This window comes from Nocardia sp. NPDC049707 (assembly GCF_040674855.1).
In the GTDB taxonomy this organism is placed as follows: Bacteria; Actinomycetota; Actinomycetes; order Mycobacteriales; family Mycobacteriaceae; genus Nocardia.
Map to the genome: position 1 here is coordinate 57,672 of NZ_JBFANN010000013.1, position 96,706 is coordinate 154,377.

The 96,706-nt window shown below is 64.9% G+C and carries 88 protein-coding genes, 1 tRNA gene, 1 other RNA gene and 3 pseudogenes (1 of these 93 running past the window's edge); 50 read left to right on the forward strand and 43 right to left on the reverse strand.

All coding sequences use genetic code 11. The features are described 5' to 3' along the window. Nucleotides 1–1,269 carry the end of a UPF0182 family protein gene (locus tag AB0J29_RS14740; protein ID WP_364784969.1) on the forward strand. The gene continues 1,734 nt to the left of window position 1, outside the view, so 1,269 of the gene's 3,003 nt are visible here — the last part of the coding sequence; its start codon lies off the left edge, out of view; the stop codon is at nt 1,267–1,269. A gap of 117 nt (nt 1,270–1,386) precedes the next feature. Here the strand turns inward: AB0J29_RS14740 and AB0J29_RS14745 are convergent, their stop codons facing one another. Continuing rightward, nucleotides 1,387–1,914 carry a transglycosylase family protein gene (locus tag AB0J29_RS14745; RefSeq protein WP_364784972.1) on the reverse strand — a complete coding sequence of 176 codons (528 nt, stop codon included), beginning with the start codon at nt 1,912–1,914 and terminating at the stop codon, nt 1,387–1,389. A gap of 566 nt (nt 1,915–2,480) precedes the next feature. Between AB0J29_RS14745 and AB0J29_RS14750 the strand changes: the two genes are divergently transcribed. Then, nucleotides 2,481–2,554 (forward strand) — tRNA-Met (locus AB0J29_RS14750). A 252-nt stretch (nt 2,555–2,806) separates the two neighbouring features. Here AB0J29_RS14750 and AB0J29_RS14755 read toward each other — a convergent pair. Then, the gene (locus AB0J29_RS14755; RefSeq protein WP_364784975.1) at nt 2,807–3,649 is read right to left on the reverse strand and encodes an alpha/beta hydrolase; all 843 of its coding nucleotides are present in this window, start codon (nt 3,647–3,649) and stop codon (nt 2,807–2,809) included. A gap of 92 nt (nt 3,650–3,741) precedes the next feature. Here AB0J29_RS14755 and AB0J29_RS14760 point away from each other — a divergent pair, with 92 nt between their 5' ends. The 3 genes and pseudogenes from AB0J29_RS14760 (at nt 3,742) to AB0J29_RS14770 (ending at nt 6,405) form a co-directional block, all read left to right on the forward strand. After that, nucleotides 3,742–4,311, forward strand: coding sequence for a TetR/AcrR family transcriptional regulator (locus AB0J29_RS14760; protein ID WP_364784978.1), 570 nt, complete (start codon nt 3,742–3,744; stop codon nt 4,309–4,311). Nucleotides 4,312–4,374: 63 nt separating this feature from the next. Further along, nucleotides 4,375–4,635 (forward strand): annotated as a pseudogene (locus AB0J29_RS14765) (dihydrodipicolinate reductase); the annotation flags it as partial. Nucleotides 4,636–4,803: 168 nt separating this feature from the next. Next, on the forward strand, nt 4,804–6,405 hold the full coding sequence (locus AB0J29_RS14770; RefSeq protein WP_364784981.1) for an FAD-dependent monooxygenase: 1,602 nt from the start codon (nt 4,804–4,806) through the stop codon (nt 6,403–6,405). A 316-nt stretch (nt 6,406–6,721) separates the two neighbouring features. Here the strand turns inward: AB0J29_RS14770 and AB0J29_RS14775 are convergent, their stop codons facing one another. The 3 genes from AB0J29_RS14775 to AB0J29_RS14785 are packed head-to-tail and all read right to left on the reverse strand — an operon-like array spanning nt 6,722 to nt 10,045. Then, nucleotides 6,722–8,464, reverse strand: a complete 1,743-nt coding sequence (locus AB0J29_RS14775) for an AMP-dependent synthetase/ligase (protein ID WP_364784984.1) — start codon at nt 8,462–8,464, stop codon at nt 6,722–6,724. A gap of 16 nt (nt 8,465–8,480) precedes the next feature. After that, complete coding sequence (locus AB0J29_RS14780; protein ID WP_364784987.1) at nt 8,481–9,128, reverse strand: TetR/AcrR family transcriptional regulator; 648 nt, start codon at nt 9,126–9,128, stop codon at nt 8,481–8,483. Nucleotides 9,129–9,139: 11 nt separating this feature from the next. After that, nucleotides 9,140–10,045 carry a crotonase/enoyl-CoA hydratase family protein gene (locus AB0J29_RS14785; protein ID WP_364784990.1) on the reverse strand — a complete coding sequence of 302 codons (906 nt, stop codon included), beginning with the start codon at nt 10,043–10,045 and terminating at the stop codon, nt 9,140–9,142. 199 nt (nt 10,046–10,244) lie between these two features. On the opposite strand from AB0J29_RS14785, the gene AB0J29_RS14790 reads away from it, so the two are divergent. The 5 genes from AB0J29_RS14790 to AB0J29_RS14810 all read left to right on the forward strand — a co-directional run bounded on the left by AB0J29_RS14790 (nt 10,245) and on the right by AB0J29_RS14810 (nt 16,508). Continuing rightward, nucleotides 10,245–10,574, forward strand: coding sequence for a hypothetical protein (locus AB0J29_RS14790; protein WP_364784993.1), 330 nt, complete (start codon nt 10,245–10,247; stop codon nt 10,572–10,574). Between the two features lie 295 nt (nt 10,575–10,869). Further along, entirely contained in the window at nt 10,870–13,140 is a 2,271-nt protein-coding gene (locus tag AB0J29_RS14795) for a hypothetical protein (protein ID WP_364784996.1), read from the forward strand. A 93-nt stretch (nt 13,141–13,233) separates the two neighbouring features. Further along, nucleotides 13,234–14,094, forward strand: a complete 861-nt coding sequence (locus AB0J29_RS14800; protein WP_364784999.1) for a MurR/RpiR family transcriptional regulator — start codon at nt 13,234–13,236, stop codon at nt 14,092–14,094. 49 nt (nt 14,095–14,143) lie between these two features. Further along, nucleotides 14,144–14,908: a beta-phosphoglucomutase family hydrolase gene (locus tag AB0J29_RS14805; protein ID WP_364785002.1), complete on the forward strand. Its 765-nt coding sequence runs from the start codon at nt 14,144–14,146 to the stop codon at nt 14,906–14,908. Between the two features lie 172 nt (nt 14,909–15,080). After that, entirely contained in the window at nt 15,081–16,508 is a 1,428-nt protein-coding gene (locus tag AB0J29_RS14810) for a lipase maturation factor family protein (protein WP_364785005.1), read from the forward strand. Between the two features lie 105 nt (nt 16,509–16,613). On the opposite strand, the gene AB0J29_RS14815 is transcribed toward AB0J29_RS14810, so the two are convergent. Further along, nucleotides 16,614–17,420, reverse strand: a complete 807-nt coding sequence (locus AB0J29_RS14815; RefSeq protein ID WP_364785008.1) for an SgcJ/EcaC family oxidoreductase — start codon at nt 17,418–17,420, stop codon at nt 16,614–16,616. Between the two features lie 101 nt (nt 17,421–17,521). On the opposite strand from AB0J29_RS14815, the gene AB0J29_RS14820 reads away from it, so the two are divergent. Together AB0J29_RS14820 and AB0J29_RS14825 are read left to right on the forward strand one after the other, a co-directional pair. Continuing rightward, complete coding sequence (locus AB0J29_RS14820; protein ID WP_364785011.1) at nt 17,522–18,313, forward strand: 3-oxo-5-alpha-steroid 4-dehydrogenase; 792 nt, start codon at nt 17,522–17,524, stop codon at nt 18,311–18,313. A gap of 19 nt (nt 18,314–18,332) precedes the next feature. Continuing rightward, complete coding sequence (locus tag AB0J29_RS14825; protein ID WP_364785014.1) at nt 18,333–19,169, forward strand: amidohydrolase family protein; 837 nt, start codon at nt 18,333–18,335, stop codon at nt 19,167–19,169. A 396-nt stretch (nt 19,170–19,565) separates the two neighbouring features. Here AB0J29_RS14825 and AB0J29_RS14830 read toward each other — a convergent pair whose 3' ends face one another. Next, nucleotides 19,566–19,766 carry a hypothetical protein gene (locus tag AB0J29_RS14830; protein WP_364785017.1) on the reverse strand — a complete coding sequence of 67 codons (201 nt, stop codon included), beginning with the start codon at nt 19,764–19,766 and terminating at the stop codon, nt 19,566–19,568. Between the two features lie 160 nt (nt 19,767–19,926). Between AB0J29_RS14830 and AB0J29_RS14835 the strand changes: the two genes are divergently transcribed. Both AB0J29_RS14835 and AB0J29_RS14840 read left to right on the forward strand, forming a co-directional pair. Further along, nucleotides 19,927–21,075: an alpha-hydroxy-acid oxidizing protein gene (locus AB0J29_RS14835; protein WP_364785020.1), complete on the forward strand. Its 1,149-nt coding sequence runs from the start codon at nt 19,927–19,929 to the stop codon at nt 21,073–21,075. 79 nt (nt 21,076–21,154) lie between these two features. Beyond that, nucleotides 21,155–22,441, forward strand: coding sequence for a glycosyltransferase 87 family protein (locus tag AB0J29_RS14840; RefSeq protein WP_364785023.1), 1,287 nt, complete (start codon nt 21,155–21,157; stop codon nt 22,439–22,441). A 7-nt stretch (nt 22,442–22,448) separates the two neighbouring features. Here the strand turns inward: AB0J29_RS14840 and ctaD are convergent, their stop codons facing one another. After that, entirely contained in the window at nt 22,449–24,113 is a 1,665-nt protein-coding gene (gene ctaD / locus AB0J29_RS14845) for a cytochrome c oxidase subunit I (RefSeq protein WP_364785026.1), read from the reverse strand. Between the two features lie 474 nt (nt 24,114–24,587). Here ctaD and AB0J29_RS14850 point away from each other — a divergent pair, with 474 nt between their 5' ends. Continuing rightward, nucleotides 24,588–26,540 (forward strand): cytochrome c oxidase assembly protein, encoded by a 1,953-nt coding sequence (locus AB0J29_RS14850; RefSeq protein WP_364785029.1) that lies wholly within the window; start codon nt 24,588–24,590, stop codon nt 26,538–26,540. Nucleotide 26,541: 1 nt separating this feature from the next. Here AB0J29_RS14850 and AB0J29_RS14855 read toward each other — a convergent pair whose 3' ends face one another. The 5 genes from AB0J29_RS14855 to AB0J29_RS14875 form a co-directional block, all read right to left on the reverse strand. Next, nucleotides 26,542–28,794: a heavy metal translocating P-type ATPase gene (locus AB0J29_RS14855; RefSeq protein WP_364785219.1), complete on the reverse strand. Its 2,253-nt coding sequence runs from the start codon at nt 28,792–28,794 to the stop codon at nt 26,542–26,544. A 43-nt stretch (nt 28,795–28,837) separates the two neighbouring features. After that, entirely contained in the window at nt 28,838–29,581 is a 744-nt protein-coding gene (locus AB0J29_RS14860) for a zf-HC2 domain-containing protein (protein ID WP_364785032.1), read from the reverse strand. 314 nt (nt 29,582–29,895) lie between these two features. After that, nucleotides 29,896–30,735, reverse strand: coding sequence for an ABC transporter ATP-binding protein (locus tag AB0J29_RS14865; protein WP_364785035.1), 840 nt, complete (start codon nt 30,733–30,735; stop codon nt 29,896–29,898). After that, nucleotides 30,732–31,754, reverse strand: coding sequence for an iron ABC transporter permease (locus AB0J29_RS14870; protein WP_364785038.1), 1,023 nt, complete (start codon nt 31,752–31,754; stop codon nt 30,732–30,734). The genes AB0J29_RS14865 and AB0J29_RS14870 overlap by 4 nt, the downstream gene beginning before the upstream one ends. Before the next feature lie 23 nt (nt 31,755–31,777). Then, the gene (locus AB0J29_RS14875; RefSeq protein ID WP_364785041.1) at nt 31,778–32,821 is read right to left on the reverse strand and encodes an ABC transporter substrate-binding protein; all 1,044 of its coding nucleotides are present in this window, start codon (nt 32,819–32,821) and stop codon (nt 31,778–31,780) included. 232 nt (nt 32,822–33,053) lie between these two features. On the opposite strand from AB0J29_RS14875, the gene AB0J29_RS14880 reads away from it, so the two are divergent. Then, nucleotides 33,054–33,464, forward strand: a complete 411-nt coding sequence (locus AB0J29_RS14880) for an STAS domain-containing protein (RefSeq protein WP_364785044.1) — start codon at nt 33,054–33,056, stop codon at nt 33,462–33,464. Nucleotides 33,465–33,477: 13 nt separating this feature from the next. On the opposite strand, the gene AB0J29_RS14885 is transcribed toward AB0J29_RS14880, so the two are convergent. The 6 genes from AB0J29_RS14885 to AB0J29_RS14910 form a co-directional block, all read right to left on the reverse strand. Then, on the reverse strand, nt 33,478–34,539 hold the full coding sequence (locus tag AB0J29_RS14885; RefSeq protein ID WP_364785047.1) for a DoxX family membrane protein: 1,062 nt from the start codon (nt 34,537–34,539) through the stop codon (nt 33,478–33,480). A gap of 606 nt (nt 34,540–35,145) precedes the next feature. Next, nucleotides 35,146–36,888 (reverse strand): amidohydrolase family protein, encoded by a 1,743-nt coding sequence (locus AB0J29_RS14890; RefSeq protein ID WP_364785050.1) that lies wholly within the window; start codon nt 36,886–36,888, stop codon nt 35,146–35,148. A gap of 4 nt (nt 36,889–36,892) precedes the next feature. Further along, nucleotides 36,893–38,572, reverse strand: a complete 1,680-nt coding sequence (locus tag AB0J29_RS14895; RefSeq protein WP_364785053.1) for a class I adenylate-forming enzyme family protein — start codon at nt 38,570–38,572, stop codon at nt 36,893–36,895. Between the two features lie 23 nt (nt 38,573–38,595). Then, the gene (locus AB0J29_RS14900) at nt 38,596–39,636 is read right to left on the reverse strand and encodes an alcohol dehydrogenase catalytic domain-containing protein (protein WP_364785222.1); all 1,041 of its coding nucleotides are present in this window, start codon (nt 39,634–39,636) and stop codon (nt 38,596–38,598) included. Then, nucleotides 39,636–40,775, reverse strand: coding sequence for a serine hydrolase domain-containing protein (locus AB0J29_RS14905; protein WP_364785056.1), 1,140 nt, complete (start codon nt 40,773–40,775; stop codon nt 39,636–39,638). Before AB0J29_RS14905 ends, AB0J29_RS14900 begins: the two co-directional genes overlap by 1 nt. A 9-nt stretch (nt 40,776–40,784) precedes the next feature. Continuing rightward, complete coding sequence (locus tag AB0J29_RS14910) at nt 40,785–42,152, reverse strand: NAD(P)-binding domain-containing protein (RefSeq protein ID WP_364785059.1); 1,368 nt, start codon at nt 42,150–42,152, stop codon at nt 40,785–40,787. Nucleotides 42,153–42,299: 147 nt separating this feature from the next. On the opposite strand from AB0J29_RS14910, the gene AB0J29_RS14915 reads away from it, so the two are divergent. Beyond that, nucleotides 42,300–42,935, forward strand: a complete 636-nt coding sequence (locus tag AB0J29_RS14915) for a TetR/AcrR family transcriptional regulator (protein WP_364785224.1) — start codon at nt 42,300–42,302, stop codon at nt 42,933–42,935. A gap of 159 nt (nt 42,936–43,094) precedes the next feature. After that, nucleotides 43,095–43,394: a hypothetical protein gene (locus AB0J29_RS14920; protein ID WP_364785062.1), complete on the forward strand. Its 300-nt coding sequence runs from the start codon at nt 43,095–43,097 to the stop codon at nt 43,392–43,394. Between the two features lie 71 nt (nt 43,395–43,465). Here the strand turns inward: AB0J29_RS14920 and galK are convergent, their stop codons facing one another. Then, on the reverse strand, nt 43,466–44,581 hold the full coding sequence (gene galK, locus AB0J29_RS14925) for a galactokinase (protein ID WP_364785065.1): 1,116 nt from the start codon (nt 44,579–44,581) through the stop codon (nt 43,466–43,468). A gap of 192 nt (nt 44,582–44,773) precedes the next feature. Here galK and AB0J29_RS14930 point away from each other — a divergent pair, with 192 nt between their 5' ends. The 3 genes from AB0J29_RS14930 to AB0J29_RS14940 are packed head-to-tail and all read left to right on the forward strand — an operon-like array spanning nt 44,774 to nt 47,558. Next, nucleotides 44,774–45,364, forward strand: coding sequence for a pyruvoyl-dependent arginine decarboxylase (locus AB0J29_RS14930; RefSeq protein WP_364508243.1), 591 nt, complete (start codon nt 44,774–44,776; stop codon nt 45,362–45,364). A 5-nt stretch (nt 45,365–45,369) separates the two neighbouring features. Then, nucleotides 45,370–45,987: a hypothetical protein gene (locus AB0J29_RS14935; protein WP_364785068.1), complete on the forward strand. Its 618-nt coding sequence runs from the start codon at nt 45,370–45,372 to the stop codon at nt 45,985–45,987. Then, entirely contained in the window at nt 45,987–47,558 is a 1,572-nt protein-coding gene (locus tag AB0J29_RS14940; RefSeq protein WP_364785071.1) for a GGDEF domain-containing protein, read from the forward strand. The genes AB0J29_RS14935 and AB0J29_RS14940 overlap by 1 nt, the downstream gene beginning before the upstream one ends. Here AB0J29_RS14940 and AB0J29_RS14945 read toward each other — a convergent pair. Continuing rightward, the gene (locus tag AB0J29_RS14945) at nt 47,555–48,289 is read right to left on the reverse strand and encodes a DUF6319 family protein (RefSeq protein WP_364785074.1); all 735 of its coding nucleotides are present in this window, start codon (nt 48,287–48,289) and stop codon (nt 47,555–47,557) included. The genes AB0J29_RS14940 and AB0J29_RS14945 overlap by 4 nt on opposite strands. 427 nt (nt 48,290–48,716) lie before the next feature. Between AB0J29_RS14945 and AB0J29_RS14950 the strand changes: the two genes are divergently transcribed. Beyond that, nucleotides 48,717–49,835 (forward strand): 3-oxoacyl-[acyl-carrier-protein] synthase III C-terminal domain-containing protein, encoded by a 1,119-nt coding sequence (locus AB0J29_RS14950; protein WP_364785077.1) that lies wholly within the window; start codon nt 48,717–48,719, stop codon nt 49,833–49,835. A gap of 1,181 nt (nt 49,836–51,016) precedes the next feature. Here the strand turns inward: AB0J29_RS14950 and AB0J29_RS14955 are convergent. From AB0J29_RS14955 to AB0J29_RS14990, 8 genes are all read right to left on the reverse strand, one after another. Beyond that, nucleotides 51,017–52,471, reverse strand: coding sequence for a PepSY domain-containing protein (locus AB0J29_RS14955; RefSeq protein ID WP_364785080.1), 1,455 nt, complete (start codon nt 52,469–52,471; stop codon nt 51,017–51,019). Between the two features lie 207 nt (nt 52,472–52,678). Continuing rightward, nucleotides 52,679–53,242, reverse strand: coding sequence for a hypothetical protein (locus tag AB0J29_RS14960; protein WP_364785083.1), 564 nt, complete (start codon nt 53,240–53,242; stop codon nt 52,679–52,681). Between the two features lie 107 nt (nt 53,243–53,349). Beyond that, nucleotides 53,350–55,008, reverse strand: a complete 1,659-nt coding sequence (locus tag AB0J29_RS14965; protein WP_364785086.1) for an acyl-CoA synthetase — start codon at nt 55,006–55,008, stop codon at nt 53,350–53,352. Between the two features lie 118 nt (nt 55,009–55,126). Continuing rightward, nucleotides 55,127–56,776 carry an acyl-CoA synthetase gene (locus AB0J29_RS14970; RefSeq protein WP_364785089.1) on the reverse strand — a complete coding sequence of 550 codons (1,650 nt, stop codon included), beginning with the start codon at nt 56,774–56,776 and terminating at the stop codon, nt 55,127–55,129. A gap of 104 nt (nt 56,777–56,880) precedes the next feature. Beyond that, nucleotides 56,881–57,390: a winged helix-turn-helix domain-containing protein gene (locus AB0J29_RS14975; protein ID WP_364785092.1), complete on the reverse strand. Its 510-nt coding sequence runs from the start codon at nt 57,388–57,390 to the stop codon at nt 56,881–56,883. A 99-nt stretch (nt 57,391–57,489) separates the two neighbouring features. Continuing rightward, a complete protein-coding gene (locus AB0J29_RS14980) occupies nt 57,490–58,116 on the reverse strand; it encodes a hypothetical protein (RefSeq protein WP_364785095.1) in 627 nt (208 codons plus the stop codon). Between the two features lie 516 nt (nt 58,117–58,632). Continuing rightward, nucleotides 58,633–59,853 carry an acyl-CoA dehydrogenase family protein gene (locus AB0J29_RS14985; RefSeq protein WP_364785098.1) on the reverse strand — a complete coding sequence of 407 codons (1,221 nt, stop codon included), beginning with the start codon at nt 59,851–59,853 and terminating at the stop codon, nt 58,633–58,635. Between the two features lie 35 nt (nt 59,854–59,888). Further along, on the reverse strand, nt 59,889–61,280 hold the full coding sequence (locus tag AB0J29_RS14990) for an acyl-CoA dehydrogenase family protein (protein WP_364785101.1): 1,392 nt from the start codon (nt 61,278–61,280) through the stop codon (nt 59,889–59,891). 132 nt (nt 61,281–61,412) lie between these two features. Here AB0J29_RS14990 and AB0J29_RS14995 point away from each other — a divergent pair, with 132 nt between their 5' ends. Then, nucleotides 61,413–63,026 carry a hypothetical protein gene (locus tag AB0J29_RS14995; RefSeq protein ID WP_364785104.1) on the forward strand — a complete coding sequence of 538 codons (1,614 nt, stop codon included), beginning with the start codon at nt 61,413–61,415 and terminating at the stop codon, nt 63,024–63,026. A gap of 558 nt (nt 63,027–63,584) precedes the next feature. Next, a complete protein-coding gene (locus tag AB0J29_RS15000; RefSeq protein WP_364785107.1) occupies nt 63,585–64,121 on the forward strand; it encodes a GNAT family N-acetyltransferase in 537 nt (178 codons plus the stop codon). A gap of 13 nt (nt 64,122–64,134) precedes the next feature. Here the strand turns inward: AB0J29_RS15000 and hisN are convergent, their stop codons facing one another. Then, the gene (gene hisN / locus AB0J29_RS15005; protein ID WP_364785110.1) at nt 64,135–64,917 is read right to left on the reverse strand and encodes a histidinol-phosphatase; all 783 of its coding nucleotides are present in this window, start codon (nt 64,915–64,917) and stop codon (nt 64,135–64,137) included. 254 nt (nt 64,918–65,171) lie between these two features. Between hisN and AB0J29_RS15010 the strand changes: the two genes are divergently transcribed. From AB0J29_RS15010 to AB0J29_RS15055, 10 genes and pseudogenes are all read left to right on the forward strand, one after another. After that, a complete protein-coding gene (locus tag AB0J29_RS15010; RefSeq protein WP_364785113.1) occupies nt 65,172–65,477 on the forward strand; it encodes a hypothetical protein in 306 nt (101 codons plus the stop codon). Nucleotides 65,478–65,529: 52 nt separating this feature from the next. After that, nucleotides 65,530–66,645 carry a peptide chain release factor 2 gene (gene prfB / locus AB0J29_RS15015; protein ID WP_364785116.1) on the forward strand — a complete coding sequence of 372 codons (1,116 nt, stop codon included), beginning with the start codon at nt 65,530–65,532 and terminating at the stop codon, nt 66,643–66,645. Continuing rightward, nucleotides 66,646–67,503, forward strand: a complete 858-nt coding sequence (locus tag AB0J29_RS15020) for a mechanosensitive ion channel family protein (RefSeq protein ID WP_364785119.1) — start codon at nt 66,646–66,648, stop codon at nt 67,501–67,503. 16 nt (nt 67,504–67,519) lie between these two features. Further along, the gene (locus tag AB0J29_RS15025) at nt 67,520–67,645 is read left to right on the forward strand and encodes a hypothetical protein (RefSeq protein WP_364785122.1); all 126 of its coding nucleotides are present in this window, start codon (nt 67,520–67,522) and stop codon (nt 67,643–67,645) included. Nucleotides 67,646–67,730: 85 nt separating this feature from the next. Then, the gene (ftsE, locus tag AB0J29_RS15030; RefSeq protein WP_364785125.1) at nt 67,731–68,420 is read left to right on the forward strand and encodes a cell division ATP-binding protein FtsE; all 690 of its coding nucleotides are present in this window, start codon (nt 67,731–67,733) and stop codon (nt 68,418–68,420) included. Continuing rightward, nucleotides 68,420–69,325 carry a permease-like cell division protein FtsX gene (ftsX, locus tag AB0J29_RS15035; protein ID WP_364785128.1) on the forward strand — a complete coding sequence of 302 codons (906 nt, stop codon included), beginning with the start codon at nt 68,420–68,422 and terminating at the stop codon, nt 69,323–69,325. Before ftsE ends, ftsX begins: the two co-directional genes overlap by 1 nt. A 185-nt stretch (nt 69,326–69,510) precedes the next feature. Then, nucleotides 69,511–71,397 carry a DNA helicase RecQ gene (gene recQ, locus AB0J29_RS15040; RefSeq protein WP_364785131.1) on the forward strand — a complete coding sequence of 629 codons (1,887 nt, stop codon included), beginning with the start codon at nt 69,511–69,513 and terminating at the stop codon, nt 71,395–71,397. Nucleotides 71,398–71,427: 30 nt separating this feature from the next. After that, nucleotides 71,428–71,592: pseudogene (locus AB0J29_RS15045) on the forward strand (phosphoesterase); the annotation flags it as partial. A 151-nt stretch (nt 71,593–71,743) separates the two neighbouring features. Next, nucleotides 71,744–71,983 carry a hypothetical protein gene (locus AB0J29_RS15050; protein WP_364785134.1) on the forward strand — a complete coding sequence of 80 codons (240 nt, stop codon included), beginning with the start codon at nt 71,744–71,746 and terminating at the stop codon, nt 71,981–71,983. Between the two features lie 626 nt (nt 71,984–72,609). Beyond that, nucleotides 72,610–73,272: a DUF3558 family protein gene (locus AB0J29_RS15055; RefSeq protein WP_364785137.1), complete on the forward strand. Its 663-nt coding sequence runs from the start codon at nt 72,610–72,612 to the stop codon at nt 73,270–73,272. A 71-nt stretch (nt 73,273–73,343) separates the two neighbouring features. Here AB0J29_RS15055 and AB0J29_RS15060 read toward each other — a convergent pair whose 3' ends face one another. Beyond that, nucleotides 73,344–74,054: a transposase family protein gene (locus AB0J29_RS15060; RefSeq protein ID WP_364785227.1), complete on the reverse strand. Its 711-nt coding sequence runs from the start codon at nt 74,052–74,054 to the stop codon at nt 73,344–73,346. Between the two features lie 146 nt (nt 74,055–74,200). Between AB0J29_RS15060 and AB0J29_RS15065 the strand changes: the two genes are divergently transcribed. The 5 genes and pseudogenes from AB0J29_RS15065 to gdhA all read left to right on the forward strand — a co-directional run bounded on the left by AB0J29_RS15065 (nt 74,201) and on the right by gdhA (nt 77,895). Continuing rightward, complete coding sequence (locus tag AB0J29_RS15065) at nt 74,201–74,410, forward strand: tyrosine-type recombinase/integrase (protein WP_364785230.1); 210 nt, start codon at nt 74,201–74,203, stop codon at nt 74,408–74,410. Nucleotides 74,411–74,649: 239 nt separating this feature from the next. Continuing rightward, complete coding sequence (gene smpB / locus AB0J29_RS15070) at nt 74,650–75,123, forward strand: SsrA-binding protein SmpB (RefSeq protein WP_364785140.1); 474 nt, start codon at nt 74,650–74,652, stop codon at nt 75,121–75,123. A 20-nt stretch (nt 75,124–75,143) separates the two neighbouring features. After that, nucleotides 75,144–75,561, forward strand: a pseudogene (locus AB0J29_RS15075) (hypothetical protein). 199 nt (nt 75,562–75,760) lie between these two features. After that, nucleotides 75,761–76,131: a transfer-messenger RNA gene (gene ssrA, locus AB0J29_RS15080) on the forward strand. Nucleotides 76,132–76,545: 414 nt separating this feature from the next. Continuing rightward, complete coding sequence (gene gdhA / locus AB0J29_RS15085; RefSeq protein WP_364785143.1) at nt 76,546–77,895, forward strand: NADP-specific glutamate dehydrogenase; 1,350 nt, start codon at nt 76,546–76,548, stop codon at nt 77,893–77,895. Between the two features lie 419 nt (nt 77,896–78,314). Here gdhA and AB0J29_RS15090 read toward each other — a convergent pair whose 3' ends face one another. The 3 genes from AB0J29_RS15090 to AB0J29_RS15100 all read right to left on the reverse strand — a co-directional run bounded on the left by AB0J29_RS15090 (nt 78,315) and on the right by AB0J29_RS15100 (nt 79,757). Next, on the reverse strand, nt 78,315–78,752 hold the full coding sequence (locus tag AB0J29_RS15090; protein ID WP_364785146.1) for a hypothetical protein: 438 nt from the start codon (nt 78,750–78,752) through the stop codon (nt 78,315–78,317). 268 nt (nt 78,753–79,020) lie between these two features. Further along, complete coding sequence (locus tag AB0J29_RS15095) at nt 79,021–79,350, reverse strand: hypothetical protein (protein WP_364785149.1); 330 nt, start codon at nt 79,348–79,350, stop codon at nt 79,021–79,023. A gap of 209 nt (nt 79,351–79,559) precedes the next feature. Further along, nucleotides 79,560–79,757, reverse strand: coding sequence for a hypothetical protein (locus AB0J29_RS15100; protein WP_364785152.1), 198 nt, complete (start codon nt 79,755–79,757; stop codon nt 79,560–79,562). 112 nt (nt 79,758–79,869) lie between these two features. Between AB0J29_RS15100 and AB0J29_RS15105 the strand changes: the two genes are divergently transcribed. The 5 genes from AB0J29_RS15105 (at nt 79,870) to AB0J29_RS15125 (ending at nt 84,216) form a co-directional block, all read left to right on the forward strand. Next, a complete protein-coding gene (locus AB0J29_RS15105) occupies nt 79,870–80,265 on the forward strand; it encodes an ankyrin repeat domain-containing protein (RefSeq protein WP_364785155.1) in 396 nt (131 codons plus the stop codon). 71 nt (nt 80,266–80,336) lie between these two features. After that, nucleotides 80,337–81,641, forward strand: coding sequence for a glycosyltransferase 87 family protein (locus tag AB0J29_RS15110; protein WP_364785159.1), 1,305 nt, complete (start codon nt 80,337–80,339; stop codon nt 81,639–81,641). 40 nt (nt 81,642–81,681) lie between these two features. Then, on the forward strand, nt 81,682–82,590 hold the full coding sequence (locus tag AB0J29_RS15115) for an EamA family transporter (RefSeq protein ID WP_364785162.1): 909 nt from the start codon (nt 81,682–81,684) through the stop codon (nt 82,588–82,590). Nucleotides 82,591–83,047: 457 nt separating this feature from the next. Then, complete coding sequence (locus AB0J29_RS15120; RefSeq protein ID WP_364785165.1) at nt 83,048–83,758, forward strand: helix-turn-helix domain-containing protein; 711 nt, start codon at nt 83,048–83,050, stop codon at nt 83,756–83,758. A gap of 95 nt (nt 83,759–83,853) precedes the next feature. Beyond that, nucleotides 83,854–84,216 carry a hypothetical protein gene (locus AB0J29_RS15125; RefSeq protein WP_364785168.1) on the forward strand — a complete coding sequence of 121 codons (363 nt, stop codon included), beginning with the start codon at nt 83,854–83,856 and terminating at the stop codon, nt 84,214–84,216. A gap of 3 nt (nt 84,217–84,219) precedes the next feature. Here the strand turns inward: AB0J29_RS15125 and AB0J29_RS15130 are convergent, their stop codons facing one another. Next, a complete protein-coding gene (locus AB0J29_RS15130; protein ID WP_364785171.1) occupies nt 84,220–84,858 on the reverse strand; it encodes a TetR/AcrR family transcriptional regulator in 639 nt (212 codons plus the stop codon). A 27-nt stretch (nt 84,859–84,885) separates the two neighbouring features. Beyond that, complete coding sequence (locus AB0J29_RS15135; RefSeq protein WP_364785174.1) at nt 84,886–85,335, reverse strand: MarR family transcriptional regulator; 450 nt, start codon at nt 85,333–85,335, stop codon at nt 84,886–84,888. 81 nt (nt 85,336–85,416) lie between these two features. Here AB0J29_RS15135 and AB0J29_RS15140 point away from each other — a divergent pair, with 81 nt between their 5' ends. Both AB0J29_RS15140 and AB0J29_RS15145 read left to right on the forward strand, forming a co-directional pair. After that, a complete protein-coding gene (locus AB0J29_RS15140; RefSeq protein WP_364785177.1) occupies nt 85,417–86,577 on the forward strand; it encodes an MFS transporter in 1,161 nt (386 codons plus the stop codon). A gap of 115 nt (nt 86,578–86,692) precedes the next feature. Then, the gene (locus AB0J29_RS15145; protein WP_174415132.1) at nt 86,693–86,983 is read left to right on the forward strand and encodes a hypothetical protein; all 291 of its coding nucleotides are present in this window, start codon (nt 86,693–86,695) and stop codon (nt 86,981–86,983) included. Here AB0J29_RS15145 and AB0J29_RS15150 read toward each other — a convergent pair. Both AB0J29_RS15150 and AB0J29_RS15155 read right to left on the reverse strand, forming a co-directional pair. Continuing rightward, nucleotides 86,980–87,522 carry a thioredoxin family protein gene (locus AB0J29_RS15150; protein ID WP_364785180.1) on the reverse strand — a complete coding sequence of 181 codons (543 nt, stop codon included), beginning with the start codon at nt 87,520–87,522 and terminating at the stop codon, nt 86,980–86,982. The two genes, AB0J29_RS15145 and AB0J29_RS15150, sit on opposite strands and share 4 nt — an antisense overlap. 48 nt (nt 87,523–87,570) lie before the next feature. Further along, nucleotides 87,571–88,512 carry a threonine/serine dehydratase gene (locus AB0J29_RS15155; RefSeq protein ID WP_364785183.1) on the reverse strand — a complete coding sequence of 314 codons (942 nt, stop codon included), beginning with the start codon at nt 88,510–88,512 and terminating at the stop codon, nt 87,571–87,573. A 570-nt stretch (nt 88,513–89,082) separates the two neighbouring features. Between AB0J29_RS15155 and AB0J29_RS15160 the strand changes: the two genes are divergently transcribed. Together AB0J29_RS15160 and AB0J29_RS15165 are read left to right on the forward strand one after the other, a co-directional pair. Then, nucleotides 89,083–89,448, forward strand: coding sequence for a hypothetical protein (locus AB0J29_RS15160; protein WP_364785186.1), 366 nt, complete (start codon nt 89,083–89,085; stop codon nt 89,446–89,448). A gap of 344 nt (nt 89,449–89,792) precedes the next feature. Further along, nucleotides 89,793–90,506, forward strand: coding sequence for a helix-turn-helix transcriptional regulator (locus tag AB0J29_RS15165; RefSeq protein ID WP_364785189.1), 714 nt, complete (start codon nt 89,793–89,795; stop codon nt 90,504–90,506). Here AB0J29_RS15165 and AB0J29_RS15170 read toward each other — a convergent pair. From AB0J29_RS15170 to AB0J29_RS15180, 3 genes are all read right to left on the reverse strand, one after another. Further along, nucleotides 90,490–90,903 carry a VOC family protein gene (locus AB0J29_RS15170; RefSeq protein WP_364785192.1) on the reverse strand — a complete coding sequence of 138 codons (414 nt, stop codon included), beginning with the start codon at nt 90,901–90,903 and terminating at the stop codon, nt 90,490–90,492. The two genes, AB0J29_RS15165 and AB0J29_RS15170, sit on opposite strands and share 17 nt — an antisense overlap. 48 nt (nt 90,904–90,951) lie before the next feature. Beyond that, the gene (locus AB0J29_RS15175) at nt 90,952–91,365 is read right to left on the reverse strand and encodes a heat-shock protein HtpX (protein WP_364508132.1); all 414 of its coding nucleotides are present in this window, start codon (nt 91,363–91,365) and stop codon (nt 90,952–90,954) included. Nucleotides 91,366–91,696: 331 nt separating this feature from the next. Then, complete coding sequence (locus AB0J29_RS15180; RefSeq protein WP_364785195.1) at nt 91,697–91,831, reverse strand: hypothetical protein; 135 nt, start codon at nt 91,829–91,831, stop codon at nt 91,697–91,699. Between the two features lie 112 nt (nt 91,832–91,943). On the opposite strand from AB0J29_RS15180, the gene AB0J29_RS15185 reads away from it, so the two are divergent. Continuing rightward, on the forward strand, nt 91,944–92,690 hold the full coding sequence (locus tag AB0J29_RS15185; protein WP_364785198.1) for a Sir2 family NAD-dependent protein deacetylase: 747 nt from the start codon (nt 91,944–91,946) through the stop codon (nt 92,688–92,690). Nucleotides 92,691–92,884: 194 nt separating this feature from the next. Here the strand turns inward: AB0J29_RS15185 and AB0J29_RS15190 are convergent, their stop codons facing one another. Then, nucleotides 92,885–94,180, reverse strand: a complete 1,296-nt coding sequence (locus tag AB0J29_RS15190; RefSeq protein ID WP_364785201.1) for a D-arabinono-1,4-lactone oxidase — start codon at nt 94,178–94,180, stop codon at nt 92,885–92,887. Between the two features lie 56 nt (nt 94,181–94,236). Continuing rightward, nucleotides 94,237–94,911 carry a TetR/AcrR family transcriptional regulator gene (locus AB0J29_RS15195; protein WP_364785204.1) on the reverse strand — a complete coding sequence of 225 codons (675 nt, stop codon included), beginning with the start codon at nt 94,909–94,911 and terminating at the stop codon, nt 94,237–94,239. Between the two features lie 117 nt (nt 94,912–95,028). Between AB0J29_RS15195 and AB0J29_RS15200 the strand changes: the two genes are divergently transcribed. After that, nucleotides 95,029–96,528, forward strand: a complete 1,500-nt coding sequence (locus tag AB0J29_RS15200; RefSeq protein WP_364785207.1) for an MFS transporter — start codon at nt 95,029–95,031, stop codon at nt 96,526–96,528. Nucleotides 96,529–96,706 lie beyond the last annotated feature (178 nt).

The window sequence follows — 96,706 nt, forward strand, 5'->3', positions numbered from 1 at the left end:
GTGCAGAAGGTGGCGCCCTGGCTGACCACCGATGGCAATGCCTATCCAGCGGTCGTCAACGGCCGGATCCAGTGGATCGTCGACGCGTACACCACGCTGGACCACTACCCGTACGCGCAGACCACCTCGCTGGAGGGCGCGGTCGAGGACAGCATCGATAAGAAAACTGGAAGGTTGTTGCCGCGCAAGGAGGTCAGCTACATCCGCAACTCGGTGAAGGCCACCGTCGACGCTTACGACGGCACGGTGACCCTCTACGAGGTGGACCCCACCGACCCGGTGCTCAAGGCCTGGCGCGGTGTGTTCCCGGGCGCGGTCAAGCCGGCGAGCGAGATCTCGCCGGAACTGCGCGCGCACTTCCGCTATCCCGAGGATCTGTTCAAGGTGCAGCGCGAAATGCTGACCAAGTACCACGTGGACAATCCGCGAGAGTTCTTCACCAACAACGCTTTCTGGTCGGTGCCGAGCGATCCGACCACCGAGGGCGGCACCTTCAATCAGCCGCCGTACTACGTGCTGCTCGGTGATGCGTCGGCGAACAACAAGCCGGTATTCAATCTGACCAGCGCGATGGTCGGCTACAACCGCCAGTTCCTGTCCGCCTATATCTCGGTCCGCTCTGATCCGGACGGCTACGGCAAATTCACGATCTTGCAATTGCCGACCGATACCCAGACACAGGGTCCACAGCAAACGCAGAACAGCATGACGACGGCGCCGGAAGTCTCCAGTCAGAAAACACTGCTGTCGAACTCGAACAAGATCAGATACGGCAATCTGCTGACATTGCCGATCGCCGACGGCGGAATCCTTTATGTGGAGCCGTTCTACAACGAGCGAAATACCGGGGCGGGCACCGCCACCTTCCCGCAGCTGCTGCGAGTACTGGTGAGCTATCGCGATGTGGCGGGCAGTGTGAAGGTCGGCTTCGCCTCCACCCTGGCCGACGCGCTGAATCAGGTACTGCCGGGGACGGGTTCGCTGGCCACGCCGTTCGGCGGTGATCCGACGAGCAGGCCGAAACCGGGTACCACCCCGCCGTCGGAGCGCGGTACTACGCCGCCGACACAGGGCGCGACACCGCCGGCTCAGGGCACCACGCCGCCACCGGCGACCGGGTCCACCGGTAAGGATGCCGCGGCCGCGGATCTGAACAAGAAGATCGAGAATGTGCGAAATGCCATGAAGTCCGGGAACTTCCAGGACTTCGGCAAGGCGCTGGAGGAACTGGACGCCGCGGTGAAGGCGTATCAGGAGGCCGGTCGCTGATCGAACGAGAACGGCCCCGCCACCCGGGTTCTCGAGTTCGGGTGACGGGGCCGTTCTTGTTGACGTCGAAACGACGTCGATCTCGGCGCCGTTGCCGAGAGACGTCCGATTCGTACGTCAGCGGCCGAACGAGTCGATCAGCGCGGTGTTCTGGTCCAGCAGCTGTTGGTACGGGCCCTCGAGGCCGTTCCGCTTGGCCAGCTCGTAGCCAGCGGACTTGGCCTGCTCGATGGCGGACTTGACGTTGGGGACCGGGGCAGGCGCGGCGGGCTCAGCGACGGCCGGGCTCGGCTCCGACTCACCGGCACGCAGGTACTGACCGCAGACCGGCCAGGCGCCCGGACCCTGGGTGACGAGCACATTCTCGGCCACGCGGATCTGCTCTTCCTTGCTGGCATTATGGGCGGAACCGGCGCCACCGTTGGCTGCCCAGGTGCTCTGCGAGAACTGCAGACCGCCGTAATAGCCATTTCCGGTGTTGATACCCCAGTTGCCACCGCTTTCGCATTGCGCGACGCCATCCCAATTGTGGGTCGGGGCAGCCGTGGCGGTGCCGGTGGAAAGACCGAACGGGACGGCAACGATTGCGCCGGTAACAGCGGCATAGCCGAGGGCGCGGGTGCTGAGCTTTCGGTGCTTCGACATGATGTATTCCCTCCCTGCGCCCACCGCCCCCGGCAATGAAAATGCCAGGTCCCTGCCCCCAGGTGTGTCGGGGATACTCGAACCACGGGACAGGGTCGCCGGTGTGCGGCGGTTCGAGTTCGAGCCCATCACGTTTGATCCGGGCCGTGGCTCGACGGTGACGAAGAAATCTCAGCAGATCACATCTTGATAACTTCTCCATTGCATGATGCGAATAACACGTATATCTATGTTTACCCTGGTCGCAAATGTCTCCGGAATGGATTACGGATGCTCGACCATAGCACCGTTATGTGTTCGAGATCACTGCTAAATGGTGTCTTGTGTCACGTTTGAAGCCATTGGTCGATTGCTGGCTTGCGTTCTGATCAACTGCGGTAGCCGCGCTCGCTCGGTTGCGGGTAGCCGGATTCGGTGCATGTCCGCCGAAGTCCCTCGGGGCCGTCTGTATGTAACCCCACGCGCCTGCCGGCGTCCGTCATTCGGCCCGCTGACCAGGGCAAACCCCCTGGAAGATAAGCGATTTGCCTTCTGCGTGTAGACGTGTGTAATGTTGTGTTCACCGACGCGGGGTGGAGCAGCTCGGTAGCTCGCTGGGCTCATAACCCAGAGGTCGCAGGTTCAAATCCTGTCCCCGCTACTAGGGAAACGGCCCGGAACTCAATGTTCCGGGCCGTTTTTCGTTGGTGCGTGTGAACGTATTCGGGAACGTCGGTCAGAGACGAGAGTGGATGGTCACTTTCGTTTCCACGACGACGCGTGGTGGGTAGCTCTGAGTCCGAGCGCACCCACCGCCGCCGATATCGTCAGCGCGCTGCACGCGCATTATCGATCGCGTCGCCGGGCGTCCTCCAGCGGGTCACGGTGCGGTTCGCTGTGACCCGCCGACAGCTCAGGAGCGGACGAAGCTCAGCAACGCCTCGTTGACCTCGGCGGCGTGGGTCCACAGGAGTCCGTGTGGGGCTCCGTCGATCTCGACATAGTCGGCCTCGGGGAAGGCCGCGTGGAAAGGGCGTCCGGTCGCGTCGATCGGCAGGATGTTGTCTTTGGTGCCGTGCAGGATGAGCGCGGGCTTGCCGGAGGCGCGGACCGCGGCGACGTCGTCGCGGAAGTCCTCGATCCAGGTGGGGACGACCGCGTAGGCGGCCACCGGCGCCGAAACGGTCGCGGTGTTCCAGCTGGCGGTGACGGCCTGCTGGCTGATCCTGCTGCCAAGCGTCTCGCCGAGGTTGTAGAAGTCCTCATAGAACTTGGTGAACCAGGCGAACCGGTCGGCGCGGGCGGCCTCCGCGATGCCGTCGAAGACCTCCTGCGGCACACCGGTCGGGTTGTCGTCGCGACGCAGCAGGAACGGTTCCAGTGACGCGAGGAAGGCGAGCTTGGCGACCCGCTCGTGGCCATACCTACTGACGTAGCGGGCGAGTTCGCCGGTGCCCATGGAGAAGCCGACAAGGATTACCTCGCGCAGGTCGAGGGTCTCGAGCAGCGTGTTGAGGTCGGCGGCGAAAGTGTCGTAGTCGTAACCGGTGCCGACCTTGCTCGACTGTCCGAAGCCGCGGCGGTCGTAGGTGATGACGCGGTAGCCGGCGGCGATCAGTTCGCGGCTCTGTCGCTCCCAGCTGTGACCGTCGAGTGGGTAGCCGTGGACGAGGACGATCGGCTGACCGGTCCCGTGGTCTTCGTAGTAGAGCTCGATAGGTGTGCTGTTCTCGGTTCCGACGGCGATGGTGGCCATTTCCATACTCCTCAGATCAGCTAGAGAACGGTCGTTCTCGGGACTGTGCACTACGCTAGAGAACGAACGTTCTCGGCGCAAGGGGAAAGACCATGATCGACGACACAGCGGCTCGCGAGCGGGTGTTGGCGGCGGCCGACCGACTCTTCTATGCGCACGGCGTCCAGTCCGTGGGCATGGACGCGGTCCGCAGCGAGGCCGGGATATCCCTGAAACGGATCTACTCCCTGTTCCCGTCCAAGGACGACCTGATCGTCGCCGTCCTGCACCGCCGCAGGGCCCAATGGAACGCCGGTATCGCCACGAGCGCCGAGCGCGCGGTCACCGCACGGGAGAAGGTCCTGTCCGTCTTCGACTTCCTCGACGCCTGGTTCCGCCAGCCGGACTTCCACGGCTGTGCCTTCATCAACGTTTTCGGTGAACTGAGCGCCGGCTCGGCGAACGTCACGTGCGCCGTGCGTGAACAAAAGGACGCCTTCCAGCGATACCTCGCCGAACTGGTACACGAGGCCGGCGCCCCCGAGGCCGTCGCGGCGCAGATCGCGATCCTGGTCGAAGGGGCCCAGACCACCGCCGCTATCGCGGGGCGTCCCGACGCCGCCGCCCACGCCCGCGCAGCCGCGACAACCCTTCTCGACGCCGCCTGCGTCGCCTGGAGCTGACGCCGAACTGGCGGCCCCAGACCCACATAGCTATCGCTGCTCCTCGAGCTGCTGCTGGTGAGCGAGACGCATCTGGAGTGGCAGCTGACCCGCACACCGACCCGCGCTGGAATATCAAGGGCTGCTACATAACTCAGATCAACGGCGATCCGTGCATCTACAACGAGCAGATGATTTTCCCGACGCCTGTAGTCGACCGCTCCAACCCGGATAGCTTCGCGTCTATCGGCATGACCGTCCGGGTCTGCCCGCACTTGATGCGATCGTCTCCGTGGTCGTGGCTCCGCCGGGACTGCTGACCAGTACGAACTACCGCTGCGTTGATTCGCCGTTCGGTTCGAATCCGCTCCCCGCTGGGGACAACGGGGCGCACCCACTCGTTTCCCTTCTCAAGATATAACGCACCCGGGGACTTGCGGCAAGACCCGGGTCGTACCGCAGAATCGCTGGCCGAGGCCAGAACCTGCGGAGATGGGAAGTAACCGAATGCAAGTGACCGACACCGATGTGATCATCGTGGGCGCGGGTCCGACCGGGCTGATGCTGGCCGCCGAGCTGTGTCTTGCTGGTGTGCGACCGCTGATATTGGAGCGGCAGCCGCAGCCCCGTGACATCCCGAAGGCCGGTGGTATCGGCGGGCAGATCCTGCAGCTGCTGCGCTACCGCGGCCTGCTGGAGCGATTCGAAGCAGCGAATACCGACCCCATTCCGGCGCCCCGCTTCCCGTTCGGCGGTGTGCACGTGGACCTCACGCATCTGACGGATCCACCGCTGCACGCGCTGCCGCTCGCACAGCATCGACTCGAGCGTGTGCTCGCCGAACGGGTCCGTGAACTGGGCACCGAGATCCGCCGCGGACACGAGGTGGTCGGGGTGCGCCAGGACGATGCGCTGGTGAGCGCGGACGTGCGCGGGCCGGACGGGCCGTACCAGGTGACCGCCCGATACCTGGTGGGCTGCGACGGCGGACGCAGCCGGATCCGCGAGATGGCGGGTATCGCATTTCCCGGCACCACGTATCCGGAGGTCAACCGGCTGGCCCAGGTCACCGTGGCCGATTCGGTGACCGTGCTCGACAACGGCGACCTCGTCGTCCCCGGGGGCAATACGATCCGTGCGGGGTTCACGCGAACAGAGCGCGGTTTGTTCGCGAACGGGTCGACCACGCCCGGAGTTCTGGGCCTTTTCACCACCGAAGACGAGTCCGGCGAATACGACGATGACGAACCGCTGCCCCTGACCGAGTTCCAGGACAGTGTCCGTCGAGTGCTCGGCGTGGATCTGCCACTGGGCGAACCGATTCGGTTGTCGCGCTTTACCTTCAAGGATCGGCTGGCCGAACGGTACCGCGCCGGTCGAATCCTGCTGGCCGGTGATGCGGCCCACCTGTTTCCCGCCACGGGGGTGGCGATCAATGCGGGCATGCTCGACACGGTCAACCTTGCCTGGAAGCTGGCCGCCGATATCGACGGCTGGGCGCCGGACGGCCTGTTGGACACCTATCACGACGAACGCCACCTGGCGGGCGCCCGCGTCCGGCTACATACGCGGGCCCAGGTGGCGTTGCGACGCGGACAGGACCCGGCGGCCGAAGCACTTCGGGAGGTCTTCCAGGAACTGCTCGTCGACGAGCAGCCGCTGCGCCGCGTCGGAGCCCTCATCGCGGGCTCCGACATTCGCTACCCGTTGCCCAACCCCAACGAACACGCCTTGACCGGTACCTTCGCACCCGACCTCAGCCTGCATACCGGCCAGGGCGCCACCAGCGTCGCGGAACTCATGCACACCGCGCGGCCCATACTGCTCGTTCTCGCCGACCGACCGGAGCTGCGCGAGATCGCCCGAGACTGGCGGCATCGCATCGAAATCCATACCGCCGAAACCGATTACCGACCAGCCGACGCCCTGCTGATTCGCCCTGACGCTCACATTGCCTGGGCGGCAACCGTCGACGAACCCACCGACACCGCCGCGCCCGCGTTGCGCGCTGCGCTCGCCGAGTGGTTCGGTGCACCCCGCAAAGCGCCGGTGCCCGTCGATCAGCCGGCTGATCGGCTGTTGTCCAGTGGCAGTGCTCCCGCCATTTCCCACTAGCGCGGGTAGTGCCGACGCGCCGTTGGTATCGACGAGGACCAATCCGGTGTTCGTGCATGCGGCTATCGGCGATCCGGCGGCGGGCAATGGCGATGGGACACTCGATCCCGATCGTTCGATGTTGAGTGAAGTGTTCGACGGTACGTTCGCCGAACGGATAGCCGCGCCGCAGCCCAACCTGGTCGGTAACCGCCGTCGATGCCGTTCGAGCAGACCGCCTGTCTGCCCGGCGTGTGGCTGACGGCGTATCGGATGTTGTTCGGGAGGGTGTCGCTCTGGGGTCACCGAGCATTCGGCGTGTCAAAGGTGGCGCCTGTCAGGCGTCGTTGCGGGAAACCTGGTAGAGGGTGTCGAGATCGTCGTAATAGGCTTGCTCGACGACTCTGCGCTTCATCTTCAAACTTGGTGTGAGGTAACCAGATTCAGCGGTCCATTGCTCGTCGAGGATGGTCCAGGCCTTGACTCGCTCAGGTCGCGAAAGCTGCGCGTTGATGTTGGCGACATGCGCTGTGATGGCCTCGTGGACCAATGGGTGATTACTGACATCAGCTGAATCATCCAGTGGGCTTTGGCCATTCTCGAGAAGCAGCGTGTGGGCGGCTTCGGGATCGAGTGTCAACAGTGCAACGACGTAGGGTCGATTGCTGCCGTATGCGAGGGACTGGGACACCAAAGGTGAGGAGCAGAGGGCAGACTCGATTGCCACCGGGCTGATGTTCTTTCCACCACTGGTGATGATCAGCTCCTTCTTGCGGTCTATGACACGGACATAGCCATCGGCATCGATGGAGCCGATATCCCCGGTCGATAGGTATCCCTCGGCATCGGCCAATGTGGCGATCGTGCCATCGGGTTGGAGGCAACCGGGGGTGACGTTCGGGCCGCGGACCTGCAGCTCGCCGTCATCGGCCAGCCGGATATCCACGCCGGGAAGCGCCTTGCCGACGGTGCCTACGCGGGACTCGCTGAACTTGGCGGCCGTAACCAGACCAGCGACTTCGGACATGCCCCACACGTCGGCGAGTGGCAGTCCCGCTGCTCGGAGGTTCTCAGCTAGATGGGCCCCGAGCGGAGCCCCGGCGCTGGGAGCCCAGATCACCCGGTCGAGTCCCGTTCGCGCGAGGACCGCATCTTTCTCAGTGGTGCCTGCTCGAGCTGACAGCAAGGCGGCGATCTTCTCCCACAGGCGTGGCACGCCGAAGAGAACAGTCGGCTGCGCCGCCTCGATGGTGGTAACGAGACAACGGGGGTCGGCGTTGAAGTACACCGTTCCGTGCAGCATGAGCGCGAGGTAGTAGCTGATGGCTCGGTCCGCGATGTGCGCGAACGGGAGGTGACTCAGCGTGATGTACGGGCTTCCGAGTCCAACGGCTTCGATGAGAGAAGCGGCGTGGGAGACCACATTGTCGTGGGTGAGTACGACCGCTTTGGGATCCGAAGTGGTGCCCGAGGTGAAGATGATGGTCGCTGGCGTATCTCCAGCCACCTGGCGGATGCGCTCGGCGAGCGCGTGCGAATTCCCGGATATGAGGTCGTGTCCCTGGTCGAGGACTTTGCGGTAGGACGTCACTGTAGAAGCACCGACGGCGCTCTCGATGAGGGACTCGTCGAGGAGGATCAGACGCTCTATCTGGCCAGTCTCCAGTGCCAGCGACCATTGTTCGAGCTGGGTAGCTCCCTCGATGATCACGGTGCGCACGCCAGCCTGCTTGGCCTGGGCGGCCACCTGAGCCGCGGCCAAGGTGTAATAGAAGCTGGTGGGGACTGCGTTCGCATGGAGTACCGCGAGGTCGGCCACCCAGTGCTCGGGGCGGTTGGCCATCATCAGCGCGACACGTTCGCCTGGCTCGACACCCAGTGCAATAAGTCCGGCTGCAAGCCGCGTGACCTGCGTGCGGACTGCTTCAGCTTCGAGTGCGGACCAGCCATCGGCGTCGGGTGCCGGCGCGTCCCAGGCATCGGTTGCGGAGAGCGTCAGATCTGCGTCTCTCCAGTGCAGGCGAGGGCCATCCGCTCCAAAACCGTTGTCGGGGGAGAACACATCGAGGAGTGTGCGCATCGAGTTGAACTCGCTCTCAGATACTAGGGTGCCCAGGGGGGTGCAGGAGCGCTTGCGAAAGTCGCGTCACGGTGTTCACGACCTCGGAGCGCGAGGGTGGTTCATCGAGACTGAGCGCCGCAGCGAGGACCGCACGGAGCGCGCCGATGATGGCAGCGCCGGCCAAGTCTGGATTGATATCGGCGGGGAGCTCACCAGCGTGCTGACCGTGGCGGATGTTGCGGGCGGCCATGGCGGCATGCCGGCGCTGGCGTTCGGCATCGACGCGGGTCGCGGCCGCCTCCTGCAGGAGACCTGCCGCGACCTGGCGGCCGAGGGGGTGCTCGTACAGAAACGCGACCTCCAACTCGATGCGCAGGGTCTCTCGTACCATCCACGTTGCCTCGGGCGCTAACGGTGCGAGGAAGACGGCGTTGTCGTAGTCGTCGTAGAACTCGGCCACGACAGTCTCGACGAGACCCGCCTTGTTGCCGAAGTAACGGTGGATGACGCTCTGTGCGACGCCGGCGGCGGCGGCGACATCAGCGATCTCCAGAGTGCCGTGCCTGCGGAGTTCGTCTTGCGCCGCTGCGATCAGTCGCTTCCTGGTCGCGCGCCCCTTGGCAGTGATCGGGCGGGAAGGCCCGGGGTTGCTCGAGGAGGAGGTGTATGTTCCAGCATTCATAAACGAGAACGTTAGGGAATGATCACGTGCTCCGGGTTGGGCTGCCGTTCCATAGGAGCCTGGCTGTAGTCACCGAATAGACCGTCGCGCTCGGTGACTACCGCGCGAACACCGTCCGTCTGAGCTAGATCGATGAATCGCTGCGCGTCAGGAGTGTTGCGCATGAGCCCGTCCAGGATCGGTCCGAGCGTCTGAGTGGAAGCCAATCCCATGTTGTCGTATGCCTGATTCACGATCAACTTCATCGCCGACAGCTGCGAGAGCGGGATGCTGGACAGCTGCTCGGCGAGCTTCGCCACAGTCGTCTCGAGTTCGGCGAAAGGAACCGCCTTGTTGATCAGGCCGACCTCGGCGGCTTCCGTGCCGCTGAACGGCTTGCCGGTCAACGCGTACTCTTTCGCCTTCGTCAAACCGAGACGGTAGAGCCACATGCCGGATAGGTAGCAGCCCCACATCCGGCTGTACGGCGTACCGATCATCGCGTCGTCGCTGGCGATGACCAGGTCAGCCGACAGTGCGAAGTCGCTACCGCCGCCCACACACCATCCGTGCACCTGGGCGATCACCGGCTTGGACGTCCGCCACACGGAGAGGAACTTCTGTGTCGGCGCCACCTGCGGCGCGGTCGCGAACGCGAAGTCCTTGCCCGGATCCCACTGACCCTCGGTGGTGATGAGGGAGTCCCAGTGGTGGAATCCGCCACCAAAGTTGTATCCACCGCAGAAGGAACGTCCGGCGCCGCGCAGCACGATGACCGATACGTTCTCGTCCAGGGTGGCGATCGCCACCGCCTTCTCTACCTCATCAGGCATCGGCGGGACGATCGTGTTCAGTTGCTCAGGCCGGTTGAGCGTGATGGTCGCGACCTTGCCGTCCCGCTTGTACAGGATCGTTTCGAATTCTGGTTCTTGCGTCATGCCCACACTGAACCATTCCGAATCATCGAAGTCAAGAAGTGACTTCACTTCTATTTTGACAGTTTCGGGTCGATCGGATCGTCGGATTGCTGGTCGCCGGTGGGGTCGATGGGGCGGTCGGTGGTGAGGTAGATGCGGTTGAGGTGACGGCCGCGGGTTGGCCCCATGTAGGCGAGGGGTCGTCGATCAATGCGTATGTGTGGTCGATGGTGTCGCCTTTGGCTCGGTAAATGGTTGTCGCGCAACCGAGTTCGACATGGCGGGTGATGTAGTCGGCGAGCAGGTGAACGGTGCCGCGGTATCCGATGGCGATGGTGACGCGTATTGCGGGTTTGTTGAGTCGAGTGGGAGGACGTCGCCGAGGTATCCGGTGTGGTTGTCGGACAACCGGATTCGTGTCCCGCTGCAGTCGATGATGCCGTTGCTGATGATCTTGTGGAAGGTAGGCGGGGTCGCGACGGTATCGCACCTGCCGGTCATTCAGCGGGCGACGGTGGTGGTGTCCCAGTCGCCGTCGCTGAAGGTTTGATCGGCTGCGAAGGCAGGGCAGCGAAAAGGGGTGCGCTCAGCGCGATTACGGCCACCAAGCGGCGGATGAGTGCTCGATCGTGGAGATTTCGGCGAGCCTGCATCGGCGCCGCACCGGTGTGTCGTCGGGAATCGCCGGAAGTGGACGTTAGGTGAACAAATGGTTTCTCAGAAGTATTGCCCCGCAACAATAGTTGCGTCATGCTGAGGGTGTGGCCAGACGGTCGAACAGGCGGCCGATCCGGCCTAGGCGAGGATCCGAGGATCCAAAGGGGTGCTGTCCGCACCCCCTCACGTTGTTGCATCGATTCCGCACCAGCCGTTGGCGGCGGCGCGTCAGTTGGCTGCTTGCCGCAATCTTCGTGCTGTTCGTCTTTCCCGGACTCGTCGGCGCGGTGGCCAGTGCGCAGTACCAGGCCGCGGCGACCGGCGGTGCTGTCTCCCAAATCGACGGTCTCAGTTGGATGCAGATCCGCGATTCGTCCGGGGTTCCACTGGCCAACTACACCTTCGCCACCGACCACGGCGGGTTGCTGGATCCGGGCTCGACGATTCTCTGGGCGATCCTCGGTTTCGAATTCATCGGCTATATCGCCATCGTGACGACCGCGATCTGGTTGATCGGCAATGCGCTGAGCTTCCAGTGGCTCAACATGTTCGGCACGGCACTGACCGGCGTCGCGGACCGGCTGACCGGTACGATCGCGACGCCGATGCTGCTGATCACCGCCGCGACGATCGGCGCGTTCTGCGTCGCCTGGTTCTGGTTGCGTGGTTATCACGCCAAGGCGGTGCTGCAGATCGTCACGATGTTGGGTGTCGCGGTGCTCGGTCCGTTATTCCTGGCCGAACCGCTCGGCGATGTGCTGTCCTCGGACGGATTGCTCGCCAAGGGGCGGGATTTGGGAATTTCGGTGGCGGCCGGGCTGAACGGCAATAACAATCCGAATCCGAATAATTTGGTGGCGACCATGCAGCAGGATCTGGCGGACAACTTTGCCCGCCGCCCGTTGCAGGTGTGGAATTTCGGACATGTGGTCGACGAGCAACCGGCTTGCCGGTCGGCCTGGACTGCCGGTATGGCCACGGGCGATGACGAGCGGGTCCGCAAGGGCATGCAGAGCTGCGGCGACTCCGCCGCCCACGCCAAGGCTGAGAATCCGACCATGGGTCAGGTCGGTACCGGTCTGATGCTGTTGATCTGCGGCGGCATCCTGTTGGCGTTCGCGGTGGTGCTCGGCATCCGGGTCATCAAGGCCGCCCTGGACGCGATCTACCACGGGTTCATGTCGATATTCGGTTTCGCCGCAGGCGGATTCGTCTACGGACCGACGCAGACCTTTCTGGTCCGCAATATCGTCGACGGCTTTGTCGCTGCGGGCCGGATGACCGCCTACACCATCTTCCTCGGCATCTACGTGCTGTTCATGGGCAATCTGTTCGCGCAGGCGAAGGGGCAGACCATGGCGGTGATCGTCATCGCGGGCACCGCCGAGATTGTCGCCATCTCCCAGCTCAAACGACTGAGCAGCGGCCTGGATCGGGGCAATGACTGGATCGCCAACCGGTTCGCGCTGGCGATCCAGGGGGCGCGTGCGTCCGGCGGGGGCAGTGGCGGCACCGCTTTGGGGATGGGTACCTTGCGCGCCGGAGGCAGTGCGTCCAAACACGGGCTCATGACCAGCCTCGGCACGATCAACACCGCCAACACCTCACCGGTGGTGGCCTGGCTGGCGATGAAGACGAACAGACCGCTGGATCCCTTTGCGCGACTGAAGAAGAAGGCCGACCTGAACAGTATGATCGTCGCGGCATCGGGTATGACACGCGCCGCGGCGGAAGAGGGGAGGGCGGCGCGCGATACGTACGATGCCAAGGCGCTGGCGCGCGCAAATGCCTTCGGTGGGATCCACGATCACGTGGGCGCCGCCCACGCGCGCGATGGTCTCGGCGATATGGGTGCCAGTTCCACGGCCATAGCTGGCTCGCTTGACCGTCTCAGCGTCGACAAGGACAGGAGAGGCAGGATCGAATCTGCAATAGCTATTCAGAAGGCGACCGCGCCGCCGAATACATTCGAGTTCGCGCCGCGGGCGAAGGCGGAGGCCGCCTTGCAGGCGGCGATCAACCGTCCCGGCTCGGGCATGGCCAAAGAATTGGCTGGCCAGGCGCATGTCGCGGCCGACAATTTCCGCAACAACGCCCCACGGCCCATGCCGAATGCGCGTATCGACACGCAGTTCGTGGACCACGTCATGGATGCCGTGAAAAGAGGTGAGTCGCTCGATACCATCAGTCCGGATCTTTGGAGCAGGGCGGACAAGGCGACGTTGCAACACATCGGAACGAATCTCGCAAGCGACTACTTCGACGCCGTCCACAAGTGGGCGTACGACATGAACGACGCAAATCAGGCCGCAGCCATGACCAAAATGGAACATGCGCGCATGTTCGATGGCCTCACCGACGGCCTCGTGAATGATCCGTGGGGAGGCCTGCGGATGCGGAACCTGAACGTCCAACCGGATGATCCATTCGCACAGAGAAGCTGGCGAAGTGTGCAATAGACCCTGAGGGTTCGAGGCGGTTACCGCGGCGCACTAAAATCTTACGGCCCGTCAGTTATGGTGTGACCCTATCGTTCGAGTACCCGAATGATCGTGAGGCTCACTGTGCGGAACAGGGCACCGACCACCTTTCAGGAACTACGTGTCCTACTGCAGCAGCGGTTGCCCGAACTAGCCGACGGTCAACAACGCATAGCCAGGCTGGTATTGGACGACCCGGAAGGAACCGCATTCCGCACCATCGGTCAGAGCGCCGAACTGGCGGGCGTGCACCGTTCCTCGCTGGTGCGTTTCGCGACCATGCTCGGCCTACCCGGCTATCCGGCCCTGGTCGAGCTGTGCCGAAGACAACTGGCCGCCGAGGCGTATCTGGTGCGCAGACCACCCGATGCGCCACCGACCTCGAACGACGAATTCTTCACCGCGATAACCGAATACGATATGAACAATATGTCGCGTACCTTCGCGCGCATCGATCGCGGCGACTGGGACCGGGCGGTCGAGACGCTGGCACACGCCTCGGCGGTGCATGTCATCGGGCTGCGGCGCTGCCTCGCCATCGCCTATGCCGCCACGCACCAGCTGCAGCTGGTGCGCCATCGGGTCCGGCAGCTCGGGGCGACCGCCCGCCTATTGACCGACGAACTGCGCGATATCGAATCCGGCGACGCCCTCATCGCGGTATCGATCCGCCGCTACAGCAGTGACACCGTGCGCGCGGTCGAGTCGGCGCACCGCCGTGGCGTCACCATCATCGCTCTGACCGATGACGCGTCCTCCCCGCTGGCCCGCATCGCCGATGTGACCTTCTACGTAGGAACTGGCTCGCTCACCGTCCTGCGTTCCCTCACCGCCTTCATCGGACTGGTCCACGCCCTGGTCACCGCTGTCGCACTGCGCCTGGAATCCGTCGGTACCGATACCGACATCCTCGACGACCAGTTGCTCGACTAGTCACGGCCACGCGCTGTTTGCCGGTGCCGTCCTCGGGTACCGCTGGGTTATGACGCCCAGCCATGATCTCCGGGGGCTCGGATTGCCCGAAACGATCTCGGTGGCGCTATTCGACCTCGACGGTGTGTTGACCGATACCGCGGCGGTGCACCGGCGGGCGTGGAAGGCGGTTTTCGACGAGTTTCTGGCCGGTCGCAGCCCCGGCCCGTTCCGGCCGTTCAGCGAAGCGGACTATCTGGGCTATGTGGATGGGCGGTCGCGGGCGGACGGTATCCGGGAGTTCCTGAAATCGCGGGGGATCACGCTTCCGGAGGAGGAAACCGATGCGGCGGCGGGCGAGCCGACCGTGCACGGGCTCGGCGATCGGAAGAATCGGCTGTTCCTGTCGTTCCTCGCACGCGACGGCGTGCACGTCTATCCGGGATCGCTGGCCTATCTGACCGCGGTGCGCACCGCCGGGTTGCGGACCGGTGTGGTGACCGCATCGGCGAATGCCCATGAGGTGCTGGCGGTCGCGGATATGGCCCGGTTCGTCGATGTGCGTATCGACGGACTCGAGATCGCCCGCCGCGGCCTGCGCGGCAAACCCGCGCCGGACGCATTTCTCGCGGCCGCGCAGGCGCTGGACGCCGAGCCGAAACAGGCCGCGGCGTTCGAGGATGCCATTGCCGGGGTGACGGCCGGGCGGGCCGCCGAATTCGGATATGTGGTCGGCGTCGATCGCGTGCGCGATGGTACGCAGGCCGAGGCGTTGCGTCGGGCCGGGGCGGATGTGGTTGTCACCGATCTAGCCGAGCTCGGGTCACCGCAATGACCACCGATTGCCGTGGCTTCGAGGTCGCGCCATGGCAATTACGGTGGTGCGGACTGGATCTCGACGCATTACCCCGAAGCGAACGATCCCCCGGCAATCCGACCGACCCGAGCCGCTGCTACCCGAGGGACGGGCGCCCTATCGGCGGCGGTAGCGGTACGAAGGAGCGGGCATGCCATCGTTCACCGAGTCCGAGTACTGGTTGGGCAGACTGGTTTTCCAGCACGGCCTGGCCGTCATCTATCTGATCGCCTTCGTGGCGGCGGCGCGGCAATTCCGAGCGCTCATCGGCGCGCAGGGGATGTTGCCGGTGCCACGATTCATCCGTCGGGTCGCGTTTCGCCGGGCTCCCAGCATCTTTCATATCCACTACTCCGACCGGTTCTTCGCCCTCGTCACCTGGTCCGGTGCGGCGCTGTCGGCCGCAGTGGCGGCGGGTGCGTTGCATCTGGTGCCGCTGTGGGCGGCGATGCTGGTGTGGGCGGTGCTGTGGGCGCTGTACCTGTCGATCGTGAATGTCGGGCAGGCGTGGTACGCGTTCGGGTGGGAGTCGCTGCTGCTGGAGGCCGGATTCCTGGCGATTTTCCTCGGCAATGATCGGGTCGCGCCGCCGGTGCTGGTGTTGTGGTTGGCGCGGTGGCTGGTGTTCCGGGTGGAGTTCGGCGCCGGTCTGATCAAGATACGTGGTGATTCCTGCTGGCGCGATCTGACCTGTTTGTACTACCACCACGAGACCCAACCGATGCCCGGCCCGCTGAGCTGGTTCTTCCATCGCCTGCCCAAACCGCTGCATCGAGTGGAGGTGGCGGCCAACCATTTCGCTCAACTCGTGGTGCCCTGGGGACTTTTCGCGCCGCAGCCGGTGGCGAGCGTGGCCGCCACGTTCATCATCGTCACGCAGCTGTGGCTGGTGCTCTCGGGCAACTTCGCCTGGTTGAACTGGGTGACGATCCTCTTGGCCACCACCGCGATCGATGCGTCCTCGGCGAAAGCGATACTGCCCGTGCCGGATCCGCCGTCGATGTCCGCGGCACCGCCATGGTTCGCGGGTCTGGTGATCGCGTGCACCGTCGTGGTGGTATTCCTCAGCTACTGGCCCGCCCGCAATCTGCTTTCGCGCCAGCAGCGAATGAATGCGTCGTTCAACCCGTTACACCTGGTCAACACCTATGGTGCCTTCGGCAGTATCGGTCGCACCCGCGAGGAGGTGGTGTTCGAGGGCACCGACGAGCCGGATATCACCGACGAGACACTGTGGCGGGAGTACGAGTTCAAGGGTAAGCCGGGGGATCCGCGGCGCTGGCCACGGCAATGGGCCCCGTACCACCTGAGGTTGGACTGGCTGATGTGGTTCGCCGCGATCTCCCCGTCCTACGCCCGCGGCTGGCTGCTCGGCTTCGTCGAACGACTGCTGCGCAACGACCCCGCGACCCTGCGACTATTGCGCCGCTGCCCCTTCCCCGACTCACCGCCGATATATGTGCGGGCGCGAATCTATCTGTACCGCTTCGCAACTCGCGCCGAACTCCAGCACGAGCGGATATTGTGGCACCGCACTCTGGTTGGTGAGTATCTCCCGCCGATGGCCCTGAGTCAGTAGCAGGGCCGACGCGCACCGCATTCCCGCCGAATCGGCGCGCGAGGGATCGATCGCCGCATAGCTTCGTCACGATGACCGCGGCGGCACGAGGCCGTCGCGGACCAGCTAGATCGAGTGAATGAATACGCGGATAGCGGTGATTCGTCGACTGTCGGGGGCGAACTCGACGAAGGCGACACCCTGGGCCGAGTCCAGCCGGACGCTCGCACTCACCGTGCGACCGGCGGCGATCAGCTTGTCCCACTGCATATTTCGCGCCCGATTGGTGAACTCCTCCAGCGAGATCCTGGTTCCGGCCGGGAGTTCGATCATCGTGCGCTCGTCGAGCAGGCGACGAACTCGCGAGATATCCGTGGCCGCCGCAGCCGAGAACACCTGGGCCGTAGCGCGTTTGCCCGCTCGGCCGATACTGCGCATGGCCTGCATCATGCCGAACATGCCGTTGAAGCCCTGATTGGCGATCAGCTGCGGACCCAACTTCAGTGCGGCGCCGAGTCCGGGCAGTCCGGTGCGCAGTAGCTGCGCGATCATCGCGGCCAGCTCCCAATGGGCGGCCAGCCGGGTGATCTTCCAGGCACCGTCTTCCTCGACGAGGTCGTAGCGCAGGTGCATGGGTACCGCGACGGTGGCGCCGGTCGACATGGTTGTGCGGATCAGCAGGTCACGGACCACGGTGGCCGGGCCGACGAAGTCGTGGTCGATCTGGAAGGCGATGGTGTTGGGGCCGATGAAGGTGTCGTAGAACCGTTCGATCGCCGCGCGGCCGATATGCGGGCGGGAACCGACCGGATCGTTGACGGTGGCATCGGCGGCGAACAGGTCGACCCAGGCTGCCTTGTCGTGTGCCGCGACCGCACGCGGTGATGCCTGGACGGCCGCGATCAGTTCCTTGGGTGTGGAATCCAGCGGCATGACAGTTCCTCCTAGTTGCTGCGTCACATGGTAGAACATGTTCTAATTTTGACGCCGGGGGTTCGGTGAGAACTGCGGCGCCCAGCTCGACAAGGACTCCTATGGACTGGTACACCGGCAACACCGCCTATGACACCGTGCTGACGATCGGCTTCGCCTTCGCGGCATTCGTACTGATCGGCGGCCTCTTCGCGCAGAGTCCCTACGGTCGGTTCGGCGCCACCAAGATCGGCTTCAACCTGAACCCGAAGCTCGGCTGGTGGTTGATGGAGATCCCGGCGACGGTGGTCTTCGCGGTGTTCTATCTGACCGGTCCGAACCGGCTCGAGCCGACCGCGCTGGTGCTCGCCGCGATCTGGGTGCTGCACTACGGCAACCGCGGCTGGTTCTTCCCGCTGTCGATCCGCCAGGTGCCCGGCAAACGCAGCAGCTTCAATATCTCGGTGATCGCCGCGGGCATGTTCGTCACCGCGCTGCACGGCTACCTCAACGGCGCCCTCTTCAGCCACGACTACCTGCACCAATACGGCACCGACTGGCTGACCGATCCGCGCTTCCTGATCGGTCTGGTCGGCTACCTCGGCGGCTTCGCGCTGCTGGTCCGCTCCGAATCGATCGTGCGCAATCTGCGCGATAAGGACAATCCGGGTGCGGCCGAATATCGGATTCCGTACGGTGCGGGCTTCCGTTTCGTCACCAGCCCCGCCTATCTCGGCGAGCTGATCGCCTGGGCCGGGTTCGCCCTGCTCACCTGGTCCCTGGCGGGTGTGGTGATCTTCCTGATCACCGCGGGGAACCTGGTGCCACGCGCCTTCGCGACGCACAAGTGGTACCGCGAGAAGTTCGCCGACTATCCGACCGATCGAAAGGCATTGATTCCCTTCATTATCTGAGGTGTCATACAGTGACGCGATGGCGATCATCGACGCGTGGGCCCAGCATCCGACAGCACGGCTGCTGCAACACGAAATGCTGGACTCACTGCGCCGCTGGACCGGCGACACCATTCCGGACCAGCCGCCGCCCGTCTCGACGACGCTCGCCGCCATGGACGCGGGCGGTGTCGATACCGCGTTGATCAGCGCCTGGTACGGACCGGAGGGCGTGCTGATCTCCAATGACGAGGTGGCCGGATTCGTCGCCGAGTCCGGTGGCCGCTTGGTCGGCGTCGCATCGGTGGATCTGCGCAAGCCGATGGGCGCGGTGCGCGAACTCCGTCGTGCGGTCACCGAGTTGGGGATGAAGGCGCTGCGGATCGTGCCGTGGCTGTGGGGTCTGCCGCCGAACGACCGGCGCTACTATCCGCTCTACGCCGAATGCGTCGAACTGGGCATCCCGTTCTGTACGCAGGTCGGGCACACCGGCCCGCTGCGCACCTCCGAAACCGGCCGCCCGATTCCCTATCTCGACGACGTCGCGCTGGAATTCCCGGAACTGGTCATCGTGGGCGGACATCTCGGCTATCCGTGGACCACCGAAATGATCGCGATGGCAACGAAATACCCGAATGTCTACATCGACACCTCGGCCTACACGGTGCGCAGGTACCCACCGGAGCTGGTGGCGTACCTGAAGTCCCACGGCCGCGGCAAAGTCCTCTTCGGCACCAACTACCCGATGATCCCGCCCCAACACGCCCTCGCGGGCCTCGACGACCTCGGACTCGACGACGAATGCCGCGCCCTCTTCCTTTCCGGCAACGCCAGCCGCGTCTTCGGCCTTCCCACCCCCGACCAGCACGGCGGCTGAGCCTGCCCCAGCGCCGGAAGATTCGACCCGCCGATAGGTCGGCTTCGGCGATCGGGTAGACGTTTCCGAAACATCGGGAGTGCCTGCGGCCCAACCGGTTCCGCGGTCACGCAGCCGATCCGGCTCGCGCTGATCGATGCGGCCGAAGAGCGCGGGACGGATCGCTCCGCCACGCCGTGGGTGTTGTCCGGACGCACCGACGCGGCGGTGCCCGCGATGGCGCAGCGGTTGTGGGAGTTCCCGGACACCGATCCGACCGATATCGGCTACTCGCTGACCGCGACCGATTGCATGAATTGGCCCACGGGGCAAACGGATTCGACTATCCGGCGAAGAATCCCGAATTTGCCATCGGCTTTCACAAGGCGATGAAGGTGACCACTCAGCGGTACCGGCCTATGACTCACCGGTGGTCGCCGGATCGGCCAGCGCGCCTTCCGCGGTTCGTAATCGGTCGGTGAGTGCCGTGAGCAGGTCCATGGACTCGGTGGACAGGCCGAGCGCCAGTTGCACCAGGCGGCGTAGCGGCCGGCTGTTGATCTGACTGACCAGCAGCAGATCGTGGTCATGGGGACTATCGAGGTACTCGAGATTCACGGCGGTTCTCACAATCTGTCAGCTGCTTCCGGATTGCCCGGCGCTCCAGCGGGTTGCTCGCGCTACGGCAGGTATAGCCGTCGGACCTCGATGCGCAGGTTCTAATATTCCGGCAAGCGGAGGATGCCCCTCCGATCGACCCCCACCGAAGGGCGGAACAGTGGCGTTCGCGGACTATCAGAACGAGATCTACTTCGCGGCTCTCAGCGGAAATGCGCCGGAGTTCCCGATGGATTATGCGACCCTCGAGGCGAAGGCCGCGGCCGCACTGCCCACCTCGCTGTACTCCTATATCGCGGGCGGAGCCGGTGACGAACTGACCCAGCGGCGCAATGTCGAGGCCTTCGAGGACTGGGGTGTAGTCCCACGGATGCTCGTCGGTGCGACCCAGCGCGATCTGTCGGTCCAGGCCTGGGGGCTCACCTTCCCCAGCCCGATCTTCATGTCCCCGGTCGGCGTGATCGGGTTGGTCGGCGATCGGCACGGCGATATCGCGGTCGCCGAGGCCGCGGCGAAATCCGGTGTACCCGCGGTCTTCTCGACGCTCATGGAGGATCCGCTGGAGGAGGTCATCAGCCACGCGGGTACGACGCCGAGCTTCTTCCAGCTGTACACACCCAAGAATCGCGACCTCGCCGCGAGTCTGGTGAGCCGAGCCGAGGCCGCCGGATATCGCGGCATCACGGTCACCTTGGACACCTGGATTCCGGGGTGGCGGCCGCACGATCTGTCGACCGGGAACTTTCCGCAGTTGCGCGGGCATGTGCTGAAGAACTACACCTCCGATCCCGTTTTTCAGCAAATGGTCGGCTCGGACGATCCGCGGTCCATCGTGCTGCACTGGGTGCAGACCTTCGGAAATCCGCTCACCTGGGACGATCTCGAATGGCTTCGATCGCTGACCGAACTGCCGATCATCCTCAAGGGCATTTCCCATCCCGATGACGCGCGCCGCGCGATCGATGCGGGAGTGGACGGCATTTTCTGCTCGAATCACGGTGGGCGCCAAGCCAATGGCGGGCTGAGCGCATTGGAGACGCTGCCCGGGGTGATCGAAGCCGTCGCCGACCGGGTGCCGGTGCTGTTCGATTCCGGTGTGCGCTCGGGCACCGATGTGATCAAGGCGCTCGGCGTGGGTGCGACGATGGTCGGCATCGGCCGGCCCTATGTGTACGGCCTTGCGCTGGGCGGGGTTTCGGGTCTGGTGCACGTGCTGCGGATGATTCTGGCGGAGGCCGATCTGCTCATGGCGGTGAACGGCTATCCGGATATCGCCGCGGTACGCGCGAACATCCGGCCGCGGCGCTGAATCAGGGCGGTGTGCGCCGCACGCGCGGTGCCACTACGGTAGGGCGGCGAGTCCGGACCCCGATTGCTGGGAGATGAGCGTGCCTGTATCGACGATCGAGAATGCGGCGGTGCTGTCCGTGGCACCGACCGAGCCCGAACGCCGCACCATCCCCACCGCCGCGTTCTGGGTGATCTCGGTCCTCGGCATCGTCGCCGGTGTGTACTACATCCACCAGGTCCGCGCAGCGATGCAGGTGATGATGCATCTGATGGATCTGAGCGTCTATCAGATCGCCGGGCACCGGGTGGTCGACGGCGTTTCCATCTACGACACGCCCCTGCTCGGCCGCACCCGCGGCGTCTGGGAATTCGTCTACACGCCGTTCGCCGCGCTGCTGTTCGTGCCGCTGGTCAATCTGCACGGTGACGTCTTCACTTATGTCGGTGCGTTCGGCAACTTCGCCATGCTGACCGCGTCGGTGTGGGCGGCGCTGTCGATGCTCGGCTACCGTCGCGATCTGCGGCTGGTGCTGGTCGGCGTGCCGATAGCCGGACTGCTGATGTGGTGCGAGCCGGTGCGCGAGACCATGGCCTTCGGTCAAATCAATATCTTCCTGCTGTTGCTGGTGCTCGCCGATATGGCGCTGCCCGATACGTCGCGGTGGAAGGGCGTGCTGACCGGCATCGCGGCGGGTATCAAACTCACCCCCGCCTTCTTCGTGGTCTATCTGCTGGTCACCCGCAGGTACCGAGCGGCGGTGACGGCCATCGGCGCGTTCGCCGCGACCGTACTCGTCGGTCTCGCGGCCATGCCCAAGGATTCGCTGACCTTCTGGAGCGGCGCATTCGCCGACCCCAAGCGCGTCGGTGTGCCGGAGAATCCACGCAACGAATCACTGCGCGGCCTGCTCGCACGGACCATCGGTGTCGAGGGCGTGCACCAATTGCTGTGGCTGGCAGGCGCTTTCGCGATCGCTGCGGCCTGCCTCTATCTGGCACGTCGGCTGTCGCTGACCGGAGCCGAACTGCCTGCGGTGGTCCTGGTCGGACTCACCACCACCGCGGTGTCCCCGTACAGCTGGGTGCACCACTGGGTCTGGCTCGCACCGCTGCTGGTCTATCTGGTCGACCTGGCCTTGCGCAGGCGCGGTGTGGTCGTATCGATCGGACTGCTGGTGGCGGTCGTGATCGCCGCGGGTGGTGTGATCGCCTTCTTCGACCCGACGATGAGCAGCATCTTCGACTATCCCTCGGGAAGTCACATCGCGACACTCGTGCACAACGGATACATCTGGCTGACGTTCGCACTATTCGGCGCCGCCGCGGTTCAGCTGCGATGTTCGGCAGGTGACCAGCCGGACACAGTATCTGCCGGGGTGCGGTAGATCAGCGTCAGGACTCCGACGCGGGCGCCTGCGCCTGCTGTTCCGCGACCGCCGCGGCACGTTTGGCTCCCGCGCCCCAACCGACGTGCAATTCGGCGCGCATGCGGTCGACCATATGCGGATAGTGCAGCTCGAACGCCGGTCGCTCGGACCGGATACGCGGCAGCTCGTAGAAGTTGTGCCGCGGCGGCGGGCAGGTGGTGGCCCACTCCAGCGAGCTTCCGTAACCCCACGGATCGTCCACGGTGACGACCTCACCATAGCGGTAGCTCTTGAAGACGTTCCAGATGAACGGCAGCATCGACGCACCCAGGAGGAAGGCGCCGATGGTGGAAATGGTATTCAGCGTGGTGAATCCGTCGCTGGGCAGGTAGTCGGCGTAGCGGCGCGGCATACCCTCCGCACCCAGCCAGTGCTGCACCAGGAAGGTGGTGTGGAAGCCGATGAGCGTGGTCCAGAAGTGCCACTTGGCCAGGCGCTCGTCCAGCATGCGGCCGGTGATCTTCGGGAACCAGAAATAGATACCCGCGAACGTCGCGAACACGATGGTGCCGAAGAGCACGTAGTGGAAGTGCGCGACCACGAAATAGGTGTCGGTGACATGGAAATCCAGCGGCGGGCTGGCCAGGATGACACCGGACAGACCACCGAAGAGGAAGGTGACGAGGAAGCCGACGGAGAACAGCATCGGTGATTCGAAGGTCAGCTGACCGCGCCACATGGTGCCGATCCAGTTGAAGAACTTCACACCTGTCGGCACCGCGATCAGGAAGGTCATGAACGAGAAGAACGGCAGCAGCACAGCGCCGGTGGCGAACATGTGGTGCGCCCACACCGCCATCGACAGCGCGGCGATGCCGAGGGTCGCATAGACCAGCGTGGTGTAACCGAAGATCGGCTTACGCGAGAAGACCGGGAAGATCTCCGAAACGATGCCGAAGAACGGCAACGCGACGACGTACACCTCGGGATGTCCGAAGAACCAGAACAAGTGTTGCCACAGCAATGTTCCGCCGGTGGCCGGATTGTAGATATGCCCGCCCAGGTGCCGGTCGACCTCCAGCCCCATCAGTCCCGCCGCCAGAATCGGAAAGACAAGCAGCACAAGCACACTGGTAACGAAGATATTCCAGGTGAAGATCGGCATCCGGAACATCGTCATGCCAGGGGCACGCAGGCAAACCACCGTCGTGGACATATTGACGGCGCCGAGGATGGTGCTGACACCGCTGAGCACCAACCCCATGATCCACAGATCAGCACCCGCGCCGGGTGAGTGCTGGATACTGGTCAGCGGCGAGTACGCCGTCCATCCGTAATCGGCCGGGCCGCCGGGCGTGACGAATCCGGCCGTCGCGATCGATGCGCCGAACAGATACATCCAATAGCTCAACGCGTTGAGCCGGGGGAACGCGACATCCGGCGCCCCGATCTGCAGCGGTAACACCGCATTGGCGAAGCCGAACACAATCGGCGTCGCATAGAACAGCAGCATGATCGTGCCGTGCATGGTGAACAGCTGATTGAACTGTTCGGTCGACAGGAACTGCAGACCGGGTCGCGCCAGCTCCGCGCGCATCAGCAGAGCCATCAGACCACCGATGAAGAAGAACGCCATCGCGGTGGTTACGTACATGACCCCGAGCACCTTGGGGTCGGTGGTCGTGATCATCTTCCAGATATAGGAGCCTTTTGGACCCGTCCGCTGCGGATAGGGCCGAACCGCTTCGAGTTGAGTCACAGCCACGGCTGTCGCCACCCTTCCGATCGCCGAGAGCAGCCTTGTCCGGATTATGCGCCTGTTCGATCTGCGACATGGGCGCTTTGCGCCATTGCCGCTGTTGTGTCCGCGTCCACGGTAGGAGTTTGACTGCGTCCACGGTGGGATGTGCCCGGTCACGCGCGCCGTGGCGTCGTCCACTGGTTCTTCGCGATGGGGGTGCGCTTCCACTGGGCCGGTTGCGGTGCGCGTTCCGATAGTTTCGGCGCCATGTACCCCGTCGTTGTCCGACTATCACCGCCATGTGAGGTGCGTCGCACCAGCAGTGGCCCGGGAACTGGCATCGGGCCGCGGCCGACCTGTGTGCGAGGGCTGGCACATTCATTGCCCGCCGCAGCGCTTCCGATTCGAGGATTGGTGTAAAACGTGCAGGTCAAGCGCTCGTCCGACCACCTGGTGTGGCTGCTCGCCGTGCTTGCGGCCGGCGCGCTCGTGCTCATCTCGGTGCTCGCGGCCGGTGCGATGCCCTACCGGTCGGCAGGTATCGCCTATCCCGGGTTCGTCGATGTCCTGCTGTATGTCGCGCTGCGCGTGGTCGCCGCGCTGGCGGGCGCGATGACCCTTGGCGCGTTGATCTACGCACTGTGCTGCACTGTCGTCACCGCGCGCGGTCGCGTCGATATAGACGGATATGCCGGTGTCCGGGTGGCGGAGCGGGTGAGTCTCGTGTGGCTCGTCGCGGCGCTGGTCCTGATTCCGGTGAGTGCGGCGAATAGGGGCGGGCTCTCGATGAGTGTCGCGCTGGAGCGGGGTGCGATCGGCGCGCTGATCGATGCCAGCGAGCAGCCGAAGGCGTGGATCGTGGTCGCGGTGCTGGCCGGTGTCGTCGCGCTGGTGACACGCCTGACCTTGGCATGGACCGGACTTGTTGTGCCGACAGTGCTGGCGCTGCTCGCGGTGCTGCCGCCCGCCATGGTCGGCAATGCGGGGGAGGGGCCGAATCACGACTTCGGCACCGGCGCGATGATCATTTTCCAACTCGCGGTCTCGGTGCTGCCGGGGCTGGCGTGGTGTATGGCGGCGCAGGTGCGGCGCAACGGTTCCCAGGTCACGACCGCGATTCGGCGATACGCGCGCATCGGGCTGTTGTGTCTGGCCGCGGCCACGCTCAGCGGATTGGTGCTCGGGGCCATCCTGTTGCCGTGGTCGGCGCTGTTGCGCACCGGCTACGGTCGGCTCGCTCTGGTGGTCGTCGTGGCGGCCGCCGCTATGGGGATCATGCTGAGAAGGATTGCCGCCGAGCAAGATTCGAGCACGGGGTGGCTGATCTCCGGAACCGGCGCGCTGTCGGTCGTGGTGACCGCCGCACTGGTGTCGATGGCTGTCCAGCCGGCCCCGGCCTTCGCCGATCGCTCGTTCACCGCGCAAGAGATTTTCCTCGGTTTCGATTTGCCGGAGAAGGCCCACTTCTGGCGGCTGATCACCATGTGGCGCTTCGATATCGTCCTCGGCACGGCCGCTCTCGCCGGTATCGCACTGTATGCCGCCGGGGTGCTGCGGCTGCAGCGGCGCGGCGACACCTGGTCGCCATGGCGCGCGCTGTCATGGACGAGTGGCTGCGTGGCCCTGCTGATCTCGACGTCATCGGGCATCGGCGCCTACGGCTATGCCATGTTCAGCATGCACATGATCACGCATATGGCGCTCAATATGTTCGTACCGGTGCTGCTGGTACTCGGCGCGCCGGTGACCCTGCTGGTGCGGGCCGTCCCGGCCGCACCCAAGGACGCGGTTCCCGGTGTGCGCGAATGGGTGCTGGGGATCCTGCATTCCCGCCCCACCGCCCTGCTGGCCCATCCCGGCACCGCGATCACGGCCTTCGTGGTCTCGCTCTACGGCCTGTACTTCACGCCGCTGTTCCAGAACCTGATCCGCTATCACTGGGGGCACGTCTTGATGAACGTGCACTTCCTGATCATCGGCTACCTGTTCTACTGGGCCATTATCGGCATCGACCCGGGTCCGCGCCGCCTGCCGCATCTCGGTCGGCTCGGTATGTTGTTCGCCATCATGCCTTTTCACGCCTTCTTCGGCGTCGCGGCGCTGTCGATGAATTCGATTATCGGCGAACGTTTCTATGAACAACTCCAGTTGCCCTGGCATCTGGACCTGATGGCGGATCAGCGGGTCGGCGGCGGTATTGCCTGGATCTCTGGCGAAATCCCGGTCCTGCTGGTGGTCGGTGCGCTGGTGACCCAGTGGGTGGCCCAGGATCGGCGCACCGCGGTGCGCACCGACCGCAGGGACGACGAATACGGTGACTCCGAACTCGCCGCCTACAACGCCATGCTGGAGAAATTGGCGCAGTCGCGTCGCTGAATCAGCGCCCGAACCGAACCCGCCGCAGCCGCAGGCTGTTCGAGACCACGAAGAACGAGGAGAACGCCATGGCGGCACCGGCGATCAACGGATTCAGCAGGCCGAGTACGGCCACCGGAATGGCGACCACGTTATAACCGAAGGCCCACAACAGATTCCCCTTGATGGTGCGCAGGGTGGCGTGCGCGAGTTCGATGGCATCGGCGACGGCCGCGAGATCATCGCGGACCAGGATGACATCGGCGGCCGCGATCGCGACATCGGTACCCGCCCCGATCGCCATCCCGAGGTCGGCGGTGGCCAGCGCGGCGCCGTCATTGATGCCGTCGCCGACCATGACAATGCGGCGGCCCTGCTCCTGCATGCGGGCGATCAACTCGACCTTGCCCTCCGGAAGCAGTTCGGCCACAACCGTATCGATCCCGATCTCATCCGCGACCGACTGTGCGGCATAGGCATTGTCGCCGGTGAACATCATGACGCGCAGGCCGAGCGCGTGCAGCCGGGCAATGGCATCGGCAGCGGTGTCCTTCACGGTATCGGCGACCGTGATCACCGCGCAGGCCGCACCATCCAATACCACAAGCACTGCGGTGTGTCCCACGCGTTCCCCCTGGCGCACAGCACGACTCAGCGTTTGCGGAACACCGATACCGCGATCGTGCAGCAGGCGCAGCCGTCCCACCAACACCTCGCGACCCGCCACCACACCGCGCGCACCCAAACCCGGTAGTGCCGTGAAGGATTCGACCTCCGGCAGATCGTCGAGGACGGTCCTGGCATGCCGGGTGATGGCCGCGGCCACGGCATGTTCGGAGGCCGCCTCCACCGCACCCGCCAGTCGCAACACCTCGGCCTCGGTCAGCGGATCCGGAACGGTCACCCCGACAACGCTCATCACGCCATTGGTGACGGTCCCGGTCTTGTCCAGCACCACCGTGTCCACATCGCGGGTGGCTTCGAGCGCCTGATGCCCCTTGATGAAGATCCCCAGCTGCGCACCGCGCCCGGAGGTCACCATCAACGCCGTCGGAATCGCCAGGCCCAGCGCGCACGGGCAGGCGACCACGAGCACCGCGAGGGCGGCCGATGCGGCGCGGTCCACGCCGAAACCGAGGAGCCACCAGGTCGCGAAAGTGCCTGTCGACACGGCGAAGACGAACGGCACGAAGACCGAGGAGACCCGGTCGGCCACGCGCTGCATGCGCGCCTTCCCGGTCTGCGCCTGCTCGACCAACCGGATCATGCCGGAGAGCTTTGTATCCGCGCCCACCGCGGCCGCTTCCACGATCAGCCGGCCGGTGAGTGCGGTGGTGCCGCCGATGACCGCCATCCCCTCGGTCACCTCGACCGGAACGGATTCGCCGGTCATGGCGCTGGCATCCACACTCGAAGCCCCGGAAACCACGAGGCCGTCGGTGGCGATGGTCTCGCCGGGACGTACCACGAACCGCTGCCCCTCGACGAGCTCGCCGATGGGGACCCGCATTTCGCGATTGTCGCGGGTGAGCACCGTGACCCCGCGGGCTCCCAGCGCGGCCAGCGCACGCAGCGCACTGCCCGCTGCACGCTTGGCCTTCGCCTCGAAATACCGTCCGGCGAGTACGAAGGTAGTGACACCCGCGGCGGCTTCGAGATAGATCGAATCACCGGACCAGAACGCGTCCCATACGCCGCCCGGGGTTTCGGTCCGGTCCGCGTGCAGGAATATGGTGTCCAGCGACCATAATGTCGCGGTGGTCACACCGACGGATACCAGCGTGTCCATGCTCGCGGTGAAATTCTTCGCACCCGCCAAGGCCTTTCGATGCATTGGCGCGGCCGACCACACCACCACCGGCAGTGCCAGCACGGTCAGGATCACCTGCCAGCCGGTGAATCGGGTGGCCGGGACCATCGCGAACATCACCGACAGATCGGCGAGCGGAAAGAACAGCAGTAGCGCGACGACCAAGCGCCGGAACAGATCCCGGACCGCCGCCTCCTCGGGGGCGGCGGATACGGGTCCGGTGCGATCGGTGATCGGCTCCGCGCCGTACCCGGCCGCGACCACTTCGGCGCAGAGCTGATCGGCCGAAATGTCCTCGGCCGCCTCGACGGTGGCGATGCCGGTCGCATAGTTCACCGAGGCGAGTACGCCGTCGATCTTATTGAGCTTGCGTTCTACTCGGTTCGCGCAAGCGGCACAGGTCATTCCGGATACCGCGAGCGAAATCCGGGTTGTCGCGGGTTCCGCACGAGCGCCCGCCCGCATCGGATCGCTACGCAATGCTGTGTTCATTCGATTCCGTTCGGTCTCAGGCGGCCGGATTTCGGGTCAGGCGGAGTTGGCCGGTGCGGCGGCCGAATCGGGCGCCGGGCGGCAGGACGAGTTCGGTGGGCGCCGGATTGCTCGTTCGGGTCGGTGGCGAGGTTTCCGGTCGGCGGGTGCGATGCACCACCACGACCAGCACCAGCGCGGCGACCAGAATGCCGTGCGAGAGCACCCGGGAGATCGGCACGACCCCCGAATACAGATCACCGATGACAAAGGCCGTGAGCGTCGTCACCAGCACACCGAGCACCGGCAGCACACCAGAGGTGGCGCGCGGCCGCAGCGCGCAATAGCCGAATCCCATGCCGATCGCCAGGCTCCACGCGGTCGACTCGTTCATCAGATGCCGGGTCATCTCGGCGCCGTGGTGCTGGGTCATGCCGAAGTCGAATCCGGCGAACTGACCGATCGCCAGCGCGCATTGCGCGACCCCGAGCAGGCCGAGTAGCAGCCTGGTCCACTCGGCGCGGCCGAGCCAGGAAAGTGATGTGTGCCACATCGATTCGCGCGGGCGTTCCAGATCGGCGGCGGCGAAGATGGCGTCGGTGAGGTCGGGTGCGTACGACGAGGCGGTGCGTAGCAGACGCGTGGTTTCCACGGCAGCCACGTACCAGGAACAGCACTGCGCGCACTGTTCCAGGTGTTCGTCGACGCGCGCCGCCGGCACGGTTTCGCGTTCGCCATCGATCCGGGCCGATAGCGCGGTCCGGCATACCTTGCACTCCACATCCAGATTGTCGGCTGCCTGCACCACTAAGTTCCCGCGGGGTTGCGCACGGGTTACTGTCGAGCTCATGCCGATGTCCGCCGAGGATGACCGAGACGACTTAGCTGGCCTCAGCGGCGGCGCGTGGGGATCGACGAGCTCTGGAGGCCGTTATTCGGGCCGCCCAGAAGGATGTCTGGCGGTTGTCGGCCCATCTCACCGAGCTGTCGCGTGCCGATGATCTGACCGGATAATTCCGCGGGCTGCTCGGCGAGCCGCGCGAACGGCTGCCCCCGCATTGCCCGAGTACGAATCCCCACCGGGGAACGGGCTCATCATCGGGCGGCCAAAGGCTTTGCCGCGTAATGCAATCGGACAATTCCGTCGTCGTGTCGCTCCGCAGTGGCATTGACACCGAAGACATCACGCAGCAGCTCGGGGGTCATGACCTCGAGCACCGCACCCGCCGCGACGACCTTGCCGTGTTCGAGAACCACCAGCTGATCACAGCAGCGCACCGCCAGCTCCAATTCGTGCAGTACAGCCAGAGTGGTGATGCCGGTCGAGCGGACCAGGTCGAGCAGTTCGAATCGGGCGCGCACGTCGAGATGGTTGGTCAGTTCATCGAGCACGAGCAAGCGTGGTTGCTGTGCGAGTGCCCTGGCCAGCAGCACCCGCTGACGCTCACCACCCGATAGCGAGCCGACCGCGCGTTCGGCGTACTCGGTGACACCGGTACGCGCCAGGGCATCCGCGACCGCCGCATGATCGGCGGCGGTATCCCGGCTGAACAGCCCGTGGTGCGGATTGCGGCCAAGGCCGACCAACTCCGCTACCGTCAATTCCGGTGCACCCGAACCATTCTGGAGCACCGCGGCCGTGGTGCGCGCCGCGGCACGCACCGACAACGTGCCGATATCGGTGTCGTCGATCAGGACCATGCCTTGATCCGGTCGCAACGAGCGATAGATGGCGCGTAACAGCGTCGTCTTACCGCTGCCATTCGGCCCCACCACGCCGACGAAGGATCCTGGCGGGGCATGCAGCGTCGCCGCGTCCAGTACCCGTGCGCCCCCGAATGCGATCGTGACCCCGACAACCGACAACTCCGCGGTTCCCGCATCGTGTGTCTGCGCGGGCGTGGTACCCGACGTCGGGGTGAAATGCCAGGTCATGCCGGACCTCCGTCACGGCGGAGCAACCACAGGAAGAACGGCGCGCCGAAGGCGGCGGTGAAGATTCCGAGCGGCAGTTCGGTGGGGGCGTCGATGGTTCGCGACAACAGGTCGACGAGAACCAGGTAGGACGCGCCCAGTAGTGCGGCCAGGGGTAGTACCCGACGGTGGTCCATGCCGAAGGCCAGGCGCACCAGATGCGGAATCATCAAGCCCACGAACCCGATTCCGCCCGCCACCGCGATCAGCACACCGGTCAACAGGGAGGCCAGTACCAGCAGGACGATTCGGGTGCTGCGGACGTCGACGCCGAGCGCGGTCGCCTGTTCGTCGCCGGTGCCGAGCACATTCAGGCGACGGCCGTAGGCCAGCACGACGGCGACGACCACGAGAACCACCAGCGTAACCGGTCCGAGCCGGGACCAGCTCGCGCCGGAGACACTGCCCATGGTCCAGAACATAACCGCGCGAAGCTCGTTCGGGGTGGCACGCAACTGGAGGTAGTTCGTCGCCGCCAGTAAGAGATATCCGACGGCGACACCGGCCAGCACCAGGCGGGTCGGAGTCAGAGTGCCGCGCCGCTGACCGAGTGTGAAAACCACTGCGGCAGTGCCGATTGCGCCGAGGAACGCGGCGGCCGAGACACCGATACCGCCGAGTGCCGCACCCGCGGTGACGATGACGGTCACTGCACCGAGCGCGGCGCCGGAGGACAGGCCGAGCACATAGGGATCGGCGAGCGGATTGTTCACCAGCGCTTGCAGAATCACGCCCGAGATGGCCAATCCGCAGCCGCACAGCGCGGCGAGAATGACCCGGGGGAGACGATAGTTCCAGACGATCTGGTCGACGGTGAACCCGACATCCGGTGTCCGACCCGATAAGTGGGCGAAGACGACTCGGCAGGTATCGGCAACGGAGACCGTAACCGATCCAGCGCCGATGGATACCAGCATGACCACGAACAGAATTGCCAGCGAGACGGCAATCGCGATGGGCAGCGGTATCGTTGCGAACAACCGCTGTCGTCGAAGCGCGCGCGTCATCGGAGCTGTTCGGGATGGACGAGTCTGGCGATCTTGTCGACAGCGATGTCGTTGCTCGGGCCGAGGTAGATCGAATCCGAGAGCACTGTGTAGTTGGTGTTCTTGCTCGCGTTCCACTGCGGGAACTGCTCGAGGATCCGCTTGGCCGCGCCATCGATATCGGGGTTGCGGTAGTCGACGACGATGAGCCCGTCGATCGGGGTGACGGCGAGTTGTTCCTTGCTGATCGTCACGAAAGTCGTTCCGTCCGTCCGGTTGAACGGATTCACCGCACCGGCCTTGTCGATCAGGTCGTTCCAGATGCCGCCCGCCGCAATGGCCGAGAAGTCACCCGCATCGCCCATATTCATACCGGGGAAGATAAGCAGCACATTCTTCTCGGGCTGACCGGCAACCCGCGCGGATGTCTCGGCAATCTTGCGCTCGGTGTCTTCGATGAGCTTTTCGGCGCGGCCGGGAACATCGAAGATCGTGCCGAAATCGCGCAGCATGGCGTTACTGTCCGCGATGGTCGGCGTGCCGGTGACCGCGCCGGTCACACCGCAATTAGCACGGGGCACATAGGTATTGGCACCCGCACTGGACAACTCGGCACGGGTGGCGAAACCCTGATCGGCGGAGAAGCCGCCGCCTCCGGTGGAGATGACGAGATCGGGATGTTGCGCGAGCATGGCCTCGCGGGAAATGTCCTGCAGGTTGTTCGGGGTGATACCGCCGGTCGGCAGGGCCGCGATGGCGTCGGCGCGGCCGGGCACCTCGGAGGCGCCGTAGGACTGGGCATTGGCGACGACGCGGTCCGCGACACCGAGGGCGACCAGCGACGAAACCTCGCCGATGGAGCCGCCGTTCATCACCACGACCCGCCTCGGTGCCTCGGTGAAGGTGTAGCTCGTACCGCAGTTCGCCACGGTGACGGGATATTTCGTGACCCCCTCGGTCGCGGCCGCGGGTGTCGTGGATGCGAGTTCGGTGACCGTGGTCGAACATCCGGTGATGGTGAGGGTGCCGACGGCCAAGGCCAGCACAGCGACACGTTTCATGGGCGGGAGCGGCCTTTCGAGCGTCGGCATTCTGCTTGGCCACTTAGTCGGATGGTGCCACGCCCTGGTTCCCGGAAATATTTCGCATCCGTTACCGTGTAGCGCGCATGATCCCTGTACAGACTCGACCGACCCTGCTTCACTGATGAGACAGGTCCGACCGGACCGCAGGAGCCAGCGCATGTCGACCCATTTCGCTTATCCGGTAGGTAGACCCGCTGACCGTGACACAATGGAACACGGTGAGCGCGTTGATATTTCGACCGTGCCCGGAGCTCGGGTCATCCAATGCACGGTGAGCCACCCGCGTGGTGATGTCACGCTGGTGGTCGTGGCGGGCGAGGTCGATCTGTGGACCGCTCCGCGACTACGGGACAAGTTGTTGCGGGCCTTCGGTTCTCGGGGTTCGATCACGATCGTCGATTTATCGCCGGTCACCTTCTTCGCCGCCGCCGGACTGACGACCCTGATCGAGGCCCAGGCGGCGGCCGAAAAGGCCAACCGTCGAATGGTTTTGATCACCACGGTGCGCTGTGTCGATCGGGCCATCGAGCTCACCGGACTTGCCGCGCACTTCCGCCGCGTCGGCTCCCTGGCCGCGGCGCTGGCGGACCCTACACCGGGATGTGTTGCCCCGGTGTAGGGTCCGCTGCGATTCAGCCGCGCCGCGCCGCTACCCGGGCACGTGCCTGTGCGATGCGTTCCTGCGCCAGCGCTACCCGCTCCTGAGCTTTATCGAGACGACGCAGGGTCTTGTCGACCTGCCGGGCCTTCTCGGCACGCCGCTGCGCCTTCTCGGCCCAGCGCGCGTTCCGTTTCTGTGCTTCGGCGCCGCGGTGCTGGGCAATTTCGGCGAGGTGCGCGCCGCGTTCCCGTGCCGTCGCGGCGATTTCTGGTCCGCGTTCTTTGGCGAGCTCGGCGAGTTCGGCGCTCCGGTGCTGGGCAATTTCGGCGAGGTGCGCGCCGCGTTCCCGTGCCGTCGCGGCGATTTCCGGTCCGCGCTCTCTGGCGAGCTCGGCGAGTTCCGCGGCCTTCTCGGCCCACTTCGCGCCACGCTCCCTGGCCAGCTCGGCCCATTCCGGCCCGTGTTCCTTGACCGTCTCCGCGATATCGGAGCCCCGCTCCTGGGCGACCGCGAGTCGCGCCGCCGCGACATCGCCGAGTTCGCGGGCCCGCACCGCGGCATCGTATGCATGGCGTCGCAGTGCCTCGCTGGTCGCCGAATCCGTTGCGGTGAACGGCAAAGCGGCCGAAACCGCCGCCGTCGCATTGCTCGCGGCCCGTCGACCACGCCAGCCGAGCGACGGTCTGCCCTCGGTATCCGCGCTGGCGATCATCAGACCGCCGAGCAGGCTCATATCCTTGAGGAAGGCAGTGCGTTTGGCCGCCTTGCGTTCCGGATCCTTCTCCGCCCAGAAATCCTGTTCGGTCACCGTCGCGGGAATCACCGTCGCGGCCAAGGTGAGCGAGGCCAGGCGCGGAAGCTTACCGAGGGCAAGCAGCACACCGGCCGAGATCTGGGTGAGCGCATTGATCCGCACCAACGTCCCCGGCTCCGCTGGCAATGTGGCGACGATATTGTCGGGCAGCGCTTGCTTACTCTGCTGAACCAGGGCCGATGCCGCCTGGGTGCGCGGCTCGGGGTGGATCAGCGCGTCGACCCCATCGGCGACGAACGCGGTCGCCAGCAGTGGTCGGGCAAATCGGCGTAGCAACATGACGTCCCTTTCCTCGATGGCTGAGGTTCAGGTAACCGCGTTCGGTGCTGTCAAACAACAAGATCAACACCCGGAATCAGGGCTTGACCGGGTGTTCTGTCGCGCCGAACGGCCGTACCTCCGGACTGGACAGAAAGGTGGTGACGATGTTCGTTACGGTCTCTGGATCCTCCACCATAGGCAGGTGATCGCATTCCGTGAGCTGAATTCGAGTGTGCGGATGCAGTGTCTCGTCGAGTCGGGCGCCGGCGCGGGCGGACAGGATGCGGTTCTGCTCGCCCAGCTGGTGCAGATCGGTGGGAAACCGGGGCCGGGTGTGAAAACATCGAGGTCGGCATAGGTCGGGAAGTCCTGCCCCAGGCCGTGCGGCGCCGGCAACCGGCCCTTGTCACCCCAGTGCGCCATGAGCCGCGGTAAGTGGTGCTGTGTGCGCCGCCCGCCCGCTCTCGCCGAGCTGGTCGGCGACGATCCGGGCGATGACCGCATCCGGCAGTGCCAACCAGCGGCCACCGGTGCCAGCGGGAGCACGGCATCGACCCAGGCCAGTCCGGACTTGCGTCCGCCGCGCGTGGTGTTCCAGATCAGCGGGCGGACGGTACGGCCAGGTCAGGTACCCGCCCGGAGGAAGCGACCCGTGCGGCGGGTGCCGAGGACCGGAGCCGCCACACCCGCGCCGAAGACGTACTCACCGGCGACGAGTACCGCGACCACCGTGGCGTCATTGCGGTTGACCATGCGTGCGAGATTGTCGAATACGGCGACCGGGGCCTCGGCATACTCCTCGACGGACTCGTCCAGATGTGCTGGATCGATGACGACCACATCCGCGCGGTCGCCGGGACGCAAGTGGCCCGCGTCGATGCCATACCAGTCGCCGAGTTCACCGGTGATGCGATGCACCGCGCGTTCGAGCGACAGGAACGGACGGCCCGCGCGTTCGGCGTCGTGCACCCGGCGCAGGAACCGCAGCCCGAAGTTGTAGAAGGCCATATTGCGCAGATGCGCGCCCGCATCCGAGAAGCCGAGCTGCACACCGGGATCGGCGGCGAGCTTGTCCAACACCCGCGGCCGATGATTGGAAATGGTTGTGCGCCAACGCACTTTGCCACCATATTCGACGACGAGGTCCAGGAATGCATCCACCGGATGCAGGCCACCGCGATCCAGCCCGACCTGACCGAAGGTCTTACCGATCACCGAAGCGTCCGGACACTCCACGATTTCGGCGTCGAAGAAATCTCGATGCCATACCCGCGGCCCGAACTTCTTGTCGTAATCCTTGCGGAATCGGCGTCGGTAGCCTTCGTCGCGCAGTAGCTCGCGGCGCTGCTCCAACTGGTTGGACAGGTGCAATGCCGCCGCGCCCGAACCGAATTCCTCGAAGACCGGCAGATCGATACCGTCGGAGTAGACCTCGAACGGCACCGGCAGATGCTGCCAGCGGAAGTCACCGCCCAGCCGATTGAGTACCCGCGCGATCAACGGAAAGATCTGGGCGACAGCGGGAATGGCCTTGATATCGGCTGCGGACAGCAGGCTGACCTTGAGCGGCTTGCGGAAGATACCGAGGCTGCTCGCCGCCATCGCGACCAGACTCTGCGGCCGGGCTACGTCCGGACCGCCCTGCAATGCGCGGCCGCGGCGGCGCAGGATCGCATTGAGCCTGCGGCGTTCCCTGGTGGTCGCGTAGGTCGATGGCAGGGTGCGTGACCGGCAGACCTCACCGTCGAGCTTGTCGAATAACAGCTGCTGGGAGGACATGCCGACGAAGCCCGCGTCCAATGCCTCATCGAGTTTGGCCGCCATGGCAGCCAATTCGGCATCGGTCGGGCGAATCTCCTTGCGGGTGGCACGATCCAAGCCCATCTCGGCGGCCCGAATATCGGAATGCCCGATGAAGGCGGCCAGGTTCGGTCCGAGCGGGAGTGCCTCCAGTGCCTCGACATATTCGTGTGCCGAAGTCCAGGACTTGGTTTCGGTCATCGCCGTGAGCACATGTTTGCGCGGAATGGCCTCCACTCGGCCGAACAGATCACCGGCGTCCGAGGCGTCGACATGCACCGTCGACAATGAGCACGATCCGAGCAGCACGGTGGTGATGCCGTGCCGAACGGATTCGGCCAGTGCCGGACTTTGCAGCACCTCGACGTCGTAATGGGTGTGGATATCGATCATGCCGGGTATCACCCACTTCCCGGCGGCATCGATGACGTGCGGGCAGTCGGATTCGTCGAGGGGTTCGGCCGAGACTACAGCTATCCCGCCGTCCCGGATACCGAGATGGCGGATGGCCGACGGCGAACCGGTGCCGTCGAACCACCGTCCGCCTTTTACAATCGTGTCGTACATAACTTCACTCCGATGCGGAATCGGCTAGGGCTTCGGTGATCCCGGCGCGCACGACTTTGCCGGTCGCATTCCGGGTCAGAGGTGTCGTGGTGATCCGCCACCGTGCGGGCACCTTGTAGTACGCGATGCGCTGCTTCGCGAACTCTGCCAGCTCCTGTTCGGTTGTGGCGGACGGACTGTCGACAACAACAAGGGCGGCGACCACCTGGCCGAGATCGGCGTCGGGCAGTCCGACAACGGCGGATTCGCGCACCGCGGGATGTTCGTCCAGACACTGCTCGACCTCGGTCGGGTAGACATTCTCGCCACCGCGCAGAATGAGATCCGAACGTCTGCCGGACAATCGGAGTCGGCCCTGCGCGAGGACACCGATATCGCCGGTGCGCAACCAGCGGTCGGACGTGATGGCGGCGGCCGTGGCTGCCTGGTCCGCCCAGTAGCCGAGCATGACATAGGGGCTGCGTACCCAGATCTCACCCTCGATGCCCTCGCCGACGGGTTCGCCGAGCTCGTCGCGGATCTGTAGTTCGACCCCGATGACCGGGCGGCCGACGGTATCCGGGAAGGCGGCGAGTTCGGCCGGTGCCGCAATGGTCGCCGCGGTACCGCATTCGGTCATGCCGTAGCTGGTCACCAACGCGGCCTCGGCGACCGGAAGTTGTTCGCGCAGTTGCTGTTGCAGTGCGGCCGATGACGGTGCAGAGTTGAGCGAGAAGGCCGTAAGCGAGGTCAGATCGTAGGTGGTCAAATCCTTTTCGAGCAGGCGACTCGCCATGGTCGGCATCGCGCCCCAGTTGGTGATCCGCTCCCGCTCGATCAGCCGCAGTATCCGATCGGCATCGAATGCGCCCTGGTAGATGACGGTGGTATCGCCGGTCGCCATGCGCGGCAGCACCAGATTGTGCAGGCTGGCGATGTGGAACAGCGGGGAGGTGAGCAGGAAGCGGCGGCCCTTCGGACTGCCATCGTCGGCGCCGCCCTGGAAGGCGGCGGCGAGTGCGTCGTTGAAACGGTGATAATCGATGACCGCCACCAGGTTTCGATGCGAATGCACCGCACCTTTGGGGCGGCCGCTGGTGCCGCTCGTGTAGAGGATGACCGCGGGATCGTCCTCGTCCACCGGAGCATGCGGTAGCTCGCCGTCGCTGAATTCGGCGATCAGCGCGGGCACATCGTGCTCCATGGTGAGCACGGGAACCCGGATATCGAGCGCCGCTACCTGACTCGCGCGTTTCGCGTCGACGATCAGGACCGCGGGGCTGGTGTGCTCCAGGCCGTACGCGATTTCGCGCGGCATCCACCAGGCGTTGTAACCGACCGCGATCGCGCCGAGCGTCTGCGCCGCCCAGAACGCCACCACCCATTCGGGGGTGTTGGCCGCGAGAATGCCGATCCGATCGCCCTTTTCGACGCCGTATCGGTCCCGCAGCGCGCGAGCCAGCGCGCCAACGGCCGCCACATGCTCGTCGTAGGACATGCGCCGGTCCTCGGTGACCAGGTAGTCGCGATCACCCAGGGCGGACGAGGCCGCGAGCACCTCGCGCAATGAGCGCACCCGGTCCTTGACCACCGGAATCGGCACGCCGAGTACATCTTCGACCGTCATCTCGAACGGTCCGTCGGGACCGGTCAGCCGCCCAACGGCCTGTGCGGCCAATGCCTGTGGATCGAAAGGCTTTGTCATAGAGGCACTTCCTCACATGGGGTTCAGGGCACCAGGACGGCGCGGCCGGTAATGAGCCCGCGCTCCAGTCGGTCGAGGGCTGCGCGGCCGTCCGCCAAATCGAAGCGTTCGATTTCGACCGTGAGGCGGCCGGACCGGGCCAGGGCAACGGAGTTGATCAGATCGGATTTGGTGCCGCCATACGACTTTCGGATCGAAGCTCCCCACGGCCAGCCGGGACCGCCCGCCGGTCCAGCCGTGATTTCCGGTGCGCCGCCGCCGAGTCCGATCATGCGGTACGCGCCATTGGGGGCTACGGACTCCACCGCGAGTCTGGCCGTCGCATCCACACCGACGAAGTCGAAGACCGCATCGGCGCCACGGCCATCGGTGCGGTCCAGGATTTCGCGCGCGGTATCGGCACCGGAGAGCAGGCCCTCGGCCGCACCGCAGCGCGCGGCCAGGGCGAGTTTGTCCGGGCTCACGTCGACGGCGATTACCCGCGTCGTGCTGGTCGCGGTGAGGATCTGCACCCCGACATGGCCGAGTCCGCCGACGCCGATCACCACCGCGACGGAACCGGGGTACAACTGTGCACGCGCGCCATTGATGGCGTGATAGCTGGACAGCGCCGCATCGGCCAGCGGCGCGGCCTGCAGAAAATCCAGCTCCCCGATGGGTACGAAGGAGCTTGCGGGGATGCGAATGTACTCCGCCATACCACCGTCCGGACCGAGGCCCGGACACGGCGGCATGGCGGTGCGTCCGGCGGCGAGGCAGACATTCTCATTGCCGCTGACACATTCGCGGCAGACACCGCAAGACCAACATAGGTAGACAATGCCGCGCTCACCGACCACCCGACCGTCGACCGCACTGCCGACGGCCTCGATGGTGCCCGCGACCTCGTGCCCGAGCGTCAGCGGATCCTCGCGCATCTTGAACGGAATATGCAGCACATGCAGATCGGAATGGCAGATGCCCGCGGCACCGACGCGCAGCAGCAGATCCGTCGGCCCGATCGCGGGCACCGCGACCTCTCGCAGCTCGAGTACACCGGGTTCGGTGAGCTGCAATGCCCGCATCATGCGCGCACCACCGAAAACACTGCGCGCAGATAGGCATTCGCACGATCGGAGCCGATGAGTCCCGGAGCCATTTTGTTCATGGTGTAGGCGAAGGTGACTCGATGATCGAGGTCGTTGACCACGGTGGCACCGCCGAGTCCGGCCCACCAGCAGACCTTCCCGTCCGGAACCTCCGGCGCGGTCTGCGATTGCGGCAGGCCGTAGCCGAGGCCGAAGCGCAACGGCGCGAGCAGCGCCAGATCTGGGCCGTCGGACTGCTGTTCGAAGATCAGATCGATTGTTTTCTCAGACAACAACCTTCGACCGTTCAACTCGCCCCCGCAGGCGACCAGCGACTGTACCGCCGCCACCGAATGCGCATTGCCGTGCCCGTTCACCGCACCGATTTCGGCCTCGCGCCACGCGGCACTATTGGCCTCCGGAAGATCGAGCAGGGGACTGGTGAACGTCTTGACCAGGATGCTGTCCTGATCGAGCGCGGTCATATCGAATTGCAGCAGCGGCGGCGGGACGAGTGGTGCGATGCGGTGGTGATTTTCGGGTGCGGTGCCGATATGGAAATCGGCATTCAGCGGTCCGGCGAGTTCCTCGGCGAAGAACTGGCCCAGGGTGCGGCCGGTAATTCGACGGATCACCTCGCCGATCAGATGTCCGTAATTCAGCGCGTGATAGCCCGATGCGGTGCCCGGCTCCCACCACGGCGGCTGGGTCGCCAGCCGTGCGCTCGCCGCCTCGGTGTCGTAGATATCGGCCAGCTCGATCGGCCGCTCCCAACCGGAGACACCGGAGGTGTGCCCGAGCAGATGGCGAATCTCGATATCGCCCTTGCCATTCGCGGCGAATTCCGGCCAGTAGTGCGCGACCTTCTGCTGCACATCCAATTCACCGCGGTCTACCAGCAGTAGCGCTGACAGCGCGGTCATGGTCTTGCTGACGGAGAACACATTGACCAGGGTGTTCTCGGTCCACGGCACGGTCCGCTCTGGATCGCGATGCCCGCCCCAGATATCGACGACCGGTTTGCCGTCGACGGTCACGCAGATCGCTGCGCCGAGTTCCGCACCCGCGGCGATCTGGTCGGCCAATTCCGTTCGCACACAGGCGAATTCATCCGCACAGAATCCTGATATCGTCATCGATGCCCCTCACGCATTCTCGAGTGTCCTGGCGGGCACCGGTAGCGCATTGCCAGCGGCGGCGGCTCGCTTTGCACCCCTTGCCATTTCCCGGGTCATATCGCGCACATAGGGCTCGAAATCGACCTGGATCGTGTGCCGGGGCGAGTTGTAAAACTGTTCGGTGCGGCGCTGTTCGACCGCTTCGATCTCGGCATTCATATCCGCTGCCGACGGCGGCAGGTACTTGCCCGTCAGATATGCCGCAACCAATTTGCTCTGCTGTTCGGCGAAATTCACCAGCGTCGGCAGCGATTGGGCCAGACCGAGGTAGAACAGATTGTCCACACCAGGCTTCATCATCTGTTTGAACAGCGGAATGCGATTCTGGGCGTCCGGCACCAGCTTCGGATCCGAGAAGAACGGGAAGCTGATGTGATAGCCGGTGGCACAGACGATGACGTCCACCTCCTCGGTGCTGCCGTCGGCGAAGCGCACCCGCGAGCCCTCCAGCGCGGTAATGGCCGGTTTGAAGGAGATATCGCCGCAGCCCGCGCGATACAGGAACTCCTCACTCGCCGACGGATGTGCCTCGAACGGTTTGTGATCCGGCTTCGGCAGCCCGTAGAACTCCATTTCGCCGCGGAACTTGCGCACGAAGCGTTGCCTGAGCTTCAGGCCGACCTTCTGCGGCATCCACGGCGGTATACTCCGTCTGTCGCCTACGCTGCCGTGCACATACTTCGGCAGCACCCAGACCCCGCGCCGCGCGGAAACGATGAGCTTCTCGGCGACGTAGCGCTGTGAGAGTTCCGAGGCGATATCCATGCCGGAGTTGCCCATGCCGACCACCACGACCTTCTTGCCGCGCATATCCACCGGGTCGAACGGATCGTTGTAGGCGTGGGCGTGCATCAGCACACCGTCGAATTCCCCCGGATAGTCCGGAATGTTCGGATCCCAGTGGTGGCCGTTGCAGACGAGCAGCGCGTCGTAGGCCCGGGTGCGGCCGTCGCTCGCCGTGATCAGCCAACTGCCGTCGGCCTGGCGCTCGGCCGCGGTGACCTTGGTGTTGAATCGGATCTTGTCGCGGAGGCCGAAATGGTCGACATAGTCCTTGAAGTACTGGAACAGCTGCGAATGGTGCGGGAAGTCCGGCCATTCCTCGGGCACCGGATAATCCTCGAAGGCGAGCCGGAACTTGCTGGTGTCGATATGCAGCGACTGATAGCAGGCCGACATACCGTTGGGATTCTTGAAATACCAGTTGCCGCCTACCTCATCACTCGCCTCGAAAACCTCGAAGGGAATATCGAAGTCCTGCAGGCGTTTTGCGGCGGTGATTCCGGAGGGGCCCGCGCCGATGACGCATACCCGGGGAAGGTTGCTATGAGTCAATTTCTGTAGTCCTCGTCCGAAGGATTGCCGTCACGTGGGCGGCACCAGATCCGGTGCGGCGAACCATCCCGCGCCGCCTGCGGCACGTGGAGTGACGTAGGCAACAATTTAACACCGACTAGACGTGCTGTCTAGTGAAATGACATGATGTCTATCATGTCGACCAAGTCGAACACGCCCGGACTGAGCCTGCGCGACGAACAGAAGCTGCAGACGCGCGCCAGACTGATGGACTGCGCCAAGGCGCTCTTCATCGAACGGGGCTATGCGGCGGTCCGGGTCGATGACATCGCCACTGCCGTCGGCTGCAGTCGCGCCACCTTCTACCTGCACTTCAGCGGCAAGTTGGAGATCCTGCGCGCCATCGCTGAACAGAGCACCTTGCCGACCGCAATGCACTTCTACGAGGATCTGGATCGGGTGCTCGACACCGGTTCCCGCGCGGAATTCGTGGGCTGGGTGACCCGCGCCATCGCCTGGTTCCACGAATACAAGGACCTGCTACCCGCCTGGGATGAGGCCACGGCAATAGAGCCGGAATTCCGCGAAGTCGTCCGCCTCGGCATCCTCGCGCTGCCCAATGTCATGACCGCCTACATCGCCCGCTGGCCCGAAAACCGCCGCGACGAGGCTCGGCTACGCGTGGAACTCCTTGTCGCCCAACTGGAACGCTTCTTCACCCGCTGGGCCATGCAGGGCACCATCGATGTCTCTGCCGACCAAGCCGCCGAAGTCCTCACCGATATCTGGTTTCCCGCCCTGCAAGCCCCCGACCGTACTTAGCGGCGGGGGTGCGCGTTCTACTGTGCGTGACTGTGCCGTACCCGCGCGGCACAATCGCGCACAATTAGTACTCCAGCTGCACTATGCGCTCGAACTTTCTGCGTCGTATCTGACCGAACTCTGCACCGAATCTCCATATCGCCCTGCTCAACTCACCTCATGGGATCGGCAGAGGTATGGGCGAGGATTCTTGCGGTACTCGGCGGTTTGATTGCCGCCGGACTGGTCGCGTTGTACGGCCTGGGAGTGCTGTTCGGCATACTGTTCGGCGGCATGCCCGACGAGGAGCCTGCGCCCGCCGTGGAGAACGTCCTCCTCGTGATCAAAACGATCGTCGTCGGAGTCGCGGCCATCACGCTGTTGACCGGTGCGATTACCGCGCGGACCACGGTGATCATCGGCGGCTGCTTACTGTTCATCCTGGATACAATCAACGAATCCAGCTCGGCCACACCATGATCCAACACCACGCGAGAGGTCTACCAGGAACGAACCACGCGAGTGCAGTCGCAGTATTAGTGGGCAGTTGCTCAAACGATGCGGTGCGCACCCGCGCCGGGTACGACAACGAATGTGCGCGGTACCCCGAAACCTGATCGCGTGAACCGATTTCGCACCGCGTCCGCGACCGATGCGGTGGCGTCCCGATCGACCAGCGCGATCACGCTGCCGCCGAACCCTCCGCCGACCATGCGCGCGCCATACGCCCCGGCCTCGAGCGCGGCGGATACCGCGGCATCCAGTGCTGGTGTCGAAACCTCGAAATCATCGCGCAGCGATTCGTGCGCCGCGGTCAGAATCGGTCCGATGTCGCGCGGATCCGCACCACTCCGCAACTTTTCGGCAACCGCTAGCACGCGCGTATTCTCGGTCACCACATGCCGTGCCCGCCGCCGTAGCACCGCATCGCCGATCCGGTCCACGGCCGCCACCGATTCGACATCGCGCAGCGCGGGCACCCCGAGTGCCGCTGCGGCCGCCTCGCATTGCGCGCGTCGCCGAGCGTAACCACCATCGATCAGCGCGTGCGGCTGTCCGGTATCGATCACCAACAACTCCAGCCCGAACCGATCGAGATCGAACGGAATCTGTTCGTGCGCGACACCGTCATGCGCGACTAGTCGACGCACATCGAGGAACAACGCATGCCCCGCGGTGCACAGAATCGATGCGGACTGATCGAGCAGTCCGGTCGGCACCCCGGCATAGTCGTTCTCGGCCGCGCGGGCCAGGTCGATCAACTCTCGATCGGTGACGGTGGGCGCGAACAGATCTCGCAGCGCGACGGCCACCGCACACGACAGCGCCGCCGAGGAGGACAGTCCGGCGCCGATCGGCACCGCTCCGTCCAACTCCAGGTCGACGCCGTCACGCACATATCCGTGCCGGGCGAATTCGGACACAACGCCCAGCGGATACCGCGACCATCCGGGAACCCGATCCCGTTCGGCGGCAAGCTCGCTCACCGCGACCAGCACCGTCTCACCTGGCCGCTGCCGCGAGACCACCTGGACCCGGCCGTCGATTCGCGGCTCCGCCCGACACTCGACCACTAGCGGCAGTGCGATGGGCAGCACGAAACCGTCGTTGTAATCGGTGTGTTCACCGATGATGTTGACCCGCCCCGGCGCCACCCACTTCGGCACGAATTCCTCACTTCGTCGCAATGCCAGTGCACACATGTCATCCCAGCAACACCGGGCACCACACCCTACGAGACACGCCGCCGGACCATGTCTTTCGGCCGACGCGGATGCGTGATCGATCGTCTTGACGCACAGTCGAATTTGACGCAATACCGGCCTAAAAAATCCGGCCGACGGCTTCGGGAGGGCATTATGATTCTGACAACCCAACGCGGCGGCCTGCTCGGGCTGCAGTGGATCGATCGACTACTCCCGCCCATGGGCAGGCCGGATCGCGGCGATCAGCGTGACTCCGGAGCTCCACTGACGATCGAGATCGGCGCGGCGACGGGGGTCGGCCCGACGGCTATGTCGGCTTTCGATGCGGCACTGCGTGACCTGGGAGTAGGTGATGCCAACTTGATCCGCCTGTCCTCGGTCATCCCGCCGCGCGCCGTCCTGACCCGGACCGGTCGCGTCCGCAAGCCGATCCCCTGGGGCGATCGGCTCTATTGCGTCTACGCCGCGCAGCATGCGGACGCGGTGGGCGAGCGCGCGGGCGCTGGCATCGGCTGGGTGCTGCGCGACGACGGTTCCGGCGCCGGACTTTTCGTCGAGCACGAAGCCGAGACGGCCGCGCAGGTCGCGGCACTGATCCGCGCCAGCCTGACCGATATGACCCGCAACCGGCCGGAGCGATTCGGCCCGATTCACCTGTGCACCACCGAGGCCCGCTCCGATGGCACGCCGACCTGCGCGCTGGTGCTCGCGGCATACCACACGACACCGTGGGGACGACAATGACAGCATTGCGCAGTGCTTCGATGGGCAGCGGTGGTCGGGTGACCGGTGGGCCGCCCGAACTCACGGTCACCATCGAATCGACCATTCCGGACGACCGGATCGACATGTTCCATCTCCTGTACGAGGAGGCCTTCGGCCCCTTGCGCACCAAGGCCATTGCCAGGCAGGTCCTGCACCGATCCGAATTCCGCGCGGAGATGATCGACCCGAGGGTCGCCAAACACGTCGCGCGCACCGCGACCGGCGACCCCATCGGCGTGACGACGCTGACCAAACATCTCGAGACCGTCCCGTGGATCAGTCCGGAGTATTTCGCCGCCCGCTACCCCGAATATGCGGCGCGCGACGCGATCTACTACGCGGGTTTCACGCTAGTTGCGCCAAGTGCGCGACAGGGGGCCGCATTCCATGCCATGATCAAATCAGTTGTCCAGGTATTGGTGGCCGAACGCGCTGCGGTCGGTTGGGACATCTGCTCGTACAACAACACTCGGTTGTCCTTCGCCGACAGCATTCGAGCGGTGCTCGATGAGCAGGAGGCGAACGTCGAAGTCGCGGTGGAGGATTCGCAGACCTACTACGCGGCGCGGTTCACTGGGGATGGAGCGACCAAGGGGGGCTGATGACCGTCCGGGAAGAGCAGCCGACGACCATTCGGTATCGCCTCGAAATGCGTTGGTGCACAGTACTTCTCGTAGTCACCGCGATCGGTATCAGGGTACTGCTCTGCCTTGATATCCGGCCGTTGTCGCTGCTGACCATGGCTGCCGTGGTGCTCGGCACGCTCACCATGATCTGCATCGGCCTGCGGCGATATTGTCCCGAGCGGCCGCTGCCCTGGTACCTGCTCTCGGCCTCGGCCGTCCTGTTCGCCGTGGGTACGGCCACTCGCGAGATCGACAGCCACGCGCTGCACCCGATCGATGACCTGTTCACTCTCGCGGGCTATTTCGGCACGGGCGTGGCCGCGGCGCTGTGGTTGTGGCCGCGCCAGGCCAGGCCCAACTACGATCTTTTGCTCGACTCGACGCTCATCGGACTCGGGGCACTGCTGGCCTCGTGGACCTTTCTGATCTCGCCGATCCTGCAGTCGCACGACACCGCCGCGAATACCCTGGTGGCCGCGACCTATCCGGTGCTCGACGCCCTGCTGCTGACCTTGGTCGCGCATTCGATGGCCACCGCGACTCGTTCGGAGACCTCGCTGCGCCTGCTGCACGTCGGGTTGATCGCCGTGCTGATCGGCGATCTCGGTTACAGCCTCGATACCGTCGGCCGTGCACCTGTCGCGCACGAGCTGCTGTTGGTGCCACTGCTGGTGGCCTATCCGATCGTCGGCGTCGCGGCGCTGCATCCGACCATGGCGAGTCTCGGTGCGCCACGGCGCATCCACCCGCACCATTCGCGGCAGCGGGCCAGCTTCATCGCGGTCGCGTTGATCGTGGCTTCGTTGATTCCGGTTGTCGGCTCCAGTCTGGACACTCTGGATCGGGTGGTGGTCTCGTCACTGTGTGCGCTGCTGCTCATCGGCGTGCTGGTGCGCAGCGAACGCGCCATCGTGCGCAGTGCGCGCAGTGAACGGCGCGCGCAATACCAGGCGGACCACGACATGCTCACCGGCTTGCTGAATCGGTCCGCGCTGCTGCACGCGTTGAATCGCAATCGTGAGCACTGGATCGAGCGGCCGCTGTGTCTGCTGTTCATCGATCTCGATGGCTTCAAGATGGTCAATGACAGCTACGGCCACGCGGTCGGTGACGAGCTGATCGCCAATGCGGCATCCCGGATCCGGCACCTCATCCGGCGCGATGATGTGGTGGCCCGCTACGGCGGCGACGAATTCGTGGTGCTCGCATCGCTCGACCGGGAGGAGGCAGCCACGCTCGCGGAGCGACTACTCGGCGCCTTCGTTCGGCCGTTCGAGTTGAGCGCGGGCGAAATTCCGATTACCGCAAGCGTCGGCCTGGCCTGCGGCAGCGCGCGCGGCTCCGACGACACCATCTACGACCTCATCCGGGATGCGGATTCGGCGATGTACCACGCGAAGGAGTACTCGCTCGGCTACGCCTTCCATGACGAACTGCGCCACGGTGCGGAGCCACGGAACAGCACCGCCGACTCGGGACGCCGGATCTGGCGCCCGAGCGGCCGGTCCCATAACGCCAGCGGCAAATCCGCCAGCACCGCGGTCTAGTCCGAGAGTTCGTCGAGCAGGCGCCGCGCTTCTTCTAACTCCGCCTGCAACTGCTGCACCTTCGATTCCTGGACCACTCGGGCCGCCTCCAGGATTCCGGCCACCACCTCGGCCACCTCCGGATGCAGCACCTTGGCCGCCTGCGCCACCGCGGAACTGGTCACCGGCAGACCTCGCACGGATTTCTTCTTGCCGCTGACCACCTCCACCGACCATTCGCCATCGGCGGTACCGGTGAGCGTCACCGTGACCTCAGGTGCCTTCGCCTTGCTCCGCGCGGCGGCCGGCGCCTTTGCCGCGGGCTTCGCGGCACCGGCGGGCGCCGCGGGCTTGGCCGGCTCCGTCGCCGGGGCAACGGGTTTCGGGGCCGCCGCGGTCGGGGTGGGGCTCGGGGCCGGCTGGGGGGCCGGCGGCGCGGGGCTCGTCAAGGTCGACGGCTGGGTCACAATGGCTTCCTTCCTGGTTGTCGACTTCGGCTGGGCAGAGCTTGTGGTTGCCGCCTTATCCCGCGACGGCTTGGTCAACGTCACTTCGGTCGGAGAAAAGGACAGTACATCCTTCGATCCGGTCGGCTTGACCCGCAGGAAGTCACTCTCGGATCGATCACCGATCTCGACCACCTTGCCGGACCGTCCCTCCGGCACGCCCACCGCGGCCGCGGTGAACCACACCATCGGCGGGCGACCGCCAGCGATCTCCGTGGCGATCTGCTGAATCTCAGTGTCCGACAATGGTTGTAGCTTTGTTCGTGGGGACGACATGGTGGCACTCCGAGCGGTATTCGTGGATGGCTGCGTGCACAGATGATGCCGCACACCACCGACAGATTCACAAGCCGCCACCGAATCCGCCCGCTATCGGACAAGATCCCGAACCGCAGCGAACGTACAGCAACGCTCCAATCGTCCCTGGTCCACCTATTAGCCGAGCAGGTATTGGTGGCGCCTCGACTGGGGTTCAAGGGGGATGCAACAGGGTTGTCCGGCGAGTGAAATCTTCCCAGCGGTGGGGATATTTCTCGGCCCTCGAAGCCTTGTGTGTGGACATATATTTGACGCGTCATCGGGTGGTCTGCCTGCTGTAGCAACCCCGAGCGACAAGATGGCACAGGTGGTCGATGTGCCGCGACCATGACATGGTCGCGGACATTCGTTTCGAATGGCAGGTAATGCAGCGATGAAAGTTGCGATCACCGGAGCCGGGGCTTCGGTCCCTCCGCTGATTATGACCAACGAGCGATTGCTCGGCATGTTTCCCGGACCTCGGAAGATGCCGTGGACACCGGAAGAGTTCGAGAAGAAGACCGGAATTCGAGAGCGGCGTTTCAGCTTCGACTTCGATGATGCTGCCGGGCGCCCGGTGTTTCCCCCTGGATACGGTGATGCGCCGGGTCCCGCTGGGCTGCTGGCGGAGGAGGCGCTCCGGGAGTCGCTGCTGGTTGCCGGTCTCGACGCGAGAGACCTCGATGGTCTTGTGGTCGGCTGTAGTACCCCGGATAGGCTCGGCTTCGGCGGTGACGCGCAGTTACTCCATCACCGGGTCGGAATGCGTCCGGACGCCGCTGTGCTTCAGGTCGACGTCGGCTGTGGAGGCTCGGTCTTCTGTCTGCAGTGGGCCAAGGAAATGATTCTCAGCGGTGTGCGCAAGAAAGTTGCCGTTGTGATGGTTCAGTTGGTGTCGCCGCTGCTGAGTCGCGATCTGTACACCGGGAGCGTCGCCTATGCGGGTAAGGAGAACGAGGCATTCCTGACAGCGCTGCTCTTCGGCGACGGTGCCGGCGCCGTGATTCTCCAGGCTGTCGATGACGACAGTGAGTCTCGAATAGAGTCGTCCGCGACGATCAACGAGTACCACGAAATCGTAGTTCGGCCGGCTGGTGGAAACCTGCGTCCGCCTGGAATGCCGGGCATCGACCCGTCGGATCATGCACATTACGTGATCGGAAGACGGGTTGCGGATGCCTATGCGCCGACCATGAAAAAGATGATCGACCATGTTCTCGCCGATGCCCGCATGGATGTCGGCGATATCGAACGGTTCTATCCGCATCAATCAAATCTCCGACTCATCGAGAAACTGATGGATATCGGCGGCCTCCCAGAAGACCGGACGGCGATAAATGTCGAGCGCTACGGAAATACATCGGGCGCGAGCGTGTTCATCCTACTCGCCGAGGACATTCGCAATCAGAAGGTAACTCTCGGCAGTGGAGATCCGGTCGTGATTGCAGCGATCGGCGCCAATCTCCAATACGGAGCTCACGTGGTCCGGCTGTAGCAGTCGGCATGAGGAAATCCTTCCGGACCGGCAGTAGCCAGGCAGAAGCGCATGTCGACCGAGCGGGTACGTTGCCCCTGGCGAAGTAATTCCATTCTGGCCGAAGCGAACTCGGCGACAATGTGCCCGCCCGCGCGGTCTGATCGACCAGCGCGGGCGGGCACGGCGTCGCCATTATCAACCCGCGTGACTCGAGCTGCCCTATCGCCCGGCGCGCTCCAAGTGGTGGAGTCGAGTCTGTGCCGTGGTCTGTTGTGCGGTCAGCATGCCGCTTGGTGCGAGGACGCCGCGGACCGGCCGTTTCTGCGGTCGTTCCGATAACCATCAAGGCACCACTCGGTACCGGGCGCTCGCTGGACAATGTCGACGTTGCCCCACCCCTGGAACTAGCCGCATCGACTGCCAGTCCTGGGAATGTATTTCGTGAGCGCTCGAGCGTCCCGGTGTACTGTCCCCTTGCCATGCCGGATGTCCTTGTTGCGCGGCAGAACCAGTCGTGTGTCGTTCGCCGCTGGGCCAACGACACCAGTAGAGGGACATTGGTCACGTTGGCGGCGAAGCGAGGAAAATGATTGCACTAAAGGTGCTTGTGTGGGGCTTGATCGCAGGATTTATACATACCTTGGCAATGATGGTTGTGTACGGAAATCCGTGGGTGGCACGGATTCACGCAGAGGGCGAGGCGAGCATTGGTGAGGGAGGTGGGCGATCGCGTCCTCGCTCTTTCAAGCTTCATTTCTTGGGTACCCAAATCGAGGCGTATGTCATGACAATCGGATATGTCTGGTTACATCCTCTGCTTCCATTGAATGGACTGATCGGAGCGATGTTGCTAGCCGTATTCTTTGCGGCATTGCGGGTCTGTGCCCCAGTCTGGGCGCAGTGGATGCAGGGCTACTCGAACCGCTACCTTGTCGTAGAGGTTGTTGCCGGAGCGCTCGGTAGCATCGTGATTGCCTTGGTGCTATATACCCTCACGTGATGACTACCGCGGATCGCCTGGTGCCGCTCCGCAGAGCCGACCGTTGATCCGCCTGATCGCGGAGGACCGCCTCCGTCGACACCGAAGGCCCTGGTGCCGGAACAGCCTGAGCTGCACCGAAACCAGAGCCTGTTGACGTTCGTTGGGTCGAATCGGTAAGCGCCGGAGCCCCTCACGCCCCGGCGGTTTCAATTGGCAACTACGCCGTGGCGCGCTTGCGCGTCACCAGGCCGACGATGACGTCGACGACGAGAAACGCAAGCAGGCTCAGCCCGACCAGCGGCACGAACCAGCCGACAACCAGCGCGGCTGCCACCATGGGCACCGCCAGCCACAGTGAGGTCTGGCGCAATGCACCGCGACGTGGTGCGCGTCCGACGGCGAACCGCGAAGCGCCACGGGTCGGCCGCCGCTGCCACCACATCAGGTAGCCGAGCACGAGCACGACGATCAGCCCGATCATCACCACGAGCAGCAGCAACTGATTGAGCAGCCCGAACATCAGGCCCATGTGGAATTGGATGCCCCAGTTGCTGAGCTTGGCCATGATCGGCCAGTCGGTGTAGGCGAGCTTGTCGGTGACCGTGCCGGTCGCGCCGTCGACGGCGACCGCGTCGACGGTGTAGGTGCCGGACATGCGCCGTTCCTTCACTGCGAATGCGACACCGGGCTTGGCCGGAATGGCGATTTCGGCGCCCTGGGTAATGCCATTGGCGCGGGCTGCCGCATAAACCCCGTCGAGCTGTGCGATCCGGGTCGGGATGTCGACCGGTGCGGGCGCGTGGTCGCTGCCACCGTGGTGTTCGCCCCCGGAGTGTTCCGGCGTGGTCGCCCCGGGCAGTGCGGTGCTCACCGCGGGTGTGGTCCAGCTGAGCTGTTCGCGCAGTTCGGTGATGTTCTCGCCCGCATAGGTCGACCAGGTCATCCCGGTCGCCGCCATCATCAGGATCACCGGCATGATCCAAACGCCAACGGCCCCATGCCAATTCATCGAACGACCGCGTCCCTGCCGGGAACCATCCGGTGCCAGCAGCCAGGCTGCGGAGTTGCGGTTGCGCCGCCCGCGCACCCGACGGATCCACAGCATAAGACCGGCCAGCGCCACGACCCACAGCCACGACGCGGCGAGCTCGCTGTAGATGCGACCCGGTTCGCCCAGGTGCAGATCCCGGTGCAGTCGATCGATCCACGTGCGCATCGGGAGCGCACCCGAACTGCCGTAGACCACATCACTGCCGACCGGCTGCGCGGTATACGGATTCACGAAGACCGCACGCCGTTCGGACTCGCCGAGGGACGGGTCGTCGAACAGCACGCGGGTGGTGTCATCGGCTCCGGGGGCCGGTGCTATCGCGACCGGCTGCAGATCCGGCTGGACGGCGACGGCCGCGGTGACCTGTTCGGACAGCGGCCGCATTTCGCCATTCGCCTCGACTGTCAACAGGTCGTGCGAGGTAATCGATTCCAAGGTCGGGGAAATGGCGTAGAGCGCTCCCGTGACCGCGGCGATCAGGATGAACGGTGCGACGAAGATGCCTGCATAGAAGTGCAACCGCAGCACGAGGGGATAGCCGCCGTTGCGCGACTGTATCCCCGTTTCTTTTGTCGGAGCCGATGATTCGGCATCCGGCGGACTGGTGTCCGTAATACTCATGGTTGTTCGTTTCTGGAGTTCGGGAGAACCCGGAAGATCGTCGGCCGTCCGCATCCGCGAGTGCTCGTCGAAATCCGCTGGACGCCCGTCATCGCGACTACGCCGAACAGCGGATCCCGGCGTTCGCCGGGCGAGCAGAGCTGCGCGCAAAGATGTTGCACGGCAACGACGACGCACGAGCACAGCCCATGCGCCGGGTAATGAATATCAGTGACCGAACACCAGCGGCGGACCACGCGTGCGCCGCGATTCCGTGGCGAATATCCGCAGAACTACACGATCGCGGTGGGTCAGGCGCAGTGGCACCGGACCGGGTATCGCAGGCGGGTGATACCGCATCGGCAGCACCCGCGACAGCACCGCACAACCGATCCGGTACGCGGCCTCCGCACCCCGGATAACCACCGCCGCGAGCCCGGCCGCGACGACGTGTGCGGTAGCCATACCGGGCGTGAGCTGGGCATCGCCGTGATGCATCTGCCCTGAACTCCAGCCCATGGTGAGGTGTCCGAGCAGCTGTCCTGCGACGAGCACCGAGATCAGCCCGATCGAGGTGTCGCGCAGCGGTGCGAGCCCGGCGACCAGTGCGCCGACAATGGCGGAAGCGGCGGCTAGGAGCGCGAGCGAGGAACTGTCCGGCGGTATTCCCCCGGAGGCCCACCCATGTGCCGCAACGGATATGGCACCGGATATCGAGCCGGCACATGCGCCGCGCACCCGCGCGACGGCGCTGCGTTGCCCCGCAGCGGCCGGGCCGAACTCGATACTCACGCGCTGATGATAGCTGACGGATTACCCGCCGTTCTCACCCCGAGCGGTCGGCCGGAATTCCTGGGGACGCATCGGGTTTCCGAATGGAAGAACTGCCCGGCCGGAAATCAGTCCGCCTCGCTTTCCATCTCGATCAACGGCTTGCGCAGCAACTTCCCGGTCGCATTGCGCGGTAGCTCATCGAGGAAGATCACCTCGCGGGGTACCTTGTACCGCGCCAGATTCGCCTTGACGTAATCCTTGATCTCCTGTGCATCGCGCTTGGAGTCCGGTCCGGGAACGACGAAGGCGCGCAGCCGCTTTCCGAATTCGCGATCATCGACACCGACAACCGCGGCCTCGAAGATATCGTCGCGGCCCGCGATCAGGTTCTCCACCTCGAGCGGGAAGACGTTCTCGCCGCCGGAGACGATCATGTCGTCGTCGCGGCCGTCGATGTAGAGCAGGCCCTCGGCGTCGAAATGCCCGACGTCACCGCTGGACATCATGCCGTCCACGATCTCCTTGGTGCGGCCGTCGGTGTAGCCGGTGAAGGCGAAACCGTTGTCCACGAAGATGGTGCCGGTGATATTCGGCTCGGTGATCGGCTTGTGGTTCTTGTCCAGCAGCACGATCCGGATGCCGACCGGCGCCTTGCCCGCGGTGGTCGGGGCCTTGCGCAGTTCCTCCGGGGTCGCGACGGTCATGACCGCGCATTCGGTCGAGCCGTACAGGTTGTAGAGGCTGTCGCCGAAGTAGTCGAGAGTGCGGGTGACAACGTCGGGTGTGATGGCCGAACCCGCCGCGAAGATCACCTCGAGGCTGCTCGGGTCGTACTTGGCCAGTACCTCGTCGCCGAGATCGAGGATACGCTGCAACATGGTCGGCACCACGACCAGCGAATCCGCCTGGTAGCGCTGAATATTCGCGAGTGTCTTCTCCGGATCGAACCGGCGCTGCTGGAAGATCACCCGGTTGCCGAGGGCAAGGCCCAGGGTGAACTGGGAAAGTCCGGTGGCGTGGAAGATCGGCGCGGCCATGATCATGGTCCCGTTACTGGGCAGCGGTACCCGGTCCAGGAACTGGGCCGAGGCGAACGGGCTGACCCGGTCGCGTGGCGCACCCTTCGGCGTGCCGGTGGTGCCACTGGTCAGGATGACCATGCCACCGGGCTTGGTGGGTGCGGGCACCGGTGCGGCCGAGCGGCCCTCGATCAGCGATTCGATGGTCGCGACCGACGGATCGACATCGTCCTTCTCATCCACCCAGGTGAGCACCCGGGGGATCTCGGCCGGGATCACGCTCATCAGGTCGAGGAATTCGCTATCGTGCAGTACGGCCTTGATGTTCTCGCGGGCGGCCACATCGGCGAACTGCGGTTTCGCGAAGCCGGTATTCATCAGCACCGTGCGCACGCCGAGTTTGCCGGTCGCGAGCAGGCTCAGCACCATGCCGCGATGGTCGCGCGCCAGCAGCGCGACCACATCACCGGGCTGCAAGCCCTGCGCTTGGAGCCCACGGGCCAGGGCGCTGGACTGCTCATTGAGCTGGCCGAAGCTGACCTCACCGCGCTCGTCGACGATGGCTGCCGCATCCGGTCTGGTTTGCGCCGCGTGCATGACGACACCGGCGAACGGGCCGAACTTGAGCACATTGAATGCGGACCGCGCCGCGTGATCGGGTCGGAGCGGATTGAACAAGTGCCGCTTGACCATGACATTCACGCCTTGGGCGAAATCGCCCGCTTTCCGGATTGAGCCGTTCAGCGCAGGCAGGGATAGAGACATTCGACAACCCCTTTCCGCGATCCACCCACCGGGACCGGGGGTGGTGTGGACCGCAACTTCGAGATCCAGTGCTGCAGCAAACAGTAGCAAGCGTCTGTAACTCGCTGTTTCATGTATCTCAGTGGTCCCATGGCTGCCCGGATCTCTGCGTGACTTCGTACTCGACGAGCACTCGGCGCAGCAGTTTCCCGGTGGGGTTGCGGGGGAGATCGTCGAGGAAGACGACCTCGCGCGGCACCTTGTAGCGGGCCAGGTTCTCCTTGACGTAGGCCTTGATCTCCGCGCTGCCGGGACAGTGACCGGCCTCGGGGACCACGAAGGCGCGCAGACGCTTGCCGAATTCCACGTCGTCGACGCCGACGACGGCCGCGTCGAACACATCCGGCCGCTGCAGCAGCAGGTTCTCGACCTCCTGCGGGAACACGTTCTCGCCGCCGGACACGATCATGTCGTCATCGCGGCCGTCCACCATCAGCAGGCCGTGCTCGTCGAAGTGGCCGACATCGCCGCTGGACATGTAGCCGTCGATGATCTGCTTATGTCTGCCGTCGGTGTAGCCCTCGAACGGCGCACCACTGCGGATGAAAATGCGCGCGGTGGTGTTGATCGCGCTGACCTGCTTGTCGTTCTCGTCGTAGAGCCGGACCTCGCAGGTGATCGGCGCTCGGCCGACTGTGCCGGGTGCGATGGCCAGATCGTCCGGATTTGCGACGGTGGCGACGGCGCATTCGGTAGAGCCGTAGAGGTTGTACAGCACCGGGCCGAAGACCTGTGTGGCCTTGGCGCACAATTCCGGCGACAGCGCCGAACCCGCCACCAGAATGCATTTCAGCGACGTGGTGTCATATTTGGCGCGGATCTCCGGTGCCAATTCGGTCATCCGGTGCAGCATGGTCGGCACCGCGACCAGCATTTCGGCCTTGTGATCGGCCAGCATCTGCAGCGTGGCCTCCGCGTCGAAGCGGCGGCGCACCACCACCTTATTGCTCATCGCCGAGGCGACCAGGTAGGTGCCCAGACCGGTGCTGTGGAAGATCGGCGACACGATGACCTGAGTTCCCCGGACCGGGAACGGAATTCGGTCCACCATCTGCGCGGTGGCCAACGGGGTCACCTTGCTGCGCGGTGCGCCCTTCGGCAGGCCGGTGGTGCCGCTGGTGAGGATGACGAACCCGCCCGGCTTGGACGGTGCGGGCAGGTCGACGGGGGAGTTGGCGGCGATGAGATCGTCGAGAGTCTGTGCGCCGTCGGGCAATTCGGTGCCCTCGTCGACCCAGGTGAGGTAGCGCGGCAGACTCGGCGGCAGCGCGTCGAGCAGGCCGAGGAACTCGCTGTCGTGCAGGACGGCCTTGACCTTCTCGCGCTCGCAGACCTCGGCGAACTGCGGTTTGGCGAAGCCGGTATTCATCAGCGCGACCCGCACGCCGAGCTTGCCCGCCGCGGCCATGGCCAGGATGAGGCCCCGATGGTCGCGGGCCAGCACACCGACCACGGAACCCTCGGTCAGCTTCGCCTGCCGCAACCCGCGCGCGATCGCGGTCGACTGCTCGTCGAGTTGCCGGTAGGTCAGTTCGCCGCGCTCGTCCACCACCCCCGGGGCATCGGGCGCGACTCGGGCCGAATGCCGGATCAAGGTCGCCTGCGGCCCGTAGACCTGCGATTCCTTCGCCGTCCGCAACGTTTCCAGCGGTTTCTTGGGATCAGTGACCCCGCGCGCCCGTAGCACCCCGAATGCCTTCACAATCTCGAGCGCATGCGCCAACTTCATCGTCGATCACCTCTACCGGGAACTCGCATCGGCACTCGACCTAGCGATCTCGAACCACTATCTCTGTCGCACTAACGGTATCAGCGCTATGACCCACATCACACTTACCGGCGCGCGGTTGCCAGCGCGACCAGCAATGGGACGACCCGATTCGGGGGTACTTCGAAGCGGCCGCGGCCCACGGTGTGCAGCCAGCCGGTTGCCGCCAGTTGGCGCAGGTGGTGGTAGATCTGGCCGGAGGTGCCCACCTCGTCGAGGTCGGTGAGTTCGGCAGCGGTTCGGCTGCCGCGGATGATCTCGCGCAGAATGCGCAGGCGCACCGGACTGCCGAGGGCGGCAAGGCATTCGGCGGCATCGTCCCAGTCGTAGGCGACGATGTCATCGGTGCTGAACCGGACCTGCCAGTCGAACTGTTCGACACTCGGTAGTCGACCGGAACCGGCGAACATCACCCCGCCATTGCGCTCGTCCGCGGCCGTGAATTCCGCTCGCAGTTGCCGCAGCGCCCACCCATCCGGCGGAGCGGCTCCGTTCGCCTGACCGTTGCCGAGCTGGCCGAGTTCCATTGCTGTGACTCGGTGTTCGAGCTCCGTTAGCCGTTCTTCCAGACTCATGAGCCCAATCTACGGAATTACGTAATTACCGGCAATGATCCAGCATCGTTTACGCAAAGCCCGGCACGGGAATCCGTGCCGGGCTCGCGTGCCGGATGGTCAGTTGTAGACCGATCCGACGGACGGGACCGAGATGGTTGCGAGTCGGTACTGGTAGCCGTCCGGGTTGGCGTCGCTGACCGGGACGGGCCAGCGGTGCAGCAGGGTGCCGTAGACCGCGCCGACGATGACACCGGCACCGGTGTTGATCGGGCGGGTGCGGATGGTGGTGTCGGCCGCGGCATCGTTGTGCTCGGAGATCACCTCGGTGCCGCTGCGGCCGTTGGACAGATTGATCCACAGGACCTCGAGCTTGGCCCCGGCCTGATTCGGTGCGATCGTGCCCGGTCCGCCGAAGAATCCGAATCGGAACCCGTCGTAGCCGAGCGCGATTCCGGACCCGTAGACGCCGGGCCCGTCTCCGCGCCCGATATCGGATTGCGCGGGGATCTGGAACGGCTGTGCGGGCAATGCCACCCGGGTGGCGACCTGCCCGGACGCCAGCAGCCGGTCCACGGCCTGTTCGGCGGCGGGATTGCCGTTGGCGGCCTTGCGCAATTGCTGTGCGGCCGTACTCCAGTCGATCGTCGTCGGCTCGGCCGCGGCATGACCCGCGAAGACGACAACGAATGCGGTGGTGGCCGCGACCGCGGCGGTGAAGCGACGTATCAAACCCAGCCTGTGCATAACCAGTCTCCTGTTGGGGTTCTTGGTACAGCTCGATGGAATTCGTCCGCTGATTCTCAGCAGGCAAGATACCGTGCGTCACTGCACCGGTTTCGGCGGGTGTCGCGAAGCGCCATGAATTTCGGTGACCGCCGGCGCGCGGCCGAGATGGGCTTCGTGCTGTCGAACCCCGGAAGGTGGGGGCACCACAAGATTGGGGTTGTCCGGCGGGTGGTGCGTTGCCAGAGTCGGTCTCGATATTGTTGTGAGAACGAGAGATTCGACCATGTACGAGCACACCAATCCTGCGGCCCTGATCAACTACCTGTTGGCGCTGCTCAGAGGCGCACTCACATCCGGCAGCGCCAGGACATACTGACCAGGCCGTCGATGATGCGTCGGCCGCGTGATCTCTTGCCGATGACGGCCTGGTGATGGCCTGAGACGGGCAGAGCTTGATGTGCAGCGACAAAGTCGACAAGAAACCCGGTGTCGGCCCTCAAATGGGCCGACACCGGGTTTCCATTGTGCGACTTGCTATTTCAGTTCGGCGCTGGTCTTGCCGAGGATGCGGCGGGCAACGATGAGCTGCTGGATTTGCTGGGTGCCTTCGAAGATGTCGAGGATCTTCGAGTCGCGGCCCCACTTTTCGAGCAGGGTGCGCTGGGAGTAGCCGATGGTGCCAGCGAGTTCGACGGCCTTGAGCGTGATGTCGGTGCCGGTGCGGCCCGCCTTGGCCTTGGACATCGAGGCTTCCAAGGAGTTCGGCTTCTTATTGTCGGCCATCCACGCGGCGCGCAGCGACAGCAGGTACGCGGCCTCGTAATCGGCCTCCATCCGCAGGAATTCGGCGGCGGCCGCGGGCTGGTTGTTGGGCGGGATGTCGTAGGACGGCTCGATGCCCGCATCCTTCAGGATGGCCCGCAACTCCTCCAGCGCCGCCCGCGCGACACCGACCGCCATCGCGGCCACCAGGGGCCGGGTGTTGTCGAAGGTCTGCATGACCCCGGCAAAACCCTTCTCCACATTGACTTCCGGGCTGCCGAGGATGTTGTCCTTCGGAATCCGGCAGTCCTGCAACAGCAGTACGGCGGTATCGGAGGCCTTGATGCCGAGCTTGTGCTCGAGCCGGGCGACCGAAAGTCCGGGAGCGTCCCGCGGCACGACGAACGACTTGATCGCCGCGCGGCCCAGGCTGCGGTCGACCGAGGCCCACACCACGATGTGGGTGGAGCGCTGACCCGCGGTCACGAAGATCTTCTCGCCGTTGAGCACCCACTCATCGCCGTCTAGTACGGCGGTGGTGGTGACGGCGGCCGAGTCGGAGCCGAAGGACGGTTCGGTGATGGCCATCGAGGCCCACACCTTGCCGAAGCGCTTCAGCTGCTCATCGGTGGCGACGGCCGCGATGGCCGCATTGCCCAGCCCCTGGTAGGGGATCGATAGCATCAGGCCGACGTCGCCCCAGGAGGTCTCCAGCGCGTTCAGCAGCGCGGACATATTGCCGCCGTTGGAGTTTCCGAGCAGTTCGGTGGCGTGAACGTCCGCATCGGAACGACCGCCGGCCGCGCCGCCGATCTTCTGGGTGCCGGAGTCGGCGAGGCCCTCGACCATGGCGGCCATGGCGTCCAGTTCGACCGGGTACTCGTGTTCGCCGAGGTCGTATTTACGCGAGATCGGCCGGAAGATTTCCTGGGCGACCTGATGGGCCTGGTTGGCGCTGGCCCGCAGCTTCTTGGGGAGTTCGAGATTGATCATGGTGATGTCTCCTGGAAGTTAAGGAACCAGCCGGGTCAGACGAGCACGACACCTTCGGCGACGCCGATGGCCCGCAGATCGCGGTACCAGCGCTCGACCGGGTGTTCCTTGGTGAAGCCGTGGCCGCCGAGCAACTGCACGCCGTCGAGGCCGATCTGCATGCCCTTGTCGGTGGCGAGTTTGCGAGCCAATGCCGCCTCGCGGGCGTAGGAAAGTCCCTGCTCCGCGCGTGCGGCACCCCGCAGGGTCACCAGGCGCAGGCCGTCCAGCTCGATTGCCATATTCGCGACCATGAACGCGACCGCCTGGCGGTGCGAGATCGGCTCGCCGAATGCCTCACGCTCGTTCGCATACGGAATCACGTAATCGAGCACGGCCTGTCCGGTACCGATGGCCAGCGAGGCCCAACCGAGGCGGGCCAGGCGCACCGCGTCGGCGTACTCTTCGGCGCGGGTCATGGCATCGCTGTCGCCGAGGATGGCGTCCGTGCCGACCGCGACATCGTTGAGCAGCAGGCGACCGAGGCCGGCGGCGCGCAGACCCATGCTCGGATCGGCCTCCACGACCAGCCCCTGGCTGTCGGACGGCACGATGAACAGGGCGGGGCGGCCGTCGAGTTCGGCGGCCACGATGAATAGTTCGGCATCACCCGCGGCCGGGACCAGGCTCTTCACACCGTTGAGGCGGTACCCGCTGGGGACGCGGGTCGCCTTGGTTTGCAGCGCGAATGGGTCGAACAGGGCGCGCGGCTCGCTGATCACGACCGATGCCTGCGGCACATTCTCGCCGGTGAAGGCGGGCAGGTAGGTCTGCTGCTGCGCGTCGGTACCCCATTGGGACAGGGCGATCGCGACACCACTCGGCGCCAGAATCGGCAGCGCCAGGCCCATATCACCGTGTGCGAGCGCCTCCGCGACCAGCGAATTGGTGACCGCGCCGCGCTCGGCGGCCGCGCCTTCCAGCTCCTCGGGCACATTGATCACGGTGATACCGAGTTCGGCGGCGCGCTCGAGCAGGTCGCGCGGGGCCTTGGCGGCGTTATCGGCCTCGTAGGCGGCCGGGCGCAGGATCTCGGCGGCGAATTCCTTCACCGTCTCGACGATCATCTGCTGCTCATCGCTCGGGGTCAGGTCGAAGTAGTCCTTGTTCTTGGACTCGTTGTCGGCCAGGCGTTTCGGCGCACCACCGCCGGCGACCTTGCCGAATGCGCGAGTGGCGGCACCGAGGGTGCGGAAACCGGACTTGGTGCTTTCGTAGGTGACTCGCTCGATCGGCTTGCGCAGGTTGTACTTCTCGGCGAGCTCCGACCCGGTAATGGTCGTCACCACCCGCATTGCCGCGCCCATCCAGTCCCGTTTGGGGTGGTTCAGGCCGACCGCGGACGTGTCTGGACGTCGCTTCGTCGCGCTGTCTCGAGTGCTCATCATCACCTGGTTTTCTCGGGTGGGTACGTGCGGTCTTATCCCAGCTATCTTACTCTTGAGTAAGACTATCTTACTTTAGAGTAAGAAGTGCGTCGAGGTGCAGCATACGTTGCCGAACTGTGTCAGGCTGGACGAGTGCCCAAAGTCGCGGGACGACCGCTATCCGTCGTCGCTGCGCTGTTCGCCGCACTACTCACCGCATTCGCCAGGCGCTACGGCTATCACCGGGACGAGCTGTACTTTCTCGCGGCGGGCAGGCATCTGGACTGGGGCTACCCGGATCAGCCGGTATTGACTCCGCTACTGGCCCACGCGATGTCGGCAATCGATGCCGATTCGTTACTGCTGCTGCGGCTTCCGTCGATCGCGGCAGCGACATTCGTGGTTGTTGCCGCCGGGCTGATGGCACGCGAATTCGGCGGTGGGTGCGGGGCACAGGTGTTGGCGTCGGCCGCCGTCGCGAGTGCGGCGATGGTGCTGGGAATAGGTCATCTGCTGAGCACCGCGTCGTTCGATGCGGCGGCGTGGGTGTTGGTTTGTCTACTGGTGCTGGTGTTGCTGCGAGGGTTCAGGGGTTGGGGTGCTGAGCGAGCCCGGCGACCGGAGGTGAATGGGCAGGCGGCCGCGGGTGCTGGTGTGGTGTCGGGTGGTCGCTCGGCGCCAGATGGGCGCGAGGGTGTGGGTGGACGCATGGCGTTGGCCGAGCCCGAGGGGGTGAGTAGGTGGCCGGGGCCGCGGTGGTGGCTCGGGGTGGGGCTGGTCGTCGGGATCGGGTTACAGAACAAATTGCTGCTGATCTTTCCGGTGGCGGCGCTGGCGCTGGCGCTGGTTCTGGTCGGCCCGCGAAAGATATTCGCCAGCAGATATTTCCCCGTGGCGGTCGGGCTGGCAGTGGTGATCTGGCTGCCATATCTGTTGTGGCAATGGCGTAATGGCTGGCCGCAATGGGAAATGAGCCGGGCCATCGCGGGCGGATCCTCCGGAACCTCGGATACACCGGTGCTGTTCGTGCTATCGCAGTTCGGCCTGATGGGCCCATTGCTGGTACCGCTATGGGCATTCGGGCTCTGGCAGCTGTGGCGTGATCCACGATGGCGTGCGTTTCCGGTCGCGTATGCGGTGCTGTTCGTGATGTTCCTGGTCAGCGGCGGTAAGGCGTACTACATGGGCGGGATGTATCCGATCCTGTTGGCCGCCGGTGCGGTACCGGTCGCCGCCTGGTTGGGGAGTCGGCGAATTCGATGGGCGGCCGTGGGTTCGGTAATCGCGGTGAATGCGATCGTCTCGGCGGTGCTGTTCCTGCCGGTGCTACCGGTGGCGGCATTGCCGGATTCACCCGTTCTCGCGATCAACTACGACGCCGGCGAAACCATCGGTTGGCCGCAACTCGTGCGCCGGGTCGCTGAGGTGCGCGCCACGCTCGGGCCCGATATCGCTATCTTTACCGACAACTACGGCGAGGCGGGGGCGATCGAACGCTTCGGCGGCGAATACGGACTGCCGACTCCGCACAGCGGCCACAACTCCTACTGGTGGTGGGGTCCGCCCAGCGACACAGCCACCGCGGTGATCACCGTCGGCCTCGATCGTGATCACCTGACCCCGTACTTCGCCGAAGTCGAACCCGCCGGTCACATCGACAACGGCCTCGGCATCGACAACGACGAGCAGGGCCGACCGCTGTTCATCTGCCGCGAACCGCGAGCATCCCTGTCCGAAATATGGCCAGCGGCGAAACATCTGAGCTGAACCATCCGAATTGAAGCCATCCACGTGCCCGTCGGCAACGAAGACCGATTGATGCCTATCTACATAGGTGCCGTTCACAGCGCTTGGCCGGATCTATCCGGCGAGGCGAAATCCCAGTAAGGCCCGCAGTACTAGTAAGGATTGAATCCCCCAGTACTAGAAAGGAGATGTCATGGTTCTTCGCGTTGTCGATCAGCTCGTCTCCGGGGTCGTCAATATGATCGCCACATTGTTCGTTCCGTGAGTCGAGTCGCCCGGGGCGGCCGGTCCGTCCCGGGCGACATTCCGGCGCGGCTGTCATGTTGCGCCGCATGGCTAGGGTTCCGCTCGACGATCTCGATAAACCCGACCGCCGGTGCGGGCTGCCCGATCATTACCGGCCTGATCAAGCCCGGTCTGCTGCACAACCCACCGGACGGTGCCACCTCCGTGCGGATCGCTCGAGACGGTGCCGGGTGGGCGCTGTTCGGCACGAGCATGGACGGGACGCTCTGTCGCATGCATCCGCCCGCAGACATCGACCTGACACCGGCCGAATCGAGGCGATAGAAAGGGACGGTGCCCGAACGTGACTCGCTAGCGCCCGCACCGATGGTCGCAGCTACTCCCGCCGACGCTACCGATATCGCCCACCTCCGCGATCGCCTCGCACAGTGGATGATCGATAACGGCATCGGCCAGTGGCTGCCCGGCGAATATCCCGCCGTGACGATGGCCGAGGAGGCCGGCCGCGGCGAATGGTTCGTCTGGCGCAAGAGCCCGGAGATCTTGACCGCCGCCGTCCGCCTCGTCTGGCGCGACCCGGAATTCTGGGGTGCGGACCAAACTCCGGCGGGCTACATCCACGGCCTCATGGTCGCCCCCGAATTCCGCGGTAACGACCTCGGCGTCCGCATCCTGCGCTTCTGCGCCGACCACACCCGCGCCAACGGCATCGCACTACAACGCCTCGACGCCGCCGCCGACAACCCGGTCCTGCGCAAGTACTACACCACCCACGGCTTCACCGAAGTCCGCGAAACCCGACTCCCTCCACGGTTCCACGGCACCGCTCACGTGGTGTTGATGGAGAAGTCACTGAGAATGCACCGATAGTGATTCTCGAGGCTCAGTTCAGATGGGTGAGTACAGCGTCGTGGAGTAGGGAGTTGGTGGCGATGGCGTCGCCGCCGTGGGGGCCGGGAGTGCCGGCGAGGGAGGTGAAGCGGCCGCCGGCTTCGCGGACGAGGATGTCGAGGGCGGCCAGGTCCCACAGGGAGACTTCGGGTTCGGTGGCGATATCGACCGCGCCCTCGGCGAGCAGACAGTAGGTGAAGAAGTCGCCGTAGCCGCGGACTCGCCATACCGCGTCGGTGAGGTCGAGGAACTTCTCGCGCAGACCGCGCTCGCGCCACCCTGACAGGCTGGAGAAGGCCAGGCTGGCCGAGCCGAGTTCACCGACCGCGGAGACCGAAATCGGTTTCGCCGCATCGGAATCAACGCTGGCCCAGGCGCCGGAACCGGACGCCGCCCACCACCGCCGCGCCAATGCGGGCGCACTCACCACGCCGACCACCGGAACGCCGTCCTCGAGCAGCGAGATCAATGTCGCCCAAATCGGCACCCGCCGCACGAAGTTCTTGGTGCCATCGATCGGATCGATCACCCACTGCCGTCCGGTGAACTCGACGTCACCGCCGAACTCCTCACCGAGCACCGAATCCCCTGGGCGCTCCCGCGCCAGCACCTGGCGTATCGCCTTCTCCACCGCCAGATCCGCATCCGAGACCGGCGTCAGATCCGGCTTCGCATCGACCCGCAGATCCAACGCCCCGAACCGCCCCCGGGTAATCCCATCGGCCTCGTCGGCCAACCGCAGCGCAAGTTCAAGATCGGAGGAGTAATCAGCCACCCCCGAACCCTATCGCCCACCCCCGGTCCCGCCGGACGCATCCCCGCTGCGGCATAGCAGTGCCCACCTCGCAATGGTCATACTTGTGCGAGGTAGTCATGAGTTATGCGGCCGTGGGGACGGAGCGGGCGGCGGCGAGGGCGCTTGCCCACCAGTGGAGTTGGTCGAGCATGGCCTGTGCGGCGGCGAGTTCCCGCGTGCCCGCACCGCCTCTCCGGACTGGGACCACATCGCCGACGAACTGGTCGCCGCATTTGAAACAAGGCCCGTTCCGCAGCGATCCGCACATCGCCGCCCTGGCCGACGAACTCACCGTCGCCGCCGGCGCAGAATTCACCCGCCGCGTCGAATCCGTCCCCAGCCTCGCCGCCGCTACCGGAACCACCCGCATCTTCCACCCCGAGGCAGGTCACCTGCGCCTCACCCACGAAACCCTCGAACTCTCCGCCGACGACGACCAGCAGCTCATCGTCTACCTCCCCGCCGACGATGCCACCGCCACCGCCCTCGACGCCTTGGCCGGTCGCCGCCCGGGCGGGTTGCGAGCTGTCTCCGGCTGAGGTACCACCGCGTATTTCACCGTCTTCGTCGCGCCCAGTAGGCTTGAGCATCGTGCATCCTGACCTTTCCGCTGACCTCGCCGAACTCGACGCCACGCTCAAGACCGTCGAGTCGGTCCTCGATGTCGAGGAGCTGCGTCGACGGATCGATGAGCTCGAGCACCAGGCCGCCGATCCCGATCTGTGGAACAACCAGGAGCACGCGCAGCAGGTCACCAGTGAGCTGTCGCATGCCCAGAGCGAGTTGCGCCGGGTCGAGGACCTGCGCCAGCGTCTCGACGATCTGTCCGTGCTGTACGAACTAGCCGAGGAAGAGGAGGGCGAGGCCAGGGCGGCTGCGTTCGCCGATGCCGATGCCGAGCGGGCCACGTTGCACAGTGATGTGGAGGCCATGGAGGTTCGCACCCTGCTCTCCGGCGAGTACGACAAGCGTGAGGCGCTGGTCAATATCCGCTCCGGCGCCGGTGGTGTGGATGCCGCCGACTGGGCTGAGATGCTGATGCGCATGTATGTCCGCTGGGCGGACCGGCACAAGTACGCCGTCGAGGTCTACGACACCTCCTACGCCGAAGAGGCGGGCATCAAGAGCGCGACGTTCGCGGTGAAATCGCCGTATGCCTACGGCACCCTGTCGGTGGAGATGGGCACACACCGCCTGGTCCGGATCAGTCCGTTCGACAATCAGGGCCGCCGCCAGACCTCCTTCGCCGAGGTCGAGGTGCTACCCGTGGTCGAGACCACCGACCACATCGAAATTCCCGAGGGCGAGGTCCGCGTCGACGTGTACCGTTCGTCGGGACCCGGCGGCCAGAGCGTCAACACCACCGACTCGGCGGTGCGCCTCACACATATCCCGACCGGCATCGTGGTCACCTGTCAGAACGAGAAATCCCAGCTGCAGAACAAGATTTCGGCGATGCGGGTGTTGCAGGCAAAGCTGCTCGAGCGCAAGCGGCAGGAGGAGCGCGCCGAGATGGATGCGCTCAAGACCAATGAGGGTGCGTCCTGGGGCAATCAGATGCGCTCCTACGTGTTGCATCCGTACCAGATGGTCAAGGATCTGCGCACCAACTATGAAGTCAACAATCCGACTGCCGTGCTCGACGGCGATATCGATGGTTTCATCGAATCCGGAATTCGTTGGCGAATGCGAGAGCAGGCGAGCTAGTTGGATGTACCCCAGGCTTTCTCCACGTCCTCCGACATCACCACCTGGCTGCGGTCCTCCGGATTAGAGATCGTCCTGCTGATCGTGGGCGCGGTGCTGTTCAGCCGCTTCGCCACCTTTGTCCGAGATCGGATCACCCGCAGGATCGACGCCGGGTTCCGCAGCAGCGACGCACTGGTGCGCTCCGAGGCGGCAAAACATCGGCACGCCCTTGCACAGGTGGTCACCTGGGTGCTGCTGACCGTCGTATACGTCCTCGTCGGCATGGAAGTGCTGCGGAGGATGGGTTTCGAGGTCACCGGTCTGGTCGCGCCCGCAGCTGTGCTCGGTGCTGCACTCGGCTTCGGCGCACAGCGGATCGTGCAGGACATCCTTGCCGGATTTTTCCTGATTACCGAGCGGCAGTACGGATTTGGTGATGTGGTTCGCATCGCGGTCACCGGATCCGCGGAGCAGGCCGAGGGGACAGTCGAGGACGTCACGCTGCGGATCACCACATTGCGCAATGCCGATGGTGAGGTGATCACCGTGCCCAATGGACAGATCGTCAAAGTGACGAATCTGTCGAAGGATTGGGCGCGCGCCGCGATCGATGTTCCGGTCGCGGCCAGCGTCGATATCATGAGGATCAACGAGATCCTGCACGAGGTCGGTACAAAGGCGTACGACGACCGCAGATTGAAGCCGCTGCTGCTCGACAAGCCCACAGTGATGGGCGTCGAAGATCTGACAGTGGACCAGATGAATATTCGAATGGTTGCCCGTACATTGCCGGGCAAGCAGTTCGAGGTCGGTCGCGAGTTGCGGGTGCGAGTCGCCGCGGCATTGCGCCGGGAGGGAATCAGTGAGACCGCGTAGATCCACGGCGATCCTGATGGCATCATGGATCGCCACCTTCGTGCTGTATCTGTTCGTCAGGCCCGATCAACCGACTTCGGCATCGCCCGAGAAATTCAACATCGTTTCCGCAGTGGTGAATACGGCTACGCCCGGCGAATAGCGATTGCTTGCCAGTCGCTTATACGGTCGGGTCGACCATGCTATAGCTACTGGCCGCAAACGGTTGCTGGTTACACTGGCTAGCCGTGATCGCTATGCGGAACGTGACCAAGTCGTATCAGACCTCGACGCGACCCGCGCTGGACAACATCACCGTCGATGTGGGCAAGGGCGAATTCGTCTTCATCATCGGCCCGTCCGGTTCGGGCAAGTCGACCTTCATGCGACTGCTGCTCAAAGAGGAGGCCCCGACCGCGGGCGAGATCCGAGTCGCCGACTTCCAGGTCGACCGGCTCCCCGGGCGGAAGGTGCCGAAGTTGCGTCAGCGCATGGGTTGCGTCTTCCAAGACTTCCGGCTGCTGCAGCAGAAGACCGTCGCCGAAAATGTGGCGTTCGCCCTGGAGGTGATCGGCAAGCGGCGCCAGTTCATCGACCGGACGGTGCCCGAGGTGCTGGATATGGTCGGGCTCGGTGGTAAGGCCGATCGGCTGCCGCAGGAATTGTCCGGTGGTGAGCAGCAGCGTGTCGCGATCGCGCGGGCGTTTGTGAACCGGCCGCTGGTCCTGCTCGCCGACGAACCGACGGGCAACCTCGATCCCGAAACCAGCGGCGACATCATGCTGCTGCTGGAGCGGATCAACCGCATCGGTACCACCGTGGTGATGGCCACACACGACAATCACATCGTCGACGCGATGCGTAAGCGAGTGGTCGAGTTGGACCAGGGCCGACTGATCCGCGACGAGGCGATCGGCGTCTACGGGGTGGGTCGGTAATGCGCGCTGGATTCCTGCTCAACGAGGTCGTCACCGGCCTGCGTCGCAATGTCACCATGACCATCGCGATGATCCTGACCACCGCGGTATCGCTGACGATGCTCGGCGGCGGTCTGCTCGCGCTGCGCATCGCGGATAAGACCCAGAACTACTTCATGGATCGGGTCGAGATCCGGCTCTACCTCACCGACCTGGTTTCGGCGAGCGATCGGGACTGTTCGTTGAATCCATGTCAGCAGCTGATGTCGGATCTGAAGAAGACCGACGGTGTGGTCTCGGTCCAGTTCGTCAACAGTGACGAGGCGATGAAGGAAGCCACCGAGGTGACCTTCAAGGATCAGCCGGAAATGCTGGACATGATCAAGGACACCCGGCTGCCCGCGTCGTTGCGCGTGAAGATGACCGATGCCGATCAGTACCCACGGATCTACGAGTCGTTCAACGGTAAGGACGGGATCCAGAGCGTACTCAACGACAAGGACACTGTGGACCGCCTGGTCGGGGTGTTCGACGGACTGCGGAACGCGGCGTTCGGCTTGGCGGCATTGCAGGCATTGGCCGCTGTGCTGTTGATCGCGAATATGGTGCAGATCGCGGCGTTCAGCCGACGCGAGGAGGTCGGCATCATGCGGATGGTCGGTGCGACGCGCTGGTACACGCAGTTGCCGTTCCTCCTGGAAGCCGTGGTCGCGGCCCTGGCCGGGTCGATCCTGGCTGTTCTCGGGTTGTTCCTCGCACAACCGCTGGTAGTGAATCGCGGCCTCGGCGCACTATTCAACAGCAACGTCTTTCCCCGCCTCACCGGCGAGGACATCGCTCTGGTCGCCCTGACCATCGCGCCCCTCGGCATCGTCTTCGCCGCAATCACCGCCTACGGCACTCTGCGCTACTACGTCCGCGACTGACCCGACGCAGACCGTATGACGGCCTCGCACACGATAAGCACGGTATGGCTTGTGCGAGGCCGTCCGTGGGGTGCGACGACCTTGCGGAAATTCTTTGTCCACATGTGGGCAAGTTGGTGGGTCGCCTGGGGGACCGCGCCGATGTAGGGGTTCCGTTGTCCGACCGCGCTCGTAGGATGGGCCGCGTGGTATCCCCCGATGTTTCCGCGGCTGTACTGACCGACGGCGCCCCGGTCGCCGAGTCCGATGCGGCTCAAGAGGTTCTACGCCGGGTGTTCGGCTATGACGGCTTCCGCGGTGATCAGCGGGAGATCGTCGAGCATGTGGTCGGCGGCGGGGACGCGCTGGTGCTCATGCCGACCGGCGGCGGTAAGTCGCTGTGCTATCAGGTGCCCGCACTGGTACGACCGGGCGTCGGCGTGGTGGTGTCACCGCTGATCGCATTGATGCAGGATCAGGTGGACGCGCTCAGCGCGCTCGGCGTGCGCGCCGGATTCCTCAACTCGACGCAATTCCCCGATGAGCGGCGGATGGTCGAGGCGCAGTTCGTCGCGGGGGAGTTGGATCTGCTGTATCTCGCGCCCGAGCGGCTGCGCCTGGAGTCGACCGCCGCCCTGCTGAATCGTGGCAAGGTGGCGTTGTTCGCCATCGACGAGGCACATTGCGTATCCCAGTGGGGCCACGACTTCCGCCCCGACTATCTGGCCCTGTCGATGCTGCACGAGCGCTGGCCGGAGGTGCCGCGCATCGCGCTCACCGCGACCGCGACCGCGAAGACCCGCGACGAGATCATCGAGCGCCTCGACCTCGGCTCGTCCCGGCGTTTCGTCGCCAGTTTCGACCGGCCGAATATCCAGTACCGGATCGAGCCCAAGAATCGGCCGGATCGGCAGCTGCTGGAGTTCATCAAGACCGAGCATGCCGGGGATGCGGGCATCGTTTACTGTCTGTCGCGCAATTCCGTGGAGAAGACCGCGGCCTTCCTCGCCGAGAACGGTGTCGAGGCGGTTCCCTATCACGCGGGTCTGGATTCGCGGACCCGTGCCGCCAACCAGGCGCGGTTCCTGCGAGAGGACGGCCTCGTCGTGGTCGCGACCATCGCCTTCGGCATGGGAATCGATAAGCCCGACGTGCGCTTCGTCGCCCACCTCGATCTACCCAAATCGGTGGAGGGCTACTACCAGGAGACCGGGCGAGCGGGCCGCGATGGGCTGCCGTCGACCGCGTGGATGGTCTATGGGCTCGCCGATGTCGTCCAGCAACGCAAAATGATCGACTCCTCCGACGGTGACGCCACCCACCGCAGGCAACTGCAACTGCATCTGGACGCGATGCTCGCGCTGTGTGAAACGGTATCCTGCAGGCGAACTCAGCTACTGGCCTACTTCGGACAGTCGGGAAAGCCGTGCGGCAACTGCGACACCTGCCTGACCGCGCCGGAATCCTGGGATGGCACGGTGCCCGCGCAGAAGGTGCTCTCCACGGTGCTGCGACTGAAACGTGAACGCGGACAGAGCTTCGGCGCGGGCCATATCGTCGATATCCTGCTCGGCAAATCGAATCCCAAAGTGCTGCAACATGATCACCACGAGCTGAAGGTCTTCGGCATCGGCACCGATCTGCGCGATATCGAATGGCGCGGTGTCATAAGGCAATTGCTCGCACAAGGACTTCTCGCTGTGCACGGCGACTACGGCGTGCTCATCCTCACCGAGGCCAGCAACGAGGTGTTGTTCGACGGTCGGGAAGTGCTGTTGCGCCGCGAACCGGAGCGCGCGGTCAAACCGGCCAGGACACCCAAGGCGGCCAAGGGCAAGTCCCCGGCTGCCGATCTGGCTTCCTCGGACGTACCCGTCTTCGAGAGGCTGCGGGAATGGCGGGCAGCGACGGCCAAGGAGCAGGGCGTACCCGCCTACGTCGTCTTCCACGACGCGACGCTGCGGGAGATCGCCGCACGCAAGCCCACGAGCCCGTCCGAACTCGGGACGGTCGGCGGTATCGGTGAGAACAAATTGGCCAAATACGGCGCAGGAGTACTCGCAGTCCTGGCCGGAGAAGTGAGCAACGCCTGAAGGACAGCCCATCGGGCGGTGTGAGTTCCTGGCTTGGATTTCCCCTGGCTGATGGTGCTCGGCAATCACGACAACGGCTCGGTCCTCGGCGGCGACGGCGGCTGGTCGCTACGGGGCAACAGTGCGGTCGACTACCACGCGAATTCGCCGCGCTGGTGGATGCCGAGCCGGTACTACTCGGTTCGAGCACCCGAGCACCCGAGCACCCGAGCACCCGAGCATCCGAGCAGCGGCCGGTGGTCGATCTCGCGACCGGAGGTACCGACACGGCGTTCGCGCACCGATTTGCCTGAATCGCAATGGAATTGCCCGGCGTCGAACCCGTTCGGCGGCTACCGTGCACGCTATGGCATCCGGTGATGACCCCGCCGACGACGGGCTCGACCTCGGCGACTTCCCGGCGAGCGATCCCGATGAACCGCCGCCGTATCGGCGCAGCCCGCACGACCCTGTGGCGGAATCGGTCTGGCTCGGCCATCGTTCGCCGCCACGTCCGCGCGGTCTGCCGCGCATGACCACCGTCTTGCTGGTCGCGGCCTTCATCGCGGTGCTCGTGCTGTATCTCGCGGTCCGGCCGGGCGGCTAGTGGAACAGGCGCGGAATAAACCGTTTGCCGAGCCACTTAAAGTTGACCGTTATGAAGGAGACGGGGCGTAAATCCACGATTCAGGGTAAGTGGAGTTGCTTCGCCCAGGTCTACCGGCATTTTTGACCATCGGATCACCTTGTCACGAGGTCAACAACCCGCCATCGGCCACGAGCGCCGACTCCGAGCCCGCATTCGCTAACACAGAGTGCGGGCCCGCACTGAGGTCGACTCACCAGCGGCGGGAACATGTCAACGGCCGCATCCGATTACAGTGATCAAGTGCTGTCGGGTTGCCGACGAAAATTCATCCGTAACAACCGGACCCACGCGATCGACATGTCCGGCGGAAACGTTCGCTACCGGACAGAAATGTCCACAACCGAGGGAGACGCGTCGTGGGTTCCGCCGACTTGATGAACTGGCTGTCGGAGGGCTAGCTCAGCGGCGACCCGATCCGCTACCCGCTGTATGTGGCCATGATGTTCCTCAGTATGCCGTTCCAACTGCTGACCGGACATGGGTTCTGACCGGACATGGGTTCTGACCCGACTTCGTCGAGCACCCGAGCCGCAAGGTTCGTCCATCTGTTGTGAAAAATCCTGACAGGTAAAGGAATCCGACAAATGAAGATCAGCGCATCCAGGCACTTGATCACCGCCGTGATCTGCGGCGCGGCGCTGTTGCTCAGCGCGTGCAACGAGGACGTCACACCCACAAAGGGGACGACAGGTTCGGCCGGTTCGACGAGCGCCGCGGCGAGCGCGCCCACCACGGCAAAAGCCGACGGTGGATCCGCCCCGGAGACCACGCGCACCGTCTCCGATGGCGACACACCCACCACTACCACCAAGACGGCCGCGCCGGTCTCGGACGGTCCCTGGGATCCCTGCGAAATTCCCTCTGCCGACCTCGCCGCCGCGGGGTTGGACTCGGTCACGAGGGAGCGGAAAGACCTCCAACACCCCGACGTACGGGGATGCCAGTGGCTGGCCTCCGATGGGAAGTACGAGCTGCTCATCGAATCCCTCAACGAGACAGTCGACCAGTTGCTCAAGCCCGGTGCTTACCGGGATCTCAGGCGAACCGAATACTACGGCCGTCAAGTGGTCGTCTTCAACTCGGTCCAGGACAGCAATCACATCGGTTGCCTGATGGGCGTCCAGACCTCAACAGGATCCGTCTTGTTCACGACGCGCAAGCATAACGGCCAGTCGCCGACGCTCGAGCCCTGCGCCGCCGTGCAGGAGTTCGCGAGCAAGTTGGGCAATAAGAATCTGCCTGCATAACAGGCGGACGAAAAAGGGTGGCACCCGGCCGATTCCGGCTGAACTGCTCCCCGGAAGTTGGACTGAGAAAATCAGTTCCAATCTCCGGGGGCAGTCTTATGCGTGCGGCGGCATCGTTGTCCTGGTCGGGGCCTCGTAGGAAGGGGTCGAGCTCCGCGAGTCCTGCTTCGCGGACCTGCTTGGTCCATGCGTCGAGGTCGCTGCCGGGCCGTTCGGTCATGATCGCAGCAAATTCGCCGACGAGTCTGGCTAGGTCGGTCATCTGCGGGCAGGCGGCCAGGAGTTCGTCCAGGTGGGCGCGCCGCCTGCGGGGCAGATCGGTGGGCCTGCTCGAGATCCAGGAGGAGAGTCGCCGGGGTGAGGGCATGAGCCGGTCGCTTTCGGCGCGGCCTTGGTTGAGGTATTTGTGCAGCAGATTGAGTCCGCCGGTGTAGCCGAGCGCTTTGATCTCGTGGAACAAATGCGGCACCGGAACACCGGGTTCGGCTTCGCGGCGCCGGTGCAGGTGGTCGCGGTAGGGCGGTGCGACGCTGGTAGCGTTCGAGCACGCCGAAGACCTGCTCACGAAATGTCCTGCAGCACTGCGGTGTCGAGCACAACGGTCGCCGGACACGCACACGCACGATCACCAGACGACCGTTCAGCGGCAGATCCGCGACGGTCCGGTCGTGGTAGCTGTGAACTCGCACCGACTCGACACCGCACCGCGAGCAGACAGCCGGACACGACTCCATCCTGGCCCGCACCACGACCCGCTCGCCCTCAACCGCCACACCCTCCATCACCAACGGCAACAAACCCGAAAAAGACAGTCCAACAACATCATTCGCCTCGACCACCGAGGCATCATGCCGTCAACCAGACCAGTCCACCACCGGAAGTGCGCTAGAGCCGGTAAAACCGACACTCCCTCGGCGGCATCAGTCCCATCCGCTATGGGCAGGACAAAGGGTTCACCTGGCACGACGGTAGACACTTTTTCGTTTCCCTATTGCTCGCTACTGGTGTAGACCCTGAGAAGATCAGGAAGCTTGTAGGGCATTCGAGCGGTGCCGTAACTCTGAGGGTCTACACACTCTGTGGCCGCGGGGTGACGGCCCGGTGCGGGCCGCGCTCGGTAAGGCCATGCGGCGCGTAGGTTTGTGGCCTTGCCGGGACCGGAATGGGTCAGCGAGGAAAAACGGGCGCCCGGCCAGGCTGCCTAGCAGGGCGAACAGTGGAGGATGAAGGGCATGAAGGAAAAGGGGCCAACCCGCTTGTAGGGCTGCGGCGGGCTGGTTGGGACTCTTGATGCGTGACGGGACCGTGACGGGACCGGGACGGATCGGCTACCTAGAAATATGCTCTTACCAGGGCGTACACGACGATTGAGGCGATATGAAGGAGAAGGGGCGCAAGGTCATCGCGACCAACCGCCGGGCACGGCACAACTACACGATCCTGGACATCTACGAGGCCGGGATCGCGCTGGTCGGTACCGAGGTCAAGAGTCTGCGCGAGGGTAAGGCCTCGCTGGTGGACGCCTTCGCGACCGTCGACAACAGTGAGGTGTGGCTGCGGGGTCTGCACATTCCCGAGTTCAGCCACGGCACCTGGACCAACCATTCGCCGCGCCGGGTGCGCAAGCTGTTGCTGCACAAGCGCGAGATCGAGCGGCTGGTCGGCAAATCGCGCGAGGGCAACCAGACCTTGGTGCCGCTGTCGATGTACTTCTCCGACGGCAAGGTCAAGGTCGAGTTGGCGCTCGCCAAGGGTAAGCAGGACTACGACAAGCGACAGGATATGGCCAAGCGCACTGCCGAGCGCGAGGTCACCCGGGAACTGGGGCGGCGGATCAAAGGCATGCGCTGACCGCTGTGCTCCCGGCGTTGGTGGCCGCGGTCGGCTACGGCGTGAGTGATTTTTCGGTGGTGTTGCGTCGCGGCGGGTAACCGCCCTGCGCGTCGTTGTCGTCTCCTATCCGATGTCGACGCTGTTCGTACTCATGCTGCTACCACTGGTCGGTGGCACTCCGGGCACGGCATCGATGCTGTGGGGACTGGCGGCCGGTGTGGCGAGCGGCTGCGCGGTGAACCACTGCAGTTGGCGGCCTATCTCGCGGTGCTGGACATCATCGCGAATGCCGCACTGCTGTACGCCTTCCACGGTTCGATGCTCTCGCTGGTCAGCGTGATCGGCGCGCTGTACCCGGCCGCGACCGCCCTGCTGGCGGGTGAACGGGTCGGTCGACAGCAGCAGGTCGGGATGGCATCGGCGCCCGCCTCGGTCGGGTTGATCGCGGCGGCCTGATCGGTTCGCCGGGGGTCCTCAGCGCAGTATTCAGGAGCGACTGATGGGGCTGGATGTGCGGCAGTGACATTGCGGCGCGGTCCGCCCGATACTGTTTCCGCACAGGTCAGAGGCCTGAAATCAGGTACAGGGATAATGGAATGCACCCAAGCGTCGCCGAGTGTTAACATGACTAGCCCGACAAGGTGTCGGGACGTACGGGGCTGAACGGTTTCGACTGCGTACGCAGATTCAGGGGAAGCGTGTCGGTGCAGGCAAGAGACCACCGTAAGCGTCGTTGCAACCAATTAAGCGCCGATTCCAATCAGCGCGAGTACGCCCTCGCTGCCTAAGTAGCAGGCGTCTCTGTCAGTCCGGGTTCGTCCCTCGACCCGGGTACTGGCATCAGCTAGAGGGAATTACCGTCCGACTCGGTCGCGGAGCCGGACGGGACATCCAACAGCGACTGGGATCGTCATCCGAGCTTGTTCGCGAGACCCGGAGATCCGAGCAGAGACCTAGCGAACTGCACACGGAGAAGCCCTGAAGAAGCGGCGGAGGACCCGGGTTCGATTCCCGGCAGCTCCACTTCACTCGCGGACGGCTCATGCTCATGGAGAGCATGAGCCGTTCTCGTTTCGTCGTGGTGCCGTTGACGCCCGGCACGGGCCCCGACGATGTTTCTGCCGAGGCCGGGCCGGCGCATCCTTCTCGGGCGCCCTGATTGCAAGATGGGCGTTGGGCCAGCGTCAGGGGCCATGGTGCCGGCCGCGAAAGGTTGGTGACGTGCCGGGCCAGGCACGGTCCTTCGTATCGGAAGCGCATTTCGCCGGCCACCGAAAGGGCCCATCACGCGTGCGATAATCGGGCATACAGTGCGAAATCCGGTCAAATGTGATGCAAGCAACTGCACATGCTGGCAAACCGCATCGGAAATACCGATAGGTTCTTCTGGATAGCACCACACGGGCGGGACCGGCCCTGGATTGATGGAGGGAACGTTTCATGCCCATCCTGCACGAAAAACTACATGAGATCTATGACGAGGTCTTACACCGTAATGCCGGGGAGACCGAGTTCCACCAGGCAGTGCACGAAGTACTGGACAGCCTCGGGCCGGTGGTGGCCAAACATCCCGACTATACCGATGCCGCGGTGATGCGACGCCTGTGCGAGCCGGAGCGGCAGATCATCTTCCGGGTGGCCTGGGTCGACGATGCGGGCCAGGTACAGATCAACCGGGGATTCCGGGTGGAGTTCAACTCCGCGCTCGGGCCGTACAAAGGCGGGCTGCGTTTCCATCCGAGCGTGAATCTCGGCATCGTCAAATTCCTGGGTTTCGAACAAACCTTCAAGAATTCACTGACCGGTATGCCGATCGGTGGCGGAAAAGGTGGGTCCGATTTCGACCCGAAGGGCCGGTCGGACGGTGAGGTGATGCGTTTCTGCCAGGCGTTCATGACCGAGCTCTACCGGCATATCGGCGAACACACCGATGTCCCGGCGGGAGATATCGGTGTCGGCGGTCGGGAGATCGGCTACCTGTTCGGCCAGTACAAGCGCATCACGAACCGCTTCGAATCCGGCGTGCTCACCGGTAAGGGAATTGCCTGGGGCGGTTCGCAAGTCCGCACCGAAGCCACCGGTTACGGTGTGGTCTTCTTCGTCGACGAGATCCTGCGGGCCAATGCCGACAGCTTCGATGGCAAAAAGGTCGTCATCTCCGGTTCCGGCAATGTCGCCATTTATGCGATCGAGAAGGTCGAAAAGCTCGGTGGCACGGTGATCGCCTGTTCCGACTCCAGCGGCTATATCGTCGATACGGCAGGCATCGACCTGGAGCTGCTCAAAGAGATCAAGGAGCGGCGCCGGGATCGGATCTCCTGCTACGCCGATGAACGTGGCCCCTCGGCCCGTTTCATCGAGGACAGTGCGGTGTGGGAGGTGCCGTGCGATATCGCACTGCCCTGCGCCACCCAGAACGAACTCAACGGCCGTGATGCGGTCGTGCTGGCGAAGAACGGGTGCACGATAGTCGCCGAAGGTGCGAACATGCCATGCACCCCGGAGGCAGTGCGGGTGTTCACCGAAGCGGGGGTCGTGTTCGCCCCTGGTAAGGCCGCGAACGCGGGCGGCGTCGCGACCAGTGCGTTGGAGATGCAGCAGAATGCGTCGCGAAATTCGTGGTCGTTCGAGCACACCGAGGCACGTCTCGCCGAGATCATGCGCGGCGTCCACGACCGGTCGCTGGCGACAGCCGACGAATACGGTTCCCCTGGCAACTATGTCGTCGGCGCGAATATCGCCGGATTCATCCAGGTCGCGGACGCGATGCTCGCACTTGGTGTCATCTGAGTCCCGTGCTGGGGTCCCGTAGCTCGCAACGAGGAGCCGCCCGTGTGCGACTGCGCCACCGAAGGTGCGGCGTCTCGAATCCGAGACCGGCGACGACTGTGTCATGCACATGCAAGCCGGATCCGATATGGCTCACTGTCCCGTACGCGCCTCGCCGGTCTGGGGGCGACTGACAGACGGCTGTCGGCACCATTGGCCGAGTGCGACGGGCTTGTCACCAGTGGCGAGATCAATTCCGAGAAGCAGGCCGGGCGGTTGGCGAAAGATGCCGTCTGACCTGCTTCTTCTCTGAGGCCCAATACGGCTGAACGCGAACCTGCCAGAACATAATGGCCGGTGAGCGACCGCGCTCCAGCCGCGTCCAGCACTCAAAGGTCGAACATGAGTGCTCAGGCCGCTGCGGCACGGGCCTGTTCGGACTAGACGCAGATCCCGCGGAGGTCCAGTGCGGTGACGTTGGTGTATCCGGCTGCCGGTTGGTAGTCGGGCAGACCGTCGTAGTAGACGGCACTGACGATGTGCTGGCCCGCGACATCCGGAATCCAGAGGATGCTCGCGGTGCCGTTGACGACCGGCACGGTTCCGACGATGTTTCCGCCGAGGCCGGGCAGGCGGCTCGTGAATTCGACGACACCGCTCTGCACCGGGGTGCCGTCAGGCCGCTGCACCGTCGCCTGCGCAGTCCGCGCACAGCCGACCGCCGCAACACTGTTCGCACCGAGTGACAAGCCGCTCATCGTCACCGACAGGGTCGGGGTGATCGTCGCATTCGCTTGGGGTGCCAAGGTTATCGGTACTGTCAGACACGCCGCCGCCAGCGCAACACCGGCCGCGCCGCGCGAGAGTCCGCCCATCATGCCCGCCTTTCGCTGTGCCGACCGAGCCCCGCGTGGCCCGGCGTGGGTCGTCGCACGCTACCTGAGACGCGCATCACATCCGTGCAGGCCGCGCCGATAGTTCCGAAGTCCGTTGGTTTGCGGGAGTTGGCTCGTTCGATTGCGGCCTCGATTCTGACGGCGGGTACGCCGTCGAAGTCGATGCCTATGGCGGCGCGAGCTGGGGCGATGGACGGCTCGATGCACGCGGGCGCAGTGCTTCGTTCATGGATGGGCAGGGTGGCTCAGGCTAGTAGGGCGGTGGGTTTGGTCGTCGGTTGTTTGCGACCTCCAGCCCGAGCCGGTACTCGGCCGCGTCGAGCCGCAACTCGTCCAACCGCACTGCCGCATCGGTCGGGAACCGCAACTCCGACAGTTCGGACAGCGGACTCTGCACCAAGGCCTCGGCCTCGCGCAATGCGGTCGGATCATCCGATTCCCGCCCGGCTGCGGCCGGGCGTTCGAACCGGACGACATCCACATCGATGGGATCGATGACCAGCCGATAACCGGACGCGAGTGCCTCGACCCGCGCCGAGCCGACTGCGTACCGGACCCGAGACGCCAAGGTCTGCAACACATTCGCACTACTATCCGGCGGGCGTTCGTCCTAGATCGCGGCGGCGAGCACCACCCGGCCGTGTTCCATGGCGAGCCGGGCACGGACCTTGATACCGGCGATCCGGAGCGGTTGGTCCAAGTTCATCGCGGACCTCGAAGGGGCCGAGCAGCGGCACGCGCACTAAGCCTGCCGTATCGGGCGGCGGAGACGACGTGCCGGTGGATCGGCTAACGACTGTGCGGAAGGATGCCGAGGGAGACGACCAGTCCGGCCGCGATGCATCCGGCGGCGGCCGCGGTGGTCGGGAAGGAACGGGTGATGGTGGCGATGCCGGCTACGAAGATCACGCAGGTTAACGAAGCCAGCAGCGCGGTTCCGCGATCGACACCGGCGGGCCGGTGAAATCGCTTGTGCGTCACTGTCATGGTCACGGGCTACCCGATCTGCAAGTTATGAAACTGTTACCGACGCGACAGGCCGAATTTCATTCAGTGACAACTGCCGACTCCGGCGCGCCGCGAGTGGTAGTACTGGCAGATGGGCAATGACGAGACGGACCCGGACCTGATCGAACTCGCCACCAAGATCTTCGATCTTGCTCGGCACGGCGATGTCGAGCAGCTCACGGCGTACCTCGATGCCGGTGTCCCGGTGAACCTCACCAACGACAATGGCGACACACTGCTCATGCTGGCCGCCTACCACGGTCATCAAGACGTCGTCCAGGTGCTGCTCGCCCGCGATGCGGACCCGAATCGGGCCAACGACAAGGGCCAGACACCGCTGGCCGGTGCCGTCTTCAAGGGCGAGACCGAGATCCTGCGGGCCCTGCTCGCCGTGGGTGCGGACCCGGATGCCGGAACCCCGTCCGCGCGGGCCGCGGCTGCCATGTTCGGCAAGAACGATGTGCTGAACTTGTTCGAGGCGTCCTGAGCGTTGTTCGTTTCTCATGCGCACGAACGCCGATTCGGCGGCGTTCGTGCGGGTCGGTATAGTCGCCGCGGATGAGTAGTGTCACCACCCCAGATAGGTCGAAGCCCGCGAACCGACGATTCGGGCTCGCGGTGTGGCTGGTGCCGGTGCTGCTCGTCGCCTTCGCCACCTGGTGTCTGACGGCGCCGCTGTGGCCCTTCCATCGAATCACCGGTGGGTTCATCGACCTGCAGGTGTACCGGCTCGGTATCGAGGCGCTGCGCGACGGCGCGGATATGTACGGTCAGCTGCCGCAGACCACCATCGGTATCGGCCTTCCGTTCATCTATCCGCCGTTCGCCGCCCTGGTGCTCAGCCCATTCGCGCTGCTGCCATGGGACGCCGCGGCTTTCACCTTCTTCATCTCCTCGACGCTCGCGCTGGCCGTGACGCTGTATCTGGTCGCGCGGCGGCGCTGGCCCGAGCACAGCGCATTGCGGCTCGCGCTGCTGGCCACCTCTTGCGCGACCCCGCTGGCCATGCTGCTGGAGCCGGTCCGCTCCACGCTGGACTTCGGGCAGGTGAATCTGCTGCTCATGGTGCTGGTCGCCGCGGACACGCTGACCGCGAAGCCGAAGTGGCGGCGCGGCATGCTGATCGGCGTGGCCGCCGCGATCAAGCTGACCCCGGCCGCGTTCGTGCTCTACTTCCTGGTGCGCCGGGATTATCGCGCCGCGGTCACGGCCGCGATCACCGGTGCGGTGGCGACCGCGCTGAGCTTCGCGGTCCTGCCCAAGGAATCGGTTACCTACTGGTTCGGGGGACTCGGCAATGTCTCCGGACTCAGTGGCTCGTCCTTCCATACCAACCAGTCGATCCAGGCTGTGCTCGCCCGATTCGACGTGGAGAAGCCGCTGTTCACCGTGCTGTGGCTGCTGCTGAGTGCGGCGTTGCTTGCGCTGGTGGTCCCGGCCATGCGCCAGGCTGCCGAGGTGCCCGCGCTCGCGCTGTCGATCAACGCTGTTTTCACGCTGCTGGTATCGCCGATCTCCTGGTCGCATCACTGGGTGATGATCGCGCCGGCGGTATTCGCGATGGTCTGCTACGCGACCACACTGCCGCGCGGGCGGGCGATCGGCTGGTATGTGGCAATCATCCTCACCACGGCGGCATTCGTCTATGGGCCGCAGAACTGGCTGCCCGGCGATAATCGACGCGAATTGGCTTGGACGCCTTGGCAACACCTGTGGGGCAACACCTACGTCTGGCTGAGCGTGTTGCTGGTCGTTGTGTATCTGGTCGCCGGCAAACGGGCGAAGTCGCAAGCGCGCGAAGCCGATTCCGCGTCGAAGGATATCGATTTCGTCGATCTGACAGGTCCTCGCCCGGCGGCCTGACTCTTTCTGGAATGCTGGGTTTTTGGATGGAGGGCGCCGCGTGGTCGCGATCGATATCGAACGGAATCCGAAGTCACCGTGGCCGCTGACGGCTGTGCGCGCGGTGCACGCGCGCGGGCTCGGCGGGGTGCCGCCGACGGCATTGGTACTGATCGGAATCGTCAGCGTGCAGGTCGGCGCGGCGCTGGCCAAACAGCTCTTCACCGCCACCGGTGTCGCGGGTGTGGTCACGCTGCGACTGTTCTTCGCCGGGGTAGTGCTGTTGGTCGTCTGGCGGTCCGCGCTGCGGATCGAGCGGCGCGCACTACCGGTCGTGCTCGGCTACGGCACCGTGCTCGCCGCCATGAATCTGTGCATCTATCAGGCTATCGACCGGATTCCACTGGGTATGGCGGTCACCCTCGAATTCTTGGGGCCGCTCACTATCGCGCTGGCGGGCTCGCGGCGCTGGACCGATCCGGTGTGGGCCGTGCTCGCCGGTGGCGGCGTGCTGCTGCTGACCAAGGCGGGCGGCGATGTCGGCTGGTCTGGCGTGCTGTTCGCCCTGGCCGCGGGAGCCCTGTGGGCCAGCTACATTCTGCTCAGCGCCGCACTCGGTGACCGGACCAGCGGCGGCGGGGGACTGGCCATCGCGATGGCCTTCGGTGGTGTGCTCATGGTCCCGGTCGGCATTGCCGAGGCGGGCGCCGCACTGTTCCAGCCGTCGGTCCTCGCCGCTGGTTTCGCGGTCGCGATGCTGTCGTCGGTACTGCCGTATTCCGTGGAACTCGAAGCGCTGCGGCGCATTCCACCGCGCGTCTTCGGCGTGCTGATGAGCCTGGAACCGGCGGCCGCCGCACTCGCCGGACTGATTGTCCTCGGCCAGATCATGCATGCGGCGCAATGGGCGGGCGTCATCTGTGTGGTGGCGGCGTCCATCGGAGCAACCCGAACCGCGCGGCGGAAATAGTCGGCAGCCCGAGCCGCCGATTCCGTCTCGGATTCTTGGCGAAGTTGGCGCTGCCTACCGCCCGGTGAGACTGGGACCGGGCGGGGCAGCCACTGATCATTCAACGGAACGGTGCTGAGACCAGAGGGTGGAGTTCGATGAGACTCTCCTGAGAAAATCCGCCGGCGCGCCCGTAGGCTGATGCGATCCGGGCGATTGCGTTCTACGAATTCGGTGGTCCGGATGTACCGCGGATCGTCGGCATCCCGATCCCGAAACCTGGTCCGGCGCGGACTTTCCTGCTCGAGCGGGTGACGGCCGCACCGGAGAAGAGCGAAAGGGAGTGTAGCCCAGGCGAGGTCGTGCTAAACGTGAGTTGCCCCGCGTCCTGGAACGCCTTGTTGCGAACGACAACCGGCGTACCATCTTTCCGTGCCGTGTGCCGATGCGAGCCGCGGCAAGGAGGAGGACGGGCGCGATGGCCGCTAGCCCATCGGCTGGACCGGGCCGCGGTGTGCTCGACGCCGGTTTCCAGATCCTGGAGGCCATTTCGGCGGCACCAGAGGGCTGTGGACTCTCGCAACTGGCCCGCACCACCGGCTTGGCCAAGGCCACCGCATATCGGTTGGCCGAGCAGTTGGTGGCGCTCGGTGCCGTGCAACGGGTGGAGCAGCGATATTTCGTCGGGGAGCGGATGGCGGAGCTGGGGCGGCACTGGCAGGCCGCGCCGACCCTGAGCCGGGCCGTGCAACGCCCGTCCCGGGTATTGGCCGCAGTGACGAATTCGACTGTCGCGGTGTGCATTCTGGATGCGGGTGCGGTTCGGCTGGTCTCCGGGCTCAAGGGGGCCGAATTCTTCCTCGGTGCCATCGCGGATCCGGAGCTGGTCTATCGCACCGCGCTGGCGCAGGTACTGTTCGCGGGACGGGCCGACAACACCGTGCCGCCACCGACCTATTCGGCCACCGAATGGCAGCGTGTGTACTCCGGAATCGTGGATGCCGGAATGGTTTCTGTTGATCATCACAAGCTGATTGCGGGGATCTGTTGTGCCGCAGCGGCAATCCGTCAACCGGGTAATTGCGATGCGGCCGCTATCGGCTGTATCTCACTGTCACAACAGCTTCCGCCGAATCTGCCCGGTCTGGTCGCACATGCCGCCCGCGAAATCGAGAAGAATCTTCGCTGATCGGTTCGTTCAGTGGACCGGGTTGTTTTGCCCGCTCGGCGCGGGAATCAGGATAGATGGGCTGTCGAACGCTGCAAGTAAGGGCCGATCCACCGATGCAAGACTCCGATCTCTGGGGCCACCGCTACGTCTCCTCATCCGTCACCGAAGATGGGCTACCACGATTTCTGGTCCGCGGCACCCGAATCACCCTGTGGTTCGTCGACGAAACCCGGCGCCTGTCCGCCCATGCGGGCGCCAATACCGTGATGTTCGAAGTGGATCCCGACAGCGGCGTCCTGAAGACCCGATCGCCGTTCGCTACCGTCCTGTCCTACCCGCCGGAATTCACCGACCAGGACACCTGGCTCAAAGAATTCCTGCTCCTCGCCCCCGCGTGGACCACCAGCAACGGCACGCTCGTCCTCAGCGACGACCGAATCAGGATCGAGCTGCAACAGACCGTCGACTGCCCCTGATCGCTATGTCACGGGGATGAGGAAACTCTCGACGACTCGACGGACCTTGGGCACGGCATCGGCTTCGCCGAGGCGTAGTGCGGTATTGGCAGCGCAGAGGACGGCCTCGATCTGGAAGGCGGCGAGATCGATATCCAGATCGGCGATTTCGCCCGCATCGACGGCATGCCTGAGTTCGCACGCGATGGTCGCCATCCAATCCCGCTGATCGCGGACCAAGGCATCGCGTACCGGACCAGGACGGCTGTCGAACTCCGCCATATTCGCGACCCGATAGCAGCCGCCCGCGAACAACGGTGTCTGCGCGTAGACGATCCAGAGTTCGATCAGCGCGCGAAGTCGTCGCACGCCACGGGGTTGCGCGCGGGCGGGCCGGATGACGGCATCGATGAATATCTCGCGGGCCAAATCGAGCGCCGCGAGTTGCAGCGTCTCCTTGGTTTTGAACAGGGTCTGCACACCCGCCTTGCTGAGCCCGGTATCGGTCGCCAACTTGCCGAAGCTCAAACCCTCTAGACCATCGAGGGAGGCGGTGTCGACCGCCTGGCGCAGCACGAGCTGACGACTGCGCGCACCGCGCAGCAGGCGCTTGTCCTCGGGGCCGCCCGCCACCCGGCCACCACCCCGCGTTGCCACAGTCATAGCCAAAGAATACGTCCGACCGTATGGTTAAACAACCTCCGTCACCATGGTGTGCAGCAGATCCCGCAGCGTCTGCTGCTGGGCGGCGGTGAGCGAGGTGAGTGGCGACTGTGCGCCGAGCAGATCGAGCGCCTCGGCGCGGCGCCGCTCCCCGGCCGCCGTCAGCACGATCTGCTTGGCGCGCCGGTCGGTCGGATGTGGTTGCCGCCGAACCAGATCCTGCTGTTCGAGGCGGTCCAGCACGAAGGTCGCATTCGACGGCTCGCACGACATCCTGGTGGCCAATTCCCGCGCGGTAATCGGATCCGACAGTTCGCGCAGCGCGATGACCTGTGACGGCGTCATATCCAATGCCTCGGCGACCCGGCGAACGTGCACGTCGAGACGATGCGTGAACTGATGCACCAGCTTGCAGACGTCGCGATCGATCTCGGAATCCACGGCGAGATTCGGTGACGAGTCCGGCTGATCCTTCATATCGCCGAGTCTAGTGTCATGCTTCGAACTGTGATAGTTCTAATTCAAATCATTTGAACTGGAACTATCTGGAGTGGATGTATGCGTCCTGCTGTATTTGCGCTCATGCTGGTGGTCTTCAGCCTGACCACCGGGGAATTCGTGATCGCGGGCATCCTGCCCGCGGTGGCGGACGGTCTCGCGGTGTCGGTGCCCGCGGCGGGTCTGTTGGTGAGCGCGTATGCGCTCGGGATGATCGTCGGCGGGCCGGTGGTGACCGTGGTGACGGCACGACTGCCGCGCAAACCGCTCGTGGTCGGCTTGATGGCGGTGGCGCTCGTCGCGAATCTGGGTTCGGCTCTCGCGCCGAACTATTCGACCGTGCTGCTGGCCAGATTTGCCGCAGGGCTCGTGGTAGCAACGTTTTTCGCCGTTGCTATCGCGACGGTCGTCTCGATGGCCGAACCCGGCCGGGAGGCGGCCGCGGTGGCGCGGGTGGCGCTCGGCATGAATCTGGGCATAATCGGCGGCACCCCGATCGGTACGGCCATCGGCCAATCCTTCGGCTGGCGTGCAACATTCGTGACGGTCGCGGTGTGCGTGGCTGTCGCGCTGCTGCTCGTACTGCTTTTCCTGCCGATGCTGCCCGCGCCGGCGAGCCGATCGGTGCGCGGTGAGCTGCGCGTATTCGCCGATCGCCGAGTGCAATTGGCGATCGGGCTCACCGCACTCGGCAATGTCGGTGTGGTGACGGTGTTTACGTACTTCACGCCGTTGCTCACCGAGGTAAGCGGTTTCGCATCGGGTGCGGTGCCCGCGCTGCTACTGGTGTACGGCGCGGGCGCGGTTCTCGGCAATTTTCTCGGTGGACGGCTGGCCGATAAGGCGCTGATGCGGTCGCTGACGGGTCTGCTCGTCGCCCTGGCGGGTGTGCTGGCGCTGCTGTGGGTGGTCGCGGAGATTCAATGGATCACGGTGGCACTGATTTTCGTGCTCGGTGTGCTGGCCTTCGCGATCATTCCCGGTATGCAGATCCGGGTTGTGACCGCAGCGGGCGCGGCACCCACACTGGCCGTCGCGGTCAATGCCTCCGGATTCCAGCTCGCCGCCGCATTCGCTGGCCGCATCGGCGGCTGGGCCATCGATGACGGACCGGGACTGCGTTCGATCTATCCGATCGCCGCCGTGCTCACGGTATCGGGCTCGGCGTTGGCGCTGCGCATGCTCCGGCGTGATCGAAAGCCCCTGCTGGAATCGAGCTGACCGAGATCATCATTGAATCCGATTGCTGCGCAATCTGTCTCGAGTTGAGCCGCTATTATCTGGCTAGGCGCGCCTACAGCGTCGCAGATATCAGAAGAGGGGTACGACTGTGAGTATGATTCTCGCCGCGGCACATGACACGTATGGAGCAGTCCTGGCCCAACTCGGCAACCCGACACCTGAGGCGCCGCCCCTCGCGGACAAGATCTTGCAGATGGTGCGCTATTTCACCTGGTTCATCCTGCTGGCGGGCATTACCGCCATCACCTACGCGGGCGGTCGGTTCGCCTGGGAGAAGTGGTCCGGTGGTGGCCTGCAGTCGCCGAAGATGGTGGCGGGAGCCATGATCGGCGGTGTCGTCGCCACCAGCGCCGGCACCATCATGAATGCGGTAATCGGCACCTAGGCACGCCATTTGATGGAGCAGCCCATGCTCGGCCGATGCGGCACGGGCACGGGTGCTCCGGTGAGCACCGCCTCGACCGCAGCGCGTAATTCACTGCCGGTCACCGGTTTACCGTTGCCGGGGGTCGATTCGTCGAATGCGCCGCGGTAGGCGAGTTCCAGGTGTGCGTCGTAGAGGAAGAAGTCCGGCGTGCATGCGGCTCGGAACGCGCGGCCCACCTGCTGGGCTTCGTCGACCAGGTAGGGGAACCGCCAACCGGCGCGATCGGCCTGGGCCCGCAGGTGCTCCGGCGCGTCATCCGAGTAGGCGTCGGCATCATTGGTGCAGATCGCCACCGTCGGGATCGTCAGCGTGTCGAGCACCTCGCCGAGCTTCGACTCGAGGTGCCGCACGTATGGACAGTGGTTGCAGGCGAAGATGACCAGTAGCCCCGGCCCGTCCGCGTAGTCGGCGCGGGTGTGGCGGTGACCGTCGAGGTCGGGCAGGGTGAAGTCCGGCGCGGGAGTTCCGATCGGGACCATCAGGGATTGGACCGACATGGGTGCCTCCATCCGAGTCGATATCGAGCGTAGTACGCCCGGCCCGATTTACCGCGCCAGATCCGCTGGATCGGTATTGGCCCCGCACAGGACGACGCAGACCCGCTCACCGGGTTCGGGACGATAGACGCCGGTAGTCAGCGCCGCGACAGCTGTCGCGGCCGCGTGTTCCACGGCCAAGCGGCGATCCTGCCACAGCGCCATCCGTGTCGCGATGATGTCGGTGTCGGGGACGAGCACCGATATCACGTCGTAGTTCTGGGCCGCGTGCAGTGCCAGTTCGGTGGCGCGGCGGGCGCCGAGGGAATCGGCGGCGACCGAATCGACCGGCACGTCCACGATCCGTCCGGCCTGGATCGCATCGTGCAGCGCCCGGCAGCGTTCCGGTTCCACCGCGATCGTTCGGACGCCGTAGTGGTCCGCGGCCGTGGCGACCCCGGCGAACAGACCACCGCCGCCGACAGCGACGACGACCGTGTCCAGTTGGGGGAGCAACTGGTGTATCTCCATCATCAGGGTGCCCGCACCTGCCGCGATATAGGGGTTGTCGTAGGCATGTGAGGGCAAAGCGCCACTGGTATCGGCGAATTCGCGACAGGCGGCGAGTGCGTCGGCGTATTCGGTGCCGACCAGGCGGACCTCCGCGCCGTAGCCGCGCAACCGCTCGACCTTCACCAGCGGCGCGGTGGTCGGTAGGAATACCGTCGCCGGTACGTCCTGTTCGCGGGCCGCCCACGCACACGCGAGTCCGGCGTTTCCGCCGGATGCGATGGTCACGCCCGCATCCGGCAGGGTTGCGTCGTCCTGGTGTGCCTGGATGAAGTTTCGCGCACCACGGGCCTTGAACGAGCCGGTGTGCTGCATGAATTCCATTGCCAGCCACAGCTCGCCGGTTGACGCGACCTGGTCCCCGGGTGCGATGGCGACCGGCCGCACGTGTCCGGCAATCCGATCGGCGGCAGCCTTCACATCGCCGTAGTTCAACTCCATGCTCACTCCTGTCATCGGTACTACCGATCATCTTGCCGCGCTGGGGAACGCCCGGTACAGGACACCGGGCGGATCGGTGAGATGGCGGTCGTAGGCCACCTGTTCGAAGACCGGGGTGTCGCGCATGGTGAAGCCGTGGCGGGTATTCGGATAGGCGCCGAGGTGTGGTGGACCTGCGCCGCGTCGAGGGCCATTTCCAAACGGGTGATCTGCTCGCGCGGCATCGAATCATCTTGGCTCGCATGCTCGATCGACAATTCGGCGGAAATGCCCGCAGCGATGGCTGCGGACTGTCGGGTTGCTTGTCTACCGCCAGGCGGCCGCCGTGGAAACTGGCGGCTTTTCGATATCCGCCGAGTCCTCATATTTGTGAACGAATTGCCGATTTCCCCGCCATGTACTCTGCCTCCATCTGGAAGTTGTAGTCATGCTCTGTCGAAGAGAGGTTGACCGGTGAAACTGATCTGGATGACGGTGACGGCCGCACTTGCCGTTGCCGTGGCGGGATGCTCCGATGACAAGTCGACGACGGCCGTGCCGAGCTCATCCGCACCAGCGGAAACGAGTTCGGTGAATGTGACGCCGGCCGAAAACGAGGAGCCGGGCGGCGGCGTACGAATTCCACTGGGGGAGAACAAGAAAGTACCGATTCCCGCCGATGCGGTGATAGATATCAAGGTGCCCGTCGACTGGGCGGCCGCGAGTGCGAGCCTGCACTGCACGGTAGCCGACAGCACCGGCCGCAACGAAGATCTCCGTTCCACCAATACGAAAAAACAGGAAACAATCGGCGGGAAAGAGTGGATGACGCTGTGGACCTTTTCCTCGCCCGCCGGCGCCGAGGTCACCGTGGGATGTATGGATCCAGAGTCGAAGATCGCCGCCGGCGACGATCGTATGATCCGGGTCGTCCCGCGTGGCGTCACCCCGCGTTGAATCGCGGTGACACAGTCGTCGCGAGAATTCCTCGGTGACTGGACGTCACCGGCGGTCGATAGCCGACCCCTGTAGGCGCAAAGCGATTCAATCGCAACGTCTCGTTGCACGAGGTACCGCATTCGCACGGCACTACCGTATGGCCTGGCTGCGCGTGCCACCCTGCACCGCAACGGTGCCTGCGATCAGCTCTCCGACGGTGTGCCGGACAGCTATCGCGATTACGCGGAACGGATCCCGGACTGCGGCCACATCGTTGCCGGGGCAGCCGCCGCGGTGGCTGGCCGACCGGCTGCTGACCTTCCCCGACTGAGTCGCGAGGCGACGCAGGTAGCCTCGGATTCGTGCCAGAGGTAGCGCCGGGGTATCGGGAGCGGCCGTCGCGGCTCCCCGGTGCCGTGGTGTGGACGAATACCAGTGCCACCGGGGCCGCGGCGTTACCGGTGTTGCCGGATGGCTGTATGGATCTGCTGTGGGGTAATGGCAGGTTGCTGGTTGCCGGTCCGGACACGCGTGCGTATGCGGCCGATGGTTCGGCGGGAACTCGATGGGTCGGGATTCGATTCGCGCCGGGGAGTGCGCCAGCACTGCTCGGGGTGCCTGCGCACGAGTTGCGCGATCAACGGGTGGAATTGGCGGACCTGTGGCCCGCCGCGACCGCTCGGCGGCTCGCGGAACAGGTTGGGGCGCAAGCGGATCAGCCCGCCGCGCTGGAGGCGATCGCAGTGCGTCGGGCCTACGACACCGAACCACCCGACCCGGTGCTGCGGCGGATCGTCGCCACGCTGGACGCCGGATGGTCGGTCGCGGCGACGGCCGAGGCCGCGGGGCTCGGTGCGCGGATACTGCACCGACGCTCGCTCGCGGCCTTCGGCTACGGACCCAAGACATTGGCGCGCATCCTGCGGCTGCAGCGGGCGCTCGCGGTAGCCCGCAGCGGAGTGCCGCTCGCGGACACCGCATTCCGCACCGGATTCGCCGATCAGGCCCACCTCGCACGCGATGTGCGCGAACTCGCCGGAATGCCGTTGAGCGAGTTGCTCACCCGCTCCCGGTGACGGCTCGAGCGGACAGCGGGGCGTACAGATCGACGCTATTACCGTCCGGGTCCAGGATCGTCGCGTAGCGCTGGCCCCAGAAGGCGTCCCATGGCTTCAGTTCGCTGTGGTATCCGGCATCGACGAGTTCGCGGTAGACCGCATCGACCTCGGCGGGGTTCGCGCACTGGAATGCCAGCGCGAGCCGGCCCGCGGCCTTCGGCGGCTGCCAGCCGGGGTGGAACGACTGGATCACGGCCTCGGTATCCAGCGTCAGGCGCATACCGCCGGGCAGGGCGGCCTCGAGATGTCCGTTATCGTCCGCGTCAGGGAACTCGAGACCCAGGCGTCGGTAGAAGGCGAGCGAGGCGGCCATATCGCTGACGACAATGCCGATGACATTGAGTTGTGGAGTCATATCCGCAGCCTATGCCGCACTTCGGCAGGCTTCTTGAACAAATCGGACTCAGCAGGCGGTGGCCGGGATCAGTTCCGCGATCAGGTTCTCCACCAGGATGCGGATCCGGTCGCGGATCGAGCGCACGATGGCGATGTCCTCGCCGGTCGCATCGGGCAGCATCCAATCGCGGTAGCTGATGCCGGGGAAGAACGGACACGCGTCACCACAGCCCATGGTGACGACCACATCGGACATGGCGACCGCGTCCACGGTCAGCAGCTTCGGCGCCTGCGCCGAAATATCGATATCGAGTTCGGCCATGACCGCGACGGCGGCCGGATTGATGGCGGCGGCGGGCGTGCTCCCGGCGGAGTGCACATCAATGCGGTCACCGGCGAGCGCATCGAGGAGTCCGGCGGCCATTTGCGACCGGCCCGCATTGTGGACACAGACGAACAGCACGCTGGGCTTGTGTGCCATGTGCGGGAATACCTTTCAGGCTGGTGAATCGGAGCGGTGCCGTAGTTGAGATGTCTGGGCGAAATGTCGGGATTGTCGGGCAACGGCTGCACCTGATCTGAGTCGTAGGGTGCGTGATACGTATACCAGGGCGGGTGGAGTATGTTTCGCGACGAGGGGGCGACTTTGCCTGCCAAGGCATCTCGAGGGCCGTGATGCGAGAGTTGTTGCCGCACGCGGGATATCGACCAAGAAGAGACCGGTCGGTCATGAAATCGGCATTTTGCCTGGATACGGCGCGGCCCGCGGTGCCGAAGCGGCAGCCGCGGGCAGTGGACGGGCGCAGTAGACTTCACATGGGACGCAGATCGATAACTTTGCGCAGCCGCGCGCGATCGCGCTCGAGCCGCCACGCCTCGTACGCGATCGGAAAGTAGCGCACCCGCTCCGGCAGCAGCGGCACCGTGCGAGCGATGAACCAGCCCATGCCTTCAGCTTGCGTTCGTCGAACTCCGACCACGTCGGGCCGAGCTTGCGTCACGCCGCCTGCGGAGTGGTGCCGACGGTGACGAAGTACTGCAGCCCTAGGCTGATTCGATATGACGACCGATTGGCGGGAACGTGACGGGCGGATCGGCGTGCTCACCGGCGCCGGCATCTCCACCGATTCCGGCATTCCCGACTTCCGTGGTCCCCGTGGTGTGTGGACGAGGGATCCCATCGCCGAACTGTTGTCGACCTACGAGGCCTACCTGGCCGATCCGGAGCTACGTAAACGCTCCTGGCTGGCCCGCCGCGACAATCCGGTGTGGCAGGCTGAACCCAATGCCGCGCATACCGCGCTGGCCGATCTGGAGCGGGCCGGACGTACCATCACGATCATCACTCAAAACATCGATCGGCTGCACCAGCGCGCCGGGTCTTCACCCGGTCGGGTGATCGAAATCCACGGCAATATGTTCGAGGTCGTCTGTGTCGGTTGCGAATACCAGACGAGTATGGCCGCCACCCTGGCTCGCGTGGCGGCGGGTGAGGCGGATCCGCCGTGTCCGGCCTGCGGCGGCATCCTGAAGTCCGCGACCATCATGTTCGGCCAACAGATGGATCGCCGCACCATGACCAAGGCTGCACTGACCGCCGAGGCCAGCGATATTTTCCTGGCAATCGGTTCCTCGTTGCAGGTGGAACCGGCCGCATCGATGTGCGCGCTCGCGGTCGACAGCGGCGCGGATCTGGTCATCGTCAATGCCGAGCCGACGCCCTACGACAGCATCGCCACCGAGGTGATCCGCGAACCCATCGGCACCGCCCTGCCGCGTCTGGTCGCCGAGATATTGTCCAGCTGACCAGGCAACACAACCACGACGGAGCGAGTGTTACGAGTTACGTTCGCGGCCCGTCTCGCGTCCGAGCCGTCGAAGCGCATGCGACGAAGTCGCGAGTCTCGACGGCGCCGCCAGCGACTGCTTGCAGGTCGTTCGAAAGGGTCGGCCGCGAGACAGGAGGGGCCGGGAACACGCAGCGCCGCACGCGCTGCAGATCAGATACGACCGAGCACCCGCTCGACATAGGCGTTGGCGAAGCGACCTTTGGGATCGAAGCGGCGGCGCACCTCGGTGAAGTGATCCCAGTCCGAGTAGCGTGGCCGCAGCGTCTCGGCGGTCTGGAAGTGCCGTTTGCCCCAGTGCGGGCGGCCGTTGTACTTGTCGAAGACCGCCTCGCAGGCGCGGAAATACGGTTCGTAGGCCATGCCGCGGTACTGGTGGACGGCGATGTAGCAGGTGTCGCGGCCGTTCGCGGGGGAGAGGAATGCGTCATCGGGGGCGACCCAGCGCACCTCGATGGGCATCGGCGTATCGAATCGCGTCGCGAGTTCCTTGATCTCGCGGATGGCGGCGACGGAATGTTCGCGCGGAATCGCATATTCCATCTCGGTGAAGCGAATCAGTCGGGGTGAGGCGAAGACTCGATACGAGCGGTCGACCTGGCGACGGTAGCTGCCCGCATATGCCGCCCCGCGATGGATCCACGGCACCAGTCGGGGCCGGCGCTTGCCGAGTCGGCACAGCGCGTCGAAGGCGTAGTTGGACATCAGGATGTCGGCGAACCAGTCGGCGGCCTTACCGCGCGGCTGTTCCGGCAGGTCGACAGGGTTATTGCGTTTGGTCATCGCCAGCGGACTGTGCCCGAACATGTAGAACTCGAAATGCCGGTTGCCCTCGACGTAGGAGTCCAGATCCGCGAGGACGTCCTCGACCGGCACCGGCCGTTCGATTCCCTCCAGTACGAACGACGGCACCAGCTGCAGCGTGACTGCGCTGACCACACCGAGCGCCCCGATGCTCACCCGCGCCGCGCGCCAGCCGTCCGGATCGGACGCCTCGTTCAACTCGACCCGGCTGCCGTCGGCGAGTACCAGTTCGATGGATTGCAGTGCGGCGGAGAGGTTTTGCAGTGTCGCGCCAGTGCCGTGGGTGGCCGTCGCGGTCGCACCCGCAATGGTCTGCACGTCGATATCGCCCAGATTGGGGAAGGCCAGGCCGAGCGAATGCAGCGCATTGCTGGCGGCATTGAGGGTGATGCCCGCCTCGACTCGAACGTGGCCGGTCTCCCGGTCCACGGTGTGGATGCGGTTCAGTTTCGCGAGGTCGAGCAGTATGCCGTCGGTGAGTACGGCATCGGTGAACGAATGGCCCGCACCGGCGACGCGCACGGTCTGTCCGGTGGTGGCGGCGCGGCCGATGATCTCGGCCAATTCTTCGGTACTGCGCGGGGCGGCGATGGCGGCGGGCGCGCACTGTTGATCCCCGGTCCAGTTCCCCCACGAGTTGGTCATGTGTCCAACTGTAAGGGCTGACTCAGATCAGCGCTAGATATGTTCGGTTTTCGGCGCTAGCGCCTGCGGCCCGCGCAGACGAACGACTTGGCCTGTTCGACTTCCTCGTCGGTCAAGGGGGGGACTGCAAGCGGCCGACGCGGCGTGTCATCGCTGCGTACGCCGTTGAGTGCGATGGCCATATAGCGCTGCCAGGTATTCGGATTCACCGACTTGGAGAACTCGGCGTGCGCGTCGACCATATGGATCAGCGCGAAGAAGTCCGAGGGCGCGATATCGGGTTGCAGTGCGCCGGCCTTGCGTGCGCGATCGATGATCGCGGCGACGGTCGGCTTGATCTGGTCGCGCAACTGGGCGAAGCGGTCCGGGTCCTCCTCGAGTTCGAGCATGACCTCGCTGAAGCCGCGATTGGTAGCCAGGTGCGTACAGGCATACTCGAAGAACTGCACCAACCCCAACCAGGGGTCGGGATGTTCGGCCGCGGCCTTGGCTGCCACGGCGAAATCGCCGACGTTCTGTTCGAAGACTTCGGCGATCAGTTCCTTCTTGTTGGCGAAGCGTCGGTAGACGGTGCCGACACCGACCCCGGCGCGTTCGGCCACGTCATCGAGGGTGATCTCCAGGCCGTGATCGGCGAAGAGCTGACGAGCTGCCTCGACGATGCGCTGCTGATTGCGGGCAGCGTCGGCGCGTAGGCGCCGAGGTGGAGGCACGGTAGTGGCGGGATTCACATGCACATCCTAGCAATACGCGGGATTAAGCGGAGGAGTTGTCTCCGTTACTGTGATAGCTTAATTCAGTAAGCGGAGGTGGCTCCTCCGGATCCAGCCTCGAGACGAAGGGGACACATGACTACCACGTTCGACCGTGGGGCACCCGCCTCCGCGAAAACCGACTCGGGCCCCCGCGGCTCGCATGCCCTGCGCTGGTGGGTGCTCGCCGTACTCGGCGTGGCTCAGCTCATGGTTGTGCTCGACGCGACCGTCGTGAATATCGCGTTGCCCGCCGCGCAACAGGACCTCGGCTTCGGCGATGGCGACCGGCAGTGGGTCGTCACCGGTTACGCCCTCGCCTTCGGTAGCCTGCTGCTGGTCGGTGGCCGACTCAGCGACCTGTTCGGCCGACGTAGCACCTTTATTATCGGCCTGATCGGATTCGCCGTCGCCTCCGCGGTCGGCGGCGCGGCCACCAGCTTCGAAATGCTGATCGCGGCCCGCGTCGGACAGGGCGTCTTCGGGGCGCTGCTCGCGCCGGCCGCGCTGTCGCTGCTCACGGTGACCTTCACCGAACCCAGCGAGCGCGCCAAGGCCTTCGGCATCTTCGGTGCGGTCGCCGGCGCCGGTGGCGCCATCGGTCTGCTGCTCGGCGGCATGCTCACCGAATGGGCCTCGTGGCGCTGGGTGATGTTCGTGAACCTCGGCTTCGCCGCCGTCGCGCTGGCCGGTGCGGTACTGCTGCTGGCCAAGCATGTGGTCACCGAGCGGCCCAAGCTCGATATTCCGGGCACCGTCGTGGTGACCGCCGCACTGTTCGGCATCGTCTACGGCTTCTCGCACGCCGAGTCGACCAGCTGGGGCAACCCGGTCACCCTTGGGTTCCTGATCGGCGGCGCGGCGCTGCTCGCGGTGTTCGTGTGGATCGAGGCCCGAGTCGCGAATCCGCTGTTGCCGCTGCGCATCCTGCTGGACCGGACCCGCGGCGGTTCGTTCCTGACGGTATTCGTCATGGGCATCGGAATGTTCGCGATCTTCCTGTTCCTGACTTACTACATGCAGCTGAGCATGGGGTACTCACCGATCAAGACCGGTCTGGCGTTCCTGCCGATGGTGGCGGGTATGGTCGTCTCCTCGACCACCGTGCCCTCACTGCTGCTGCCGAAGGTCGGTCCGAAGGTAGTGGTCGCCGGTGGCTTCCTGGTCGCCGCGGTCGGCATGGCCTGGCTGACCCAGATCGGGTTGGACAGCAGCTACGTCGCGAATATCCTGCCCGCCCTGATCCTGATGGGGCTCGGTCTCGGTGGCGCGATGTCGACCGCCTTCCAGGGCGCGACGGCCGGAGTGCACCATGAGGATGCCGGTGTCGCCTCGGCGACGATCAATACCAGCCAGCAGGTCGGTGGCTCGATCGGCACGGCGCTGCTGAGCACCATCGCCGCCTCGGCCGCGACGGACTACCTGTCGTCGCATACGCCAGGGCCGCTAGCCGTGGCACAGGCCCAGATCGAGAGCTACACGACCAGCTTCTGGTGGGCCACCGCGATTTTCGTCGCCGGTGCGGTGATCACCGGATTCCTGATGCCGAATACGGTTCCGGCGCCGTCGGAAGGTGAACCGGTAATCGTGCACTGAGTCTTTGGCCGCGCCTCCGGCGCGGCGGGTTCGCGGCCCCCTGGTGTCTCGCATCCGAGCCGTCGAGACTCGCGACTTCGTCGCATGCGCTTCGACGGCCGGAGGATCGGTCATGCTGCCGATTGTCGAATGCGAGCGCCAATGCAGTCTCCCGGTCGCGGTGATTGTTACTCGCCGC

What these genes read in the sequence shown, in the direction of transcription:
- AB0J29_RS15025 (WP_364785122.1), top strand. Translation starts at nt 67,520, where the DNA reads ATGGCATCATGGATCGCCACCTTCGTGCTGTATCTGTTCGTCAGGCCC.
- AB0J29_RS14875 (WP_364785041.1), bottom strand. Translation starts at nt 32,821, where the DNA reads ATGAAACGTGTCGCTGTGCTGGCCTTGGCCGTCGGCACCCTCACCATC.
- AB0J29_RS14815 (WP_364785008.1), bottom strand. Translation starts at nt 17,420, where the DNA reads ATGCCGCTGGATTCCACACCCAAGGAACTGATCGCGGCCGTCCAGGCA.
- AB0J29_RS14985 (WP_364785098.1), bottom strand. Translation starts at nt 59,853, where the DNA reads ATGATCAATCTCGAACTCCCCAAGAAGCTGCGGGCCAGCGCCAACCAG.
- gdhA (WP_364785143.1), top strand. Translation starts at nt 76,546, where the DNA reads ATGCCCATCCTGCACGAAAAACTACATGAGATCTATGACGAGGTCTTA.
- AB0J29_RS15090 (WP_364785146.1), bottom strand. Translation starts at nt 78,752, where the DNA reads ATGATGGGCGGACTCTCGCGCGGCGCGGCCGGTGTTGCGCTGGCGGCG.
- AB0J29_RS14865 (WP_364785035.1), bottom strand. Translation starts at nt 30,735, where the DNA reads ATGACCTGGCATTTCACCCCGACGTCGGGTACCACGCCCGCGCAGACA.
- AB0J29_RS14805 (WP_364785002.1), top strand. Translation starts at nt 14,144, where the DNA reads ATGACGCCCAGCCATGATCTCCGGGGGCTCGGATTGCCCGAAACGATC.
- AB0J29_RS14970 (WP_364785089.1), bottom strand. Translation starts at nt 56,776, where the DNA reads ATGAAGTTGGCGCATGCGCTCGAGATTGTGAAGGCATTCGGGGTGCTA.
- AB0J29_RS14980 (WP_364785095.1), bottom strand. Translation starts at nt 58,116, where the DNA reads ATGCACAGGCTGGGTTTGATACGTCGCTTCACCGCCGCGGTCGCGGCC.
- AB0J29_RS14820 (WP_364785011.1), top strand. Translation starts at nt 17,522, where the DNA reads ATGGACTGGTACACCGGCAACACCGCCTATGACACCGTGCTGACGATC.
- AB0J29_RS14950 (WP_364785077.1), top strand. Translation starts at nt 48,717, where the DNA reads ATGGCAGGTAATGCAGCGATGAAAGTTGCGATCACCGGAGCCGGGGCT.
- AB0J29_RS15200 (WP_364785207.1), top strand. Translation starts at nt 95,029, where the DNA reads ATGACTACCACGTTCGACCGTGGGGCACCCGCCTCCGCGAAAACCGAC.
- AB0J29_RS14940 (WP_364785071.1), top strand. Translation starts at nt 45,987, where the DNA reads ATGACCGTCCGGGAAGAGCAGCCGACGACCATTCGGTATCGCCTCGAA.
- AB0J29_RS14965 (WP_364785086.1), bottom strand. Translation starts at nt 55,008, where the DNA reads ATGTCTCTATCCCTGCCTGCGCTGAACGGCTCAATCCGGAAAGCGGGC.
- AB0J29_RS14885 (WP_364785047.1), bottom strand. Translation starts at nt 34,539, where the DNA reads ATGTTGCTACGCCGATTTGCCCGACCACTGCTGGCGACCGCGTTCGTC.
- AB0J29_RS15120 (WP_364785165.1), top strand. Translation starts at nt 83,048, where the DNA reads ATGGCCGCTAGCCCATCGGCTGGACCGGGCCGCGGTGTGCTCGACGCC.
- AB0J29_RS15060 (WP_364785227.1), bottom strand. Translation starts at nt 74,054, where the DNA reads ATGGAGGGTGTGGCGGTTGAGGGCGAGCGGGTCGTGGTGCGGGCCAGG.
- AB0J29_RS15105 (WP_364785155.1), top strand. Translation starts at nt 79,870, where the DNA reads ATGGGCAATGACGAGACGGACCCGGACCTGATCGAACTCGCCACCAAG.
- smpB (WP_364785140.1), top strand. Translation starts at nt 74,650, where the DNA reads ATGAAGGAGAAGGGGCGCAAGGTCATCGCGACCAACCGCCGGGCACGG.
- AB0J29_RS14895 (WP_364785053.1), bottom strand. Translation starts at nt 38,572, where the DNA reads ATGACAAAGCCTTTCGATCCACAGGCATTGGCCGCACAGGCCGTTGGG.
- AB0J29_RS14915 (WP_364785224.1), top strand. Translation starts at nt 42,300, where the DNA reads ATGTCTATCATGTCGACCAAGTCGAACACGCCCGGACTGAGCCTGCGC.
- AB0J29_RS15145 (WP_174415132.1), top strand. Translation starts at nt 86,693, where the DNA reads ATGATTCTCGCCGCGGCACATGACACGTATGGAGCAGTCCTGGCCCAA.
- AB0J29_RS14810 (WP_364785005.1), top strand. Translation starts at nt 15,081, where the DNA reads ATGCCATCGTTCACCGAGTCCGAGTACTGGTTGGGCAGACTGGTTTTC.
- AB0J29_RS14775 (WP_364784984.1), bottom strand. Translation starts at nt 8,464, where the DNA reads ATGCGCACACTCCTCGATGTGTTCTCCCCCGACAACGGTTTTGGAGCG.
- AB0J29_RS14755 (WP_364784975.1), bottom strand. Translation starts at nt 3,649, where the DNA reads ATGGCCACCATCGCCGTCGGAACCGAGAACAGCACACCTATCGAGCTC.
- AB0J29_RS15155 (WP_364785183.1), bottom strand. Translation starts at nt 88,512, where the DNA reads ATGGAGTTGAACTACGGCGATGTGAAGGCTGCCGCCGATCGGATTGCC.
- ctaD (WP_364785026.1), bottom strand. Translation starts at nt 24,113, where the DNA reads ATGATCACGACCACCGACCCCAAGGTGCTCGGGGTCATGTACGTAACC.
- AB0J29_RS15180 (WP_364785195.1), bottom strand. Translation starts at nt 91,831, where the DNA reads ATGGGCTGGTTCATCGCTCGCACGGTGCCGCTGCTGCCGGAGCGGGTG.
- AB0J29_RS15135 (WP_364785174.1), bottom strand. Translation starts at nt 85,335, where the DNA reads ATGAAGGATCAGCCGGACTCGTCACCGAATCTCGCCGTGGATTCCGAG.
- AB0J29_RS15050 (WP_364785134.1), top strand. Translation starts at nt 71,744, where the DNA reads ATGGCATCCGGTGATGACCCCGCCGACGACGGGCTCGACCTCGGCGAC.
- AB0J29_RS14780 (WP_364784987.1), bottom strand. Translation starts at nt 9,128, where the DNA reads ATGAATGCTGGAACATACACCTCCTCCTCGAGCAACCCCGGGCCTTCC.
- AB0J29_RS14760 (WP_364784978.1), top strand. Translation starts at nt 3,742, where the DNA reads ATGATCGACGACACAGCGGCTCGCGAGCGGGTGTTGGCGGCGGCCGAC.
- AB0J29_RS14955 (WP_364785080.1), bottom strand. Translation starts at nt 52,471, where the DNA reads ATGAGTATTACGGACACCAGTCCGCCGGATGCCGAATCATCGGCTCCG.
- AB0J29_RS15130 (WP_364785171.1), bottom strand. Translation starts at nt 84,858, where the DNA reads ATGACTGTGGCAACGCGGGGTGGTGGCCGGGTGGCGGGCGGCCCCGAG.
- AB0J29_RS15055 (WP_364785137.1), top strand. Translation starts at nt 72,610, where the DNA reads ATGAAGATCAGCGCATCCAGGCACTTGATCACCGCCGTGATCTGCGGC.
- AB0J29_RS15175 (WP_364508132.1), bottom strand. Translation starts at nt 91,365, where the DNA reads ATGGCACACAAGCCCAGCGTGCTGTTCGTCTGTGTCCACAATGCGGGC.
- AB0J29_RS15190 (WP_364785201.1), bottom strand. Translation starts at nt 94,180, where the DNA reads ATGACCAACTCGTGGGGGAACTGGACCGGGGATCAACAGTGCGCGCCC.
- AB0J29_RS14930 (WP_364508243.1), top strand. Translation starts at nt 44,774, where the DNA reads ATGATTCTGACAACCCAACGCGGCGGCCTGCTCGGGCTGCAGTGGATC.
- AB0J29_RS14990 (WP_364785101.1), bottom strand. Translation starts at nt 61,280, where the DNA reads ATGATGAGCACTCGAGACAGCGCGACGAAGCGACGTCCAGACACGTCC.
- AB0J29_RS15150 (WP_364785180.1), bottom strand. Translation starts at nt 87,522, where the DNA reads ATGTCGGTCCAATCCCTGATGGTCCCGATCGGAACTCCCGCGCCGGAC.
- AB0J29_RS14975 (WP_364785092.1), bottom strand. Translation starts at nt 57,390, where the DNA reads ATGAGTCTGGAAGAACGGCTAACGGAGCTCGAACACCGAGTCACAGCA.
- AB0J29_RS15140 (WP_364785177.1), top strand. Translation starts at nt 85,417, where the DNA reads ATGCGTCCTGCTGTATTTGCGCTCATGCTGGTGGTCTTCAGCCTGACC.
- AB0J29_RS14905 (WP_364785056.1), bottom strand. Translation starts at nt 40,775, where the DNA reads ATGACGATATCAGGATTCTGTGCGGATGAATTCGCCTGTGTGCGAACG.
- AB0J29_RS14900 (WP_364785222.1), bottom strand. Translation starts at nt 39,636, where the DNA reads ATGCGGGCATTGCAGCTCACCGAACCCGGTGTACTCGAGCTGCGAGAG.
- AB0J29_RS15170 (WP_364785192.1), bottom strand. Translation starts at nt 90,903, where the DNA reads ATGACTCCACAACTCAATGTCATCGGCATTGTCGTCAGCGATATGGCC.
- AB0J29_RS15125 (WP_364785168.1), top strand. Translation starts at nt 83,854, where the DNA reads ATGCAAGACTCCGATCTCTGGGGCCACCGCTACGTCTCCTCATCCGTC.
- ftsX (WP_364785128.1), top strand. Translation starts at nt 68,420, where the DNA reads ATGCGCGCTGGATTCCTGCTCAACGAGGTCGTCACCGGCCTGCGTCGC.
- AB0J29_RS15185 (WP_364785198.1), top strand. Translation starts at nt 91,944, where the DNA reads ATGACGACCGATTGGCGGGAACGTGACGGGCGGATCGGCGTGCTCACC.
- AB0J29_RS14890 (WP_364785050.1), bottom strand. Translation starts at nt 36,888, where the DNA reads ATGTACGACACGATTGTAAAAGGCGGACGGTGGTTCGACGGCACCGGT.
- AB0J29_RS14785 (WP_364784990.1), bottom strand. Translation starts at nt 10,045, where the DNA reads ATGACGCAAGAACCAGAATTCGAAACGATCCTGTACAAGCGGGACGGC.
- AB0J29_RS14855 (WP_364785219.1), bottom strand. Translation starts at nt 28,794, where the DNA reads ATGCGGGCGGGCGCTCGTGCGGAACCCGCGACAACCCGGATTTCGCTC.
- AB0J29_RS14745 (WP_364784972.1), bottom strand. Translation starts at nt 1,914, where the DNA reads ATGTCGAAGCACCGAAAGCTCAGCACCCGCGCCCTCGGCTATGCCGCT.
- AB0J29_RS14920 (WP_364785062.1), top strand. Translation starts at nt 43,095, where the DNA reads ATGGGATCGGCAGAGGTATGGGCGAGGATTCTTGCGGTACTCGGCGGT.
- AB0J29_RS15100 (WP_364785152.1), bottom strand. Translation starts at nt 79,757, where the DNA reads ATGACAGTGACGCACAAGCGATTTCACCGGCCCGCCGGTGTCGATCGC.
- AB0J29_RS15110 (WP_364785159.1), top strand. Translation starts at nt 80,337, where the DNA reads ATGAGTAGTGTCACCACCCCAGATAGGTCGAAGCCCGCGAACCGACGA.
- AB0J29_RS14880 (WP_364785044.1), top strand. Translation starts at nt 33,054, where the DNA reads ATGGAACACGGTGAGCGCGTTGATATTTCGACCGTGCCCGGAGCTCGG.
- AB0J29_RS14825 (WP_364785014.1), top strand. Translation starts at nt 18,333, where the DNA reads ATGGCGATCATCGACGCGTGGGCCCAGCATCCGACAGCACGGCTGCTG.